Below are 90,597 nucleotides of genomic sequence, written 5' to 3'. Positions count from 1 at the left end.
ATGTTTTTCAGCCAATCTTTTATAGCCAAGCGTCCCTCTGAGGTATTCATTCACTACCATCGCCTTAAAGTTATCCGCATATTTAACCATAATAAAACACCCCAAAAGTTAGATTTTGAATCTAACTTCTGGGGTGCACTTCATCCTTGGGTACATTTATTTATACGCATCACGACGCTTTGGCCATAACTTTATTTGCTTTAGCTTTTCGTGTTTTTATATTCACAATCAATACACCAGAAATCGCTACGATTCCCCCGATAAGTGAGAGAATAGATGGGAATTCCTGCAACCACATCCAGGCAACAAGTATAGCAATAGCTGGTTCAAGATATAAGACGCTAGTAATAGAACTAGCTTTACTTAGCGATAGTGCTATTGCCCACATTACATAAGCGATGGCGCCTGGAAAAACCCCGACATATATAGCAGTGAGACTGGCTTCCAATGTGGCATGCTGAATCGTTTGGAAAAAGCCTGGAGCGAAGATCAAAAACGGAATCGTGCCCGCCCATGTAAAATAAGCTGTCAATTCTATTGGTTTATAGCGGGTTAAAAACGGCTTTTGGAAAACAAAAAATACGGAAGTGGCAAAAGCAGAAATTAGCACAAAAAAAGCTCCTTCGGAAATGGTGAAGGAAGATCCCGCCGTTCCTAACGTTATTAAAATGATTCCAATAAAACCAATACTTAAACCTAACCAACCGAATAAACCTAAGCGTTCTTTTAAAACAATCGCTGCAATAATAGCGGTAAAAATTGGGGCAGAACCAACGAGCATCCCTGCTGTACCCGCAGAAATCGTTTGTTCGCCAAATGTAACGCCAATATGATAAACACTGATGCCAATCCATCCTAATATAAGAATTTTTAACAAATCCTTTTTTTGAGGCAACCGGAATTTAACACCTGGCCATAAGGCATAAACAATAAATAACGCAGATGCCACAAAATAACGTACAAGAACTAAATGCCCGGGAGAATAACCACCATTCAAGCTAACACGAATACCTGCAAAAGTGGATCCCCAAATTATAACTGTAAAAAGTGCCATTAATAGAGCTTTTGCGTTCAATTATTTTTTCCTCCTACTAACAATCAAAAAGTACATTTGTATATTATAGCTCTATAAGATTAGTAATGAAAAGAAACAAATATTGTAATTAAAAATATGGAATTAAAAAAACTAGAAATGAAGGAAAAAAGAGGAGATGGTAGAATTATATAAAAATCAATCACTCGGACAGCAACAGAAGGGTATGGGATAATGAAAGAATTATTATTAAATAGAAAATTTGTGTTTTTGTGGTTAGCTCAAGCAGCGTCTGGACTAGGCAGTACATTTGCTACCTTTGCATTATCGTGGCTCGTATATGAAATGACGGGCTCGAAGATGGCGATGGGAAGTATATGGGTATCATTTATGCTTCCGAATATTTTGATTCAGCTTTTTTCAGGTCCTTACTTAGATCGATGGGATCGTAAAAAAGTAATGATGTTTTCAGAGTGGTCCCGAGCAGCTGCTTTCCTTGTATTAGTTATGTTAATTTCTTTCAATCAATTAGAAGCATGGCATTTATTTGCTGTATCTGTAGCGGTAGGACTTGCTCAGCCAATCTTTTATCCTGCAATCATGGCTTATGTTGCGGATATCTTACCTAAAGAAAAGTTATTGAAAGGCAACTCCATTCTTGAAGGAACAGGGCAGGTGATGATGCTTTTAGGACCAACATTCGGTGGAGTACTAATAGCAGCTTTTGGAACAGAACCTGTTTTATATATCCTTATTATTTCTCTAGGAGTTTCTGGTGTGCTATTAATGATGAACCCAAGCTCGAAGAAAAAACAATTAAGAAAAAGAGAAAGTTGGTTTACCCAGTTTAAAGAAGGGCTCCAATTTTATCGTGTATACCCTGTATTGTTTTGGGTAGGAATGATGATGATGATGATTAACTTTAGTTCCGGCGCTGCGCAACCTATGTTTCTGCCATTTATTACGGATGAATTGCATGGCACTGCTTTTAAATATGGTCTATTTACTTCCGCCTTTTCGTTCGGTATGGTTGGGGGCACTATCCTTACTGGTACTCTAAAGGAACCAAGAAATAGAAAAAGGGTCATGCTAGGTTCATTGTTTATTTCTGGGGTATTATTTTTAGGGTTAGCTTGGACTCCGTTTTATTGGCTAGCTCTTGTTATTTCTTTTGGGCAAGGTTTATTTGCAATAATTTTTAATATAAATAATACGACGTTATATCAGCAAAGGGTTCCGGAACACTTGCGTGGCAGGGTGTTTTCTGTAAGGATTTTGTTGGCTCAAGCTGGAATTCCGTTCGGAGCAGCATTAGGGGGTCTCTTTGCAGAGGTATTTTCTATTCCTATTTTATTTACCGTTTTAGGATGCCTTATAGCCTGCACTACCATCGTTTGTTGGTTCAACCCTATTTTTGAAAGGCTAAATGAAAAAGAAACAGTTTATATAGATGTGAAAAAATCACCACACATTGAATAGTTCGTGTGGTGATATTTAATTTAAGACTCGTATTTGATTGTTTGTATTGTTCCATCCTCATTATATTTTAGCTCCGTGAACTTTACACTACGCTTATGATTTACACCGCCAGATAAAGAAGCGTCATGATAAAATAAATACCATTTGCCTTTAAATTCTACTATAGAATGATGCGTTGTCCATCCTAGAACTGGAGTTAGAATCGTACCTTTATAAACAAATGGTCCTTGTGGATTTTTACTCATCGCATAGGCGAGAAGATGGGTAGTTCCTGTCGAATAGGAAAGATAATAATACCCATTGTATTTATGAACCCAGGGACCTTCAAAAAATCTTCTTTCCTCATCACCAGCCAAGATAGGATTTCCTTCTTCATCGATAATGGAGATTTCTTGAGGCTTCCCTTTGAAAGAAAGCATGTCATCGTTCAATTCAGCAAACATGGGACCTAATGCAGGTTCCGTAGCATCAGGACCTTTTCCATTAGGATCATAGCTTCCTGTACGCCATTTTTCCAATTGCCCACCCCAAAGACCGCCAAAATACATATATGCTCGATTATCAGCGTCAACCAATACGGCAGGGTCCATGCTGAAACTACCTTGTATGTAATTTTCTTGCGGAGTAAAAGGTCCTGCCGGGTTTGGGCTAGTAGCTACTCCAATTCGGAAAATTTCATCATGATCTTTCGCTGGGAAATATAGGTAGTATGTATTGTTTTTATAAGCAGCATCCGGCGCCCACATTTGTTTTTTTGCCCAAGGTACATCTTTTACATTAAGTACCTCACCGTGGTCCACACATGGAGAAGCGAAATCATCTAAAGATAGTACATGATAATCCTCCATCGCATATTGATCGCCATTATCATTAGATGGTCCATCATGGTCTAAGTCATGGGAAGGATAAATATAAATTTTCCCTTCAAAAATATGGGCAGAAGGGTCAGCAGTGTAAATATGCTCGACTAACGGTTCGTTCTGTTTAACTTTTTTCATTTTCTATTCACCTCTATTAATCTTAAATTCTACTAAGAAATATTAAGTACGCTTATTTAATACCAATTATTGTAAAATAAATTCTTAATCTATATTTTTGAAAGATAGTCATTTATAAATGACCTACAAGAAAATGAACTTTAATAATAGTAACTTTTCATCTATTCCTCCCATTCATGAAATAATAGAAATAAAAACTTTGTATAACGACTAGACAAACTGTGTTTTTGTTATTATAATATGAAAAAAAGCAAAAGACAACGCTTACAAAAATTCGTGTAAAAAAAATCCTATTCATAAAACGCCTTCCAAGCAACTTTACCAATATCTACATAATGAATTATCTACCCAGATTTAAGCGTATATTCAAGTGTTTGATCCATGAGTATCACAAGATTGAAAAAGAAGAAATATAATTAGGTGAACAAATTGGCGAAAATGCTCTACTAAAAACCCCGACCCTACCGTGAAAAGAGTTCCTGAGAAATTTTACTTCGTTCTTTGCCTTTAAATGATTAGCAAAATAAGTAGATGCTAATTTTATAGTTTTATATGTAATTCTAAATGGATAAGACCACTTAACGGAAACGCTTCTCACTCTGATGTTTTAAGAAAACGCTAATATCAATAATTGGAGAGTTCCTACTGTCTAAAATTGTCGACTAGTATACCATATTTCTCTATTTTCTAAGCTCGGCAATTATTAAAAATCAAAACTCAAGTTAGATTTTCCAAGGATACATCCTTGATTATCAAATATCAATTTTAAGAGGGGGAAAATGCGTTGAAGATGAGAAGAAGATTTTTTTTAACCATGCTTTTAAGTTTGATGATGATTCTAAGCTCAGCTTGTTCATCAGAAACAGGTAGTAAAGATGCAGGTGGCAAAAAGTCTGGAAAAAAAGAGATTACGGTTTGGAGCTTTACAAATGAAGGTGAGTATGCTGTAAAAAAGTACATGGAAAAAAATCCTGATGTAAAAGTAAATTTTCAGCATATTCCAGGTGATCAATATCAAACTAAATTACGTTCCGCTTTACAAACGGGTGTCAATGCTCCTGATGTGTTTGCAACTGAGTATGGCTTTGTGAGAAAGTTTATTGATTTTCCGTCTCTAGAGAATCTATCTGACGTGTCTTATAATGCTGATGATTTAATTGGACAGCAATATGAATATGTACAGGCAATTGAAACAGATTCCGAAGGGCAGATAAAAGCTCTTGGTTATCAAGGAACACCGGGGGGATTCTATTATCGCAGAGATTTAGCAAAACAATATTTAGGAACAGACGACCCTGCAGAAGTCAGTGAATTAATTTCTTCTTGGGATAAGATATTTGAGATAGGGAAGCGTGTTTACGATGAAAGTGGAGGCAAGGTTCATGCCTTATCGAATTGGAATGCTATTGGTTCAGTTCAATCAGGAAATGTAACTTCAGCTTGGGTTGAAGACGGCAAATTAGTGATAGATCCAGATAGAATGAAAGTGTTAGATTTGGCTATTCAAGCAAAAGAAATGAATGTATTGGCTATGTTAGAAAACTGGAGTGCAGGAATGTGGGCAGCAATGCAATCCGGGGATGTTATGTTTTTCCCAGGCCCAACATGGTATTTAAATTTTGTCATTAAAGAAAATGCACCAGAAACAAGTGGGAATTGGGGAATAGCACACGGACCAGGATCCTTTAGTGGAGGGGGAACATTCTACTCTATATATTCGAAAAGCGAAAATAAAGAACTAGCTTGGGATTTTATCAAATTCTATTCATTTGATCATGAGTTTTTGGAGCAACTGGCGAAAGAGCAATCCTATTTTACAAGTAATAGAGAAGTTAATGCTAAACTTGCACCTGAGTTGACGGATGAATTCTTGGCAGGTCAAAAGTATTTTGAGTTTTTCAATATTGAAGGTGAAAAGGTCCACCCTGTTTTAAGAAGTGAGTTTGATGGAGATATTGATACGATATTTAGTAATAATATGGAGTCCTTTGTAAAAGGTAACATCAAAACGAAAGAAGAATTTCTTGAAAAGTTTAAAGCTGAAGTTAAGCACGATTTTCCAGATATAGTAGTAGATTAACAGAATGGCCCGGTTTCTCGCCGGGCCTAGTATTAAAAATTGAAAGTTTTTGGAGGAAACGATAATGTTTTCGAATAGCATTAAAAAAGATAATTATGGATATTTATTTATTGCTCCATTCTTTATTATTTTTTGCATTTTTGGTCTGTATCCAATCCTCTATTCCTTGTATTTGAGTTTTACGAATTGGGATGGATTAAATGATCCCGCATTTGTAGGGTTTGCCAATTATTTAAGAGCATTTACAGATCCAGTATTTTTTAAATCATTGTTCAATACTTTTTTTATTTGGATTATATCCGTTATTCCTCAGTTAACGGTCAGTTTAGTGTTAGCGGTTATTCTAACTGAAAAATATTTAAAGGGAAAAGAGTTTTTCCGTGCCGTATACTTTTTCCCTAATATAGTAACTGCAGCATCGTTAGGACTACTTGTTAGTTTAATGTTTGATTGGAAAACTGGAAGCGTCAATCAGATGTTATTAAGTTTAGGGATATTCGATGATCCATACGATTGGAAAAATAATCCTTTTATAATGAGGTTGATTGTATCCACTATTCTCTTTTTTCAATATTTTGGTTACTCCATGTTAATCTATATTGCTGGTCTCCAAGGCATTTCTCATGAATATTCTGAAGCTGCCCAAATCGATGGTGCAAGTAAAGTTCAAGTTTTTTTCAAAATAACAATTCCGCTATTACGACCTATTATTCTCTTCCAAGTTATTACCTCATTAATAGGAGGAGTACAAATTTTTGACCAACCATACATGTTAACACAAGGTTCGGGTGCACCAGATAATTCAACTCTTACAAGTATTATGTATCTGTATCGAACAGCTTTTGAACAAAATAATTTTGGCTATGGTGCGACATTAGCTTTTTGTTTGTTTTTTGTTATAGGAACCTTATCTATTATTTCCTTTTTGGTTTCCAATCGTCGTAACAGAGCATAGGGAGGGCAGAACATGGAACTTGCTAATTCACAGACTAAAACTGGACAAATTATTAGTCCAGAAAGAAAAAGAACGAAAAGAAATCTTTTTTTTCTCTATATAATTCTAACAATATTGGCTATTTTTTGTTTTTTTCCATTTTATTTAATGCTTATGTATTCTACTCATTCCAATGCTGAAATTGCTGCTTCCTTTGTCTATTTACCAGGTGACGATCTTGTTTCGAATTTTACAAGGATGATTGAAAAGGTGAATATAGGGAGAGGTTTTTTAAACAGCATAATCATTGCGGGTGGTTCTACCGTATTAACTCTATATTTTGGTGGATTAACGGCATATGGATTTTCTAAATATAAATTCCGTTACAACAAGCAACTCTTTTATTTTATGTTAGCAACCATGATGATTCCTGGACAGTTAGCATTAATTGGTAGTTACAAATGGTTAGGAATGTTGAACTTACTGGATACGCATGCCGCTATTATCTTACCTGCTGCCGCAAATACATTTGCAGTATTTTTTATTAAACAATTTATTGATGGCAGTATTCCTGATGAAATTATTGAATCTGCACGAATTGACGGTGCCGGAGAATGGAGGATTTTTAATAGAATTATTTTACCGATGCTAGCCCCGGCCCTTTCTGCTATTGGTATTTTTACATTCATTGGATCTTGGAATAACTTTATCAGTCCACTAGTATTGTTGTTTTCTGAAGAAAAATATCCTCTCCCAGTCGTTGTTGCTATGATTCAAGGGTATTACAGCACGGATTTTGGTTTGCTTTATTTGGGAGTAGCGATCTCTGTATTGCCTATTATTATCGTCTTTTCGATTTTCTCAAAACGTATCATGGGAAGTGTTGCAATCGGTTCTGTAAAAGGATAATAGATTTTAATAAAAATATGGAGTGGTTTTAATGAAACGAGTGAAATTGGGGATTATTGGTTGCGGTAATATTAGTAGCATATACTGTCAGGCAGGTACCAAATTCAACAATGTAGAGGTCGTTGCTTGTGCGGATATTGACCTTGAGCGTGCCAAAGCACGTGCAAAAGAGTTTAATATTCCAAAAGCATGTACAGTGGAAGAGTTACTTGCAGATCCAGAAATTGAAATTGTTATTAATTTGACCATTCCAAAGGCGCATGCGGAGGTGTGTATTGCAGCACTTGAAGCAGGTAAGCATGTATATGTTGAAAAACCTTTGGCCGTAACACGAGAAGATGGACAAAAAATATTAACTCTTGCAATAGAAAAAGGTTTATTGGTTGGCGGAGCTCCTGACACTTTTCTTGGAGGTGGGATTCAAACAGTACGGAGATTAATTGACGAAGGGGAAATTGGAGAAATTGTAGGTGCAACAGCATTTATGATGAGCCCTGGTCATGAAATTTGGCATCCTGATCCTGAATTTTATTATCAAGTTGGTGGTGGACCAATGTTTGATATGGGACCTTACTACATAACGGCATTAATCAATCTAATCGGTCCGATTCGAAAAGTTACTGGCTTTACAAGAATTAGTTTTCCTGAAAGAACGATAACGAGTCAACCAAAATACGGGCAAAAAATCCAAGTGGAAGTCCCTACCCACGTTGCTGGTGTGCTTGAATTTGAAGGTGGTCCTATCGCAACCATTATTACAAGCTTTGATGTTTATGGTTCCAAACTTCCTAACATTGAAATATACGGGTCAAAGGGAACAATCGTTGTACCCGATCCAAATACTTTCGGAGGTCCGGTGTATCTATTTAAACGGAATGAGGATGATCCTCTATCTATTTATAAAAATGGAATTCAATGGGAGGAGATTCCGTTAACACATGGATATACCGATAACAGCCGTGGAATTGGTGTGGCGGATATGGCGGAAGCACTTAGGAGCGGAAGAGCACATCGCGCTAATGGTGATCTAGCTTTTCATGTGTTAGACGTGATGCATGCAATCCATGATACATCTAATAGAGGTGCCCACTATGAGCTTTCCAGTACATGTGAGAAACTGGAAGCGTTACCAGTAGACTTTTTGGAATTCAGTCATCAGTGATGAATCTGTAATGCAACATTTTAATATAAAAATAAAAACATACAGGAAAGACTCAACACTTCGTAAGGCTTTAGGAGTGTTGAGTTTTTGTGTGCCATTATATCCAACTATCAGTGATATTAGCCCTATAAAAAATCACTACCAAAAGACTATCGAAATTTACAGTATCTAAACGTTACAAAAATACCTTTTTAATAATCCTCCTTTACTATTTTAAGTGAAGTAGATTCTACTAAACTTTTTAGGAGGTCTTTTAAATGAATAAGAAAAAGGTTATTGTTCCATTGTTAAGTGCAGCCATTTTATTTCCAACTGCTGCAAATGTGTTTGCCAAACCGTATGATCCTATTTCATCAGTGAAGTCAGTGGAATTTGTTGGCATGGAAGCACCGGATACAAATGAGGAGCGTTCTAAAATGTATAGTGAAGCGTCAATAACGGTTACGTTGAATGATGGTTCTCAAAAAACATTACCTTTAGAATATAAAGCTTTGGCACGTCCTGGAGAAAAAATAAATGGCAAGGTAGTAGGCGCTGCATATGATGTGAACGGCAATATCATTAAAGATAAAAAGGGCAATCCTATCTTTTCAACGGCCCCTGATATGAATACTTTGCTTAGTGTAAATGGAAAAAGCGGAAAATTATATATGATCAATCATTTTGAAAGTATGCCAAATAATGAGATTGGAAATATGCCGAAAGTAGTTTATTTAAATACAGTTATTCAAGATAAGAAAACAGGAGAGCTAAAAATTACGGACATCGAACCTGTGGATTTTTCAGCTGATGGCGGAATTTGGACACCTTGTGCTGGAACGTTATCGCCTTGGAATACTCACTTAGGCAGTGAAGAATACGAACCAAACGCCAGAATTCATGAAGCAAATCCCGAAAAATCTTCGGTGACAGAATTTGCTCGAAACTATTATCAAGACTCCTCTGTGGTTGGAAATCCTTATCTTTATGGCTATACGACAGAAATAACCGTTCATCCAAATGGAAAAGCCAAAGCGGTCAAACACTATAGCATGGGTCGTTTATCGTTTGAAAACGTAACGGTCGCGCCTGATCAACGTACAGTTTATTATGGAGACGACGGCAGTTATACAATGTCCTTTATGTACATTGCTGACAAGGAAAAAGACTTATCTGCAGGTACACTATATGCTGCAAAATGGAACCAAACAAGTGATCAAAACGGTGGTGCAGCGGATATCGAGTGGATAAAATTAGGACATGCCAATGATCGTGAAATAAAAGAGCTCGCAACAACCGTTTCATTTAGTGATATTTTTGAAGTGACTAATGATGCTGCATATGCTAAAGCAAACGGCTTTACAAGAATAAAAGCGGCTGGAAATGATGAATGGCTAAAAGTGAAACCTGGTATGGAAAAGGCTGCAGCATTTTTAGAATCACGAAGATACGGAGCAATCATGGGAGCTACGGCTGAGTTTAACAAAATGGAAACTCTCACATTCAATAAAGCGGATAAAAAAATCTACATGGCCATGTCTTATATTGAAAAAGGTATGACTAAAAATCCGAATGATCCTGTTGATGATATTCAACTACCAAAACTTAGCGCGGGCGCCATCTATGAAATGAACTTATCGTCTGGGCAAGAGGATCGTAATGGAAACGCAATTGATAGTGATTATGTTGTAACGGATATGTCTGCATTATTACTTGGTGAGGATTTAGGGGGAAAAGATGCAGATGGAAATACCGCTAATCCTGATAAAATAGCAAATCCAGACAATATTGTTTTCTCTGAAAAACTAAGGACCCTATTTATTGCCGAAGATAGTAATATGCATACGAATAACTTTGGCTGGGCTTATCACGTGGATACAAAGAAGCTTTCCCGTATTGTTTCTGCGCCAGATGGAGGGGAAGTTACAGGACTTCAAGCTATCGATGAGTTAAATGGCCATTCTTATCTCATGGTTGGTTCGCAAAACCCAGGCAATATTGGTTATTTTAATTTACCTTCTGTTGACGGAAAGTAATTACAACCTGCAAAATAAAAGCTCAACTCTGCGTAAAACTTTGCAGCGTTGAGCTTTTTACATTACTTCGTATAGTTATCAAAATACCCTTGTATAAACACGATTGGTGTACCTTTATCTCCACTTCCAGAAGTAAGATCTGATAGTGAACCAATTAAATCAGTCAGTTTTCTAGGTGTTGTCCCTTGGGCTTCCATTGCACCAACAAGGTCATCACCTTTGTTGTTGATATAATCGGCGATTGCCTTTTTAAGCTCCTCGCCCTTTAAGTCGGAAAAGTTGTTGTCAGCAAGGTATTTTAGCTTTATTTCATTAGGAGTTCCTTCGAGACCTGATGTATAAGCAGGGGACACTACTGGATCAGCAAGCTCCCAAATTTTACCGACAGGGTCTTTAAAAGCTCCATCGCCATAAATCATGACTTCGACGTTTTTACCTGTTTTTTCTTTAAGCACCTGTTGAATTTTGTCAACGACAGGCTGGCAGTTGCGTGGGAATAGTTTTATGCTTTCTTCTGTTGATTTATTGGAACCTAATAAGCCATAAGCTTCATTAAATCCACTGCCATCTACAGATTCGGATAAAATATTATCCAAGCTGTAAATTTTCTCTCCGCCGTTTGCCTTTAAGATTCTTTTCGTTCTAAATCTTGTATGAATATCACAAGTAAGTACATTTTTAGTATATTCTAGAATAGTTTTTGGATTGTTTGAGAAGATTACTTCGCATTCAACACCGTATTCTTCAACTAATGATTTGTAATACTCGATATAATCTACGCCAGTGAAAGGATGCTTATTGGATCCGAATAGGTCACGGAATTTTTTTTCTGTTAATACATCAGTCCAAGGATTTACTCCTTTTTCGTCTAACGTATCGATGTCAACTAAGTGATTTCCAACTTCATCAGACGGGTAGCTAAGCATTAATACGATTTTTTTAGCACCTTTAGCAATACCACGAAGGCAAGTTGCAAAGCGGTTGCGGCTTAAAATTGGGAAGATGACTCCTAAGGTATCGTCCCCAAATTTTGAATGAACGTCTTTAGCAATTTGATCGATCGTCGCGTAGTTGCCTTGTGCGCGTGCAACGATAGATTCTGTTACAGACACGATATCTTTATCATTAATGGTCAAGCCTTCAACTTCTACAGCTTTTAACACGCTATCTACAACGATTTCTTCGATGTTATCCCCTTTATTGATAATCGGGCAACGAAGGCCTCTCGCAACAGTTCCGACTACTCTCTCCAAATTGATCGCTCCTTCTAACTAATAACGTTAATGTAAGTTAACTACTCTTGTAATATACAGCAGTTTAGTGGTATAAGTAAAATGAATATATCAAATAGTGGGTATAAGGTGTGGTTATATGGCGAGTAAATTAGATTTGTATAAAATTTTTTGTGTTGTTGGTAAGAGAAAAAGCTTTTCGCAAGCGGCAAAAGAGCTTTATATGACGCAGCCTGCTGTTAGTCAGGCAATCATGCAGTTAGAAAGAGAACTGGATACTCGTCTTTTTAATCGAACACCAAAAGGCGTCTCTTTAACGGACGAGGGCACCATTTTATTCGAATATGCCAATTCAGCCATTAATTTGATTGAGGCAGGAGAAGAAAAGCTTTTAGAATTTAAAAATTTAACGGCAGGCGAGTTAAAAATAGGTGTAGGTGATACGATTTCACGTCATTTTTTACTTCCTTACCTAGAAGCTTTCCATAATCACTACCCAAATATAAAATTTAAAATGGTGAACGGCACAACTACTGAAATATGCACTTTACTTAAATCAGGTGAGGTCGACATTGGGGTTTGTAATTTTCCTCTAGAAGATCCTGCATTGGAGCTTAAACCTTGCATTGATATCCATGACATATTTGTTTGCGGAGAGAAGTTTAAATATTTACTATCTAAACCATTAAGCTTAGAGGAATTAGTAAAATTGCCATTAATCATGCTTGAACCGAAATCAAATTCCAGAATGTATGTCGAGGATTATTTGATTTCAAAAGGAATCAAAATGTCTCCCGAATTTGAGCTCGGCTCGCATGATTTATTACTGGAGTTTGCAAAGATTAACCTAGGAATTGCATGTGTTACGAAAGAATTTTCCTTAAAAGATTTAGAAGAACGAAACGTATGGAAAATTCCCGTCATAGAAGAAATCCCAAGTAGGAGCATCGGTGTTTGTTATTTAAAAAGTGTTCCACTTTCTCCGGCATCCAATAAATTTGTAAAGATCATAGAAAATAAATAAGTTTCTATATGATCTATTTAGTAACATGATCACGACTTGATTGCAGCTAATGTTTTTTCCATATATTCTTCCAGATGATCTGCAGGATTAAGCACTGTATATCCATGACATACTTCAACTTTTTTGGGTTTTAAGTACTTTATGATGGCGCTGCTCTTGACAGCTTCATTCATATCTGGTGTAAAAATAGACATTGGGCGATGTAGTTTGCCTTTCTTAGATGTAAAGAGGTCGCCAGCTAATAACACTTGGTCTTTTTCATGGAAATAGGCGACATGCCCCGGAGAGTGACCAGGTGTATGATAAGGAGTCAATCCACCAATTGTCATTAAGTTACCTGCTATATCTTCTGGGAGTGGTTGAATAATCTCTTTTGCTACGTTTTGCTCTGGTTTCTTTCTTTTAGGGTAAGCAAGTTCGCCAGTCATGTAGGGAATTTCTATTTGATGTGCAAATACAGGAACCTTATTCTGATTTAAGATAGGCTTTATTGCACCAATATGATCCTGATGTCCGTGGGTGAGTAAAATTCTTGTTAGTGACCCCATGTTAAGTTTTTCAATAAAGTTTATGATTCCTTTTGCCATACTAGGAATCCCGGCATCTACTAAGGTAACTTCACCTTTGTCTACAACGACCCAAACATGGACAGGTATCAACATCCATATGTTTAAACTCCAAATATGCTCTGAAACTCTTTTCGCTTTCATTACTCATTCCCCTTTTTTCGAATTTTTTCCTTGAAGCCCAAAATAAGGACTTCTACAGTGAGGTCAAATGTTGGAGTTAATCTTTTCATTAGTTCGGTTATGGGTTCATGAAGATAGGAATACGTACTCAAAATTCCATTCAAATGATAATAATAAATACGAGAAAAGTTTAACAATAATTCATTGTTTGATATGGAGAGACAGTCTTGTAAAACTTGTTTCATCAAAGCGAATGTTTCTAGCCGGAGTTTATTAATCTCTAATAACGCTTCTACTTCATCTACTCTCGTAGATTTGGCGTTGAAAAAAACATCGTACATGCTTCTGTTTTCTAAGCAAAATTGGATGTACTCATGGCTTATTCTTTTTAATTTGTCTTCGGCGGATACAGTGGCCATATGTGCTACGACTTTTAATTGTTCATGCAGTTTTTCTAATGCCGGCATAGATAGCTCTTGAAGTAGCGCTTCTTTATCTTTGAAATAGAGATAAATGGTTGTATGTGAACACCCTGCATCTTTGGCAATTTCTCGGATGGATACAGAGTCAAATCCTTTTTTGGCAAATAATGTTCCGGCTGCTTTTAAAATTTGTTCTTTAGTTTCTTCTGAGCGTTGTTCCTGTCTGCTTTTCATATCGAAAAATCATTCCTTTTAAAATTAACTAACCGCTGGTTATATTGTAACCGGTGGTTAGTTTTGAGTCAATATGCCAATTAAACTTTTTCTTTTTCGAGCAAAAAAATGTAATAATGAAAAAAAGTATTCTTTTGAATAGGAGAGTAGTATATGAATCCATTCGTATTTTCCTGTATTTGCCCACATGGCGGGGAAATCATCCCGGAATTACAGGGTACCAATCCAAAAAGAATGGCAATCACCCGGGAAAGTTTATCGAGGCTAGGAAAAGAAATGGAGGGAGCAAAACCTGATGTCTTAATTGTTTTAACACCACACGGGACTCGAATTAACGGCCAATTTTCAATTTCGGGTTCGGAAAGAATGGTTGGAACAGTTGAAGAAAATGAGGCATCTTTTACAATGGGAAAATTGGTGGACCGTGATTTGGCGCAGAGTATTGCTGAGATTGCAATAGAGGCTGGGATTCCAGTAGGAACTATTAATTTCGGAACTTCGGCGGGTCCGTTTTCCTGCCTACCTCTTGACTGGGGAGCGATTGTTCCACTTCGGTTCATGCCCAATGTTCCAATTGTTGTCATTACTCCATCCAGGGATCTTTCATTTGGAAAACATGTGGAATTTGGTAAAGCCATAAGGGATACAGTTCAAAAATCATCAAAACGAATAGGACTTATTGCAAGTTGCGACTGGTCACATGCACATGATGAAAAAGGACCTTATGGATTTGATCCGGCAGCCAAGAAATTAGATGAAGAAGTTGTAGAACTGATTAAGGACAACCAGCTTGAAAAAATGGCCAACTTTGATGCTGATTTCATTGAAGCGGCTAAGCCAGATGGAATATGGCAAACTCTTATTCTTGCGGGTGCCATTTCGCCTGAAGAAAGACAAGTAGGATATTTATCATATGAAGCACCAACGTATTTTGGATTAATTTGTGCTGCTATACGTTAGAAGTAATTCCTTATAGCCTGATTTAATTTGAAAGTTTTTGCAAACTGGGGTATACTGGCGATAATTACATAAAATGTCCGTCCGGGTGCTTGAGTGAATCAGGCTGAGATAGCAGCTATTGCCGCTGCTGACCGTTAATCTGATCTGGGTAATGCCAGCGTAGAGAATACTGATTAAGTATGATTATTAGGGCCCTTCTCGACCGTCTGCGCATTCAGACGGCTTTTTTGTATAAAAAGAGATAAGGGGTTGGGTAAGGTGAAATTGAAGTTTTCAGATATACTAATTACAGTAATGATAGGAATTGTCTTTGGTATCATTATGAAGTTTTGGGATGATTTATATACGGTCGTTAAACCGTTGTTTCCAGTTGCACGTCAATTAATTTACGGAATGTGGTTCATGGTTGCTCCATTTGCCTTTTTACTTATTCGTAAGCCAGGGGTTGCATTATTATCGAGTGTTGCCGCAGCAGGGCTTTCAGCATTTATCGGTCATGGAATTGAAGTTCTTATATACGGATTTGTTCAAGGGTTAGGCGCTGAGTTATTATTTGCAGGTTTCCGATATAAGAAATTTGGTATTGTCGTTGCGGGATTAGCTGGAATCGCATCTTGTTTTGCTGGCTTCTTCTTAGATTGGTTTTATGGGTATGCGAATCTGGAGGCATGGGCATTATTCACGAAATACGGTTTACGAGTCATTAGTGCCTTCTTATTTACGGGTGTATTTGCCTACTATATCGTTCGCGCATTAGAAGGAACAGGTGTAACTAATTTAATCAGACCTGTTTCTAAAGAAGAATATTCTCTACTAGATAAATAGTTTGATAGGTTTGAGAAGGGCCTTTGAAACTCTTAATTTTTCGAGAGCTAGGTGATTCCTTTGAGTAAGAGACTACAGGATACGATAATGGGAGTTTCGAATTTACGATTAAAATTTCCGGGAGAGCCATCTTTAATTTTCAAAGATCTCTCCTTTACCGTTTTAAAAGGGGAAAAGGTTCTATTGCTGGGGCCTAGCGGCTGCGGAAAGTCGACCTTGCTCCAGGTATTAAGTAGGGTTGTTCCTAATTCAATTGAAGTTCCTCTAAAATATGATTCAATACAGGTTCCTGATTCATGGGGATTTGTTTTTCAAGATCCCGATACGCAATTTTGCATGCCTTACGTGGATGAAGAACTAGCCTTCGTGTTGGAAAACTTGAATATACCACGGGAGCAAATGGATGAATTAATTAAAGACGCGCTTGTGCTTGTCGGCTTAGGCTCACTAGATGTGCATACGTTGATTCAGGATCTTTCGCAAGGAATGAAGCAGCGTTTGGCACTCGCTTCAGTTTTATTACTTCAGCCGGATGTTCTTTTTCTTGATGAGCCCTCTGCTTTGTTGGATCCAGAAGGAACAATGCAGATATGGGATTCTGTGAAGGTAGTGGCAGAGGATAAAACGGTCATTATTGTTGAGCATAAAATTGATCGAATTGCCGATTGGGTTGATAGAGTCGTTCTATTTAATCCAGAAGGTAAAATCATTGCAGACGGTTATCCTTCCACTATTTTTAAAAAGCATCATGAAGAACTTATTCAATATGGTATTTGGTATCCTGCAGTATGGCAGGATTATCTTGATTCGAGAAATTTTAAAAGAATCGAAGAGTTTAGATTGCAAGAGACATATGGAGATACTCCGATTATTAAGGTGCAAGATTTTAAAGGATATCGGGGAAAAACGGAAAAATTAAAGATTCAAGAGGCAGGGGTAAGTAAAGGAAGTTGGGTTGCTATTATAGGTGAGAACGGAGCAGGAAAAAGTACGTTCCTACTTTCGTTAATGCAATTGCTCCGCACATCAGGCGTATACGAAGTGAATGGAAAGCAAATCGATGTAGATAAGAAGAAAAGAACACCACCAACGGAACTCTCGCTTGTTTTTCAAAATCCCGAGCTTCAATTCGTGACGAATTCTGTGTTCGATGAAATTGCTTTTTCGTATGCAACAGCTGGATTGCCTGATTTTGAGATTCGTACGAAGGTATTGGATTTATTAGATATGTTCCAAATCCACGTCAATCAGGACCGCCATCCATTTCAATTATCTATTGGGCAAAAACGCAGACTTAGCGTGGCCACATCATTTGCTCAGGGAGCGGATGTGCTTTTACTGGATGAGCCGACATTTGGCCAAGATGCTAGAAACACTTTTATCATCCTTGAGCAATTGGAAGAGCTACGTAAAAATGGTACGACAGTAATCATGGTTACTCATGATATGATGATTGCTGAACATTTTGCGACTGAAGTATGGTCGATTGATAAGGGCAAATTGATTAGGATTCAAGAGCAAAAAAGAAAGGAGAATGCTTATGCAGGAATGGTTCACTCCAGTTAAAGAAACATGGCTTTATCGTGTTAACCCTGCATTGAAATTCGCCTTATTTTTTATCATGCTCCTAGTCGTCCTATTTAATCAAAACGTTAGCTTTACCTTTAATCAAATGATCTTATATGGAATCATTTTATACGGATTTAGCGGGTATTCCTTGAAAAGATTACTCCTTTTTTCTCTACCGATAATCCTTTCATTTTTTTCATCGGCGATTACGATGATTCTATTTGGAAAAGGGGAAACAGTTTGGTGGTCATGGGGTCTCATTAAAATATCAGAGGAAAGTGTCAACTATGGATTATTAATAGGATATAAAACCGCTTGTTTCGGCTTCTTAGGTCTAGCTTTCATATTAACTTCAAGACCTATACTTTTTTTCTATGCGCTCATGCAACAGTTTCGCCTTCCTTCTAAGTACGCATATAGCTTTATTGCGTCGATCCGTATGTTGCCTGTTATTGTTGATGAGTTACATACGAGGTCTAACGCTCTAAAGGTACGAGGCGTCCAATTTTCTAAAGGAGCAAAAGGTTATTTTGAACGTTTACGAATGTACACCGTGCCGTTATTTGCACAAAGTATACGCAGAGCTCAAAGGGTGGCTGTTGCGATGGAAGCAAAGCGGTATCAAATGGGTGCTAAGAGAACATATTTTTACCCGACAACGTATTCAAAAATGGATATTGCGTTTGTAGTAATTATGACGATTTCCTTTGTTTCCGCCTATTTGTTAGCTTAATATGGTACGATGGGCATAGATGGAAAGAATGGAATATTGGAGGAAATGCAATAATGTCTAATTTACCAAATTGCCCTAGGTGCAATTCAGAATATACGTACGAAGATGGTAGCCTTCTCGTTTGCCCAGAGTGTGCTCACGAATGGAGTTTACAAGAGAGCGAAACGTCCAGTGATGAACGTATTGTAAAAGACGCTAACGGAAATATCTTAAGCGATGGGGACACTGTTACTGTCATTAAGGATCTAAAAGTAAAAGGCAGCTCTTCAGTCGTCAAGATTGGTACGAAAGTGAAAAATATCCGCTTAGTTGAAGGCGACCATGACATTGACTGTAAAATAGATGGATTTGGAGCAATGAAGTTAAAATCGGAGTTCGTGAAAAAGGCGTAAAGTAGTCCCGATGTAATTCAAAAAGTTTTTTGCAAAACTGTGCCAAGCATTTTAGCTTGGCTTTTTATATTTTTAAATTGAATAAATAGTTACTTCCAATCCTTCTTCCCAATCCCCTATATACCACAACAAAAATGTACTACTCACGCAAGAAATTTTCGGTTCAAGAAAGCTTTTATCGTGTACACTCTATACTAAGAGATACGAAAAAATATATTAAAAATGCGCGGTGATTAAATGGAAGAATCAAGTCGATTTGATTGGCTATTTGAAACGATAACGACTCATACGCTTGATATCATTGCAATTGTTGATCAAAATCGAAAAGTGCGATTCACGACCCCCATGTTTTTTGAGATTTTTGGATCTAATCTTGAAGGTAATCCTGATTTAGACATTTTTGATGTTGTACATCCGGAAGATCGTGAATGGTTGATGGGAAGGCATAATAATGTGATAAAAACACAGCAGAAATCAGCTACCGAGTATAGAGTTATTGATAAATATGGAGAGATTAGACATTTCGAATGCAAGACCACTCCTATTCCAGATACAGAAGATAATCTGTCAGTCGTCGCGATTAGAGATATAACAGAAAGAAAAAATATGGAAAATGAACTTCAACGAAGAAAAAATCGCTATGAAGTTTTGCAAAAAAGTTTAAGAGATTATTCACAAAATTTATCTGCTGTTATGAAAGCATCTGATTTAGAGGACCGATTATTAAAGGAAGTTCGCTTTATCTTACCTATGTCTGATCCTGAAATTCTCATACTTGATAATGAAGACAATTTAGATGAGATGGACTTCTTTATACAGCAAATCGTAATAGGGAAATTGGAGAGAATAAAGGACCAGTATTTTATTAAAATAGGAGAAAAAAAGAACTGTTCTTATATCCTTTCGTTACAAGCGTCTTCTATCCAAGATTCTATGGAATCGACTTGGCTAGAAACGTTGGTTTATTATACGGTAATGGTTTTTGAGAATTTAAATGTCATAGAAAATTTAATGAATCAATTGGAAACGGCTTTGCAAAGAAATGAGACTCCCCAGTGGGTATTAAGATTGTTGTTCAATCTCCAAGAGCAGCAACGATTAAATTTATCCAGTGACTTGCATGATACTGTACTACAAGATCAAATTGATTTATATAGACGATTGGAAGCGCTTGTTAACCAATATGAAATAGATGCGGAGGTCAAAACCAATCTAAAAGCAATTGAACAAGGATTACTTGATGCGATCCATCAAATCCGAACTACGTGTAATGAGCTTCGTCCTCCATTACTAAGGGAATTGGGGCTAGAAAGAGCCTTGGAAAATTTATTCGATTACACACAAGTGTCATCTACCTTTAAAATTAATTTTCAAACGGAGAATACAACGGGCCTTGTATTAAGTGAAGAATTAACAATAGGAATTTATCGAATTGTACAAGAGCTATTAAATAACGCGGCAAAGCACTCCAATGCAACTACTTTGAATTTTTGTTTGATTAAAGACGGCTCATTAAAAATAATATACTCTGATAATGGTATAGGATTTAATACGAACAAGCTAGACCCTTCCTTTACCAATATGGGACTAACGAGTATGCGGCAAAGAGTTCAAAGCCTTAGTGGATGTATTGAATTTCAATCAAAATTGAATCAGGGGCTAAAAGTGTTAATCGAATTTCCAATCCTTGGACTTGGAGCATGATATATAAGGAGAAGTGATACAAATGATTAATATATTGATAGTGGATGACCATTTATCCATTATTGAGGGAACGAAAATGCTTTTGGAGCAAGAGCCTGATTTTAAAATCACAATTGAAAATAGTTCATTAAGAGCGATGGATCAAATAAAACTGAATCAATATGATGTTTTGCTTTTTGACTTATATATGCCCCATGTTAACGGATTGGAACTTACTAAAAAAGCACTATCTTATGATCCAAATTTAATCATACTCATCTATACGGGATTTGATATTAAACCTCATTTTAATTTATTGGTAGAAGCAGGGGTTTCGGGATTCTTATCAAAAACTTCTTCACGAGAAGAACTTGTGACCGGCATACGATGCGCTTTAAGGCGACAGGCTGTATTACCAATATCATTAGTAAGAGAATTGAGAAGACCAGGAATCATAGCGAGTGATAGTAATTCACAAGAAAAAGTTATACTTAGTTCGTTGGAGGAAGAAATTCTCTCTGAGCTTGCCAAGGGAAAGAGTACTAGGGAGATTTCTACAAAATTGGCGATGAGTCAAAGATCATTGGAGTATAATTTAACAGCCCTTTATCAAAAATTTGGTGTTAGAACTAGAGTAGACACCGTCCAAAAAGCAAAGGATTTTGGATTAATTCCTGAAGAAGAATTGAAATAAGTGATTGAAGACTATTACAAGTGGTTGGAAACAATCCATTTGAAATAGTCTTTTTATTTTTATTAGGCAACATTGCAAAGCATATTCGGAGGCACCACAAATTTCTGCGGGGCTGTTCATGATGTCTGCGGTTTGTAAGTAGAGAATTCGCCGTAAAATGTAATCAACTTAGAAGGAATTAGATGTAATTACAATTCGAAAAAATAAAATGGAGGTTATTTTTATGATTTCAATTCAAGATGTTTCCAAAGTTTATTCTTTAGAGTCCGGTCATTTTTTCGCATTAAAAAATAACAATGTACACATCAAAAAAGGTGAATTCGTAGCTATTATGGGTCCTAGTGGATCGGGGAAAAGTACACTGCTGCAATTAATGGGGGGACTTGACCTGCCGACATCAGGAGAAATAATCGTAGATGGTATTCATTTAAACAAATTGAGCGAAAAAGAAAGAACGCTATTCCGCCGAACAAAAGTAGGGTTTGTTTTTCAGAATTACCAACTTCTTCCCGTGTTGACAGTTGCTGAAAATATCGCGCTTGCCTTGTCGGCTAATAAAACTCCTAAAGAGGAGATTTTACAAAGAGTAAAGCAGCTGATTAAGGATGTAAACCTAGAAGGGAAAGAATCGATGTTTCCGTCCCAGCTAAGCGGCGGCCAGCAACAACGAGTCGCCATTGCAAGAGCGCTTGCCATGAAACCCCAATTGATTATGGCAGATGAGCCAACTGGTAACTTAGATCAAAAAAACGGAAGTGATATTTTACAATTACTTACCAAATTGAACAAAGAAGAGAAAATTACGATTGTCATGGTGACTCATGATGAGCAGGCAGCAACGGTAGCAAATCGTATCATCTTAATTAGGGATGGCGAAATTGTACAGGATCGTAGAAAGGGAGTGGCTATAAATGAATCACTGGCAAGTAGCATGGCGTAATCTAATGCGAAGAAAGCTACGAAGCTTTCTAATGATTTTATCGATTGTCATTGGGGTAGCTTCTACATTTGCGGTAGTTGCTGCTGTTGACTCAGCCGAAAAAGCTTTTCCAATTTACTTAAAAAACGCTTTCGGAAAAGCTGATTTTAATATTAATGGGACAGAGGCTTATTTTTCAGAAAAGGTTTATCAAGATGTAAAGAAAATAAAAAATATGACATCCATTGCTGTGTTGAAAGAAAATACAAAGATAGAGATAGAAGCAGGAAATCTTTCTCCGATTCAAAAAAGAGTTGTCTTAACAGGATATAGTGATTTAGATACTCCAGTTACGGGTTTCCATGTAGTTAAAGGCAGTTTGGATTCAGGCGGGGCTGTCATTACGGATCGAACAGCAAAAGTATGGAAAGTCGATGTGGGGGATTCCATTTCTTTTAAAACAGATCATGGAGTACAAAGTATTAAAGTTTCTGCAATCGTCAAATATACGGTTGAACTTATGGGACCATCTAGCTGGTCAATGGCAAACTATCACCCATGGTCTGTGGCCGTACCGTTAAGCATAGTACAGGATTGGTATCGTCTTTCAGGAAAAATTGACAATATCCAAGTGAAAATAAATGACGCATCGAAGCTAGAAAGGATGGAAAGTCAACTAGATCAATTCGTGAAAAATTACGATGCAATCTATATGCAACCTGTAGTGATCGATTTTGAATCAACGTTTAAAACGTTAGATTCCTTCTTTCTCGCTCTCTACATTGCCGGATGCCTAGGTATCGCACTTAGTGCTTTTATCATTTTCAATTCTTTCTATGTAAATATGAAAGAACGAAGAAATGAATTTGCGGTATTAAAGACAGTGGGTTATACACCCACGGACATACAATCGATGGTTTTTACTGAAGTCATACTGATTTCGGTAATTGGAACAACTTGCGGATTATTGTTGGGATATGCATTTGGACTTGGTTTAAAATCCCTTATCTTTTTAATATATAGCGTATATGAAGGCAGCATGGTCATGATGAAGGGCATGATATTGTCTGTTCTTGCTGGAATGATAGTACCAGTTCTCGCAGCGTGGTACCCGATTCGTCAGGAAGGAAATGTAAGTGTTATTGAGGTGCTGAAAGAAAACCAAGCCACATCCTTTAGACCAAATAATTGGCTTGCTATTATTGGAATATTGTTGATTATATCCGGGTTTTTTATTAAGCATTTACTCTTAATCATTCCGTTGATGATAGGAATCATTTTAGTTTATCCCTATCTTTTTAAACTATTTGATTTCCTCTTAAAGAGTGTTTATAGGCTCGTATTTCAATTTTCAGGAGAAATGGCTACACGTAATATATATCGTAATTTAGGCCGTACTTCCATGACATCCGCCATTCTTTGTTTAGGAATTACGATGATTGTATTAATGAGTTCTTTGAATTCTGCTCTTTTGCAAACATATGAAAGAGTCATCTATTCATCGTATGGGGGAAATCTAGATATCATGTTCCACCACGTTGAAAAAGAGGATTTAGAAGCTTTGAAGAACATTGAGGGTGTGGATGAAGCTGTTACTTATTCCTTGCAATCTGTCGTCTGGAATCTACATGATCAACAGCGTAAATTGCCCGTTTATGGTGTTGGTGAGGAATGGATTGACCGATTTTCCCTGTTTACAATACCGGACATGCGAAATAGTGATCGAATAAAACAATTAAATTCGGATGAAATTCTTTTAGACAAAATTGCTTATGATGTGTGGGGCGGTAAGGTCGGGGAGAGTATTTGGCTAGATACTTTAAAAGGTTTAAAAGCATATAAGGTTGCTGGTATTGTCGACTCGATGAAAAACAGCGGCTATGGTGCTTTTATGAAAGAAGAGACCTTCAAAGAGAGTTTCGGACTTAAATTTGAAAGAAATGCTCTTGTTATAAAAAATGAGAATACAAGTCCGCTCCAATTAAGGGAAAGAATCTTTGACCAGTTTGGCGAAAGAATTGAAGAAATGTTTGGGCCGGAAGATTGGGTGTCTGTCATTAGTGCAACCTTTACGGGGTCATTCACGATTATAAACGGACTCGTCGTCTTAGCTATCATAGTATCAGGAATAGGAATCACTAACACATTGGTCATTAGTGTGATGGAACGGATTCGTGAAATTGGGGTGATGCGTGCAGTCGGAATAACACGTCGCCAAATAATCGGAATGATTCTGTTAGAAGGCTTTGGTATTGGGCTTGCGGCAACAATAATCGGCTCGTTGTTTGGAATTCTGTTAATCTATATTACTTCTACCTTTATGGAAGTAAGTTCACTTACTTTTGATTTTGGAATCTCATGGATCATCATCGTTACAACTACTCTGTTTGGACTTTCCGTTAGCTTGATTTCCAGTTTAGCACCAGCCTCAAGTGCTGCAAAAACAAAACTAAGTGAAGCATTAAGATACGAGTAAAATGAACGCGATCATATGGGGCGGAACATGATCTCTGCCCCAGTTACGAATGATAGATGGATTTGGGGAATTTACAAATCAAAGGGTGAATAACTGTGAATAATATATATGTTGAAGAAAAAATTATGAAGTTTAAAGAGCGTGAACGGCAAAGAATAGCTGCTAGGGCGTGGATGTATCCAGCTAAAAGAGCAAATCGACCTTATATAAGGAAATTCCCATTCAAAAATAGATTATTTTCTAGAAAAATATATTTACCAAAATAGTTTGAATATGTAAATAGATAATGTTTAATATATTCCTGTGAGTTAAAAATAGGAACGAGTTTTGAACAACTACTAAAATAGCAATTGATCTTTCATATTGTGATAGTGAGTTAGATAAACCAGTTATGATAGGTGTGAGATTATGATATATGATGTAGTGGTTATAGGTGGCGGCCAGGCAGGATTGGCCATGGGCTATTATTTAAGGAAGACGTCCTTATCATTTGTGATTCTTGATAACAATAAATCAGTCGGTGATGCGTGGAGGAAAAGATATGATTCTCTAGTCTTGTTTACTCCGCGCTCATATAGTTCTTTACCTGGTTTGGACTTAAAGGGTGATCCATCTGGATTTCCAACAAAAAATGAAATTGCTGATTACTTACAGCAATATGCTCAGACATTCGATTTGCCTATGCAGTTAAAATGTGAAGTGATAAAGGTTCGGAAAGAAAATGATGAATACCATATCGTCACAAATGACTCTATAATTAGGTCCAAAAAAGTAATCATCGCAACAGGTCCTTTTCATACTCCTAGAATCCCATCTTTTGCAAAAGACCTTCCAAAAGACATTGTTCAACTTCATTCTTCTGAATATAAAAATCAAGCTCAATTGAATAAAGGTTCTGTGCTAGTCGTCGGTGGGGGAAATTCGGGTGCACAAATAGCCGTAGAATTATCGGATTCTTATGAAACCTACCTATCCATTAGTCATAAAATTCGCTTCCTCCCTTTATCTATCGGGGGAAAAAGTTTCTTTTGGTGGTGTGAGAAAATCGGTTTATTGAAGGCAAGTGGAGATTCCTTTATCGGAAAAAAAGTAAAAGGCCAACCTGATCCTATATTCGGTTATGAATTGAAAGAAAAAATAAAGAATAAGAAAGTTCATCTTAAAGCTAGAACAAAATCTGGCCGTAAAAATGTCATTGAATTTGAGGACTTGTCCACTTTACGTGTACAAAATGTCATTTGGGCAACTGGTTTTAAAAAAGATTACTCCTGGATTGATATTCCTATTCTTTTTGATGGGAATGGCAATATAAAACATACTAAAGGTGTAACTGAAAGTGATGGCTTATACTTTCTGGGTCTACCTTGGCAGAATCGAAGAGGATCAGCTCTTCTTTTAGGGGTAGGAGAAGACGCTGAATATTTAGTTAAACATTTAAATTTATAAGTCTACCATTTTGGTAGATTTTTTTGTTTGATAGGAAAGTATAAAATTTTATACGATCATTATTTTGAAAAAAGTCTTTCATTGTCTAGCTCTAGGCACTAACTGCTCGAAGTCAGAAACCTGCGCCTCAAAAGTCAAAGTACGGACTATTGAGCCACAGAACATTTGCTTGTCGTCTAGGCTGCGTGCCTTGTGCATTTCTTATTGTTCCCACAAAAACTTGCGGTATGGCTCCAAAACCATGCGGGGTTGATTCACAAATACTGCGGTTTGCAAGAGGTGAAATCACCGTACAATGACATCAATCAATAGGATCAAATGATTGAAAGGAGTACGGACGATGAATAACTATCAATTATTTATGCCGTATGTGAAACAGGTTAGTAAATGGTATCTCATAGGGTTTATAGGAAGTGTTTTTCGATTTTTAATTCCGCTTTTTGTTCCATTAATTTTGAAATATATATTTGATCAATTACTGCAAAATGAAGCTTTAAGCCGAGCGGAAATGCTTGAACAACTTTTATACATTTCTGCAGGAATGATCATTGTGTTTCTTTTTCTTAGAACTCCAATGGAATATGTACGGCAGTTTTGTATTCATAAGGCTAACAACAATATTATAAAACAGCTTCGGAAAGATGCCTTTCAAAAGGTCCATTCATTGGACGCAAAATACTTTGTAGACAACAAAAGTGGTGAAATCGGAACTCGCTTTTTCGATGATATTGAAAAGGTAAGAGGCTTTTTAACCGCAATGTTCGGGAACATTTGGATTGAAATGATTGTTTTGCTCTTTGTAATAACTGTTATGGTGACTCTTAATGTGAAACTAGCTGTGCTATCGGTTTTATTAGTTGGTTTTCAATTTGTTTTAGCCCATCTTTTATCTAAGAAATTAAAAAGAACCACCCGGAACATGATGAAGTATCGATCTGTAATGAGTGGTTTTATATTTGAAAAGATACAGGGTGCTTTTCTATCAAAATTATTTGCAGCTGAAAAGCGTGACAAAGAAGAACTGGATGAACATTTAATCCATTTTGATGGCTTGACAGATAAGCATGCCCGAGTGAATGCCGTCATGTTAGCGTCCGTAAATGTTCTAAGTGACATGACGCCATTTATCGTAGCGATAGTGGCAAGTCTATATGTAATAGATGGAAGCTTAACAATCGGTAGTTTAATTGCTTTTTTCGCGTATGTAGACAAAATGAGAAGTCCAGTAGCGGCGCTGGTAAATGCTTATCCATCAATTGTAGAAGGAAATGTTGCCCTTAATAGGATCTTTGATTTCTTTCTTACTCCTTCAACTATTATAGAAAGTGAAAAGCCTGTTGAATTAAAGCAATTTCACCAATCGATTCAATTAAATAATGTATCGTTCGCCTATGATGGAAAAAATGAAATCATTAAAAACATGTCATTGACATTAGAGAAAGGAAAAACATATGCATTTGTCGGCGAAAGCGGCGGTGGAAAGAGCACAATTCTTCAACTGTTGCTAAGAATGTATGATGCGACTAAAGGTGATGTATTAATTGATGGAGTAAATATTAAAGACTACTCGATTGCCAGTCTTAGGGAACATATGGGGATTGTGACACAGGATAATTTCTTATACAGTACTTCAATCAAAGATAATATTAAAATGGCAAGGTTAGATGCGACGGATGATGAAATCATCGCTGCTGCCAAAAAGGCTTTTGCTCATGATTTTATTTCAGAATTACCACAAGAATACGATACAGAGATTGGAGAAAGAGGAATCAGGCTATCAGGCGGTCAGAAACAGCGAATTGCCCTGGCCCGTGTATTCTTAAAAAATCCTTCTCTCATTATTTTAGATGAAGCAACAAGCGCACTAGATAATGAAAGTGAAAAGCTTGTTCAGGAATCGATCAACCAGTTTGAAAAAGATAAAACGATTATTATGATTGCCCATAGACTCTCCACGATTGTAAACGCGGATACGATATTTGTTGTGAAAAAAGGTGAAATTGTCGAAAACGGAAACCATCAAAGCTTGCTTAGACGTAATGGTTATTACAAAGAATTATACTCGAAGCAGAATTTGTTAAATGGTGATGGATTAACTCAGGCAGGATAATGAATGGGATTTAAAAAACTTTGATTGTAAAACCCACGTATACAAGGGATGCCGTGGGTTTTGTTATAGAATTTAAGTAGTATGTAGTCGTCTCTGAATTTAGCCACTAACCCAAATTTTATATTATTTACTAATGTTATGAGATGTTTTATTGTAAAATTAAGTTCAAATTATAAGGGACTTTGGGGGAATATGAGTGACATTAACAGCTGCAGATACACAGAATTTTGAAGGGATTATCTCACAATTTGCACCGCAACTAGTAGGCGAAATGGGCAAAGCTTATGTACAGCCGGATATACCGGAGAAGAAGCTGCAAAATGCTCTTCAATCTTACGGAGAAGGAATTAATGCAACAAATGTTATTGCTCTTTATGATGGAACAACTTTTGGTAGTGCGAAGGACGGTTTTCTTATTACAAAGGCGGGATTTTATTATAAAGAAATTCTTGTAAAGCCAACATATATTAATTTTAATTCGATTACGAAAGTAGAAAAAGAAGAGGTTGCGGTTCCGAGAAAGAACAAGCCTGACAAAATTAACTATACATTACATATTGAAGCGGATGAAAGGATCATCTTTGCTGTTAATAATCTATACGTAGATGGCGAACAACTATATTTATTTTTACAAAAGGTAATTGAATCGAAAGATCAAAACTTAATTGATGAAACAGATAAAATCATGATTTTGGAAGATATGCATGAAGATGTGAAGCTGAACTACGTAAAAGCTATCGTTCAATTTGTCATGAATGAGAATGATGAAGTGGATGCGAAGTCACTTTCTGAAATACAGACGCTTATGGCGCAATTGAATTTTGATGCAGAGTTGCGTCACAAGATTCGATCTTATGTGGCAGAGCCGTCATTAACAATTGATGCACTATTAGAAAGAATGATTGTTAACATTCCACGCGGAAGCGAAAATGCATTGAAAATATCATTAGTAAAAGATATGATTCGAGTCCATCGAGTGAGAGGAACTGATACTCCAGCGTTGGAGGTAGAGTCTATTGTTAATCTGGCGGAACGATATGATATTGATGAAAATCAAATTGCTGTGATTGAACAAGGGATTAAAAATGATGAAAAAATAATGCGTGGCGAAGTAAAAGACGATCAAATTGTGAAAAATGCGAAGGAATTGTCTGCAAGAGCTGCTGCGGTAGGTGTTCCAATTGCTGCAATCTATATGAGTGGAAGTGTTGTCGGCTTGAGTGCAGCCGGACTTACATCCGGACTAGCGGCTCTTGGGCTTGGAGGAGTGCTAGGATTATCTTCGATGGTGACGGGAATTGGCGTTGTCGTGATTGCCGGTGTGGGTGTATATAAAGGTATTCAGTGGTTGACTGGTGGTAGCGAGCGTTCGAAAACTCAGAAACGCGAATTTTTTATTCAAGAAATCATTAAAAACAATCAAAAAACGATTAATAATTTAGCAGAAGATGTGAATTTCTTCGCGGAAAAAGTAATAGAAATTGCCCTTGAACAAGAAGTTAATAAGCAAAGACTTGAAAAGCTTGGGAAGGAGCTAGCTATTTTTACGAAGGCATTAAAAACCCTTCAAGAAAAGGGCATCGATTTACAAGCAGTATTGGAGCAAAAGGATTAATCTATGAAAAAAATTGAGAAAGCATTACTTGTCCAAGATGACCAAATAAAAAGAATATCGAAAACGTTAAGCGATGTACAAGCAGTTGGAAGTGAATTGAAAGAGGGAAATGCAGCTCAAAAAACAAAGCTGGATGAGGCGGATGAGCAAATGAACCAGCTCTTTGCTTCACTCGGAATCAATAGGTTGGATTTGGATTTAGAAGGTGTGGAAACATCTAATTCTATCCAATTATCAAGCAATGAAATGGCCAATATAAAACCGCCAAGCTTTGAGCGGCTTCCGATTGTTGTTGGTACTAATTGGGATGAATACGAGGAAAACATCGATTCATATATGGCAAAATATGAATTGGACTTGACAATTGATCCCATTAAACAGTTGTTGTCAGCCCAACAATATAGAGAAATAGAAAATAAGTTTCACCAAGAGTTCGGTGATACCCGTTGGACAAAATGGGATTATACGATAGTTGGACTAGCTGCCCTCGTCGGCTTTTTAGTAGACTTGCTTGTTGTCAAAATGCCAGCAAGAGCTGCAGATAAATATGTACCACAATCTCAGAAGAGTCCTGCAGGGAAATGGGTTAACAAAATGATGGATTCTTACTTGAATCCAGAAAATAATGCAACGATTAGAAATTTGGAAAGCTGGGCAAAAACGCCATACGATGCCGTTAATGTAAAGTCCTTTGATCGAATTATAAGTGAAGAAGGACCTATTAAGATGAATGCCAATCTTCATAGGCTGAAAACACCTGGACACGACCCTGTTTTACAACTTATTTTTGGTGTTTTAGATTGCATGAATGGGACCATTTCGGTGTTTGACCAAAGTGGAAAATTGGCTGTGTTAGATAATCCTAACTTTGTAGGAACGAATCTATTTTTATCGATTACAAAAACATTAGCACATTTTATTACGGATATCGGTACTCCAAAAGGGGTGGTACCTCCATTTTTCTCACTAACTCAAGCCATTACGTTAGACACACCTTTTGAAATAAATGACCGTGGTACGATGAGAAACATGAAACTGAATGAGCTTGCTGAACGCATGTATTCCGTTGGAGGATATAACTTCAATCATTTTCTCGTAATGTCTCTAGTGCCTCTTTCTGTAGAGATGATTGTTCGAAGCTATAGATGGATGACAAAGCCTGAAACAAATGTTGATTTCAAGCGAGACTACAAGCTTAATAGTATGCTTACGGTGGCCCATTCCTTAACGATGTCTACAAATATTATGAAAATGTGGTTGAACGGTTGGAACCCACTTGCTTTTAATTACGCAGAGTTGTTGATGCTTATAAAATCATTCTATTCTTTTGTAAAGGCAAAGACGGAACGCGATAAAAAGATTGAAAGTACGCTCTTGCATAATTGGGAAGAAATATATCGAGCACAACTATAAGCATAGAACTCGTCGATTTTCGGCGGGTTCTATGCTTATATAAGGAGGAATAATTAAACGGATATCAAATATTAAAATAAAGATTATATAATTTAAACAGAAACACCCTTATTCATGTAAATCATCTCACAATGTGTGCAGTAGATTGAAAGTTGGTGAACACAATATGGAGCAAAATAAAAATGTAAATGATTTTGACCAGCTGAAGGGACTATCGAAACCTGCAAAGCGGGCGCTAGCAGGAGCTGGTTACGAAAAGCTAGAGCAATTAACAAATGTTTATGAGGCTGATCTTTTAAAATTACACGGAATGGGGCCAAAAGCAATTGCAGTAATTCTTGAGGCACTTGCTGAAAAGGGCTGGACTTTTCGCTAAGGAATAAATGTAAAAAAATGCACCCTATAAAAGAGTGCATTTTATTATGCTTTAAAACTGCGTAGATGAACTGTTATTTTAGCTAGATTTCTATCATCGAGCGCTTATCTACATCTTTTAATTGTTTCAACCTAGCTTAACAACAGTAACAGAAAATAAACATGGCCTTCACAATACTACAACTTAAATACAAAACTGATAAATTGCCATTCCACCCGTTAAGGAAACAGGGGATGCAGCTAGTGCTACGGCTGTTAGAAGTATCGTAATCCGTTCTTTTTCAATCGATACTCCAATTGCAATAAAGTTCAATCGATTTGCCTCATGAAAGGTATAAATAATTAAAACGATTAACCAAGGTAAAATGGCTCATATAAACGGCCAATCTCTAGGGTTATAAATTGGCAATTCTCTCTTCACATACATAATGATAGATGTACAAACCGCAATAAGGAATTAGTAAAAAAGATGGTTAGCGGTAATAAGTAAAAAGTATAGATTTTTCACTTAGCACGGAGAATTAAAAATATCTGTTTGTTCATATTCCAATAGGGTATCAGAAAATTGTAATGCTTTTATACATTCCTATTGGGAGGTCTATCATGAAAGAAAATGGGAACAAGAAACAGGAGCAATTGGAACAGTTTCGCGCCAATGATCAAGGAAAAGAAATGACAACCAATCAAGGGCTAAAATTATCGGAGGATGAATTTTCTTTAAAAGCAGGTGAACGTGGTCCAACTTTAATGGAGGATTTTCACTTTCGAGAAAAAATAACACACTTTGACCACGAAAGAATACCAGAGCGGGTAGTTCATGCACGCGGTTTTGCTGCTCATGGTGAGTTTGAATTATACGAATCTATGAAGGATTATACAAGTGCGAAATTTTTACAAGACCCATCGGTAAAAACACCGGTATTTGTTCGCTTTTCAACAGTGGCCGGTTCACGCGGTTCGGCTGAAACAGTACGAGATGTTAGGGGATTCGCAACAAAATTTTATACTGAAGAAGGGAATTTTGACCTGGTTGGTAATAATATTCCGGTCTTTTTTATTCAGGATGCAATTAAGTTCCCTGACCTAATCCATGCGGTGAAACCCGAGCCACATAATGAAATGCCTCAGGCTGCATCCGCACACGATACGTTCTGGGATTTTGTAGCGAATAATCAAGAATCTGCCCACATGGTAATGTGGCATATGTCAGACCGAGCCATACCAAGAAGCTTTCGAATGATGGAAGGCTTTGGTGTCCACACATTCAGATTTGTAAATGATCAAGGAAAAGCTCACTTTGTAAAATTTCACTGGAAACCACTATTGGGTGTCCATTCTCTCGTGTGGGATGAAGCACAAAAAATATCGGGAAAGGATCCTGATTTTCATCGTCGTGACTTGTGGGAATCAATTGAAATGGGTAAATATGTTGAATATGAATTAGGCGTGCAACTCATCGAAGAGGAAGAGGAATTTTCATTTGATTTTGATATACTAGACCCTACAAAATTGTGGCCGGAAGAAGATGTACCTGTGAAAATCATTGGTAAAATGACACTGAACCGCAATGTAGATAATGTATTTGCGGAAACAGAACAAGTGGCATTCCACCCAGGTCATATCGTACCAGGTATTGACTTTACTAACGATCCTTTGTTGCAGGGGAGGTTATTTTCTTATACTGATACACAATTAATTCGCCTTGGCGGGCCGAATTTTCATGAATTGCCCATTAATCGTCCTGTCTGCCCATTCCATAATAATCAGCGTGATGGGTACGGACGCCAAACGATTAATAAAGGACAAGTGAGTTATCATAATAATTCATTGGCAAACAATACACCTACTCCAGTAAGTGCTGCAGAGGGTGGATTTGTCCATTATCAGGAAAAAATAGAAGGACATAAAGTGCGGAGAAGGAGCGATAGTTTTAAGGATCACTTTTCTCAAGCGACAATGTTTTGGAATAGCATGAGTCAGCCAGAACAAATGCATATCATTGATGCCTTCTCATTTGAACTAGGAAAAGTAATGAGTAAATCTGTACGACAGCAAGTAGTCGATATGTTTTCTAATGTTAACGCTGAGATGGCCGCCGCGGTAGCGGATGCGATTGGTGTAACACCACCAGGGGCTAAGGAATCGAATATAACAAAGTCATCTCCCGCATTAAGCCAATTAAACACAAAGAAAACGCCTTATACACGTAAAGTTGGTGTAATCATTGGGCATGATTTTAATGGACCTGACATACATGTTGTTTTAAATGCTTTAAAAGCTGAGGGCATTGAAGTCCAGATTATAAGTGAAAAATTTGGAAATATAAAGGCTTCTGATGGGACAGAATTGATGATAGATCAAACTTTTTTAACATCTGATCCAGTTTTATTGGATGCCATCTATATTGGTGGAGGAGATGGAGGAAACGCAAAATTTAATCAGGATGTAACCTATTATCTCGAAGAAGCCTTTAAACATTTTAAGACTATAGGTACTACACATGAGGGAAAAAATTTCCTTAAAGAAAAAATGGTAAATAGTTCAGGAGTGGTGATTGGTAATGATATTCATCAATTTGCTCATAAGTTTATTGAAGCAATAACAATGCATCGCCACTGGGACCGAAAAATCGTTTAATAATAAGAGAATCCTTTCCACCTCTTGGAAAGGATTTTTCGTGATGTTAGTATTCCACAAAGGCAAACAAATCGTACTTTAAACTAAAAAGAACAGAGAAGTGAAAAGAATGAAAATAGTAATTATCGCAGACACTCATATGCCAAAGATGGCAAAAAAACTTCCTACAAGACTAGTCGATGAGCTTAAAAACACCGATTTAATTCTTCATGCAGGTGATTGGCAAACGCTGAATTTGCATGAAGAGTTGATGCAATATGCTCCAGTTGAAGGAGTGGCAGGGAATATCGATAGCGAGGATTTGCAAAATTTCTTCGGAAAAAAGAAGATTATAAAGATTGGATCGTACACAATCGGATTAACACATGGCGATGGAAAAGGAAAAACAACCGAAAAAAGGGCATTAGAAATGTTTAAGGATGAACAAATCGATCTTCTAATTTTTGGTCATTCTCACATTCCAATAATGAAAAAGGTAGGCAATGTGACCATCTTTAATCCTGGTTCTCCTACTGATAAACGAAGACAAAAGCATTATTCCTTTGGAGTGCTTTCTATTACAAAAAATATAGCTTTAGACCATATATTTTTTGATGATAAGAGTTAGAGTAACAGATTATTAAAAATAGCAAGAAGTGTCAATGTCTATACATGTACATAGTATTTAAAATTAGAGGTTATGATTTTGTTAAATGTATAACGGATTTAGCTCTATTCCTTTTCCGCCTCAGGATGATAAAATAAAAAGGTTCTTTTATATCTAGATCTTATGTCAAAGTGGATATGATTATAAAAGAAAATGACTTTATTACAGAGGAGAAAAGCTTGCATGATTTTCGATAAATTAGAGAACTTAGCTCAGTATACTTTTAACAATCAAAAATTAAATAGTGCCCTTCAAGATATTATTGCAGGTCGTGTCGAGGAAGAAAATAAATCAGATGATTTTCAAAAAAACAAAATTGCATTTACAACGACTTCTTTGAATGAAAAAAGATATGAGGCACACAAGAATTATATTGATATCCATATTGTTTTAGATGGAAAAGAATATGTGGAAGTCGCGAATGTTCAAGAATTAATGAATACAACGGAGTATGACGCTGATAACGATATTTTCTTTGGAGATGTTGTATCCGACAATAAATTTTGCGGTTATTTGCAAAAAGGCTATGCTCTCATTTGCTTCCCGGAAGATACACATTTAGTTGGTGCTCATAAAGAAGTAGAAGAAAATATTAGCAAAGTTGTTTATAAAATATTATATCAATAAAGACTTAGGCACCGAATCTATGAATTCGGTGCCTAAAAAAATGATTGTACATGTCTTTTTTTTGTGATATTTTTATTTTGCCAAAAAAAAATACAACAAACACCCATCCATATAATCCTGATAATCTGGTTCAGGAGTTTCTACGGAGCAACCATAATTGCTCTACTATGGATAAAAGGACATGATTTCATCTATTAAGATGTTCTCTCATTTCTTTTATAACGACTTTTTATTGATTAGCAGCAAATTTGCTTAATGACTAGTAAACTACTTAAAAAATGGTATAGGGCTGAGAAAGAGGCTACTTAAATATGGAACTCTGCACTTACATTTTGTGTAGAGATTTGATTAATTCTCAGTTCTCTCTGGCCATTTTCTTGTAGTATACGCCTAGTAGCACTAAGTTTGCTCTTTTCTAAAAGTCCCATTCACTATACTTCTCATATGAGTTGTATTCCGTAGCGATGGTGTGATGAGAGGGGATCAACATGGAAATTTGGAAAGATATTTTGGCTGCTTTAAGTGGAGTATTAAATGGACTGCCACAAGGTTTATTAGCAATGACTTTTGGTTTTGCAACTATTCCAACAGCTGCAGCATTTTTAGTAGGTGCGGTTGGGAATGCAGCAACTAGTAATGTTGCAGTAATTTCATATCAAGCAGAGACGATTACATTGGCTGGTACAATGGGTAGAAGTATGCGTGAAAGATTATCGATGATCTTTTTTGGTGGCGCTATACTACTCATAATCGGCCTTTTTGGGTTTCTGGAGTCTTTGATAACATGGATTGGGCCTATTATTACAACAGGAATGATGGCCGGTGTTGGAATTATGCTTTCAAAAGTGTCTTGGGACATGGCAAAGAGCGATAAAATTAGTGGAATAACTTCGATGGCGAGTGCACTTGTCGTTTATTTTGCAACAAAGGATTTGGTGTATACCATTACAGCTTCTGTCATTTTATCCAGTATCGTTCGTTACTTTTTATCAAAAAATAAAATTGAATCTATGGTGAAGCAGGAATCAATAAAAGATGGCTTTATTCGTCAAAAATTGATTATGAACCCTAGCGTTTTACGTGGTGCTCTTGCAATGGTCTGCTTGAATATTGGAGCGAACATCGCTTTTGGAAAAATCAACGGAGAAATTGCTAATAAAGCAGTCAATGTCGACGTTCTGACAGTGATTAGTAGTTTCGCTGATATGGTTTCTTCATTCTTCGGCGGTGCACCAGTAGAAATCATCATTTCCGCAACAGCTAGCGCCCCTCATGCTGTTTGGTCAGGCGTATTGATGATGGTGTTGATGGCTGTCATTTTATTGACAGGATTACTGCCTAAAATCGGTAAGTTTGTACCGAGTGCTTCCATAGCTGGTTTCCTTTTTGTGTTAGGTGCTATTGTGACACTTCCGGGTAATGCGATTACTGCATTAACAGGTGAAGGAGCGGGCTCAGGTATCGTAGGTGCTATTACAATGATTGTGACAGCCATTACAGATCCATTCCTCGGAATGCTTTCAGGTGTAGTTGTTCAATTTTTAATGAACGTATTTGGATTTTAATGGAGGGTTCTAAATGAAAACATATACTTTGCAAATTGGAGACATAACAAGGGAATTACCCATTATCCCTATTTCTGATACGTTGAGCATAGCAAGCTTTGTAATCCTCGGCGACACTGAAATTGTAAGTAAATCAGCACCATTATTGGCAGAAAAATTACCAGAGGTCGATGTGCTTGTTACCGCGGAAGCAAAAGGAATTCCATTCGTATATGAACTTTCAAAGCAGCTTGGAATGTCCAGATATGTTGTTGCGAGAAAAAATGTGAAGCCTTATATGGATATGCCTCTTGTTAATAAAGTCACATCCATTACGACTCAAAAGGAGCAGCTGCTATGCCTTGATGGAGCGGATGCTGAGTTTATAAAAGGAAAACGAGTAGCGCTAGTCGATGATGTGATTAGTACGGGTGAATCGCTTCGAGTACTTGAAGAATTGGTCAAAGAAGCAGGTGCCATTGTGGCTGCTAAAGCAGCTATCCTTGCTGAAGGCGACGCAAAGAATCGAGAGGATATTTTTTACCTAGAATATCTGCCGCTTTTTCAAACTATTAAATGAACAATGAAAAACTGTTTAACATAATAAAAGGTTATTAAAAATATTTAAAAAAAGGGATTTAACACTTAATGGGGAAGTCTGTATGGATTTATTTTATTTCCATATAGACTTTTTTGTAAGATTTAAGTGATTAATGTAAATACCAATAATGAAGCAGGGTATACCAATATAGAGTAGTCCATTAGAAGGGAATTGGCTATATGGAGTTATTGATGGTTGTCTTATTATTGTTGGTTTGTTTATTAATTTCAAATATTATAAGTCATTATATACCTTTTATTCCTACAGCATTAACTCAAATCGCATTTGGAATCGTCCTTGCATTTTTCTTTAAGAACATTTCGTTCACTATTGAGACAGAATGGTTTTTATTATTATTTGTAGCGCCGCTATTATATAACGATGGGAGACATTACCCACGTAAGGAATTATGGAAGTTGAGAGCTCCAATTTTCGGAAACGCTATTGTTTTAGTTCTTCTCACAACAATGATTGGCGGGCTTTTTATTCATTGGATGATACCGAGTATCCCGCTAGCAGCTGCCTTTGCGCTAGCCGCTATTTTATCACCTACAGATCCCGTAGCGGTCAATGGAATTTCGAAAAGAATACATATTCCAGAGAGGGTATTGAACCTTGTTAGAGGTGAATCATTAATTAATGATGCCTCTGGTTTAGTTGCGTTCAATTATGCTATAGCCGCTGTAGTGACAGGTAATTTTTCATTAACAAGAGCAACTGTTGACTTTATTTATATGTTTTTAGTAGGGGCTATATCTGGTGTTATTCTTAGTCTTCTCATCATGTGGATCCGTTTCACACTTCGGAAACAAGGAATCCAAGATGTAACTTTCCATTCGTTGTTACAAATTATAACGCCGTTTCTTATTTATATGATTGCAGAGGAGTTTTTTCATGCCTCTGGGGTGATTGCTGTTGTGATAGCAGGAATAGTACATACGCTTATTAGAGAACGCACGGAAACGTTGAACGCCGAGGAGCAAGTACTCACGGAAAATATTTGGACCATTGTACTATTTATTTTAAATGGTATTGTCTTTCTTTTATTAGGCTTAAATATTCCTTCTTCTATGGCGTCCACAGTGGAAAATCCTGATATAGGAAATGGTTTAGCCGTTTTATACGTCATTATGATTGGATTTGTTATATTAAGTATCCGTTTTATTTGGTCGTACATTTTTTCATATTCGGTCTACCGATACAATAAACTAAACGAGTCCATCAAACCCAATTTAAAGACAAGTTTATTTATCAGTTTAACAGGAGTTCGGGGTGCCGTTACAATGGCAGGAGTTCTTTCAATCCCGTACCTCATAATAAACGGAAATGCCTTTCCGGAACGTTCATTAATTCTCTTTTTGGCTGCTGGAGTTATTCTTTTTACGTTAGTTGCTGCAACAGTTTTCCTGCCACTTTTAAGTAAAAACGTTCCGACAGTATCATCCGAAATGGATTTAATAAAAGCTAAAAGGGAGATTTTACTTGCAGCCACTCAAACAATTAGTTTGGAAATGAATGAGGAAAATAAAACTGCTGCTTATGAATTGATGGACGAATACAAAGTGAAATTACAACAAATTCATCCGAAACGAAGGAAAGATGAAGATACGACTGAAGAACACAAAAAAATGGCTGAAATAAGATTAATTGGTTTGAAAGCTGAGAGAAAATATATTCAAGAACTGATAGATAAAAAAGGAATGGATGAAAACGTCTTAAAATCATTTGAAAAATCTCTAAACCATAGGGAGGAAGTACTTTCAAATAATATAAGGTCTAGATTTATGTATCTTATCGGATTGGCTCTAAGAGGATTGAGACGTTATCGCATCCATAAAAGAAAGAATGACAAAGCTACATTGTATTTAGGTAAGCAAATTCAAATAAAAGCATTTCAAGCAGCTATTGAAACACTAGAAGAAACCTCAAATCGCTTTGAAAAAAATGATATCGTTTATGAAGTCATTCATGATTATAAAAGATTGATTGAGCGATTAAAAAAGCCATCTGTCCGTTATAATGAAAAAATAGAAGAACAAAAAGATGAACTTCGTATAAAAGTGATGGATGTAGAACGCTCAAAGATTCATGAAATGTATCAGGCAGGAGAAATCACCAGGGAGCAAGCGAGAGAATTAAGAAGGTTTATTAACTATATTGAAAGTGTTACTTTGAACGATCATATTGAATAAGTGTGAGGACGGTGAAATGTCTCCACTTATTATCAAGAAAAATATTCTCAAACGGTGAAAACGAAGTTCATCAATCCATCTTTCCCGCAACTGCTCCATTAGTTGGTATAGGAAGTGCTTTAAGGTCAGTAAATGAATAAATTGAAATATAATAATACGAAGGGACAGTCATTTTATAGGGCTGTTCTTTTTAATGTCCATTTTTAGAAATTCCCTTTAAAAATTGTAGACATTTAAAAATAAAGGATATATTATTTTATTAAGTAATGAATGAACTATTCATTCATCACTGAAGGGGAGTTGATAATACATGGGAAAAGAACTAACGGATTCTAATTGGAATTTACGGGGCAAGTATGTGGTCATAACAGGTGCAACAAGCGGTATTGGTCTTGCGGCTGCAAAAATTTTGGCATCTCGAGGTGCAAACCTTGGAATCATTGCTCGAAATGAAACCAAGGCGAAGGAAGTTGTAAATCAAATTGAAGCGCAAACGAATGAAAATATAGTGGTCAATGTGTTCATCGCAGATATGTCTTCGCAACAATCAATTCGCAAAGTAGCTTCGGAGATCTTATCAAATTGTCCAAGAGTAGACGTCTTGATTAACAATGCTGGAGCCTTGTTTGAAAACCATCAGATAACAGTCGATGACCAAGAAATGACTTGGGCTGTAAATCATTTAGGACCGTTCCTTCTTACAATTCTTCTTCTGGAGCGATTAAAAGAAAGTGCGCCTGCTCGAATTATTACTACTTCATCGCACGGACATAAGATGGCTAGAAAAGGGATTGATTTTAATGATTTACATGCAGAACAACTTTACAAGCCGATGAAGAAATTAATGGGAGGACCTACTCTTCGCTATGGGCAGACAAAGCTTGCAAATATATTTTTCACGTCTGAGCTTGCTCAACAGCTTAAAGGTACTGGGGTTAACACCTATTGCTTTGATCCTGGATTAGTCGACACGAACTTTAATCAAAATAATGGGAGAATGGCACGCTTGACGATGGCAGTGATGAGATTATTTTCACGCACTCCAGAAAAGGGGGCCGAAACAATGGTGTGGTTAGCAGAGACAGAAGAAGTAAGCCAGCAAACAGGTCTTTACTATGCAGATAAAAAAGTAGAAAGCCCGACGGAAATAGCCAAGGATAGAGATATTGCAAAACAATTGTGGGAGATTAGTGAAGCGCAAACGTTGATTAACGGTTAGAATAATTAGTAATCTTTACTAAGAAAATCCAAGTGTTTTTTCTTGGCTGTAATACGAACATGGGGGGACTCACTAATGGCACCATTAAATGAGCAACAATTAGATCAACTACACATACAACGAATAGTGCAAATAAAAAAAGCTGCCCTAAAAGTATTTGCAAATCGAGGAATTATAGGAACGAAAATAAGCATGATAGCCGCTGAAGCGGGTATTAGTCAAGGCTTATCATATCGTTATTTTAAATCAAAAGAAGAGCTACTTATTACTTTAATTCAAGATGCTCTTGAGGAAGCAAAAGCCGCGATGGAACAAGTTAATCACCTGCCAGGTACGCCATTAGAAAAATTGAGAAGTTTAACAAAAAGTATGCTTGACGATAGTAATAAGTATTTTTTCATGCTCATCCAGCAGGCTTCAAGTTCGGAAGAAGTTCCAGAGAAGGCGAAACAACTACTGGAACAATTCTCTAAAGAAAATCCAATCCAACTACTAATTCCATTATTTATAGAAGGTCAACGAATGGGTCAATTTTGCGAGGGTGATCCTTATAAGTTATTGTTTTGCTATTTTTCCGTTATCACAGGATTAATGTTACAAGAAGTGCAAGCAGATGAAAATTATTGGGTTCACGAGGTAGATTTATTAATGAAAGTAATAATGAAATGATAGGAAAGATTCAATGGGTGACAATAAGAACATTCTCTTTTAGTCACCCATTTGGTTTTACATCTAATTTACCTCGATTTGCTTTTGAATGTCCTTAAGGATACTCTCTAAAGAATATACAACCCCCTTGTCATCTTTATACATAATATTTCTAGGGGAAAAGTGAACGGGTGAATCTAATCCAGCTGCTGCAGAAATGCGGAATAATCCTTTTCTTAATGTAATCAAATAGTTTGCAACACGATATTTTTTTTCGTCAATCACTAAAGCTTTTTGTAAATCAGGGTCTGTTGTAGCAACTCCGACAGGACAGGTATTGGATTGACATTTTAAAGTTTGAATGCATCCGACAGAAATCATAAAACCACGTGCTATGTTAATTAAATCTGCTCCCATAGCTAATGCGACTGCAATTCGATCTGGTGTAAAGAGTTTCCCCGAAGCGATAATTTTCACACGATCTCGAACGCCATATTTGATTAGAGTGCATACAAGGATGGAAAGGGCAGATTTAAGAGGCAATCCTACGCTATCAATTAATTCTTGATACGAAGCTCCAGTTCCACCTTCACCGCCATCAACTGTGATAAAATCAGGGCCTTTCCCGGTTTCCTTCATATACTTTGCGAGTTCTTCAACACTATCGTTACTACCTACAACAATCTTTATCCCGACTGGTTTTCCAGTATGAGTTCGAATTTTTTCAATAAAATCACACATTGCTGGTACATCACTAAATTGATGAAAACGGTTCGGGCTATCTATAGATTTATAGGGGACCACTTTTCGAATTTCAGCAATTTCGGGATTAACTTTTTCGGCATCGATATGGCCACCTCGTGTTTTGGCACCCTGAGCTAATTTGATTTCGAATGCTTTTAATTGCGGAATTTCACTTACTTTTTTTAATTCATCCCAATCTACATCGCCATTTTCATCCCGGATTCCAAATAGGGCGGGACCAATTTGCATGATAATGTCTACTCCGCCTTCCAAATGGTAAGGTGATATGCCACCTTCACCTGTATTCATCCATGTACCTTTAGCAATGGCCAACCCTTTTGATAATGCAGTAATGGCGTTTTTCCCCAATGCACCATAACTCATAGCGGACATACCAATAAGCCCTTTTAGCACGAAGGGGTGTTTTGTACTGTGACCAATGACAACTGCATCATCATCATGTAATAAATACGAGGATGATTCATCTTCTTCCCATTTTTCCTCTCTTTGGGAAAAGAGGGGGTCTTTGATTAATAAATATCTTTTTGTTAAAGCAAATGTATTTTCATCCATCTTCATTTCTTCATTAAGCTTCGGGAACATATCATTTCGAACATAATAACCTTCTTCTTCAAAATCACGTTTTGAACCAAAGCCGACTACATCGCGCTTATATTTCGCGCTTTTTACAATATGTTCATAATCATCCCTTGAAAACGGTCTTCCTTCAGTATCACTATTGAACCAATACTGGCGAAATTCAGGACCAATTTTTTCGAAAAAATATCGAACCCTACCAAGAAAAGGATAATTTCTTAAAATGGAATGCATTTTCTGGTTTCTGTCGAACATGAATAATAATAAAATAGAGACAATCAGTCCGATCAAAACAATTCCGATAAACAAAAACCCAATAATAATTAATACACTTGCTATAAAATTCATGTCTTCCACCTCATAATGGTTGAAATTCCCTATGATTAATATCATCGTACTTAAATGGATTTATACCGTTATTAAACACATTCTTGTTTTGTAGAGATGATGTAAGTGAGAGTAAGGGAGGAGTTTCATGAATTTCAATAAAATATGATACCTGTAAGAAAGCGATGTGAAAACATGGTTTCAAGTCTCTTCAAAAGGATGATGAACTGGTATGACTAATAAGAAAACTAATCGAATTTCTGGTTCTGAACAAGTAGCTGAATTTATGATAAATCTAAAGCATCCATTAAAAAAAGAAATAGACGAAGTTCGAATTATTATTTTAAGTGCTAATGAACAAATTACCGAACATATAAAATGGAATGCCCCTAGTTTCTGCTATAAGAATGAAGATAGGGTGACCTTTAATCTTCATGGCAAAGGTTTTTTTAGGTTGGTTTTTCATTGCGGTGCAAAAGCGAAAGAAAACCACTTGGAAAGATCTTTGGTTGATGATACAACAGAATTATTGGAATGGGTTTCCAGTGACAGAGCTATTGTAAAATTTACGGATATGAATGATGTGAAGGAAAAGAAAGACAAACTTGTAGAGGCAGTAAATAAGTGGATAGATGCAACGTTTTAGAAGTAATCATATATGGAATATAATATGGGAAACATAGGTGGCAGAAGTTGACTAAAACAATCGTAGAAAAACTAAATTTAAAAAAGTATGAAAAAGTAGCAGTACTAAATGTACCTGAAGCCACGGATTACTTAAAAGAACTAGCTAATTATGATACCGAACTTAAAGGAAGTAAGTATGATTTAATCTTTGCATTTGTGCTCGATATGGAATCTTTCAAAAAGCTTATTTACGAAGTAATTGAAAACAATTATTTAAACAAAAATGGCTATATCTTTTTGGCTTACCCTAAAAAAGGAAATAAAGTATATCCAACTTTCATCCATAGAGACGAAATATTTCCTAATATTGGAGTGGACGAAAATGGTTTTGTTGGAACAAGCAATGTAAAATTTTCTCGAATGTTAGGTTTGGATGATGTTTTTACAGTTGTCGGTCTGAAAGAGGATGGCAAAAGCAAAAATAAAACATCTACAAAAGAGAGTCAGTTAGTTGATGATTATATTGAAATGATTCCAGCAGTAGAAAAGGATTTACAAGATACCCCGAATTTACTAGCTTTTTATCAGTCTCTCACTCCAGGATACCAAAAAGATTGGGCTCGGCATGTGTATAGTGCGAAACAAGAAGCAACTAAAAATAAGCGACGCGAAGAAATGAAAACAATTCTAGCCGCAGGGTACAAGAGTAGGGATTTATATCGAAGGGAACAATAACTAAATATCAATTAATAAAAGAATCCATTGGACAGTAAAAAGGTGGTCCAATGGATTTCGATCCTTGAGAATTGTATCTATCAGAATATTACTCTTGTATAAGGTGTTTTTTTCTCGTATAACAATTACTCTAAACTAATGTAAGAGCGAATCGATTCCGACCATCACACTTTTGATTCCGAATATACTTTAAGCATTTCCTCAACACTAATCCCATTAATTTTCATTCCTTTTATATTACACATGCTAATCTCAACGTTTTCTAAGTTACAATCAGTGATCGTGCTGTCATTTAGGTTACAATTTTCAAACTTAAGCGGTCTTTGTTTGGCGTTAGGTTCATAATTCGGATGCCCCTCGAGTGGTAGACCTATATTATGAATATAAGCTCCCCCTAGCTGGGCTCCATCGATTTCAACATCACTTAAGTTAGCATCATTTATCATTAATCGACTTAAATTGGCATTAACTATTTTTGTATCAGATAAATCAACATTTTCGAAATAGAGTTTATGACCAAGTACGCAAGTAAAAGTAGAAGCAGAAATGTCAGCCATATTCAATTCTTGTTTTTGATTTTGGAGATTCATTGAAATCATTCCTTTTATTCTAGTTTATTTTTAGGCATCGCATTCAACATTAAACATGTTTCCGTTAGGGTCAAAGAAGTCCAAAAATTTAAAGCCTCCTATTTCATCATGAACAATTTTCTCGACTCGTACACCGTGAGCTTTTAGATGATCATAAAACTGTTCAATATTTTTAGCTTGAAAGCCTACAACACTTCTTATTACACCATTTTTAGTAAAATTAGCATTTGTATCATCGTTTATTTCAGATAGAAAAAGCATTTGTCCAGATGGCAAGTTTACTTGAGCGAGCTTTTCTTCTTCACTATGCCAGACAAATTGAAAACCTAAAACTTCGGTGTACCATTTAATAGATTTTGATATATCTTTAACAGGTACAGTATTATATAAAATTTTTTCAATCATTTCTTTAATTACTCCTCTTTTCAATCTCCACACTTACGATCGTTTTGCACTTTTCGGGAGGATAACAGTCCATGGCTGGATATAAATAAATTTCTCGGTGGGCTCCGTTTACTTGGTATCCTTCCGCCTCTAAGTCCTCTTTTATTTTTTGAAGTGTTTCTTTTGCATGTTTGTAATGGCCGACATGAAGTCTTTGTGCACATAAAGTAGGATTAGTTTTCTTAAAAGTAATGGTAGGGAGTTCCTTAACACGTAAATTCTTCTTGACTCGTTCCATCGCCCTTTCGAACATTTCGTCTGTTACACAGTCAGCCACTAACATCATTTGGTCAACGATCCATTTTTTATTGTCGGCTGCTCGATGCCAAATAATTTCTGGAGGCATTAGCTTAAATTTGTATTCAAGTTCCTTTTTCGTTATCTGTTTGATTTGGTTGACTACTTTCCAAGCAATCCATTTTTCATCTATCGGCTCAGGTCGTCCGTCCCAATTCATATGATAGGATGTAATCATACTTTGTGATACGTATTTTAGTTCTGGGAGTAATTGAATAACTGTTTTGTCAGGCTTTAGTTGATAAATATCTCGGTAGATTTTTCGATGATCGTGCGTCTTAAGAGTTTTAGGTTTAAGTTGCGTCATATACTTTCTCCTTAAAAAAATTCTTGTAATATCACAGATTATAAAAGTGGTAAAATAGTCATAGATGAGGATATAATGGCTAAGTGTGAGTTTCACCCATATTTGATTTCTTTACTGTGACAAGAAAGTCCTTTATTTTTTAAAAATTTCTTCTACTTGTTTATAAAAGAGAGTTCTAAATGAAATTCGTATATGTAAACGGATACGGATGTTATCGGAATGGATGGTGTTCAATGAAGCTAAAAATATCTATGTTTTATTTGTTTTTATATCTTGCCATGGGAAGTTTTATGCCATTTATGAGTTTGTTTTTATCCGAAAGAGGTTTCGATGGAGCTTCGATAGGGGTTATTCTTGGGGCAGGATCGTTAACAGGAATAATTGCTCAGCCAGTTTTTGGCCTGATTAACGATGCTGCGAAGGATTATCGGACGTTGTTAAAGGTTTCCACCTTTTTATCGGCTATAGTGGCGTTCGGTTATATTTTTAGTGAATCGTTTATCCCGATGATTATAACTGCAGTTGTTTTTTCTTTTATTAATACACCAGCTGGAACTATTGTAGATGCAATTGCTGTTGAAAAAGGTCCATCCTTTGGATTCACGTATGGGCAGGTTCGATTATGGGGGGCACTTGGTTTTGCATTCGTAACGGTTATTGCTGGATATGTATATAATTCTATCGGCTATCACTATAGTTTTATTGCATACGCATTATTTGCTGTCATTATGTTCTTACTCATGTTTTCTTTCCCTAAATTGGAACGACCTAAAAAAGCCGAAGTTCTGGGTAAAGAGGGGATAGGTGCACTATTTAGAAATGGATACTTTATTTTATTCCTTGTTATTACGATGCTAATTTCAGGAACAGTTACAATGAATTTTAGTTATTTATCCCTTTATTTTCAAAAACTAAATTATCCGGTGAATCTAGTCGGTTGGAATTTTACGATTGCTGCAGTCGTCGAGATTCCATTGTTCTGGCTATCCGCAAAGCTCATTCGTCGAATTGGATTATTTCCGATGCTTATTCTTGGAACGATAGCTTACGCAATTAAGTATATTATAATGGGTTTCGCTCCTCCTGTTGGTGTTGTATTATCCTTGCAAGCTCTAGATGGAATAGCTTTTGCCTTTTACTTTAGCTCTGTTATTGAAATTGTTAATTTAATGGCTCCAAGAGATGCAAAGGCAACCGCTCAAACAATGTTTGCTGCTGCCGGAGGACTTGCGGGGATTGCCGGAAACGTAATAGGAGGAATAGTCGTAGATTACCAAGGACCACAGTTCTTGTTCTGGATGATGGGATGTATTATCTGTATCGGAACTCTATTCTTCATCTTCTTCCCTAAAAAAGGGAGCTATCGTTTGCCTGCAAGCAATTCAGATAATGTAGTAGGAGCTTAATAGATTATGAAAAAATCCAACTAACTATTCCTAGTTAATTGGATTTTTTTCTTTTATTGGGCTTGTTGAACAGGAACCAGCACAATTTTTACTTAATTCACAGCCAGCACATTTTCCCATTTTACTTCTCTTTATAAATCTATATATCGTAAATATAGCGTAACTGAAAATAAGAACACCAAGAAGGATACTGATGAACATTTCGTTTCCCTTCCTTCTATTTATTGAAAACCTAATAGATGGCCGCCTTGATAAATAATGACTGACACCAAATAAGCAATGACTAGAGCATAACCTACCGAAAACCATGTCCATTTAGCTGAACCTGTTTCTTTTTTTATAGCGGCGACTGTCGCTAGGCATGGCACATATAGCAAGATAAAAGCGAGAAAACTATAGGCAGATAGTGGTGTGAAGTAGTCCGTCATTACCCCTTGTAAAGTGTGCATGTCAGGTGCAACATATATGATGTTCATTGTCGATACGACAACTTCTTTCGCCAAAAATCCAGTTAATAACGCCGCTCCGGCTTGCCAATTTCCGAATCCGAGCGGGTGAAGAATCGGAGCAATCACTCCGCCAATTACAGCAAGGAAGCTTTCATCCATCGAAACATTGAAACCACTAGGTCCCGCATACGTTAAGAGCCAGATGATAACAGAACCACCAAAAATGAAGGTACCTGCTTTACGAACAAATCCTTTTCCTTTTTCCCATGTGCTTTGCAATAAAGTTTTGAATTGTGGAATACGATACGGTGGTAATTCAATTACAAAAAATGAACTTTCTTGTTTTAAGATTGTCGCAGAAAAAATCTTCGCTAATGTGAGTGCAAGTATTACCCCTAATAAGTATAAGGATAGAACAATTAAAGCTTGATTTTGTTTAAAAAATGCACCTACAAACAAACTATATACTGTCAATCTAGCTGAACAAGACATCAATGGATTTAATATGATTGTTAGAAGCCGTTCTTTCGGTTGCTCAATTGTTCTAGCAGCCATAATCCCTGGGACATTGCAGCCAAAACCAATAATCATAGGAATGAATGCTTTACCATTTAACCCGATGCTTTCCATTATCTTATCCATTACCATTGCAACACGAGCCATATAACCCGAATCCTCAACGAATGAAATCATAAAGAAGAGCATAAAGATTTGTGGCACAAATACAAGCACTCCACCAACACCAGCAACAATTCCTTCTAAGATTAATGCTCGTATAAATTCAGTAGCACCTGCAGAAACTAGTAAATTGTTGAGAGTTTCCGCTAACGGACCGGTAATAAATGCATCCAATCCATCTGAAAGTGGGGTTCCAACCCAATCAAAGGTCAATTTAAATATTAGATAAGTAAATAGTATAAAAATAGGCAATCCAAGTACTTTATTTGTAACGATTTGATCGATTCGATCCGTCATCGTAACTTCTATTTTTTTAGTATTGTTGACACAGCACAATAGAAGAGATTGAATATAGTTTCCCCGAACCATATGGATATGTTGAGCCATCGATTTAGACTTTGTTTCAGCAAGAATTTGGTTTTCAGTAGTTTCGTATAATTCATTCAAGATTGATTCGGGAATGTATTGTAATAAAAGATCACGAACAAGCTTGTTTCCTTCGAAAAGTTGAAGAGCTAACCATCTTTTTGGTGGTAAGTCTTGTTCCTTAGGAAGTAATGAAATGATATGCTGAACAGATTCCTCCATCGTTCTTCCGTAATGAATCATGAGCGGCGTCTGTGATTCCCTAGTGGCAACTATAGTTGATGCTAACTCATCACACCCTGCTCCAGACCGGGCGACGATAGGGACGACCAAACAACCAAGGCGTTCCGATAATAATTTAATATCAATTTCAATACCTCGTGCCTTAGCTACATCCACCATATTTAATCCGATGGTAAGCGGCTTCCCATATTCTAATAATTGTATAGTTAAATATAGATTCCGTTCCAACTGGGAAGCGTCAACGATATTTAAAATAGTGGAAACATCATCGTATAATAGAAAATGAGTGGCAACTCCTTCATCCTTAGATAGAGGATTGAGAGAATATACACCAGGTAAATCAATTAATTTTCCGTTTTTGCTTTTTAAAACCCCAACCTTCTTTTCAACTGTGACACCTGTCCAGTTTCCCACGTATTCATAAGAACCTGTCAATTTATTGAATAAAGAGGTTTTCCCAGTGTTGGGGTTGCCAAATAACGCTATGTTATTGATATGCTTTCCACCCGAATCTTTTTAGCTTCGCTCCGGCGAATACCTATTAATTGTCCTCTTGCTTCGATTGTAATCGGTCCGCCTAAAGGTAGTACACGCTTTATCTTCAGGATTGAACCTTCCATTATTCCAAGATCTAATAAGCGTCTTCGGACAAGTTCGTTTACTGAATCAGTATTATTAATTCGCACTTTATTTCCTACCTGTATTTCAGATAAAAGCATTACATTCACCTCAATGCGATTGATAATCAATCTCAATTCACATTTATAATTTTAAAAAAAGGATATTCATTTGTAAATAAAAAAATACTGGAAAAAATTTCTTGACTATCTATCTAACGTTCGTTAGAATTCGAGTTATAGAGGTGATTACTATTTCAACAAAAGAAAAAATATTAAATGCCGCTATTGATTTATTTTCGAAATCAAGTTTTAGCGCAGTGTCGATTAGAGACATAACAAGAGAAGTAGGAATTAAAGAAAGTTCATTGTATTATCACTTTAAAAATAAAGATGAGCTGTTAGAATGCATTTTTGAAATATATAGAGAAGAGATTAAAAAAGTATGTCCTCCACTTAAAGACATTGACTACATCTTGACACAAACGACTCCTGAACAGTTTTTACTTCATGGGTTGCAAAAGTTCAAATCTCTCATTTGTGATAATCCGAAGATGTCGAAAATATCACGGATTTTAAGTACCGAACAATTTAGCCATCCGAAAGCAAGGTACATCATTTCGAATGATTTATATGAAGAAAATATTAAATTCCTCGAAGTGGTATTTACCAAATTCATGGAATCAGAGTACATTCAAGAATTTCCTGCCCGGTTACTCGCGATTGAATATCAGTATCCTGTTTTTTCTATGATTACTCAATATCAAATTTTACAATTTGAACAACAAGATACATCAGAATTAGAAAAATTACTTGAGGATCATGTTAAGTTTTTCTTCTATAAAATCAAAAAATAAATAATTTAAGCATTGCTGGAATTAGGGGGGGCAATATGAAGTTTTTAAGGGAAGATTTTAAGGTTTCGGAGTCGGGGATTAGCGAAGTTGAAAGTGTTATGATTGGTGGGATTAAACAAAGTATTTTAATACAATCAGAGAATCCCAACAATCCGGTTCTGCTTTTTATCCATGGAGGACCAAGCATGCCAGTGCCTGGTGTTTCGAGCAGAGGTTCCGATTATACATTAGTTACTACGACGAAAGAACTTATTAAACATTTCACTGTTGTTTTTTGGGACCAGCGCGGAACGGGAAAATCATATTCAAAAGATATTCCAAAAGAGACAATGCATCTTAAACAATTCATCAGTGATGGGCTGGAAGTAACGGAATATTTACGTAGCCGTTTTAAGAAAGAAAAAATTCATCTTGTCTCTCATTCTTGGGGAACAGTCATAGGCTTGTCCCTTGCTTCTCAATATCCGGATAGATACTACACTTATACAGGCTTTTCGCAAATTACAAGCTGGGTAGAAAATGATAAACTTAGCTATAAATGGTTAATGGAAGCAGCAAAGGAAAAGAATGATCGAAAAGCAATACAGGAATTAACAGCTGTTGGAGCTCCACCGTATTTAGAAGGATTCAAACAGTGGGCTGTTATTCGAAAATGGCAATTTAAATATAATTCAATGTTTTATAAAACTGGAGATAAAAAATCAGCCACCTTTTTTTCAGGTCTGAAAATCATGCTAAGATCGAAAGACTATTCATTAATAGATATTTACAATTCACTTGTAAGAGGCTTCAAACTTTCTTATTCGGAGAAAATGTTAGAGGATATAAATACTTTCGACTTTTTTAAAGAGGCTCCTTCACTACAGATGCCAATAATGTTTATTCATGGTAGTAAAGAAAAGCATGTGATGCCAGAACTGATTCAAAAATATTATGAGCAGTTGGATGCTCCTATGGGAAAACAATTGCTATGGTCTGATAAATCCTCCCATGCTTTTCATTTGGATGATGCACGGGAAAACGAGCAAAGGTTGATAGCACATCTTACAACATGTAAGGGAAAGTAGGTTCATACGATGGCTTATGAAATCAATGACGTCATGATATCCAATGTCGATATCAGAAAAAGAGTACAGGAGTTAGCTGAAGAAATTGAAAAAGACTTTAATCACGAATCCGTTTTTTTAATTGTTGTATTAAAGGGATCTTTCGTATTTGCAGCTGATTTGATCCGTGAGATGAAAGGAGACATTAAAGTCGATTTTATCTCCGTCTCCAGCTACAGTAATCAGACTGAAACTACAGGTAAGGTTAGGCTTTTAAAAGATTTAGATGCGAATATTACGAATCAAAACGTTGTTGTAGTAGAGGATATTATCGATAGCGGTCTGACACTGCATTTCTTACGTGATCACTTGAAAATGCATAAACCAAAGCAGATTAAAATTTGCACCTTATTAGACAAACCTGAGAGAAGAAAGATTGACTTGCCTGTCGATTACGTTGGTTTCGTTATCCCCGATGAATTCATTGTTGGATATGGAATCGATTATGCAGAAAAGTATAGGAATTTACCTTATATTGCAACAGTGAAAGAAGTATAAATCTACCTAAGATTGCTAACTAGTCCAGATATAGTTCAAATTATTTATCTGCAAAATAAGTCAACTATTTTAAGTTGACTTATTTATTTTTTACTTAATCATAAGTATTTATTAAGTTATTTTATAAAATATATCGATTTTACTTATCGATTAATCCGTACTATCCTTAAGGTGAATCTAAGGAGGTGCATAGCATGGAGTATATAGCGCTATTTTTGATAGGAATATTTGCAACAACTGTCGGAACATTGGCTGGCGGGGGAGGCTTTATCAGTTTTCCTGCAATGTTGATTTTAGGAATGCCTGTCCACTCAGCGATTGGGGCAAATAAAGTATCTAACACCATTAGTTCCTTTTCGAGCTTCTTGCATTTATATAAAAAGAAAGAATTATCTTTAAAAGAATCCTTCTGGATCATTCCTGTCAGTCTTGGAGGCGGATTAAGCGGGGGCTATATTGCGTCAAAAATATCTGGGGAGAATATGTACATTGTTGCTATTATCTTATTAATATTTGCCTTTATTACTTCATTCAAAGGGAAAGGCGGTTTTACAGGTGAAAATCCTTTGAAGATGAACAAATTTAGTATTCCTGGGCTTTATGGTATTGGAATATACGATGGTCTTTTTGGTCCGGGACAAGGGACGTTAATGTTCTATTTATTTAGTTCCTTAAAAATCTCTTATATTCAAGCTGTTGGTCTTGTTCGCCTTGCAACATTTTCTAGTTGCTTCGGAGCGGCCGTTTCCTATATTGCTACAGGTAAAATAATATGGCCATTAACAGTGTGCCTTCTTTTAGGCTCACTTACGGGTGCTCAAATAGGAGTTCGTATTGCAGAAAAACTAAAACCACAATATGTTAAGCCGGTATTACGAATAGTAACATTTATTCTTATTGTGCAAATTGTACTTGATCATGCTCTTTAAAAAGTCAAAATAAAAGTGCCGAAATTGCTAGGCACTTTTAATATTTAAGTATCTTTATTTACTAAATAAATTAGTATGGACTAGGAATCTATTCTTCACATTTGTAACGAAATACAGGTCCGGTTTGTATGAAATATCCGCTTCTTACTTGTCCTGCCCAATTTTGTAATGCTTCCTGCCATTGAACGCTATTAAAAAATTCATTAACTGAAGTAGTATCAGAAAACCAGATTAGTGGGGTAAAAGGTGCCAGAGGACCAGCATCACCCCAAATCCCACCCGCCTTAACGGTGCTTTGCTTGACTAAAAGTAAAGGAAGGCCCCTTTGGTACGCCATAGATGGTTCAATCTGCAAGAAAGGCGAATAAGGTTCTCCTTGATCTGTAGGTCGTGTTTGTTTTAAAAGGACAGCTGCAGCTCCGTAGCTTGAATTTACCGCTCTGCGGATATTTTCCAGAGTCGTATCTGGATACTGATCTGTATTCGGTATCGTTCTTGGAAATAAAAGAACTCTTTTTATTTCCCTAAACATACGAATAACAAATTCTTGTTCCTTGGAAAAAGGGGGAGTAGAAGGACCGAGTGTAAAAAGATTTTGATGGCTGAAAAAGACAGGAATCCTAAAAAAGTCACTTGCAGCTTGATTCAACTCATTTACACCTTGATTAAACTGTTTTACTGCATCAGCTCTCGCTACTTGCCTACTGTTGTTCTGCATTAAATTATCACCTCCTGCTACCAATTTATGAGGAGGGATATAAAGAGCTTATTTACTTGTCTTGATACATTCGTATTATTTCTTCAATTTTCTTCAAGAAATGAACGTATTTCCTATTCACAAGATTCTATTTTATGTTTAATCCTTTGTATCTACTAGTGACCTTCTGCTTTCATTACTCAGTTATCCAAAAAATAAATTGCTTTGGATTTTAATTCTTTTAGTTTAAAATGTATTATTTTGGTATAATTACAAGAAATGGAATAGAGGGGGGAGTTTTTTGTTGCTAACAAAGAAAAAAGTCAAAAGTAGGTTGCAAATGTTGTTTTTTGCTAGTGCTATTTTCTTTGCTGGTTTTCTAATAGGGAACAACCGTTCAAAAATAATTGATTTTTCAATTAGTGATAGTTTCATTACAATATTTTTCTCTAAGCCTGAAATATTTATGGAAAAAGTTATTAACTATGCACCAATAATGAGTACACTCCTCACAGTTATAATATTTACATTGGTAAGCTTTGCAATCATTAAAATACTCACCATATTTCTTAGTCTTTTCAGAAGAAAAAGCTGGAAGCCTATAGTCATAAGTAATGATAGGAATGGCAACAGGAAAGTAAGAAAAGCTTTTGTTCCGATAAGTCGCAAACGACAGACCATAAATGAGGTAAAAGATGAAATAGTAAATGTATTAAAATCTAATCCGAATTCACTGAACTTTATGAAAAACACCTTTAAGAAAACGGGGAATTTGGATCATGACTTTTTAAATAGTATTAAGGAAAAGGTGAAAAGTGAAATTGAAGCAAGAATGAATATAAGAGAAATAAATGGTATTAATATTGATAGATACATAGAAAATGAGGTAAAAAGAAAAATTAGAAAGTATTAAGCTGTAAGTAAATACATTTTACGATGAGAATCAAATTTAATGTCAAAAGGAATTTTGAATACAGCATGAATATTGACAATCGACTTTTATTTATGTTATTAAATGTATGATTAGCACTCTAGGTACAGGAGTGCTAAAATAGAGTTGTGAACTAAATACTTATTTTTCAAATGATTGAAAGGAGAAGTCTTCATGGAAAAAAAGTTATTCCAAGCAGAATCTAAAAGGCTATTGGAGATGATGATCAATTCCATCTACTCCCAAAAGGAAATTTTTCTTAGAGAGTTGATTTCGAATTCCAGTGATGCCATTGATAAAATTTATTACAAAGCACTTACGGACGATTCATTAACTTTTGACAAAGACAGTTATTACATAAAGGTAACGGCTGATAAAGAAAACAGAACATTAAAAGTATCAGATACGGGAATCGGTATGACGAAGGAAGAGCTTGAAACGAATCTCGGAATTATTGCGAAAAGCGGTTCTCTTGCTTTTAAAACAGAAAATGAAATAAAAGATGGCCATGACATTATTGGTCAATTTGGTGTTGGCTTTTATTCTGCTTTTATGGTTGCAGATGAGGTTACAGTCATTAGTAAAGCATTAGGAAACGATCAAGCATACAAATGGCATTCAGCAGGTGCCGACGGATATACAATCGAGCCATTTGAGAAAGATACAGTCGGTACGGAAATCACCCTAAAAATCAAAGAAAATACTGAAGAAGAACAGTATGATGAATACTTGGAAGAGTATGGTCTAAAGTCTATCATCAAGAAATACTCTGACTTTATTCGTTATCCGATTAAAATGGATGTTACGGAAAGTAAGCTTAAAGAAGGCACTGAAAATGAATATGAAGAGGTTAAAGAAGAACAGATTGTTAACAGCATGGTTCCGATTTGGAGAAAAAATAAAAATGAACTTACAGATGAGGACTATGAGAATTTCTATTCAGAGAAGCATTATGGCTATGACAAACCTCTAGCCCACATCCATACGAGTGTTGACGGAGCCATCCGTTACAATGCCATCCTATATATTCCTGAAAAGACTCCATTTGATTACTATTCAAAGGAGTATGAAAAAGGCTTAGAGTTGTATTCAAATGGCGTTCTAATCATGAATAAATGTGCAGACCTTCTTCCTGACTACTTTAGCTTTGTAAAGGGTATGGTCGATTCACCGGATCTATCTTTAAATATTTCAAGAGAAATTTTACAGCATGATCGTCAGTTGAAGCGAATCGCTAATAATATCAATAAGAAGATTAAAAGCGAATTGCAAAACCTCTTGAAAAATGACAGGGACAAGTATGTAACATTCTATGAATCCTTCGGCAGACAGCTCAAATATGGCGTGTACAGTGACTTTGGAATGAATAAGGAAACATTGCAGGATTTGCTGTTATTCTATTCTTCCAAAGAGAAAAAGCTGGTCTCGCTGGATGAATATATAGCTAGAATGCCTGAAGATCAAAAGTATATATATTATGCTTCTGGTGAATCAAATGAGAGAATTGAAAAGCTGCCGCAAACAGAGTTAGTAGCAGATAAAGGCTATGAAATTCTGTATTTTACAGAGGATATAGATGAGTTCGCTATCAAAATGTTGATGAACTACAAAGAAAAAGAATTCAAGTCCGTATCAAGCAGTGATTTAGGAATTGACGCTGCAGATAATGAGGAAAAATCTGAAACGGAAGAAAAAGTCGATAAAGATCTTTTCAATGAAATGAAAAACATTTTGGCAGATAAAGTGAAGGACGTCAGAGCATCAAAAAGATTGAGATCCCATCCTGTATGTTTCTCGACAGATGGAGAAGTCACAATTGAAATGGAAAAAATCTTAAATTCCATGCCTGACAACCAAAATATTCAGGCTGAAAAAGTATTGGAAATCAATACACATCATGAAGTTTACCAATCCCTTAAGGATGCGTTTGAAAAAGATAAAGAAAAATTATCACTATATACAAATCTGTTGTATAACCAAGCACTACTAATTGAAGGCTTGCCAATTAAAGATCCTGTTGAGTTCACAAATGATATTTGTAAAGTAATGGTCTAACACCAAGGAGCATGGAGCAATTTCCATGCTCTTTTCTAACTTGTAATTGGAACGTATATATCAGCATTATACTTATTCTCTTCTTCACCGAATTGAAAAATTTCTAAAGAAACACTTTTTGAATTAAGAACCTTGTCGTTTTCTTTTAAATAACTGCTAATTACATCGTATGGATTATCACCATTTGAACGATATTTCGCATATTGATGACTTGGCACTGTAAATCCAATCATCCCGTTAGGTATCGATTTTAGTTCTTCAACTTCCAGACAATAAACGTAAGTGAATAACACATCGTTAGAAAAATGTACACATGTATATGTATTCGTATCTGTAATATCTTCAATTTCGCTTTTTCTATCCATGAACATGTTACGTGCCTCGGCAATGCCTGTAATATTTTGAAACGATGACGTTGCAGGTACTCCGATAAATTTTTTCTCGTCTAATTGAATAACTTCAACATTTGCATGTCTCATTATTTTTCCATCCTCCTTCTATCATGATTATTAATCTAGAAATTCCCCGAAACCAATTGTGTAACCTTGAGGGTCTATAATAGCGAACTCTCTCATTTTGTATTGGTTCGTTTTCAAAGTATAATGGAAGACCGCCCCCTTGGACATGAACTCCTCGTATAATCCGTCAATCCCCTCCACCATAGCAAATATATGTAAAGCCTCTTTTCCGTGTAAAGGTGAATTGGGAATGATAGATTTTGGGTTTTCACTTTCGTGGAAAATGAGCATAAGTCCATCACGCTCAACGAATCCCATTTCATAATCACACCAAAACCCTAATTTGCTATAATAATCCATTACTTTCTTACGGTTAGATACAAAGAAGATGGCAGAGAAGTGCTTAATGTTGCTTTTAAGATTTACAGACATGAAAAAGCCTCCATTGACTAGGTTTGTATTACAGAATGATTCGATATATGGTATAAAATTTCCTCCGTAGTCCTACTGTAAATTAAAATTCCTTAAAATAGTCAACATTTATGAAGAGATGAGAATTGAAATCATTATCCACTTGCATTTATGAAAGAAAAGGAAAATCAGGTTCTATATAAACAGTTCTAAGGCGGAAGTAATTAAGGAAAAATATATAAAGGTTCTGGAGGTCTATTGTCCGTTTCGGTAGAACTATTATATATATGAAAGTCTGAAGGCAGATGGCTCACGTTACTTGATATTTCGGATAGTAGGGAAAGCTTCTTTAATCGTTTTTTATCTCAAATAATTAAAACTACTAAACTCGGGTATATCAATAGTACGTTGTTATATCAGTAGTATTGGGAGATGAAAATATATGAGATGGGAAGGTAGAAGAGGCAGTACAAATGTTGAAGATAGAAGAGGGATGGGCGGAGGCTCGATGATTGCTGGAGGCGGAATTGGAGGTCTAATACTTCTACTAGTATTTACATTTTTAGGAGGAGATCCCGGTTCCTTATTACAAGGTGTTCAAAATCAAGGCTATGACAGTCCTCCGCCGTATGAGGAATCGGCAAAAGAGAAGGAGCTATCAGAATTTGTTTCTGTCGTTTTAGCAGATACAGAGGATGTATGGAGCGATATTTTTAAAGAGAATGGTCTGGTTTATAAAAATCCAACATTAGTATTATATACCGATAGTGTTCAATCTGCCTGCGGAGCAGCAAGTTCAGCGGTAGGACCATTCTATTGTCCTGGGGATCAGAAACTCTATATCGATTTAAGTTTTTATGATGAACTCCAACAAAGATTTAATGCTCCAGGAGACTTTGCGATGGCTTATGTCATTGCTCATGAAGTAGGGCATCACGTGCAGAAGCTACTGGGAACGAGTGATCAGGTAGCAGCACTTAGACAAAAGTTGAGCGAAAAAGAATACAATAAATATTCGGTTAGGCTTGAATTGCAGGCAGATTATTATGCAGGAGTATGGGCTAATCACGCTGAAAGCTTGAATCTATTAGAGGATGGTGATATTAAAGAAGCGATTAATGCAGCAAGCGCTGTAGGGGATGATACACTTCAAAAAAAGGCAAAAGGATATGTTGTGCCTGAAAGCTTTACTCATGGTACTTCAGAACAGAGAATGCGTTGGTTCAAAAAAGGATATCAGTCAGGTAATTTGGAAGATGGGGATACTTTTAATACTTCTAATTTATAAAGGAGCTGGAGTGACTTGCAATATAATGTAAAAACTTTCATGTTTCGCGACGACGGAGAGATTCCAAACAATCCAGAATTACCTGTGATTGTGTATGAACAAATTTTTAAGGACAATCCTGAAGATATTGAGTCTACATTTAACCGACATGAGTGGACGGGGAGCTGGTCAGGCGGTGTATATGATTATCACCACTATCATAGCAATACACACGAAGTACTCGGTGTTAAGAATGGAGAGGCAACAATCCTAGTAGGAGGAGAGAAAGGAGAACGTCTACAAGTTAAAATGGGAGATGTTATCGTTCTTCCTGTGGGAACAGGGCATAAAAAAATCGAGAGCAGCGATGACTTTCAAGCTGTAGGGGCTTACCCGAATGGCACGAATCCTAATTTGCGAAGACGGGATATAAAGTCACGGACGCAAGACTTAGCAGAAATAAAAAATGTACCGATACCTAATACAGATCCAGTGTTTGGAGATACTGGCCCTTTATTAGATAAATGGATAAAGTAAAGGAGGATTGGACTAGGTCTGATCCTCCTTTTTTTCTACTGCTCCATGTCATTTCTATATTCAAGAATATCTCCGGGCTGGCAATCAAGTGCTTTACATATGGCATCCAATGTGGAAAGTCTTATGGCTTTAGCTTTTCCATTTTTCAGGATTGAAAGATTGGCCATAGTGATTCCGACCTTTTCCGAGAGCTCTGTTACACTCATTTTTCTTTTTGCTAGCATAACATCGATGTTAATTATAATCGCCATATGTCCACCTCATATTGTTAAATCATTTTCTGATTTAATGTCCAATGCATTTTTTAAGAGTGCTTGAAGGACAGCTGAAAAGAGAGAAATAATTAAAGATGTAAAAATGATGGTAAATCCAACGAGAGCAATCCCTGGATGCATAGCGTTTTGTGATACAAGAAAGAAAAAACCAACTACATAAAGAATAGTGATTGTATTAGCACAGCGCATTATATACTTTAAGGAAGTTACTGCTAATTTTGAAAAAGCATTATTCTTTTCCACATAAATTAAAAGCTTTAAAGATTGGTACAGAGCCAAAAAGAATGGTATGGCTGTAATATACAAACCAAACAGAACGGGATATCTCAAATAAGCATACTCAGGATTCATCTCTGCTGCATGTCTCGCTTCCCACGGCAACCAAAAGATGCATAAAACAAGTATAATAACTCCAATAAACAAGACAGCCAGCTTCAAAAAGGTTGTACTCCCTCGTTTCATAATCCACCCCACCTAAATTAGTATCTTTATCATAACATCTCATTTATCGATTTACAATAAATATATATCGGGAAACAGAATGGTTATTTATCCGAATAATTGTGAAGTGATTTTAGTCACAGAACGAAAAAAGAAATTATGATACCCTCTTTCTATTAATGATTAGACATTAGAAAAGAGGCTTCATTATGGTTGAAATCATCGCAACTGCTGAATCTGTTAATCAAGCTAAATTGTTGCTAAATGCAGGAGTGGATACCTTATATATTGGTGAAGACGAATTTGGTTTACGGTTGCCAACATCGTTTACACAGAATGAAATAAAGGAGATAGTCAAGTTTACTCATACACATGATAAAAAGATTTGTGTTGCGGTAAACGCGATTATGCATAATGACAGAATTGAAAAGATAGTTCCTTATTTGGATTTTTTACATAACATAGGCATTGATTCCATTACTGTAGGAGATCCTGGAGTCGTTCATTTATTAAAATTACACAATATCAATATTCCATACGTGTACGATGCTCAAACTTTGGTGACAAGCGCTAGACAAATTAATTTTTGGGTAAAGCGCGGTGCAATAGGTGCTGTGCTTGCAAGGGAATTAACGTTTGAAGAAATAAAAGCAATCCGGGAGCAAGTAACAATCCCTATGGAACTTTTAGTATATGGTGCTACTTGTATTCACCATTCAAAAAGGAATTTAGTAGAAAACTATTTTAATTTTACGAACCAAAAGAAGGAAGAAACAAAAGGATTATTTATTTCTGAACTGAAAAAGCCTGATTCACATTACTCCATTTTTGAAGATGTGAATGGGACCCACGTATTTGCAACAGATGATATAAATCTATTTCCTTATCTTGATTCAATACATAAGGCTGGGTTGACACAATGGAAATTGGATGGCCTTTTTACGAGAGGTCAACATTTTGTGGACATAGCACAGCTTTTTGTTGAAGCAAAACAAGTTTTAGAAGGTGGTAAGTGGACTCAAGAAAAAATGGAAAGTTTAAACGAGAAGTTAATCGCTCTACATCCAGAAGAAAGATCGTTAAACGAAGGATTTTTCTTGAAAGATCCTGAAGAAGTAAAATAATAAGGAGTCTAGTGATGAGAACAATAACAAAAAAACCAGAAATTTTAGCACCGGCCGGAACACTTGAAAAATTAAAAACAGCGATTATATACGGAGCCGATGCTGTTTATATAGGTGGAAATCAGTTTGGTTTAAGGAGCCGAGCGGGGAATTTTACATACGATGAGATGCGTGAAGGAGTGGATTTCTCCAAACAACATAACGCAAAAGTATATGTGGCAGCCAATATGGTAGCCCACGAAGGGGATGTTGATGGAGCAGGAGAATTTTTCCGCACGCTCAAAGAGATTGGCATCCATGCAGTTATCGTATCGGATCCTGCTTTAATTGAAATATGTGCTACAGAGGCGCCAGGGCTACCTATCCATTTATCAACACAAGCTTCCGCTACTAACTACGAAACACTCAATTTTTGGCATAGTGAGGGACTTGAACGGGTTGTATTAGCAAGGGAAGTAAGCATGGAGGAAATTAAGGAAATCCGTCAAAAAACCGATGTTGAAATTGAAGCCTTTATACATGGAGCAATGTGTATTTCTTATTCCGGTCGTTGTACGTTATCCAATCATATGTCCAATAGAGATGCGAATCGTGGTGGCTGCTCACAGTCATGTCGTTGGAAATATGGTTTATTTGAAGTCCCGCAGCCTGGTGAACGTCTGTCATTTCTTGCAGGTGAGCCTGAAGAGGATTTTTCAATGAGTGCTGTCGATATGTCGATGATTCGTCATATACCGGATTTAGTTGAAAATGGAGTGGATAGCTTAAAAATAGAAGGTAGGATGAAATCAATTCACTATGTGTCAACGGTCGCTAATGTATACCGGCAAGCAATAGATGCTTATTGCAATGACCCAGATCGCTATGAGTTCAAGCAAGAGTGGGAAGACGAGTTGTGGAAAGTGGCACAGCGAGAATTAGCGGTTGGATTTTACTATGGAACACCTACTGAAGATGAACAGTTATTTGGTGAGCGTCGTAAAATACCTGCATATTCCTTTATAGGACAAGTATTGGAATATGATGAAGAGACGCGAATCGCAACGATTCAACAGCGTAATGCCTTTGCTGTTGGAGATGAAATTGAATTTTATGGACCGGGTTTTTCTCATTTAGATCAAACGATTGAATATTTGTGGGATGAAGAGGGGAGCCCAATTAATCGTGCCCCAAATGCGATGATGATAGTAAAAATGAAAGTGAATGCTCCTGTTAAGCCTTATGATATGATGAGGAAAATAAAATAATAAAATGGGAAAACGCAGGTTAATGTTATTGGAATGGGTTGCTAAATTAGTAGCTCATTCCTTTTTTTATTTTTCTTCCCATTTCCATATTTTGATTGGTGAGATAGGTTCTCTTAGGAGTATAATTAATAGATATTTATAGTTACGGGAGACGACATCAGTGGAAAAGCAAAATAGTAAATATAGATGGATTGTATTTGTAACGGTATTATTTACGTACTTTGTGATTGTAAGTCAAAGAACTGCACCAGGGTTAATCTCAGATCAATTGATGCATGATTTTAAAGTAACTGCAGCGACTATTGGGTTACTAACGAGTATTCAATTTTTTGCTTATGCTAGCTTACAAATTCCAGTGGGGATTTTATCGGATCGATTTGGACCAAACTTTTTCTTGATTATTGGTGCTTTGCTTAACGGTGTAGGAACACTAGTATATAGCATTGCCCCTAATGAGCTTATCCTTTTAATTGCTCGGCTGATGGTTGGAATTGGCGATGCAGCTATATGGGTAAATTTAGTATTAATCCTTAGCCAATGGTTCAAAGTGAAAGAGTTCATTGGATTGCTTGGAATTGCCGGAATGTCGGGAAGTCTAGGAGTATTAATGGCGACTGTTCCTTTTTCTGCTTGGATTAGCATATCGGGCTGGAGGCCAGTCTTTTTTACGGTAGGAATTATTTTATGTCTTTGTGCATGTCTTCTTTTTTATGTTCTTGAGAAAAAGCCGAAACATATGATTAAGGATTATAAATTTTCTATCCAGACTGGGTCTAAGCGGGAAAAAACGGGTGTGCTGTTGCGTAGAATATTTTCCGCTCGTCAAGCGTGGGCAACCTTCTTTTGTCATTTCGGTCTTGTAGGGACATATATTGGATTCATTGGTTCGTGGGCGGTACCGTACGGAATCCATGTGTATGGAATGTCACGTTCAAGTGCAAGTCAGCTTGTCATGATTGGTTTGATCGGAGCGCTCGTGGGTTCACCTTTGACAACTTGGATTGCAAGCCGTTTAGGAACAATCAAACGTCCTTATATGTTAGTTCACTTTATTATTTTTTTATGTTGGCTTGCGTTGTTTGTGGTCGGCGGAAAGCCACCATATGCAGTACTCGTTATTCTTTTCCTAATTATCGGTTTCGGAAACGGTGCAAGCTCTTTAACATTTGCTGTAGTCCGGCAATCTTTTGATATAAAGGTCGTTGGGGTCGTATCAGGCTTTGCTAATACGGGTGGTTTTTTAAGCGCTGTTCTATTACCGGGTATTTTTGGGAAGATACTCGATTACTTTCACACCTCACCGAGTGCTGTAGGGTATCATTACGGCTTTATTATTCCCGTTGTATTCTCATTCATAGGGTTAATCGGAGGAATGTTGATTAAGGAACAGCGGCAAGAGGTAAGACAAACAGCACAATGAAACAAGTAAAATAAATAAAAGGAAATTCCAAATACATTTTTGGATTTTCCTTTTAACGTTATGATTCTTCCATTAGTTGAGTTGCCCATTTAAAAGCTTCATAATAGCTGCTATGTGCAATACCGTCTTCAATCATTAACTTCTCACAACAAGTATTAAAATCTTCCCAATCTCCTTTTTCAATGGAAATAATCAAATCCAGTGTATCTTTCATTGTGTTGGATTTCCCTTTTAAAGCCTCGCAAATATCTTCTTGAAGCGGCATAGAATGCAATATTTCATCCATGTTTTGGCCTAATAATACATCCATAAGAGAAAACATTCCGGTTAAGAAATAAGATGATGATTCCTTGTCTTTACCCCTATGATCTGCGATCAACTCGCACATTTTCGCTCTTACTAGACTATTGAAGAAAATTTCTTTAGACCATTCACTTCTTACCGTCGTACTACCTCTAATAGATAGAATATAGAGCCATTTTTTTAGTTCTGTTAATCCAATTCGGACAATCGCCTGCCTAATAGAATTAATTTTATTAGCAGGACGATAAGTAGGGGAGTTAATTAGTTTTAATAGTTTATATGATAATGATAAATCTCTTTCTATTATCTCGGTTATTTGTGCTAAATCAGGTTCATCATCGGATAATAGATTAATGATGACAAAGTAATTTTGAAAGTACTCAGGTATATCCCTTGTTGAAAGAATGATAGGCTTAGAGAAAAAATAACCTTGAAAATACTCGTAGCCAGACGTTACTGCTAAATCGAACTCCTCTTTCGTTTCAATTTTCTCAGCAAGTAATTTAAAGTGGAAGCGCTTTGAAATATGTTCAATGATTTGCCTCATTTGTAAAGAAGTCTCTCGAAAATCAACTTTTACTATATCTGCTAGCTGCAATAGGGGGTAAGAATATGGATTATCTTTATTTAAGACAAAATCATCAAGAGCTATTTTGTACCCTTGATTTTTTAGTTCCATGCATATATCTACTAATTCTTGATTAAATTCCACGGTTTCTAAGATTTCTACTACTATTTCATTTGGTTGAAAGTAGGAAGGGAGTCTTATATTTAATAATCTTTCAGTAAAATTAATAAAGCATGGTTTTCCGTTTGAGAGCTGACCTATTCCAATGTTAATAAAACTATTGACAATGACATCAGTCGTCGCAACATCTCCATCAATATCAGTAAAAATGTTCTCCTGACTACTGCGATAGAGCAATTCATATGCAAAGATCTCTTTCGATTTTGTAAAAATAGGTTGTCTCGCTACAAAAAACTCCATGCTTCTCCCCCTATAATTCACTTAATACAATAAAAATTTATTTAAAATTGATGTTATTTAGAAAATTAAAAACCTAACAATAATATACAATAATATGGAAATAATGACAATGAACTAGTACTAATTTCACAAAAAAATGACAACGCTCTCCAAAAAAACGATGGTCAAGTTCTTTTGTTCAGTTTGTTATAATGGTAATAATAAAGGATGATTTAGGATCGGGGTATGAGCATGAACAAAACGATAGGGATATTAGCACATGTAGACGCTGGGAAAACAACTTTATCTGAGCAAATTCTTTATCATACAAAAAGCATAAAGCAAAGGGGGCGGGTTGATCATCAGGATGCTTTTTTAGACAATCATGAGATTGAGAGACAAAGGGGAATAACAGTATTTGCTGAACAAGGGATGTTCTCTTTTCGGGATTCTCAATATTATTTAATCGATACTCCTGGACACGTAGACTTTTCTCCTGAAATGGAACGTGCCATTCAGGTGATGGATTATGCTGTCATCATTATAAGCGCAGTAGAGGGGATTGAGGGTCATACAGAAACGGTCTGGGAACTTTTAAGAAAACATCAAGTGCCGACGTTTTTCTTTATTAATAAGATCGACCGAGTTGGAGCGGACGTAAATGCAATCATAAAGGATATCCGATTGAACTTAACGGAAGATGTCTATAATCTAACAGATTCTTTTTCTAATGAGAGGATGATTGAGGATTTAATTGAATTCATTGCAGAAAGAAATGATGCCCTTTTTGAGCATTATATGGAAAAAGGTTACGACAAAGAAATGTGGCTATCTACTATGAAAGAAATGATCAATGAAAATCAACTTTTTCCTTGTATGTGTGGTTCCGCCCTTCAGGATATTGGAGTTGATTCCTTTCTTGAAAAGCTCGATTTATTAACTTCTACATCATACGAAAATCAATCTCCTTTTGCTGGTCAAGTTTATAAAATACGCCATGATGAGAATGGAACTCGCATAACTTTTATTAAGGCATTAAAAGGGACGTTACATGTAAGGGAGGAAATGAATTACAGGCACTTTGATAAGCCCATTTCCGAAAAAGTAACCCAAATCAGAATGTACAGTGGGAATAAGTTCCAATCAATTGATAGAGTTGAGGCCGGGCAATTGTTTGCAGTTACAGGATTGTCTAAAACTGAAGTTGGAGACGGGATAGGAACATTGAAAGAAAAAATAAACTATGAGATGATTCCAACACTTAAATCAAGAGTGATTTTTGAGCAAGGGATTAATATAAAAGAGGCGATTCGTTATTTTAATATGTTGGATGCAGAGGATCCGTCACTAAATGTCATATGGGAAGAAAGTTTGCAGGAAATTCATATTCATGTCATGGGCATTATTCAGCTTGAAGTATTGGAACAAATTGTTTTTGAGCGCTTTCAATTAAAGGTTGCTTTTGATAAACCAGAAATTCTTTACAAGGAAACGATTGAAACAACCGTTAGAGGCTACGGCCATTTTGAACCATTAGGACATTATGCCGAAGTTCATTTGAAGATAGAACCAGCAGAGAGGAATAGCGGGATTATTTTCGAAAATCATTGCCATGCAGATGACTTGTCCGTTGGAAATCAAAATCTTATTCAACACCATCTTTTTGAACGAGAACATAATGGGATTTTAACTGGTTCGCCATTGACCGATGTAAAAGTCACATTACTCACGGGACGTGCCCATAATAAGCATACGTCAGGTGGAGATTTCAGAGAGGCAACCTTCAGAGCACTCCGACAAGGTTTGGAAAAGGCAAAAAATATCGTGTTGGAGCCAGTTTATCTATATAAAATAAAAATTCATATTGATCAGATGGGTCGTGTCATTTCTGATATTCAGGCTAAACATGGTACATTTGATCCACCAAAGACTGAAGGAGATAAAGCATTTTTAACAGGAATAGCACCTGTTGCGACTTTTATGGATTATCCAGCTCAATTATACGCTTTAACGCATGGAAAAGGAGCCATTTCCCTCGTTTTTTCTGGATATGAACGATGCCATAATGAGAAGGAAGTCATTGAAAAAATTGGGTACGATAAAAATGCTGATCCCAAATACACTTCTTCCTCCATCTTTTGCGCTAAAGGCCAAGGATATACTGTGAGGTGGGATGAGGCGGAGAGTAAAATGCATGCGTTGTAAAAATATTTAGTAGTAATTATAATCATATTTTAGGTATTCTTACCAAAATATCAGTTGATAATAAATGAGTATGTTGCACTCCTGAAAATAAAATAGAGAATATTTTTGTTAAAAGCAATTGACAAATAGGCTCACATCCATATAATTGAAATTGAGAATCATTTTCAATTATGCGAGTGAGTACATATATTAATAGGGAGTGAAACATCTTGAAAAAAGTTTTTTCGATATTAATCTGCTTCTTTGTTTTGGTGCTTGCAGCCTGCGGAAGTCAGCAAGAAGAAAATAAAGAAGGCTCTTCTAATTCCAAAGGGAATGAGAAAGTTGCCGAAAACAAAGAAGTTAATCTATATACAAGCCGACATTATGATGTTGATAATGAACTATATGCTAAATTCGAAGAACAAACAGGTATTAAAGTAAACATTATTAAGGGAGAGGCAGATGAACTGCTTGAAAGAATCAAGCGGGAAGGTGATGCTACAAAAGCGGACCTCTTTTTAACTGCCGATGTAGGAAGATTGTTCCGTGCGAAGGATGCAGGGGTGCTACAGTCTGTCTCCAGTGAAGTACTAGATCAGCAAATCCCTAGTAAATTTCAAGATAAAGATAAAATGTGGTATGGTTTAACGAAAAGAGCTCGTATTTTAGTGTATAATAAAGAAAAAGTTAAACCTGAGGAACTTTCTACTTATGAAGCCCTAACGGAAGATAAGTGGAAGGGACGCATTTTAGTTCGTTCATCTGAAAGTGTGTATAATCAATCCCTTCTTGCATCATTCATTGAGATTGATGGAGAGGATAAAGCAAAAGAATGGGCACAAGGAATTGTAAACAATATGGCTCAAAAACCTGAGGGTGGAGATCGTGACCAAGCAAAAGCAATTGTTGCAGGTGTAGGTGACGTTGCCATTATGAACACTTATTATTTTGGTCAAATGTTAAATTCTCAAGATCCTGAAGAAGTTAAAGTGGCTGAACAGCTCGGAGTATATTTTCCAAACCAAGAAACAACTGGCGCTCATGTTAATGTGAGTGGTGCTGGAGTTGTAAAGGCATCTAAAAATAAAGACAATGCGGTTAAACTACTTGAGTTTTTATCTGGCGATGAAGCACAAGCTGTTTTTGCAGAAGCAAATTATGAATATCCTGTAAATGAACATGTTAAGCCATCTGAATTGCTACAATCATGGGGAGAGTTCAAGGAACAAGACATCCCACTATCAGTACTAGGTGATAATAACGCGAAAGCGCTCATGATTTTCAACGAAGTCGGCTGGAAATAATAGAGAGAACCCTTGCTGTATTCTAGCAAGGGGTTTCTTGCGGTTATCAAAGGTTTGAAATATTATCTGGTAAGTGATTAATTTTAAAATCCGTGTAATAAATTTATCATTAATTGTGTATTAAATTCCGTAATGGTCATTGATTCAGAGGTGTAGGCATCATGCGAAAGTTTCTCGTGAATGTGAATAGTTGGACGATAGCAGCAACAGTCATTATTCTTTTGTTATTTCTTCCTAATTTATCTATAGTTTCAGGGATATTTTCTCCTGTAAATGAAAATTGGGAACATATTAAAAAACATGTACTTTTTCAATATTTGCAAACTTCTATAATTCTAGTAATTTCAACAGCGCTGCTCACCATTATTATTGGTCTCAGTTTAGCTTGGTTAATAGCTCAATATCAATTTCCTTTAAGGAACTTCTTGAAATGGGCGCTTATATTACCGCTATCGATTCCACCATTCATTGGTGCTTACACGTATCACGGAATTGTAAACTATACAGGTGTTATTCAAAAAACTTTACGAAACCAGTTCGATGTTACTGTGAATCCAACTTATTTCGATATTATGAATATACCTGGAGCCATTTTCATTTATACTTTATTTTTATATCCATATGTATATACAATCACAAGAATTTTCTTGTCCCAGCAATCAGCTTCTCTTATTGAAAGTGCAAGAGTTCTTGGCAGGGGACCATGGCAAATATTCTTTAAAGTGGTGCTTCCAATTTCTCGTGTTTCAATAATTGGCGGGGCAAGCTTGGTCGTGCTTGAAGTATTGAATGACTATGGGGTTGTTAAATATTATGGTATCCAAACATTCAGTACAGCTATATTTCAAACATGGTTTGGTTTGGGAGACATTGAATCTTCTATTAAACTTGCCGCATCATTAATGGGGCTAGTAATATTTATTCTTATTGTTGAAAAATTGCTGCGCGGGAAAAAACAGTATAGTTTTTCGTCAACTAAAGTTCGGCCGCTCCCTCTTGTACGATTAAAGGGAAAAAAAGCAATACTAGCTAGTTTATACGGTATGTTTGTTTTTAGCCTAGCCTTTTTGATACCGAGTATACAATTAATCGATTGGTTCATTTTGACTTGGGGGAAAATACCATTTAATAATTTTCTTTTATATGTGAAAAACTCTGTCATGGTAGCAGGAATCAGTTCAACACTTATCATCTTTTTCGCGCTTATTGTTGGTAATTTCGGTCGACTTGTTCACGGGAAAATTGCCAAAGCACTCCCTAAATTGACGGTGCTTGGTTATTCGATTCCCGGAGCAGTCATTGCTGTCGCGGTAGTTACTGCTTTTATAGCAGTTGATAAGGCACTTGCTCCAGTTTATAAAATGCTTGGCATCAATACCGGGCTAGTTCTAAGTGTCAGCCTTGTTATGCTCATTGCAGCATATATTATACGCTTTTTTGCCATCGGTTTTAATTCAATTGAATCAGGATACGATAAGATTGGAACTGATTTTCGCGATGCGTCAAGGCTCCTAGGCATGGGGTTAACAAAGACCTTTTTAAAAGTAGATGTGCCTATGATGAAAGGAGCCATTGTAAGTGGATTTATTCTTGTTTTTGTTGATATTTTAAAAGAAATCCCCTTAACTTTGATATTAAGACCATTTAATTTTGATACACTATCGACGAAAGCTTTTCAATACGCGAGTGATGAAAAAATAATGGAAGCATCACAAGCATCCTTACTTATTGTTGCAATCAGTGCCACGGCTATTTTTGTATTCCATAAGCTACTTGAAAAGGAGCCACAATAAGATGTTTATTAAAATCAAAAATGTTTGTTTTTCATATCCACATATAAAGGAAAAAGCACTGGATTGTTTTGAAATGACAATTGAAAAGGGCGAGGTTATTTCTATTCTAGGACCAAGCGGAAGTGGAAAAAGTACGGTTCTTCGTTTGTTATCAGGTCTTGAATTGCCTAGCCAAGGTTCATTTACAATCCAAGATAAGGTGATATTTGATCAACATACGTTTGTGCAGCCGGAAAAGAGGGGAATTGGCATGGTTTTTCAGGATTATGCTTTGTTCCCGCATATGACGGTTGCTGAGAACATTCTTTTTGGCCTTTTCAATATGAAAAAGAGTGAAAAGAAGGCAAGGTTGAAAGAGGTCTTAGAGTTAGTAGAGATGGCTGATTATGAAAAAAGGTATCCACATCAACTTAGTGGGGGTCAGCAGCAGCGTATAGCAATTGCACGTGCCATTGCTCCTAACCCAAGTCTTATTTTACTCGACGAGCCATTTAGTAACTTAGATTCCGAGCTTCAATTAAAAATTCGAAAAGATTTGCGGAACATATTAAAGAACGCCGGAATTACGTCTATTTTTGTGACACATGATGAAAACGATGCGCTAGCAATCGCAGACAGAATTGTTCAAATTAAAGCTGGTAAAATCCAAAATATCGGAAGACCTTGTGATTTATTAGGAGCTCAGCTTCCTAAAACTACATTTGATAATTCTGAAAAAAGCGAGCCTGTTTTTGCAGGAGTATAGGAGTCACTACAGTAAATGTATAAACAAAAATAACCTCTTATTTTGAAGAGGTTATTTTTTATGATAAAAATTAAAGCCAAACAATGCACATACATGTCTAATAGATGAGAGGATGGGGGTGGTTTAAATCGAACAGTTAGTGAAAAAAGCGCAAAAAGGAAATGACAAGGCATTTTTAAAGCTATTTCAACAGTACGAAGAAGATATTTATAGGACAGCATATGTGTATGTGAAAAATCAAGCTGATGCCTTAGATGTTGTACAAGAGACGGCATATCGCTCTTTCAAGGCAATTCAAAGCTTACGGGAACCAAAATATTTTAAAACATGGTTGCTGAAGATAGCCATTAGGTGTTCGCTCGATATTTTGAGAAGACAAAAAAAGGTAGTTCCGTTGAAACGGGAATTTGAGGAAATGTTACCCTCACAAGAAGGTGAGTTTGATATCCCTTTGTCCATGTCATTAAATGATTTGTTGGAACTTTTGAACGAAGAGGAAAAAAACGTAGTCGTTTTGCGGTATTACCATGATTATACGATTAAGGAAGTGGCAGAAACACTTAAAATTCCATTAGGAACAGCAAAAACCATTTTATACAGAGCTATAAAAAAGTTACGTAAACAATGGAAAGGAGATGATGTTGGTGAGCAATAAAATGAAGCTGGAGATGAATAAAATTGAAATCCCTACTGATCTCCATGAGAGAAGTAAAAGAGGTGTATTTTTGGCAAAGTCAGAAATGCCAAGAAATAAAAGGAGAATGTACCTAAAAAGTATAGCTATTGCCGCAAGTATTGCGGTTGGAATAGCGGGATATACGTTGTTTAACCAAAACAGCTCTAACCGTAATGAAATAGTGGTAACAAATGATGGTTCTTTGGAAATTCCAGCGATCCAGCTGCCGAAAAAGAACACAGAATCCATGAGCATGATTGGGCTTGTCGTATATAACGGAAAAGTATATACACAAACTGCAACTGAAATAGATTCGGAACATGCAAAAGCGTTAGTTGATGAAAAGCTTGGCACATCCAAACCTACAATAGATGAATGGAGCAAACAAGATGAATATTCAGTTGAATTTGCCTCTACTATTGGAAATAGCACGATATATTCAGTTAAAGGATATAACAAAGATTTTAGAATCATGGCATATGATGAAGTAAATGGAGAAGTTTTTACAGAACTTTACGAATGCTTAAACGGTATTACAATCCACAATGGAAATGATATTTTTGGGCAATTAAAGATAGCAGATCGTGTTGTTAAAGCAGATTATAGAACTTACAGTGATTGGAATTATAGTAGAGAACGTTATAAGCCCATCGAAGATATGGAGACCTTATCAGCTTTTGTTAATGAATTAAATAACACAACTCCTGAATCACGCGAAAAAGTTGAAGAACTCCTTGGGGATTTTCGTAATGACAAACAATATAGACAATTAATCCTTCACCTAGAAGACGGAACCAAAGTAAGCTTAGTTCTTATCAAAGGCGGGTACATTAGTTATGGGATAACCGATTATTATTTTAAAATGGATAACACTGCTTTTTCTCAAATATGGGATCAAATAACATGAGCTATTTTTGTAGATCATGATATTTTATTGAGAGGTATGAGACAGATGGGAATTAAGTTAAAACGTGCTTATGAAGTTGCCACCAAGGAGGATGGAATGCGCGTCCTAGTCGATAGACTATGGCCGCGCGGTGTATCAAAGGAACTATTAAAGATTGATTATTGGATGAAAGACATTGCTCCATCAAAAGAATTAAGAAAATGGTTTAATCACGATCCGGAAAAGTTTGATGAGTTTAAACAAAAGTATAACGTTGAATTGCGTTATAACAATCAATTTAAAGAGCTAAAAGAATTAGTGTCAAAACAAAAGGGAAATGTTACTTTAGTATACGCTGCTAAGGATGAAGAACATAATCAAGCTATAGTATTGAAAGAAATAATCGATAATAAAAATTAGTAAGGAAAAAGTGAAAAAACGTATTGACAATACTTTTACGATAGATTATTATCAAAAGTGATAAAGGTTATATAAAAAGAATTAACTGGCTAAAATTGATTGACTGCAAGGTTTTGAAACCAAGGTCAGTTTTTTTATCAAAGATTGTTATCATTATTGATAATAATAACAATAAGGAGATAGAAATAATGATGAAGGAATCAAAAGCGGATGTCATTTTGCATCCAGTACGAATGAGAATTATACAAACACTGATCAACGGAAGAAAATTAACGGTTCAGCAAATAGGGGAAAAACTTCAAGATATTCCTCAAGCAACTTTGTATCGCCATTTAAATAAGCTTTTAAAGGCAAAGGTGATTGAGGTGGTGGAGGAAAATCCTATTCGAGGAGCTATTGAAAAAGTTTATGCATTACCGGAACAAGCTGGATCCATATCGTCTGAAGAAATATCAAAATGGACGAAGGAAGAGCATATGGATTCATTTATGAAATTCGTTTCGGTTGTCTTGGCTGATTACGAAAGATATGTCAGCCAAGAGGAATTTGATATGCAAAAGGACGGGGCGGGATACAGGCAAATTAGCTTCTATGCGACGGATGATGAATATATGGAATTCTTGCAAACATTAAGTAGTGCTGCTATAAAGCTCCTTCAGAATGAAGAAGGAGGAGATAGAAGGAAGAGAACATTTACGACTATTGTAACGACTGAAAATAAAAATAGATAGGAGAAATGAAAAATGGAACAACAAGTTAGTATAAAAAGCGATGTCATGTTAAAAGGAACGATGATGTTTCCAGATTCAGGGGAAAACCAGTTACCTGCTATTTTATTTCTTGCTGGCTCAGGCAATATAAATCGGGATGGGAGCACGGTTAAAGGAAAATTTAAGTTCAATTTATATAAAGATTTAGCTGACATCATGACACCACTTGGTTTTGTTACTCTCCGTTATGATAAACGTGGTGTCGGTGAGAGTGAGGGAAGCCTTTTAAAGACGGGGCTTTGGGATGCTGTGACGGATGCAGAAAATGCTCTTGAGTTTTTAGCGAACCATCCTAGAGTAGATTCAAATCGAATTATCGTGTTAGGACATAGTGAAGGCTGTATTGTTGGGACTGCCTTGAATGAAAGAAGACCTGTAAATGGTTTAATTCTCCTTTCGGGTGGGGGCGGAGGATTGCAGGAAAGTCTTGATGCTCAAAGACAGCAAGTATATAAAGAAATGGGTAACACAAAAGGGTTTAAAGGCTTTCTGATTAAAAAACTTAATACAATTGAAAAGAGTGAAAAGCAAGCGCAAGGACTTTATCGAAAAATGACTTCAACTAGTAAAGATATTATTAAATATGCTGGTTTTGTGAAGATGCCAGCAAAGTATTTCCGCGAGCATTTTAATTATGACATCGTAGAAGGGTTGAAAAAGATTTCATGTCCTGTTTTAGCTATGAACGGTTTGAAGGATTTTCAAACAAGTAATGAATTTTTAGAAAGAATTCCAGAAAATGCGATGGGACCGGTATCCATTTTCCTTATTGAGAATATGGACCACGGGCTAAAAGTTCAACTAACCCCTATTTCAGCATTAAATGCTAAAAAAGATTATGTAAAAACGGTCGGCAAGCCGATCCATGAAGAAGCAATAAGCCATCTTACTACATGGTTAAATAAGTGGAAAGAAAGTATGGATAACATACAATCCGAGATGATTTAAAATGATTAGCAATGCTACAATTATTTCAATGTTTGTTCCTATTATATTTTCATTTTTGTTATTTGCAGGGTTAATAATATTTTAAAAAAAAAAGACAGGTATTTATGTTAAGCCATTAATCATAGGGAGTATTGGGTTTATTGTTTTTACGCAAGTGCTAGAAAAAATCTTACACGTTATCGTTGTTACAAATTTCCCAAATTATGCAGATCATCCTTGGATTTTTGGTTTGTACGGAGCATTCGCGGCGGGGATATTTGAAGAGCTTGGAAGATTCATATTATTTACGTGGCTGTTGAAAAAATACCTAAATTACAAAGGTGGGTTATCTTTTGGTATTGGCTGGGGAGGAATTGAAGCTGTTGTACTTATGCTTATGATTATCGTGCCTAACATCATCTTCGCCTTCCTAATTAATGCAGGGACATTGGAGAGTTCATTAGCTGCACAGATTCCGGCTGATCAATTAGTGACTTTAAAAGAAACGGTATTAAATCAAGGTATTTCGTTTTATATGCTAGCATGTGTGGAACGTTTCTTTGCAGTATTTATACAGATTGCTTTGAGTTTACTTGTTTTACTTGGAGTAGCAAACAAGAAATTTTTATATGTTATATATGCAATACTTATCCATGCAGCGATCGATTATCCTTTAGCATTCTATCAAACAGGCCATATTAAAAGTTTGTGGATCATTGAATGTTACGTAGCGGTATTTGGAGTGTTGGCTATCGTATTTATCACAAAGACAAAAAAGAGATTTCAATAGTTTTTAGAGGTTACAGCCATTCTTATTTTAAAGGTAGGAATGGCTATATTTTTTGAAAAATGAGCAGTAAGGGTCTAATCATAATTTGAATTAATGGAATATCCTATAGTACGACCACTTATTTAGGAGGGATACTCTATTGTCACGCAGAAGGTATGAGAAAAGGTTTCGCTTCTGTGTATTTCCAGGCTATAACTGGTGTGGGCCAGGCTGCAGTGGACCTGGTGCTCCAGTCAATGAGGTGGATGCAGCATGTAAGGCGCATGATGATTGCTATCGTGTTAGTAGTAAATATTGTGAATGCGATTATGAATTTCTTCGAAGGCTTCACCCGCTCATTAATCCAAATACTAGAATGGGAAGGCAAGCAAGTCTGTTATATAATTATATGAAATTCCAAATTCTGCTCAATTGTGGATTTTATAGAAAATAGCGAGTATGCTCCGATAGCTTGATTGGAACATACTCTTTTTGATTAAACTGTTATCGATTCAGCCATTTGTTTCAACAATTCTTCCCCTGAGATGGTTCGCTCGCCGCCGCCTTGAACAAAATTATCTTTTCCTCCGCCTTTACCATTAATTACTGAACGGGCAGTATCCGAGACAGACTTCATGCTTGTATTTACGGCTGCTCCTTTAGCTGCAACATATTGTAAACGATCTTCGCTTTCTAATACTAGCAAGGCAGTTGCGTAATCGTCCAATGCAACAATTATTCGCGCTAGTGACTGCATTTCTTGCAGCGTTCTTCCAATAAATACATGCTTCACCATTCCGTCTTCTTTTTTTGCTAATAACTCTTTTGCTTCGTATTTTAATAGGACGTCACTAGTTTCCTTCAACGATTTTTCTAATGAGTAATTTGTAGTCAGTAGCTTCTCCACCGCACTATTTATGCCGTCTTCTGGCGAACTTAATTGCCGAGAGGCTTCGGTTAAAATAGCGTTCTTTCTATGTAATTGCTGTAAAATACGGCCGCCACAAACAAAATGTACACGAACTTTCCGTTTTTGCTTTTCAGTAGACAGGATTTTTATTCCGCTAACTTGGCCAGTAGTGCTTGGATGTGTTCCACCACAGCCGTTATAATCAAAATCAGGAATAATGACTAAACGGATTTCATCTGATACTGCCAATTCTTTTCGTAATGAATATTGCCCGATCTCATCCTCTGTGACCCATTTTGTTTCAATGGGAAGGTTTTTTAATATAATTTCATTTGCAAGCTTTTCTGCAGCTTCTAATTGTTGATCGGTCAGATTTTCCACGGCAAGGTCAATGGTACAGAGCTCTTTTCCTAAATGAAAGCTTTCTGTTTGAAAGCCAAACAAATCCACAAATGCCGCTGTTAAAACATGCTGACCCGTATGCTGTTGCATATGGTCGAAACGTCTGCTCCAATCAATTAATCCTTCAATGTCATCAGTTGAATTTACTTTTTCGGCTACGGTATGACGGATTTCACCATCTACTTCCTCCACATTGAGTACTTCAAACCCGTTTATTGTTCCAGTATCATGTGGTTGGCCGCCTCCGGTAGGGTAAAAAGCAGTATTTTCTAATACGACATACCAATTGCCATCTGAATCCTGTGACTCCTTCACAACGCGGGAGGTGAAGGTTTTTATATATGCATCTTGATAATATAATCGATCTTGTAACATTCACAAATTCCTTTCTAAAATAAAGAATATCCTGCTAATCGCTCCCTACGGGGATAGGTTGGATGTAATAAAAGAAAGTATTCTTCATAGCTATTTGTTTCCCAAATGAGTGTTTTTAAAAAACTACTTTCCAATATTTATTAGGAAAATAATATCATACTTCACTATAAGATGGTCTATAAGCAAATAAAAAACCCGAATGCTTAAACATCCGGGTTGGTCATTTATTGATAGACTTTTATTTTTACAGTACGTACGCCCCATTGAAGTGCTTTAGCCTTAGTAGGTAAGTGTATGTCAATCTTATTTCCTTTCATAGCACCGCCAGTATCCCCGGCAATAGCCTCACCATAACCTTCCACCCATACTTTTGTTCCTAGTGGAATAATTTTTGGATCAACAGAAATAACTTTAGCATTAGGGTTTTTCTTTAAATTAATGCCAGTAGCAGTAATTCCACTGCAGCCTTTACAACTTGCTGTATATGCAGTTGCTTTAACCGTCATAGTTTTATAAGCAACTTTTTTACTAGTAGTAGACTTTGTTGTAGCAGCTTTTTTTACTGCTGTAGCTTGTGGTTTTGTTAGTTTTAAAACCTGATTAGGCTTGATTAAATCTGATTTAAGTCCATTCCAACTTTTTAGTTGGTTGACAGAGATTTTATATTTAGTAGCAATTTTCCATAAAGTATCGCCTTTAGATACTTTATATGTACTAGCTGCTGCAGATGAAACACCAGAAAAACTAAGTAACAGAAAACAAGCGGTAATCGTCGATATAACTATTTTTTTCAATGTAATAGTCTCTCCTAACCTTTTGAATCTAGCAATAGTATAACAGCCTAATGTAACAGGAATATTTCACTAGGATAGGAATTGTGTTACATTTTTATTTCTAAAGTGGAAAAACGAGAAAAAACATACCATTGAAAGTATGTTTTTTCTCGTTTTCCCAGCCCTTGCATAATAAAATGAATAGTTGGCTCAACTTGAAGTTCTTCATTCTATTAATAGCACTTTCTTTAATAGAGTTTGATTTTATTAACAAAAAAGTTTATATGGATTTTGGTAAATTTGTTCAATAAACTTTTTCCACTTAAATTTAATTGAAAAAATATTCCTTAAAGAATGAGATTTATAACAATCAATATGTTAATAAAGTATAGTTTTCTACTGTTATATTTTTCGATATTTTTTCAAAGCTAGTATATTTAGGACAAGGAAGACACAAGCAAACCCCAATAAAACAAAAATATCGTTTTTAATATCGCTTAATCCCAGCCCTTTATACATGATATTGACTAAGGCATTGCCGCCATAGTACATTGGAATGAATTTGGCGATAACTTGAAGCCAGTTGGCCATTCCTTCGACCGGAAGAATACCAGCGAAAAAGATTTGCGGGACGATAGCGACCGGAATAAATTGCATCATCTGGAATTCTGAATTAGCGAAAGAAGATAATAGAATTCCAAGCGACAATGCCACTAGTGCTAATGTTAAATTAATAAGAATGACATTCCATAGAGAGCCAACAATCGTAATATCCAATACTTTTACTGAATAAAAGACAACAATTAAGGTTTGTATGATTGCAAATAAACCGTATCCGAATACATATCCAAAGACGATATTCCATCTTTTGATAGGCGTTGCCATTAATCGATCCAATGTCCCAGTTGTCCGTTCCTTTAATAACGCAATTCCTGAAATGAGGAAGACGAAAAAGAAGACGAAAAAACCAACTAAAATCGGACTTAGTAAATCGAAAAAGGTTGTATCTTTATTCCCATAAATGAATGTAGTGTGAAGACTCGGTGCTGCCACTTGTTCCATTTGCGGAGGTTTCACTTGTAGCTTGGTTTGTATATCCTCAACAAATTTCTTCATATTTTCGGCTTGTTTTTTTGCATTGATTGCGGCCAGGGCTTGTTGAACATTCATTTGTAACACTTTTGCTTTGGATGTTTCTTCATTTAAAAGGGTTAAAGTAATCGTATCTTCCTGAGCTTCTAAAACTCCATCTAAATCGTGTTGTTCGATGAATGTTATAGAAGTTTTAAGCCCATCATAGTGCAAGACTTCAAGATCTTTATCTTTCAACATTTCAATTAGTGCATCGTCCTTTGAGAGATTTACTCCGAGTCGAGGAGTGTCTGATCCTCCAGAAAGCAAGTAATGAAGGAGGGTAAGAATAAGTAATGGGGCAACCATCATTAACGCTAGGGCCCGCTTATCTCTAAGCATCTGCAGGATGATCCGCTTCACTAAAGCTAATATTCTCATTCACTTTTCCCTCCAGCCTTCAAAAATATTTCTTCTAAACTCGTAATTCCATATTTTTCTCTTAACTCCATTGGTGAACCGCTCGTAATGATTTTTCCATCTCTAACCATCGCTAGACGATCACATTTGTCGGCTTCGTCCATCACATGAGTTGTAATTAGTATCGTTTTTCCTTTTTCTTTCAAAGAGTGGAGTTCAGCCCAAATCGATTGTCTTAATTCAGGGTCAATACCAACAGTTGGTTCATCCAAAATCAAAACTTGTGGATCTTGTATAAGGGCAACTGCGAGAGATAGTCTGCGTTTCATACCGCCAGAATAGTCATTGACTTTCTTTTTAAGATTAGATGTAAGGTTGACTAGATTCGCGGCATACTCAATTCGCTTTTTCCTAATGTCCTTTTTTAACTTAAATAATGAGGCAAAGAAAGCAAGATTTTCTTCTCCGGTTAAATCACTATATAATGCATCGGCCTGGGCCATATAGCCTATTTGTTGAAGTAAATGTATATTTGGAACATCCATACCAAGTACGTGGACACTCCCTTCAGAAGGTAGGTCCATACCAACAATTATTTTTACTAAAGTTGTTTTTCCTGAGCCAGAGGGACCGATTAATCCGTATATTTGACCAGATTCCACAGTTAAATCTACATTATTTAAAACTACTTTTTTTCCAAAATCTTTGTATACGGCATTAACAACAATAGTCGATGACATTTTTAACCCCCTCAATGTGAGTGTTATTCACTTTTATCATATATATTCAATTAGCTCCTTTCAATTATCAAATATAGTTTTGAAAAATGATGTTATAAAAATAATTTATGGCGAATTTGTAAATGCTTACAATCTTTCTTTAAAGTGTGTTATAATATTTCACTAAGATACGGACATTATTGTATCTCGTATATTATATTTTTAATTATATAATAGTTTGTGATATGTCGAACAAAGTATTGTTTTGAGGATATATGAAATGGGTGTGGAAAAGATGAGTGTTGTAACGATAGAAAGATTAGTAAAAAAGTTTAAATTGAAAGTGTTAGCTGGGGAGAACGAACTTCAGCGAACTGTCACGAAGCCGAAAGCACACCGCCCAGGCTTGGAATTTGTCGGTTATTTTGATTTTTTTCCTATGGAACGAGTGCAAATTCTTGGTAGAACTGAAATCACATACTTGCATACTCTTAGTAAAAGTGAAAGAAAATATCGGATTGGTAATATTGTAAAATATCATCCTCCTTGCTTTATTGTGACTGCAGGACAAGAAGGATTGGAATATTTAACGCGATATTGTGCGGAGGAAGGGATTCCATTACTGCATACCCAAGAACGAACATCAGAATTCATTGCCAAGCTGGATGCTTTTATGATAAAAGAATTAGCGCAAGAAATGTGTATCCATGGTGTTTGTGTTAATGTATCCGGGATGGGGATTTTATTGCGCGGGAATTCAGGCGTTGGAAAAAGTGAAACAGCCCATACATTGATCCGCCGCGGGCATAGACTTATAGCTGATGACATTGTTATGTTAAAAAAACTTAGCCCACAAACGCTGCTTGGAACACATAATGAAAGTAATAAGGAATTCCTTGCTCTTCGTAGCATCGGTCTATTAAATGTCGTTCGTTTATATGGAAGAAGAGCATTCCAGGAAGAAACAAGGATTGCATTGGATATTGAACTAACAAACTGGCGTGAGAATTCCTTGTATAATGAATTGGAAGTCGAGCCGAAATTTACTGAATATATGGGAGTCCGCATTCCTCATATTGAAATTCAGCTACAACCGGGACGCGATGTTGCTGGGTTAATTGAAGCTGCGGCTAATAACTGGTATTTACGACAGCAAGGATACAGCCCTATGGAAGAATTTATGAGTCGATTGGAATTGGATCCGAATTAATTTTCACCAAAGCAAAGCAGGTGAAGAAACGAAAGTGCTTCTCACCTGCTTTTTGGGGTCTAATTATTCATTAAATCAATGACAATTCGGTTTGAAAAGTAAGGATCCTCATACCTTACTTTGTCTGCTTTTAAGTGGAAACGTGCTTCAAACGTATGCCCGTTAATAATATCAAATGTCACCTTTGAAAGAATAGGGCTGTTAACTATCGTAACTGTTTTGCTTTCATTGGATGATAGGGGAGAGCCTATTTCCGAGTAAGGAATGGTTAAAATAAGTAATCCTTTTTCTTCAGAAATTTGGTAATCTGTATTTTTATTGAGATCGAAAACGACTCTTGCATAGTCCGGATTAACACTATGTCTAATATTATTGATGAAGTTTTGTGCTACTATGACCGATCGTTTAGCTTGCAGGTCTTTATAATTGACAGAAACTATACCTGTACCTGGTTTCTCTGCGATAAAAGTACTTCCATTTATCGAACCAACACTGCCTTCAACTGTCCATGACAACAGGGAAGGATTGATATCTAGTTTTTTCCCATTCTTATCGAAACCTAATACCGTCAACTCCTTGGACTGTCCAGGGGCTAATTCCAAATCATGCGGTAAGATTCCTAAAACCCCTTCATATTTATATGGATGGGCTTTTTCAGGATAAGGACCATACATCAAATATTGATTTCGAGTGTTATGATTCCATTTTTCTAATTCATCTTTCCATAGATTCGTAATTTCCTCAATTGATTGATCCTCTAGTATCATTGGGCGAACTCGCTTGTCCCCGATTAAAGAATCATAGGATGAAGTCATTTGGAATTTCTGAGGATTTTGATCCTTCATTGCATCGACTAAATGGAGCCCGAGTTCAACTAAATTAACACTACTTTTATTTTTAATGTGGATTTGGACTCCACCAACACGTTGTCCTTGGTATTTACCAAACATTGGAGTAAAATAGGCGGCACGGAAAGAAACGCCTTTTATTTTTCGCCCATTCAGTTCATCAGCCAAATTCTCACCGTCGATCCAGGGTGCTCCCATCAATTCAAATGGCTTTGTAGTCCCAAGTCCAGTTGAAAGGGAGGTATCATCTAGCAATTCTGTACCTGTATATAGAAAAGCTGTATCGGTCGTTGGAATATTAGGCGATGTCAAAATAAAAGGAAGACCTGTGTCCTCGAAATGCATCGTCCTTTTCCAGCCTTTCATTTTAGCGACCTTTAAATTGACACCGAGATTATACTCATGGTTCCACATCGTCGCGAGTTCCCCGACTGTCATGCCATGACGGACTGGAAGAAGAAATCTTCCCATAAAGCTAACTGTATCCGGTGCACGAACAGGTCCTTCAACTCGAACGCCACCTGTCGGATTAGGCCGATCAAGTACAATGACTTCTTTATCAAATTCAGCAGCAGCTTCCATCACAAATCCAAGTGTATAAATATATGTATACACATTAGAACCAACGTCTTGTATATCAAATAAAAGTATATCTACGTTATCTAACATTTTTTTCGATGGCTTCCAAGTAGAACCATACAAGCTGTATACAGGTAGTCCTGTCCGTTCATCAATATATGACTCTACATAAGCACCAGCTGGCTGATCTCCACGAATTCCGTGTTCAGGTCCAAACAATGCCGTTAAATTTACATCTGGGTGTTCATATAATAAATCGACTGTACTTACAAGGTTGCTATCAACCCCAGTTGGATTAGTCACGAGACCAACACGCTTTCCCTTAATCCAATCAAGGTGGCTTTCCAATAACACTTCAATTCCTGGTTCAACCTTAGTAGTTCCTTCGTTCTCTTTTGCTTCAGTTAGATGCGTATTTCCTGGAAGTGAACAAGTTATTACTAGTAAAATGACAAAAATAGTATAAAAACTTCTTTTACATTTTTTCACTCTATCACACACCTCCTAAAATTACTTATATTATAAAGGATACATATTAGGAAAAAATGAGACTTATTAACTGTTCTTAATAATATGAATATTAAGGGAAGTGGCTTAAAAAGGAGTTTATTCGTGTTTTGTTGAAATAAAAAATAATTGCAAAAGGGAGAGGGATATGTGGAAAAGAAGAAGCTCATTAAAATATTTGATAAACAGGCAAAAAGGTATGAAAAAAGCAAAGAGACACTAAAACAACAAAGGATGAGAAACAGTTTAATTAGTAAAGCAGAAGGAGAGGTGTTAGAGTTAGCGGTTGGAGCAGGTGCTAATTTTCCATACTACCAACAAGGTGTAACGGTGACTGCAACTGATTTTAGTGAAGCTATGCTTGAAAAGGCTAAGATTTCGGCACGAAATAATAACGTTGACGCAAAGTTTATCTGTTCAGATTTAGAAGAAATAAGCTTTGAACGGCATTCCTTCGATACAATTGTTTCAACTCTATCTTTTTGCAGTTATGAGAATCCGTTATTTATGATGGAAAAAATCCAACAATGGTGCAAGCCTGGTGGCAAAATTTTGCTCTTGGAGCACGGGATTAGCAATAATCGATTCGTAGCTATTCTACAAAAAATACTTAATCCTCTTTTATTCCGCACGATAGGATGTCACCATACGAGAAATATATTGGAAATGACACAACAATCTGGGCTGTTTGTTGAACGTGTTGAGAGTCATTATTTCAATATAGTTCACGTCATATGGGCAAAGCCAGGTGATAAAATTCATAAGGTGATATAAAACAAAAAAACTGGTTACGATTGGAAACCAGTTTTATACTATATCCTAATAAGATTGGCTACAGATTAAGAAATTCAAAAGAAAAAAACCTATAAAGAACCCATCACTTTTTGGCCTTGTGGCTGGGTGTTATTTGGATGAGGCTCAAGTGTGACTCCAATGTTATCAAAAGATTGATCTTTTTGTAAACGGTAAGTGAGGAAACCTTTGCCTTCTAGATCAGGTTTTAATGTACCGGCATTTTCTCGATTTCCATCTTTTAAAAGCCAGACCTGATATACTTCCTCATTTTTCGTACTAGGCATGTTGCTAAATGAAATTACAAGGCTGGTGTCATTTCCCTCCTGGAGAAGATATGCTGTTCCATTTGCGGAGGATGCTATGTTCTGGCCTTTTAAAGAAAATGTTGAAATAAGTTTAGTTGTATAATCAGTTTTATATTCTACTGAATGTAAGGATTCCTTCAATTGATAGTTATTCCATGTCAGTCCAAAGGTAAGCATTAATAATATAGCTGTTATACCTAACGATATTGGAGAGAATTGTTTCGTTAAAGTAGAAATATATTTTTTGAAAAAGTTTCTCTCTGGATTTTCTTTTTTTTCTGCTTGTAAATGAGCTGTATTTTCATCAAAAATAAAATTCATGACTTCCGATTTCAATGTTTCAGGAACGTCCACTTCTTCGATATCATATGAAAGTAAATGCCACATCTCTTGTAAGGAATCTACTTCATTTCGACAAGATGAACAAGTAACAAGATGGCGCTCAAATCGTTCTTTTTCTTGTTCGGATAACTCGTCTGCGATATATAAAGAAAGGTTTTCGCAATTATTTATCATTCCGAATCCCTCCCGTTTCTTCGATAAAATATTTTCGGAGTTTTATTAAAGTTTGATGCAATCGACTTTTTATTGTGCCAAGAGGTTTCTTTTCTAGTTCTGCAATTTCACTAAGGGAATAGCCTTCCCAATAAAATAAATTAATGAGTCTTCTTTGTGGTTCTGACAAATTTTGCTGTGCTTTTTGAATTTGTTGTTTTAATAGATTTCTTGAAACTTGTTTCTGTATATCTTCTGCTTGATGATCTTCCATTTGCCGCCATTCATCTAACTCTAACTGAATATTATCTGAATGCTTTTTCTCTTTGCGGGAAAGGTCAATAGCAATATTGCGGGTAATGGTAAGAAGCCAATTTGGAAATTTACCTTGTTCCGAACGATAGGTTCCTTTCGTAGTCCAAAGGCGAAGAAAAACGAGTTGGACAATTTCTTTTGTTTTTTCTGTGTCACCCTTCGTTAATTTCAATGAGAAGCTGTATACAAGTTTTATATAGCGTTCATATAATTCCTCAAGTGCTGGGCGATAATTTTGGGCAATTAATTCGATAAGTTCTTCGTCAGTTTTACTTTTCAATGCCAAATTCTCTCCCTTTTTCAACGTTTTTATTAGTATAATGCATGTTCTGTATGTGGGTAAATGAAATTGGAGAGAAAAAGGAACTGCCGAAAGCGACAAGTTCCTTAGGAGAGATGTTATTTAGAAAATGTTGTTTCATTATTAACTACAAACCAAACGTCTTTAACCCCTTGTCCGTTAACATCACCTGATGCTTTATCATTTACAAAGTAATAGAGCGGATAACCTTTAAAGGTTGTTTGCTTTTCACCGTTATCTTCGCGAGTAATGGAACTAAAGTCATCTTTATTGAAACCTTCAGGTACTTCAAAGTTCTCCTCGTATAAGACTGGCCATTTCTCTAGACATTCCCCACTACAATTAGAAACATTAGGCTCATCATTTGCAAAGTAGTATAGTGTCATGCCATTTGCATCTGCAAGATATTTACCAACTTTTTCGTTCTCTAACAATTGAATGGCGTTCGGTTGCGATTCCTCAGCTGCTTCTTCTACCTCCGTATTTTTTTCAGTTGCTGCGGTTTCAGGAGCACTTTCTTCTGACTGTTTGCTGAAGTTCGTATCATCACTCTCTTTTGATCCACATCCTACAAGCAATATCCCAGCTAATAGAAACATGTATAAACCAACCCATTTTTTCATTTCTATCTCCTCCTTAATTTTTCTCTTCAAAAAAGGAAACGGAGAAGAAATAAAAACGGTTCTATAATATTCGAAAATTTTTTATGGTAAATTCATATCATTTTTCTATGATTTGATGGTGGGTAACCCTTTATATTTTTATATACTTTAGAAAAACGATATATATTATTAAATCCTACACGCTCTGCAATCTCTGATATGGTTAATATCGAGTTTGCCAGTAACTTATCTGCCTCATAAATGCGATGAAGATTTATAAATTGGATGAATGTTGATCCAGTTAATTCCTTAAATACTTTGCAGAAGTGAAATGGACTAAGGTTCACGATAGATGCTGCTTTTTCAACCGTTATTTTTTGAGGATAATGTTCGTCTATAAATAGTAGAAGGGATTTAAACCGTTCAGCTTTTTTCTTCAATGCATCAAGTTGTAGTTCGTCACTTTGCTTGCAGGCAAACCAGCGGTGAAGCCATGTAAAGATTAATTGGCAATATGCTCTTACCGCAAGCTGATATCCAGTATGCTTGTTTTTAAATTCTTCTATAAGGGATTCAATCCCATCAGCCATAATGCGATATTGTGGGTGACTTTGCTTTATTATGTTAGCCACTTTGGTCTTCCGTGTTAAATAGGACGAGACAACATCCTCAGATCGCAATCCATCTAACTCATTGCCAAGTATCGATGAATGGAAAACAATCGCATCGTATTGGACACGATTTGGATATTCGGACAAAGCAGAATGGAGCTCACCACTATTTACGAACAGGATATCTCCTGCAGTGGCAGGGATACGGTTTCCGTTTATATAAAATACTGTTTCACCTGATCTTAATAAAATTACTTCATAATGCTCATGCCAATGAAGATGTAGGGTTTCTGATTCCAAAGTATCTGTATGAAAAATATTAATCGGAAATGAGTCGTCTATTAGGTTAGTATTTTCCCATAATTCATCACGCATCGTATACACTCCTCTTAATCGCAAAATAAGACAAAAATACCACAATAAACGATATAGTAGACTACTAGGAAAGTATAATACAATAAATGTAGGATGTAAAAATAGGGGGCTATTGTGATGAAGCAAATTCGAATCGGAACATTAGTTAATGGAGATACAGCTGTGGATGTCATTCCACAAATAGTACAACATGGTTTTGAATCATTTGGATTAACTTTTTGGCAAACGACAGGAAATTATGATTTCGTAGAAAATGCTAAAAAAATAAGAGAGTTAATGGATAAACACGATTTTGTCATTTCAACAGTAGGTGTTTTTGGAAATCCATTAACAGGTCTTGGAGATAATGCAGATACGTTGGCAAGCTGGGAACGTTTAATTGATAATGCCCATTTATTCGGTGCAGAGATTGTTTGTGGCTTTACTGGAAGAATAGTGGACCGTCCAATTGACGAATCGATGGGGAAATATAAAGAAGTTTTTGGAGAACTGTCAAAAAGAGCAGAAGACCGTGGTCTGAAAATTGCATTTGAGAATTGTGATATGGGTGGGACTTGGACACGAGGCGACTGGAATATCGCCCATAACCCAACAGCCTGGGAAATGATGTTTAATGCATTGCCTGTTGATAATATTGGGCTTCAATGGGAACCTTGTCATCAAATGGTTAGTCTTATCGATCCTATTCCGCAACTTCGTAAATGGGCACCTAAAGTGTTTAACGTACATGGTAAGGATGCAACCATCGCTTGGGATGTTGTGAAAGAACATGGAGTACATGGTCCACATGAATATGTATGGCATCGGACACCAGGATTTGGAGATACAAATTGGACAGATATTATCACAATTTTAAGGCAAAATAATTATACAGGTTCTATCGAGATTGAAGGGTGGCATGACCCCGTTTATAAAGATGAACTTGAAATGACTGGGCAAGTGCATGGATTGAATTATTTAAAACAATGTCGTGGTGGGAATTTCATTCCTAACCCAAAATAAGCAGAAGTGCAAAAGGAGACGAAAGTGATGAACATCGTCTCCTTTGTTCTTTCTTAGGAAATCATAGATCATAACTTTGTGGATAATTTATAAAGATGTAGTTCCCGTCGAGCTCAAGTGCCCCGGTTTCTTCGTACATCGGCTCTCCGTGTTTCCTTATAACTTCAGAATCCGAGATAGGAAAGTTGACTAAAATAATGCTAGTCCTATTTCGACGTCGACAGACCCACAATCTAGGTCTTACGTAGCTTAACAGGCTCTTGCGCTTGTGGTCTTTCATTTTTTTTCTCAAAATAAAGCTCGCAAATATATACTAAAAAAATGAGATCGGGACATAACTATTTTCGAAAAAGATAAATCCGAACAATAAGTTGATTAGTCCATATACCCGCTCCGGAAATATACTTCGCTTTCCGTGGGCGGCTTGTTAGCCTCTTCGCTCGTCCGAGCTGCGGGGTCTCACCTATGTCTTCCTCCCACAGGAGTCTTCGTATATTTCCTCCGCTAAGTTAGATCATTGTTCGCCTTTATGTTTGATTGTTTTAGTTATGTCCTAGCCTCGCTTTTTCACAAATTAGATTTTTTAGCTTTAACCTTAATGACTTGTAAATGTTCCTCAGTGGGAACACGGCTTCCTCCTTTAGGCTCAACACTCACGATTATATATTCGACTTTTTCTAATGGTTCACTTTTACGATACAGTTGTCCTCTTTCTCCTAATAACTGTAATATTCCTGCGTCATATAAACCACTATACGTTTTCACCCATGCTTGGTAATCTTGATTTTCAAGTGGGGGCAGGCCGTCAACAAATAAATAAATTTCTTTCGTACGATTGTTAATCCATGCATACCCTTTTGTCGGTCGGCTTACTTCAGGCTGTAATTCATAAACATCTGTATCATTATTCATAACAAACATTGAATGATCGGTAAGTGGTTCGGCACTTTGTTTTGGAAAAACATCTAATACAACGAATAATAATAGTGCTACTCCTATAATGGCAATACTTGATGATGCTTTCCAGCCAACAGATCCGGGCAGTCGAATTTTATTTTCCTGAGTTTTTGACTTATAACTGTTCATCACACGTCTTTTTAGGAATTTTGAAGGTTCTTCCAAATCCTGATGGGGAAGGGTATTCTTCCATAACGTATAATTTTCATAGCAAATTTCACAAGTAGCGATTGAATTATGAATGGCAGCCGTATCTTCTTCTCGGGTTTTACCTAGTATATAGTCAATCATTTGTTCGTCGGTCCAATGAGGACAATTCATGATTTTTCATCTCCTTTCAAGGAGTTAAAATCTTTTTGAGATAGTAATTCTTTACGCAGATTTTTAATACCGTATCGAACAAGAGACTTTACTGTACCAAGCGGCATTTTTAAATAACCTGCCAATTCTTTTTGGGTGAATTGCTGGAAATAACTTCCGTAAATAGCGTTTTTCTGCGGAAATGGTAATTTATTTAATGCATTTACGATGAGTTCTTTATCTAAGTTTCGTATAACTTTTTCTTCAACGGGAATATAGCTTTCAATGGATGTATTTTCTTTTTTCTTTTCAACTTCGTCTGATAATACTTCACGTTTTTTTCTAATAAGATCAACACATCGGCTACGAGTTCTGATCGCGAGCCATGCCTCGACGCTTCCTTTTGATGGTTCGTAAGTATGTGCTTTGTTGCTTATTTCTATAAAAATATCATGGCATATGTCCTCTGCTTCCAGTTTGTCCTTCAATAAGTTATAAGCAACTGAATATACAAATGCATAGTACCGATCGTAGAATAATTCGAATGCGTCAACTGAGCCATTCGCGATACCTTCGAGCAAATTACAGCTGTCTACTGATACATTACTCACAATGTCACCGCCTTTTTAAATATCCTTACCATATATTTAACAAATCTTTTTAAATCTGAGAAGTTAAAAAAATTTATAAAAAAGTAAATCCAAAATCGAGAGTTATGCGTACCGAAAATAAAAGCAAATTAAGGGGGCATAACGATGGTTAA

General features: G+C 36.3%; 87 protein-coding genes, 2 pseudogenes and 2 riboswitches (1 of these 91 running past the window's edge). Of the genes and pseudogenes, 59 read left to right on the top strand and 30 right to left on the bottom strand.

All coding sequences use genetic code 11. The features are described from left to right. Positions 1-169: 169 nt before the first annotated feature. Complete coding sequence (locus tag MT489_RS17990; protein WP_244682950.1) at positions 170-1,075, bottom strand: DMT family transporter; 906 nt, start codon at positions 1,073-1,075, stop codon at positions 170-172. 192 nt (positions 1,076-1,267) lie between these two features. Here MT489_RS17990 and MT489_RS17985 point away from each other — a divergent pair, with 192 nt between their 5' ends. Further along, a complete protein-coding gene (locus tag MT489_RS17985; RefSeq protein ID WP_244682949.1) occupies positions 1,268-2,512 on the top strand; it encodes an MFS transporter in 1,245 nt (414 codons plus the stop codon). A 20-nt stretch (positions 2,513-2,532) separates the two neighbouring features. Here MT489_RS17985 and MT489_RS17980 read toward each other — a convergent pair whose 3' ends face one another. Next, positions 2,533-3,510, bottom strand: a complete 978-nt coding sequence (locus tag MT489_RS17980; protein ID WP_244682948.1) for a glycoside hydrolase family 43 protein — start codon at positions 3,508-3,510, stop codon at positions 2,533-2,535. Positions 3,511-4,300: 790 nt separating this feature from the next. On the opposite strand from MT489_RS17980, the gene MT489_RS17975 reads away from it, so the two are divergent. The 5 genes from MT489_RS17975 to MT489_RS17955 all read left to right on the top strand — a co-directional run bounded on the left by MT489_RS17975 (position 4,301) and on the right by MT489_RS17955 (position 10,610). After that, entirely contained in the window at positions 4,301-5,590 is a 1,290-nt protein-coding gene (locus MT489_RS17975) for an ABC transporter substrate-binding protein (RefSeq protein WP_244682960.1), read from the top strand. A 64-nt stretch (positions 5,591-5,654) separates the two neighbouring features. Next, positions 5,655-6,545 (top strand): carbohydrate ABC transporter permease, encoded by an 891-nt coding sequence (locus MT489_RS17970; protein WP_244682947.1) that lies wholly within the window; start codon positions 5,655-5,657, stop codon positions 6,543-6,545. 12 nt (positions 6,546-6,557) lie between these two features. Continuing rightward, positions 6,558-7,433 (top strand): carbohydrate ABC transporter permease, encoded by an 876-nt coding sequence (locus MT489_RS17965; RefSeq protein WP_244682946.1) that lies wholly within the window; start codon positions 6,558-6,560, stop codon positions 7,431-7,433. Positions 7,434-7,464: 31 nt separating this feature from the next. Continuing rightward, a complete protein-coding gene (locus tag MT489_RS17960) occupies positions 7,465-8,595 on the top strand; it encodes a Gfo/Idh/MocA family protein (protein WP_244682945.1) in 1,131 nt (376 codons plus the stop codon). Between the two features lie 257 nt (positions 8,596-8,852). Beyond that, entirely contained in the window at positions 8,853-10,610 is a 1,758-nt protein-coding gene (locus MT489_RS17955) for a PhoX family protein (RefSeq protein WP_244682944.1), read from the top strand. Positions 10,611-10,672: 62 nt separating this feature from the next. On the opposite strand, the gene MT489_RS17950 is transcribed toward MT489_RS17955, so the two are convergent. Beyond that, positions 10,673-11,863 carry a coenzyme F420-0:L-glutamate ligase gene (locus MT489_RS17950; RefSeq protein ID WP_244682943.1) on the bottom strand — a complete coding sequence of 397 codons (1,191 nt, stop codon included), beginning with the start codon at positions 11,861-11,863 and terminating at the stop codon, positions 10,673-10,675. A gap of 118 nt (positions 11,864-11,981) precedes the next feature. On the opposite strand from MT489_RS17950, the gene MT489_RS17945 reads away from it, so the two are divergent. Next, a complete protein-coding gene (locus MT489_RS17945; RefSeq protein WP_244682942.1) occupies positions 11,982-12,866 on the top strand; it encodes a LysR family transcriptional regulator in 885 nt (294 codons plus the stop codon). 29 nt (positions 12,867-12,895) lie between these two features. Here MT489_RS17945 and MT489_RS17940 read toward each other — a convergent pair whose 3' ends face one another. Together MT489_RS17940 and MT489_RS17935 are read right to left on the bottom strand one after the other, a co-directional pair. Beyond that, the gene (locus tag MT489_RS17940) at positions 12,896-13,576 is read right to left on the bottom strand and encodes an MBL fold metallo-hydrolase (protein ID WP_244682941.1); all 681 of its coding nucleotides are present in this window, start codon (positions 13,574-13,576) and stop codon (positions 12,896-12,898) included. Further along, the gene (locus MT489_RS17935; RefSeq protein ID WP_244682940.1) at positions 13,576-14,211 is read right to left on the bottom strand and encodes a TetR/AcrR family transcriptional regulator; all 636 of its coding nucleotides are present in this window, start codon (positions 14,209-14,211) and stop codon (positions 13,576-13,578) included. Before MT489_RS17935 ends, MT489_RS17940 begins: the two co-directional genes overlap by 1 nt. Positions 14,212-14,364: 153 nt before the next feature. Here MT489_RS17935 and MT489_RS17930 point away from each other — a divergent pair, with 153 nt between their 5' ends. From MT489_RS17930 to MT489_RS17860, 15 genes are all read left to right on the top strand, one after another. Next, a complete protein-coding gene (locus tag MT489_RS17930) occupies positions 14,365-15,171 on the top strand; it encodes a DODA-type extradiol aromatic ring-opening family dioxygenase (RefSeq protein WP_244682939.1) in 807 nt (268 codons plus the stop codon). 71 nt (positions 15,172-15,242) lie between these two features. Next, positions 15,243-15,356, top strand: a riboswitch (TPP riboswitch). A 73-nt stretch (positions 15,357-15,429) separates the two neighbouring features. Continuing rightward, the gene (locus tag MT489_RS17925) at positions 15,430-15,996 is read left to right on the top strand and encodes an ECF transporter S component (RefSeq protein WP_307416030.1); all 567 of its coding nucleotides are present in this window, start codon (positions 15,430-15,432) and stop codon (positions 15,994-15,996) included. A 51-nt stretch (positions 15,997-16,047) separates the two neighbouring features. Further along, complete coding sequence (locus MT489_RS17920) at positions 16,048-17,562, top strand: ABC transporter ATP-binding protein (RefSeq protein ID WP_370876414.1); 1,515 nt, start codon at positions 16,048-16,050, stop codon at positions 17,560-17,562. Continuing rightward, positions 17,537-18,298: an energy-coupling factor transporter transmembrane component T family protein gene (locus MT489_RS17915; RefSeq protein WP_244682938.1), complete on the top strand. Its 762-nt coding sequence runs from the start codon at positions 17,537-17,539 to the stop codon at positions 18,296-18,298. The genes MT489_RS17920 and MT489_RS17915 overlap by 26 nt, the downstream gene beginning before the upstream one ends. Before the next feature lie 53 nt (positions 18,299-18,351). Continuing rightward, complete coding sequence (locus MT489_RS17910; RefSeq protein WP_244682937.1) at positions 18,352-18,690, top strand: zinc ribbon domain-containing protein YjdM; 339 nt, start codon at positions 18,352-18,354, stop codon at positions 18,688-18,690. Positions 18,691-18,927: 237 nt separating this feature from the next. Continuing rightward, the gene (locus MT489_RS17905) at positions 18,928-20,394 is read left to right on the top strand and encodes a PAS domain-containing sensor histidine kinase (protein ID WP_244682936.1); all 1,467 of its coding nucleotides are present in this window, start codon (positions 18,928-18,930) and stop codon (positions 20,392-20,394) included. 22 nt (positions 20,395-20,416) lie between these two features. Continuing rightward, positions 20,417-21,067 carry a response regulator transcription factor gene (locus tag MT489_RS17900; protein WP_244682935.1) on the top strand — a complete coding sequence of 217 codons (651 nt, stop codon included), beginning with the start codon at positions 20,417-20,419 and terminating at the stop codon, positions 21,065-21,067. A 223-nt stretch (positions 21,068-21,290) separates the two neighbouring features. Continuing rightward, positions 21,291-22,007 (top strand): ABC transporter ATP-binding protein, encoded by a 717-nt coding sequence (locus tag MT489_RS17895; RefSeq protein ID WP_244682934.1) that lies wholly within the window; start codon positions 21,291-21,293, stop codon positions 22,005-22,007. Beyond that, positions 21,979-24,462: an FtsX-like permease family protein gene (locus MT489_RS17890; protein ID WP_244682933.1), complete on the top strand. Its 2,484-nt coding sequence runs from the start codon at positions 21,979-21,981 to the stop codon at positions 24,460-24,462. The genes MT489_RS17895 and MT489_RS17890 overlap by 29 nt, the downstream gene beginning before the upstream one ends. A gap of 95 nt (positions 24,463-24,557) precedes the next feature. Next, positions 24,558-24,728 (top strand): hypothetical protein, encoded by a 171-nt coding sequence (locus MT489_RS17885; RefSeq protein WP_244682932.1) that lies wholly within the window; start codon positions 24,558-24,560, stop codon positions 24,726-24,728. A 142-nt stretch (positions 24,729-24,870) separates the two neighbouring features. Further along, a complete protein-coding gene (locus tag MT489_RS17880; RefSeq protein ID WP_244682931.1) occupies positions 24,871-25,908 on the top strand; it encodes a flavin-containing monooxygenase in 1,038 nt (345 codons plus the stop codon). 340 nt (positions 25,909-26,248) lie between these two features. Beyond that, a complete protein-coding gene (locus MT489_RS17875) occupies positions 26,249-28,018 on the top strand; it encodes an ABC transporter ATP-binding protein (RefSeq protein ID WP_244682930.1) in 1,770 nt (589 codons plus the stop codon). Positions 28,019-28,214: 196 nt separating this feature from the next. Next, positions 28,215-29,633, top strand: coding sequence for a hypothetical protein (locus MT489_RS17870; RefSeq protein ID WP_244682929.1), 1,419 nt, complete (start codon positions 28,215-28,217; stop codon positions 29,631-29,633). 3 nt (positions 29,634-29,636) lie between these two features. Continuing rightward, positions 29,637-31,046, top strand: a complete 1,410-nt coding sequence (locus MT489_RS17865; protein ID WP_244682928.1) for a hypothetical protein — start codon at positions 29,637-29,639, stop codon at positions 31,044-31,046. Between the two features lie 166 nt (positions 31,047-31,212). Beyond that, complete coding sequence (locus MT489_RS17860) at positions 31,213-31,422, top strand: helix-hairpin-helix domain-containing protein (protein WP_244682927.1); 210 nt, start codon at positions 31,213-31,215, stop codon at positions 31,420-31,422. Positions 31,423-31,626: 204 nt separating this feature from the next. Here MT489_RS17860 and MT489_RS17855 read toward each other — a convergent pair. After that, positions 31,627-31,809: pseudogene (locus MT489_RS17855) on the bottom strand (iron ABC transporter permease); the annotation flags it as partial. 215 nt (positions 31,810-32,024) lie between these two features. On the opposite strand from MT489_RS17855, the gene MT489_RS17850 reads away from it, so the two are divergent. From MT489_RS17850 to MT489_RS17815, 8 genes are all read left to right on the top strand, one after another. Continuing rightward, positions 32,025-34,058: a catalase gene (locus MT489_RS17850; protein ID WP_244682926.1), complete on the top strand. Its 2,034-nt coding sequence runs from the start codon at positions 32,025-32,027 to the stop codon at positions 34,056-34,058. Positions 34,059-34,167: 109 nt separating this feature from the next. Beyond that, entirely contained in the window at positions 34,168-34,665 is a 498-nt protein-coding gene (locus MT489_RS17845) for a metallophosphoesterase family protein (protein ID WP_244682925.1), read from the top strand. A 222-nt stretch (positions 34,666-34,887) separates the two neighbouring features. Continuing rightward, positions 34,888-35,331 (top strand): NanQ anomerase/TabA/YiaL family protein, encoded by a 444-nt coding sequence (locus tag MT489_RS17840; protein WP_244682924.1) that lies wholly within the window; start codon positions 34,888-34,890, stop codon positions 35,329-35,331. Between the two features lie 87 nt (positions 35,332-35,418). Next, positions 35,419-35,519, top strand: a riboswitch (purine riboswitch). A gap of 300 nt (positions 35,520-35,819) precedes the next feature. Beyond that, a complete protein-coding gene (locus MT489_RS17835) occupies positions 35,820-36,896 on the top strand; it encodes an NCS2 family permease (RefSeq protein WP_244682923.1) in 1,077 nt (358 codons plus the stop codon). 13 nt (positions 36,897-36,909) lie between these two features. After that, on the top strand, positions 36,910-37,455 hold the full coding sequence (locus MT489_RS17830) for a phosphoribosyltransferase family protein (protein ID WP_244682922.1): 546 nt from the start codon (positions 36,910-36,912) through the stop codon (positions 37,453-37,455). A 200-nt stretch (positions 37,456-37,655) separates the two neighbouring features. Continuing rightward, positions 37,656-39,668: a Na+/H+ antiporter gene (locus MT489_RS17825; protein WP_244682921.1), complete on the top strand. Its 2,013-nt coding sequence runs from the start codon at positions 37,656-37,658 to the stop codon at positions 39,666-39,668. 310 nt (positions 39,669-39,978) lie between these two features. After that, positions 39,979-40,887 (top strand): SDR family NAD(P)-dependent oxidoreductase, encoded by a 909-nt coding sequence (locus MT489_RS17820; RefSeq protein ID WP_244682920.1) that lies wholly within the window; start codon positions 39,979-39,981, stop codon positions 40,885-40,887. 75 nt (positions 40,888-40,962) lie between these two features. Then, positions 40,963-41,556, top strand: a complete 594-nt coding sequence (locus tag MT489_RS17815; RefSeq protein ID WP_244682919.1) for a TetR/AcrR family transcriptional regulator — start codon at positions 40,963-40,965, stop codon at positions 41,554-41,556. A gap of 63 nt (positions 41,557-41,619) precedes the next feature. Here MT489_RS17815 and MT489_RS17810 read toward each other — a convergent pair whose 3' ends face one another. After that, a complete protein-coding gene (locus tag MT489_RS17810; protein WP_244682918.1) occupies positions 41,620-43,224 on the bottom strand; it encodes an FMN-binding glutamate synthase family protein in 1,605 nt (534 codons plus the stop codon). A 211-nt stretch (positions 43,225-43,435) separates the two neighbouring features. Here MT489_RS17810 and MT489_RS17805 point away from each other — a divergent pair, with 211 nt between their 5' ends. Both MT489_RS17805 and MT489_RS17800 read left to right on the top strand, forming a co-directional pair. After that, positions 43,436-43,849, top strand: coding sequence for a DUF1801 domain-containing protein (locus tag MT489_RS17805; protein WP_244682917.1), 414 nt, complete (start codon positions 43,436-43,438; stop codon positions 43,847-43,849). Positions 43,850-43,896: 47 nt separating this feature from the next. Then, positions 43,897-44,565, top strand: a complete 669-nt coding sequence (locus tag MT489_RS17800; protein ID WP_244682916.1) for a YdeI/OmpD-associated family protein — start codon at positions 43,897-43,899, stop codon at positions 44,563-44,565. Positions 44,566-44,729: 164 nt separating this feature from the next. Here MT489_RS17800 and MT489_RS17795 read toward each other — a convergent pair whose 3' ends face one another. Genes MT489_RS17795 through MT489_RS17785 form a run of 3 tightly spaced genes read right to left on the bottom strand, consistent with a single transcriptional unit; the run spans position 44,730 to position 46,203 of the window. Then, positions 44,730-45,155, bottom strand: a complete 426-nt coding sequence (locus MT489_RS17795; RefSeq protein WP_244682915.1) for a pentapeptide repeat-containing protein — start codon at positions 45,153-45,155, stop codon at positions 44,730-44,732. Positions 45,156-45,185: 30 nt separating this feature from the next. Then, positions 45,186-45,560, bottom strand: coding sequence for a VOC family protein (locus MT489_RS17790; RefSeq protein ID WP_244682914.1), 375 nt, complete (start codon positions 45,558-45,560; stop codon positions 45,186-45,188). A gap of 4 nt (positions 45,561-45,564) precedes the next feature. Next, on the bottom strand, positions 45,565-46,203 hold the full coding sequence (locus tag MT489_RS17785; RefSeq protein WP_244682913.1) for a GyrI-like domain-containing protein: 639 nt from the start codon (positions 46,201-46,203) through the stop codon (positions 45,565-45,567). Between the two features lie 179 nt (positions 46,204-46,382). Between MT489_RS17785 and MT489_RS17780 the strand changes: the two genes are divergently transcribed. Further along, entirely contained in the window at positions 46,383-47,609 is a 1,227-nt protein-coding gene (locus MT489_RS17780) for an MFS transporter (protein ID WP_244682912.1), read from the top strand. A gap of 30 nt (positions 47,610-47,639) precedes the next feature. On the opposite strand, the gene MT489_RS17775 is transcribed toward MT489_RS17780, so the two are convergent. Genes MT489_RS17775 through MT489_RS17765 form a run of 3 tightly spaced genes read right to left on the bottom strand, consistent with a single transcriptional unit; the run spans position 47,640 to position 50,094 of the window. Then, the gene (locus MT489_RS17775) at positions 47,640-47,810 is read right to left on the bottom strand and encodes a FeoB-associated Cys-rich membrane protein (protein WP_244682911.1); all 171 of its coding nucleotides are present in this window, start codon (positions 47,808-47,810) and stop codon (positions 47,640-47,642) included. A 20-nt stretch (positions 47,811-47,830) separates the two neighbouring features. Next, positions 47,831-49,840: a ferrous iron transport protein B gene (gene feoB / locus MT489_RS17770; protein WP_244682957.1), complete on the bottom strand. Its 2,010-nt coding sequence runs from the start codon at positions 49,838-49,840 to the stop codon at positions 47,831-47,833. After that, complete coding sequence (locus MT489_RS17765) at positions 49,828-50,094, bottom strand: FeoA family protein (protein ID WP_307416043.1); 267 nt, start codon at positions 50,092-50,094, stop codon at positions 49,828-49,830. Before MT489_RS17765 ends, feoB begins: the two co-directional genes overlap by 13 nt. A 71-nt stretch (positions 50,095-50,165) precedes the next feature. Between MT489_RS17765 and MT489_RS17760 the strand changes: the two genes are divergently transcribed. From MT489_RS17760 to MT489_RS17745, 4 genes are all read left to right on the top strand, one after another. Further along, complete coding sequence (locus MT489_RS17760; protein ID WP_244682910.1) at positions 50,166-50,819, top strand: TetR/AcrR family transcriptional regulator; 654 nt, start codon at positions 50,166-50,168, stop codon at positions 50,817-50,819. 35 nt (positions 50,820-50,854) lie between these two features. Continuing rightward, positions 50,855-51,886 carry an alpha/beta hydrolase gene (locus tag MT489_RS17755; protein ID WP_244682909.1) on the top strand — a complete coding sequence of 344 codons (1,032 nt, stop codon included), beginning with the start codon at positions 50,855-50,857 and terminating at the stop codon, positions 51,884-51,886. Between the two features lie 9 nt (positions 51,887-51,895). Continuing rightward, the gene (gene hpt, locus MT489_RS17750; protein ID WP_244682908.1) at positions 51,896-52,423 is read left to right on the top strand and encodes a hypoxanthine phosphoribosyltransferase; all 528 of its coding nucleotides are present in this window, start codon (positions 51,896-51,898) and stop codon (positions 52,421-52,423) included. A 194-nt stretch (positions 52,424-52,617) separates the two neighbouring features. Next, complete coding sequence (locus MT489_RS17745; protein WP_244682907.1) at positions 52,618-53,352, top strand: sulfite exporter TauE/SafE family protein; 735 nt, start codon at positions 52,618-52,620, stop codon at positions 53,350-53,352. An 88-nt stretch (positions 53,353-53,440) separates the two neighbouring features. Here MT489_RS17745 and MT489_RS17740 read toward each other — a convergent pair whose 3' ends face one another. Next, entirely contained in the window at positions 53,441-54,070 is a 630-nt protein-coding gene (locus MT489_RS17740) for a hypothetical protein (protein WP_244682906.1), read from the bottom strand. Positions 54,071-54,353: 283 nt separating this feature from the next. Between MT489_RS17740 and MT489_RS17735 the strand changes: the two genes are divergently transcribed. Together MT489_RS17735 and htpG are read left to right on the top strand one after the other, a co-directional pair. Then, positions 54,354-54,962: a hypothetical protein gene (locus MT489_RS17735; protein ID WP_244682905.1), complete on the top strand. Its 609-nt coding sequence runs from the start codon at positions 54,354-54,356 to the stop codon at positions 54,960-54,962. 192 nt (positions 54,963-55,154) lie between these two features. Next, entirely contained in the window at positions 55,155-57,035 is a 1,881-nt protein-coding gene (gene htpG, locus MT489_RS17730; RefSeq protein ID WP_244682904.1) for a molecular chaperone HtpG, read from the top strand. A 35-nt stretch (positions 57,036-57,070) separates the two neighbouring features. Here htpG and MT489_RS17725 read toward each other — a convergent pair whose 3' ends face one another. Continuing rightward, a complete protein-coding gene (locus MT489_RS17725; RefSeq protein WP_244682903.1) occupies positions 57,071-57,514 on the bottom strand; it encodes a GyrI-like domain-containing protein in 444 nt (147 codons plus the stop codon). A gap of 30 nt (positions 57,515-57,544) precedes the next feature. Then, a complete protein-coding gene (locus MT489_RS17720; RefSeq protein ID WP_244682902.1) occupies positions 57,545-57,925 on the bottom strand; it encodes a VOC family protein in 381 nt (126 codons plus the stop codon). Between the two features lie 421 nt (positions 57,926-58,346). Between MT489_RS17720 and ypfJ the strand changes: the two genes are divergently transcribed. Next, complete coding sequence (ypfJ, locus tag MT489_RS17715) at positions 58,347-59,192, top strand: KPN_02809 family neutral zinc metallopeptidase (RefSeq protein ID WP_244682901.1); 846 nt, start codon at positions 58,347-58,349, stop codon at positions 59,190-59,192. Positions 59,193-59,207: 15 nt separating this feature from the next. Further along, a complete protein-coding gene (locus MT489_RS17710) occupies positions 59,208-59,708 on the top strand; it encodes a cupin domain-containing protein (RefSeq protein ID WP_244682900.1) in 501 nt (166 codons plus the stop codon). 35 nt (positions 59,709-59,743) lie between these two features. Here the strand turns inward: MT489_RS17710 and MT489_RS17705 are convergent, their stop codons facing one another. After that, positions 59,744-59,959, bottom strand: a complete 216-nt coding sequence (locus tag MT489_RS17705; RefSeq protein ID WP_244682899.1) for a helix-turn-helix domain-containing protein — start codon at positions 59,957-59,959, stop codon at positions 59,744-59,746. A 9-nt stretch (positions 59,960-59,968) separates the two neighbouring features. Further along, complete coding sequence (locus MT489_RS17700) at positions 59,969-60,445, bottom strand: DUF2975 domain-containing protein (protein WP_244682898.1); 477 nt, start codon at positions 60,443-60,445, stop codon at positions 59,969-59,971. 188 nt (positions 60,446-60,633) lie between these two features. On the opposite strand from MT489_RS17700, the gene MT489_RS17695 reads away from it, so the two are divergent. The 3 genes from MT489_RS17695 (at position 60,634) to MT489_RS17685 (ending at position 64,215) form a co-directional block, all read left to right on the top strand. Next, the gene (locus tag MT489_RS17695) at positions 60,634-61,548 is read left to right on the top strand and encodes a peptidase U32 family protein (protein ID WP_244682897.1); all 915 of its coding nucleotides are present in this window, start codon (positions 60,634-60,636) and stop codon (positions 61,546-61,548) included. A gap of 14 nt (positions 61,549-61,562) precedes the next feature. Then, complete coding sequence (locus tag MT489_RS17690; protein ID WP_244682896.1) at positions 61,563-62,795, top strand: peptidase U32 family protein; 1,233 nt, start codon at positions 61,563-61,565, stop codon at positions 62,793-62,795. Between the two features lie 160 nt (positions 62,796-62,955). Next, positions 62,956-64,215: an MFS transporter gene (locus tag MT489_RS17685; protein ID WP_244682895.1), complete on the top strand. Its 1,260-nt coding sequence runs from the start codon at positions 62,956-62,958 to the stop codon at positions 64,213-64,215. A gap of 58 nt (positions 64,216-64,273) precedes the next feature. Here MT489_RS17685 and MT489_RS17680 read toward each other — a convergent pair whose 3' ends face one another. After that, positions 64,274-65,506: an EAL and HDOD domain-containing protein gene (locus MT489_RS17680; RefSeq protein ID WP_244682894.1), complete on the bottom strand. Its 1,233-nt coding sequence runs from the start codon at positions 65,504-65,506 to the stop codon at positions 64,274-64,276. Positions 65,507-65,737: 231 nt separating this feature from the next. On the opposite strand from MT489_RS17680, the gene MT489_RS17675 reads away from it, so the two are divergent. The 11 genes and pseudogenes from MT489_RS17675 to MT489_RS17625 all read left to right on the top strand — a co-directional run bounded on the left by MT489_RS17675 (position 65,738) and on the right by MT489_RS17625 (position 76,416). After that, positions 65,738-67,690, top strand: coding sequence for a GTP-binding protein (locus MT489_RS17675; protein ID WP_244682893.1), 1,953 nt, complete (start codon positions 65,738-65,740; stop codon positions 67,688-67,690). Between the two features lie 209 nt (positions 67,691-67,899). Next, complete coding sequence (locus MT489_RS17670) at positions 67,900-68,976, top strand: Fe(3+) ABC transporter substrate-binding protein (RefSeq protein ID WP_244682892.1); 1,077 nt, start codon at positions 67,900-67,902, stop codon at positions 68,974-68,976. Positions 68,977-69,137: 161 nt separating this feature from the next. Further along, positions 69,138-70,769, top strand: coding sequence for an ABC transporter permease (locus tag MT489_RS17665; RefSeq protein WP_244682891.1), 1,632 nt, complete (start codon positions 69,138-69,140; stop codon positions 70,767-70,769). 1 nt (position 70,770) lies between these two features. Beyond that, positions 70,771-71,514 (top strand): ABC transporter ATP-binding protein, encoded by a 744-nt coding sequence (locus MT489_RS17660; protein ID WP_244682890.1) that lies wholly within the window; start codon positions 70,771-70,773, stop codon positions 71,512-71,514. A 139-nt stretch (positions 71,515-71,653) separates the two neighbouring features. Continuing rightward, positions 71,654-72,169 (top strand): sigma-70 family RNA polymerase sigma factor, encoded by a 516-nt coding sequence (locus MT489_RS17655; RefSeq protein WP_244682889.1) that lies wholly within the window; start codon positions 71,654-71,656, stop codon positions 72,167-72,169. After that, positions 72,159-73,097, top strand: a complete 939-nt coding sequence (locus tag MT489_RS17650; protein WP_244682888.1) for a hypothetical protein — start codon at positions 72,159-72,161, stop codon at positions 73,095-73,097. The genes MT489_RS17655 and MT489_RS17650 overlap by 11 nt, the downstream gene beginning before the upstream one ends. Before the next feature lie 45 nt (positions 73,098-73,142). Then, entirely contained in the window at positions 73,143-73,496 is a 354-nt protein-coding gene (locus tag MT489_RS17645; RefSeq protein WP_244682887.1) for a DUF488 domain-containing protein, read from the top strand. 188 nt (positions 73,497-73,684) lie between these two features. Next, positions 73,685-74,227, top strand: coding sequence for a helix-turn-helix domain-containing protein (locus MT489_RS17640; RefSeq protein ID WP_244682886.1), 543 nt, complete (start codon positions 73,685-73,687; stop codon positions 74,225-74,227). Between the two features lie 12 nt (positions 74,228-74,239). Continuing rightward, the gene (locus tag MT489_RS17635) at positions 74,240-75,214 is read left to right on the top strand and encodes an alpha/beta hydrolase (protein WP_244682885.1); all 975 of its coding nucleotides are present in this window, start codon (positions 74,240-74,242) and stop codon (positions 75,212-75,214) included. 97 nt (positions 75,215-75,311) lie between these two features. Further along, positions 75,312-75,983: pseudogene (locus MT489_RS17630) on the top strand (YhfC family intramembrane metalloprotease); the annotation flags it as partial. Positions 75,984-76,122: 139 nt separating this feature from the next. Beyond that, positions 76,123-76,416: a phospholipase gene (locus MT489_RS17625; protein WP_244682884.1), complete on the top strand. Its 294-nt coding sequence runs from the start codon at positions 76,123-76,125 to the stop codon at positions 76,414-76,416. Positions 76,417-76,458: 42 nt separating this feature from the next. Here MT489_RS17625 and MT489_RS17620 read toward each other — a convergent pair whose 3' ends face one another. The 4 genes from MT489_RS17620 to MT489_RS17605 form a co-directional block, all read right to left on the bottom strand. Continuing rightward, positions 76,459-77,649, bottom strand: a complete 1,191-nt coding sequence (locus MT489_RS17620) for an alanyl-tRNA editing protein (RefSeq protein ID WP_244682883.1) — start codon at positions 77,647-77,649, stop codon at positions 76,459-76,461. 224 nt (positions 77,650-77,873) lie between these two features. Continuing rightward, on the bottom strand, positions 77,874-78,443 hold the full coding sequence (locus MT489_RS17615; RefSeq protein WP_244682882.1) for a 3D domain-containing protein: 570 nt from the start codon (positions 78,441-78,443) through the stop codon (positions 77,874-77,876). A gap of 381 nt (positions 78,444-78,824) precedes the next feature. After that, positions 78,825-79,934 (bottom strand): ABC transporter permease, encoded by a 1,110-nt coding sequence (locus MT489_RS17610; RefSeq protein WP_244682881.1) that lies wholly within the window; start codon positions 79,932-79,934, stop codon positions 78,825-78,827. Then, a complete protein-coding gene (locus tag MT489_RS17605; protein ID WP_244682880.1) occupies positions 79,931-80,653 on the bottom strand; it encodes an ABC transporter ATP-binding protein in 723 nt (240 codons plus the stop codon). The genes MT489_RS17610 and MT489_RS17605 overlap by 4 nt, the downstream gene beginning before the upstream one ends. A 274-nt stretch (positions 80,654-80,927) precedes the next feature. Between MT489_RS17605 and hprK the strand changes: the two genes are divergently transcribed. Next, positions 80,928-81,842, top strand: a complete 915-nt coding sequence (gene hprK, locus MT489_RS17600) for an HPr(Ser) kinase/phosphatase (protein ID WP_244682954.1) — start codon at positions 80,928-80,930, stop codon at positions 81,840-81,842. 59 nt (positions 81,843-81,901) lie between these two features. Here the strand turns inward: hprK and MT489_RS17595 are convergent, their stop codons facing one another. Continuing rightward, positions 81,902-83,758: an exo-beta-N-acetylmuramidase NamZ family protein gene (locus tag MT489_RS17595; protein ID WP_244682879.1), complete on the bottom strand. Its 1,857-nt coding sequence runs from the start codon at positions 83,756-83,758 to the stop codon at positions 81,902-81,904. Between the two features lie 168 nt (positions 83,759-83,926). On the opposite strand from MT489_RS17595, the gene MT489_RS17590 reads away from it, so the two are divergent. Then, positions 83,927-84,550, top strand: a complete 624-nt coding sequence (locus MT489_RS17590; protein WP_244682878.1) for a class I SAM-dependent methyltransferase — start codon at positions 83,927-83,929, stop codon at positions 84,548-84,550. A gap of 89 nt (positions 84,551-84,639) precedes the next feature. On the opposite strand, the gene MT489_RS17585 is transcribed toward MT489_RS17590, so the two are convergent. From MT489_RS17585 to MT489_RS17570, 4 genes are all read right to left on the bottom strand, one after another. After that, positions 84,640-85,392, bottom strand: coding sequence for an anti-sigma factor (locus tag MT489_RS17585; RefSeq protein ID WP_244682877.1), 753 nt, complete (start codon positions 85,390-85,392; stop codon positions 84,640-84,642). Then, positions 85,382-85,966, bottom strand: coding sequence for an RNA polymerase sigma factor (locus tag MT489_RS17580; RefSeq protein WP_244682876.1), 585 nt, complete (start codon positions 85,964-85,966; stop codon positions 85,382-85,384). The genes MT489_RS17585 and MT489_RS17580 overlap by 11 nt, the downstream gene beginning before the upstream one ends. A 119-nt stretch (positions 85,967-86,085) precedes the next feature. Next, a complete protein-coding gene (locus MT489_RS17575) occupies positions 86,086-86,610 on the bottom strand; it encodes a COG4315 family predicted lipoprotein (RefSeq protein WP_244682875.1) in 525 nt (174 codons plus the stop codon). A 92-nt stretch (positions 86,611-86,702) separates the two neighbouring features. Further along, complete coding sequence (locus tag MT489_RS17570; RefSeq protein WP_244682874.1) at positions 86,703-87,575, bottom strand: AraC family transcriptional regulator; 873 nt, start codon at positions 87,573-87,575, stop codon at positions 86,703-86,705. 117 nt (positions 87,576-87,692) lie between these two features. On the opposite strand from MT489_RS17570, the gene MT489_RS17565 reads away from it, so the two are divergent. Beyond that, positions 87,693-88,577, top strand: a complete 885-nt coding sequence (locus MT489_RS17565; protein ID WP_244682873.1) for a sugar phosphate isomerase/epimerase family protein — start codon at positions 87,693-87,695, stop codon at positions 88,575-88,577. Positions 88,578-89,144: 567 nt separating this feature from the next. Here MT489_RS17565 and MT489_RS17560 read toward each other — a convergent pair. Next, complete coding sequence (locus tag MT489_RS17560; protein WP_244682872.1) at positions 89,145-89,855, bottom strand: anti-sigma factor; 711 nt, start codon at positions 89,853-89,855, stop codon at positions 89,145-89,147. Further along, complete coding sequence (locus tag MT489_RS17555) at positions 89,852-90,445, bottom strand: RNA polymerase sigma factor (protein ID WP_244682871.1); 594 nt, start codon at positions 90,443-90,445, stop codon at positions 89,852-89,854. Before MT489_RS17555 ends, MT489_RS17560 begins: the two co-directional genes overlap by 4 nt. 144 nt (positions 90,446-90,589) lie before the next feature. Here MT489_RS17555 and MT489_RS17550 point away from each other — a divergent pair, with 144 nt between their 5' ends. Then, positions 90,590-90,597, top strand: the 5' portion of a protein-coding gene (locus MT489_RS17550; protein WP_244682870.1) for a COG1470 family protein. It continues 1,153 nt past the right edge of the window; the window shows 8 of its 1,161 coding nt (coding positions 1-8); the start codon lies at positions 90,590-90,592; its stop codon lies beyond the right edge, outside the window.

Origin of the sequence: Lederbergia wuyishanensis, from assembly GCF_022900255.1 — a bacterium.
Taxonomy (GTDB): domain Bacteria; phylum Bacillota; class Bacilli; order Bacillales; family Bacillaceae_C; genus Lederbergia; species Lederbergia wuyishanensis.
The sequence above is the reverse complement of the archived record's forward strand: the minus strand, read 5'-3'. Positions and strand labels throughout refer to the sequence as shown.

What these genes read in the sequence shown, in the direction of transcription:
- ypfJ (WP_244682901.1), top strand. Translation starts at nt 58,347, where the DNA reads ATGAGATGGGAAGGTAGAAGAGGCAGTACAAATGTTGAAGATAGAAGA.
- MT489_RS17575 (WP_244682875.1), bottom strand. Translation starts at nt 86,610, where the DNA reads ATGAAAAAATGGGTTGGTTTATACATGTTTCTATTAGCTGGGATATTG.
- MT489_RS17785 (WP_244682913.1), bottom strand. Translation starts at nt 46,203, where the DNA reads ATGACGCAACTTAAACCTAAAACTCTTAAGACGCACGATCATCGAAAA.
- MT489_RS17840 (WP_244682924.1), top strand. Translation starts at nt 34,888, where the DNA reads ATGATTTTCGATAAATTAGAGAACTTAGCTCAGTATACTTTTAACAAT.
- MT489_RS17665 (WP_244682891.1), top strand. Translation starts at nt 69,138, where the DNA reads ATGCGAAAGTTTCTCGTGAATGTGAATAGTTGGACGATAGCAGCAACA.
- MT489_RS17845 (WP_244682925.1), top strand. Translation starts at nt 34,168, where the DNA reads ATGAAAATAGTAATTATCGCAGACACTCATATGCCAAAGATGGCAAAA.
- MT489_RS17910 (WP_244682937.1), top strand. Translation starts at nt 18,352, where the DNA reads ATGTCTAATTTACCAAATTGCCCTAGGTGCAATTCAGAATATACGTAC.
- MT489_RS17565 (WP_244682873.1), top strand. Translation starts at nt 87,693, where the DNA reads ATGAAGCAAATTCGAATCGGAACATTAGTTAATGGAGATACAGCTGTG.
- MT489_RS17720 (WP_244682902.1), bottom strand. Translation starts at nt 57,925, where the DNA reads ATGTCTGTAAATCTTAAAAGCAACATTAAGCACTTCTCTGCCATCTTC.
- MT489_RS17985 (WP_244682949.1), top strand. Translation starts at nt 1,268, where the DNA reads ATGAAAGAATTATTATTAAATAGAAAATTTGTGTTTTTGTGGTTAGCT.
- MT489_RS17935 (WP_244682940.1), bottom strand. Translation starts at nt 14,211, where the DNA reads ATGAAAAGCAGACAGGAACAACGCTCAGAAGAAACTAAAGAACAAATT.
- MT489_RS17975 (WP_244682960.1), top strand. Translation starts at nt 4,301, where the DNA reads ATGAGAAGAAGATTTTTTTTAACCATGCTTTTAAGTTTGATGATGATT.
- MT489_RS17895 (WP_244682934.1), top strand. Translation starts at nt 21,291, where the DNA reads ATGATTTCAATTCAAGATGTTTCCAAAGTTTATTCTTTAGAGTCCGGT.
- MT489_RS17825 (WP_244682921.1), top strand. Translation starts at nt 37,656, where the DNA reads ATGGAGTTATTGATGGTTGTCTTATTATTGTTGGTTTGTTTATTAATT.
- MT489_RS17680 (WP_244682894.1), bottom strand. Translation starts at nt 65,506, where the DNA reads ATGGAGTTTTTTGTAGCGAGACAACCTATTTTTACAAAATCGAAAGAG.
- MT489_RS17740 (WP_244682906.1), bottom strand. Translation starts at nt 54,070, where the DNA reads ATGCAGAACAACAGTAGGCAAGTAGCGAGAGCTGATGCAGTAAAACAG.
- MT489_RS17805 (WP_244682917.1), top strand. Translation starts at nt 43,436, where the DNA reads ATGACTAATAAGAAAACTAATCGAATTTCTGGTTCTGAACAAGTAGCT.
- MT489_RS17795 (WP_244682915.1), bottom strand. Translation starts at nt 45,155, where the DNA reads ATGAATCTCCAAAATCAAAAACAAGAATTGAATATGGCTGACATTTCT.
- MT489_RS17940 (WP_244682941.1), bottom strand. Translation starts at nt 13,576, where the DNA reads ATGAAAGCGAAAAGAGTTTCAGAGCATATTTGGAGTTTAAACATATGG.
- MT489_RS17635 (WP_244682885.1), top strand. Translation starts at nt 74,240, where the DNA reads ATGGAACAACAAGTTAGTATAAAAAGCGATGTCATGTTAAAAGGAACG.
- MT489_RS17645 (WP_244682887.1), top strand. Translation starts at nt 73,143, where the DNA reads ATGGGAATTAAGTTAAAACGTGCTTATGAAGTTGCCACCAAGGAGGAT.
- MT489_RS17745 (WP_244682907.1), top strand. Translation starts at nt 52,618, where the DNA reads ATGGAGTATATAGCGCTATTTTTGATAGGAATATTTGCAACAACTGTC.
- MT489_RS17755 (WP_244682909.1), top strand. Translation starts at nt 50,855, where the DNA reads ATGAAGTTTTTAAGGGAAGATTTTAAGGTTTCGGAGTCGGGGATTAGC.
- MT489_RS17905 (WP_244682936.1), top strand. Translation starts at nt 18,928, where the DNA reads ATGGAAGAATCAAGTCGATTTGATTGGCTATTTGAAACGATAACGACT.
- MT489_RS17610 (WP_244682881.1), bottom strand. Translation starts at nt 79,934, where the DNA reads ATGAGAATATTAGCTTTAGTGAAGCGGATCATCCTGCAGATGCTTAGA.
- hpt (WP_244682908.1), top strand. Translation starts at nt 51,896, where the DNA reads ATGGCTTATGAAATCAATGACGTCATGATATCCAATGTCGATATCAGA.
- MT489_RS17690 (WP_244682896.1), top strand. Translation starts at nt 61,563, where the DNA reads ATGAGAACAATAACAAAAAAACCAGAAATTTTAGCACCGGCCGGAACA.
- MT489_RS17560 (WP_244682872.1), bottom strand. Translation starts at nt 89,855, where the DNA reads ATGAATTGTCCTCATTGGACCGACGAACAAATGATTGACTATATACTA.
- MT489_RS17915 (WP_244682938.1), top strand. Translation starts at nt 17,537, where the DNA reads ATGCAGGAATGGTTCACTCCAGTTAAAGAAACATGGCTTTATCGTGTT.
- MT489_RS17850 (WP_244682926.1), top strand. Translation starts at nt 32,025, where the DNA reads ATGAAAGAAAATGGGAACAAGAAACAGGAGCAATTGGAACAGTTTCGC.
- MT489_RS17965 (WP_244682946.1), top strand. Translation starts at nt 6,558, where the DNA reads ATGGAACTTGCTAATTCACAGACTAAAACTGGACAAATTATTAGTCCA.
- MT489_RS17960 (WP_244682945.1), top strand. Translation starts at nt 7,465, where the DNA reads ATGAAACGAGTGAAATTGGGGATTATTGGTTGCGGTAATATTAGTAGC.
- MT489_RS17880 (WP_244682931.1), top strand. Translation starts at nt 24,871, where the DNA reads ATGATATATGATGTAGTGGTTATAGGTGGCGGCCAGGCAGGATTGGCC.
- MT489_RS17605 (WP_244682880.1), bottom strand. Translation starts at nt 80,653, where the DNA reads ATGTCATCGACTATTGTTGTTAATGCCGTATACAAAGATTTTGGAAAA.
- MT489_RS17930 (WP_244682939.1), top strand. Translation starts at nt 14,365, where the DNA reads ATGAATCCATTCGTATTTTCCTGTATTTGCCCACATGGCGGGGAAATC.
- MT489_RS17700 (WP_244682898.1), bottom strand. Translation starts at nt 60,445, where the DNA reads ATGAAACGAGGGAGTACAACCTTTTTGAAGCTGGCTGTCTTGTTTATT.
- MT489_RS17860 (WP_244682927.1), top strand. Translation starts at nt 31,213, where the DNA reads ATGGAGCAAAATAAAAATGTAAATGATTTTGACCAGCTGAAGGGACTA.
- MT489_RS17780 (WP_244682912.1), top strand. Translation starts at nt 46,383, where the DNA reads ATGAAATTCGTATATGTAAACGGATACGGATGTTATCGGAATGGATGG.
- MT489_RS17815 (WP_244682919.1), top strand. Translation starts at nt 40,963, where the DNA reads ATGGCACCATTAAATGAGCAACAATTAGATCAACTACACATACAACGA.
- htpG (WP_244682904.1), top strand. Translation starts at nt 55,155, where the DNA reads ATGGAAAAAAAGTTATTCCAAGCAGAATCTAAAAGGCTATTGGAGATG.
- MT489_RS17675 (WP_244682893.1), top strand. Translation starts at nt 65,738, where the DNA reads ATGAACAAAACGATAGGGATATTAGCACATGTAGACGCTGGGAAAACA.
- MT489_RS17955 (WP_244682944.1), top strand. Translation starts at nt 8,853, where the DNA reads ATGAATAAGAAAAAGGTTATTGTTCCATTGTTAAGTGCAGCCATTTTA.
- MT489_RS17980 (WP_244682948.1), bottom strand. Translation starts at nt 3,510, where the DNA reads ATGAAAAAAGTTAAACAGAACGAACCGTTAGTCGAGCATATTTACACT.
- MT489_RS17900 (WP_244682935.1), top strand. Translation starts at nt 20,417, where the DNA reads ATGATTAATATATTGATAGTGGATGACCATTTATCCATTATTGAGGGA.
- MT489_RS17705 (WP_244682899.1), bottom strand. Translation starts at nt 59,959, where the DNA reads ATGGCGATTATAATTAACATCGATGTTATGCTAGCAAAAAGAAAAATG.
- MT489_RS17970 (WP_244682947.1), top strand. Translation starts at nt 5,655, where the DNA reads ATGTTTTCGAATAGCATTAAAAAAGATAATTATGGATATTTATTTATT.
- MT489_RS17865 (WP_244682928.1), top strand. Translation starts at nt 29,637, where the DNA reads ATGAAAAAAATTGAGAAAGCATTACTTGTCCAAGATGACCAAATAAAA.
- MT489_RS17810 (WP_244682918.1), bottom strand. Translation starts at nt 43,224, where the DNA reads ATGAATTTTATAGCAAGTGTATTAATTATTATTGGGTTTTTGTTTATC.
- MT489_RS17570 (WP_244682874.1), bottom strand. Translation starts at nt 87,575, where the DNA reads ATGCGTGATGAATTATGGGAAAATACTAACCTAATAGACGACTCATTT.
- MT489_RS17620 (WP_244682883.1), bottom strand. Translation starts at nt 77,649, where the DNA reads ATGTTACAAGATCGATTATATTATCAAGATGCATATATAAAAACCTTC.
- MT489_RS17890 (WP_244682933.1), top strand. Translation starts at nt 21,979, where the DNA reads ATGAATCACTGGCAAGTAGCATGGCGTAATCTAATGCGAAGAAAGCTA.
- MT489_RS17660 (WP_244682890.1), top strand. Translation starts at nt 70,771, where the DNA reads ATGTTTATTAAAATCAAAAATGTTTGTTTTTCATATCCACATATAAAG.
- MT489_RS17790 (WP_244682914.1), bottom strand. Translation starts at nt 45,560, where the DNA reads ATGATTGAAAAAATTTTATATAATACTGTACCTGTTAAAGATATATCA.
- MT489_RS17695 (WP_244682897.1), top strand. Translation starts at nt 60,634, where the DNA reads ATGGTTGAAATCATCGCAACTGCTGAATCTGTTAATCAAGCTAAATTG.
- MT489_RS17820 (WP_244682920.1), top strand. Translation starts at nt 39,979, where the DNA reads ATGGGAAAAGAACTAACGGATTCTAATTGGAATTTACGGGGCAAGTAT.
- MT489_RS17875 (WP_244682930.1), top strand. Translation starts at nt 26,249, where the DNA reads ATGAATAACTATCAATTATTTATGCCGTATGTGAAACAGGTTAGTAAA.
- MT489_RS17640 (WP_244682886.1), top strand. Translation starts at nt 73,685, where the DNA reads ATGATGAAGGAATCAAAAGCGGATGTCATTTTGCATCCAGTACGAATG.
- hprK (WP_244682954.1), top strand. Translation starts at nt 80,928, where the DNA reads ATGAGTGTTGTAACGATAGAAAGATTAGTAAAAAAGTTTAAATTGAAA.
- MT489_RS17725 (WP_244682903.1), bottom strand. Translation starts at nt 57,514, where the DNA reads ATGAGACATGCAAATGTTGAAGTTATTCAATTAGACGAGAAAAAATTT.
- MT489_RS17830 (WP_244682922.1), top strand. Translation starts at nt 36,910, where the DNA reads ATGAAAACATATACTTTGCAAATTGGAGACATAACAAGGGAATTACCC.
- MT489_RS17835 (WP_244682923.1), top strand. Translation starts at nt 35,820, where the DNA reads ATGGAAATTTGGAAAGATATTTTGGCTGCTTTAAGTGGAGTATTAAAT.
- MT489_RS17775 (WP_244682911.1), bottom strand. Translation starts at nt 47,810, where the DNA reads ATGTTCATCAGTATCCTTCTTGGTGTTCTTATTTTCAGTTACGCTATA.
- MT489_RS17945 (WP_244682942.1), top strand. Translation starts at nt 11,982, where the DNA reads ATGGCGAGTAAATTAGATTTGTATAAAATTTTTTGTGTTGTTGGTAAG.
- MT489_RS17585 (WP_244682877.1), bottom strand. Translation starts at nt 85,392, where the DNA reads ATGATAAATAATTGCGAAAACCTTTCTTTATATATCGCAGACGAGTTA.